This is a genomic window from Paracoccus alcaliphilus (assembly GCF_028553725.1).
In the GTDB taxonomy this organism is placed as follows: domain Bacteria; phylum Pseudomonadota; class Alphaproteobacteria; order Rhodobacterales; family Rhodobacteraceae; genus Paracoccus; species Paracoccus alcaliphilus.
In genome coordinates, this window is the sequence record NZ_CP067124.1 from 1809342 (window position 1) to 1919872 (window position 110531).

The 110531-nt window shown below is 62.8% G+C and carries 112 protein-coding genes, 5 tRNA genes, 10 pseudogenes and 3 other annotated features (1 of these 130 only partly in view); of the genes and pseudogenes, 46 read left to right on the top strand and 81 right to left on the bottom strand.

Annotation, left to right across the window (positions count from 1 at the left end):
• The first annotated feature begins 184 nt into the window (after positions 1-184).
• Complete coding sequence (locus tag JHW40_RS09250; RefSeq protein ID WP_244519208.1) at positions 185-397, top strand: hypothetical protein; 213 nt, start codon at positions 185-187, stop codon at positions 395-397.
• Between the two features lie 75 nt (positions 398-472).
• Here the strand turns inward: JHW40_RS09250 and JHW40_RS09255 are convergent, their stop codons facing one another.
• Complete coding sequence (locus JHW40_RS09255) at positions 473-1591, bottom strand: OmpP1/FadL family transporter (RefSeq protein WP_090612583.1); 1119 nt, start codon at positions 1589-1591, stop codon at positions 473-475.
• Between the two features lie 309 nt (positions 1592-1900).
• Between JHW40_RS09255 and guaB the strand changes: the two genes are divergently transcribed.
• The 3 genes from guaB to JHW40_RS09270 all read left to right on the top strand — a co-directional run bounded on the left by guaB (position 1901) and on the right by JHW40_RS09270 (position 6647).
• Entirely contained in the window at positions 1901-3349 is a 1449-nt protein-coding gene (guaB, locus tag JHW40_RS09260) for an IMP dehydrogenase (protein WP_090612586.1), read from the top strand.
• Positions 3346-4494: an RsmB/NOP family class I SAM-dependent RNA methyltransferase gene (locus JHW40_RS09265; RefSeq protein ID WP_090612589.1), complete on the top strand. Its 1149-nt coding sequence runs from the start codon at positions 3346-3348 to the stop codon at positions 4492-4494. The genes guaB and JHW40_RS09265 overlap by 4 nt, the downstream gene beginning before the upstream one ends.
• A 68-nt stretch (positions 4495-4562) precedes the next feature.
• Positions 4563-6647, top strand: a complete 2085-nt coding sequence (locus JHW40_RS09270; protein ID WP_244519200.1) for a hybrid sensor histidine kinase/response regulator — start codon at positions 4563-4565, stop codon at positions 6645-6647.
• Positions 6648-6658: 11 nt separating this feature from the next.
• Here the strand turns inward: JHW40_RS09270 and JHW40_RS09275 are convergent, their stop codons facing one another.
• Positions 6659-7243: a hypothetical protein gene (locus tag JHW40_RS09275; protein ID WP_090612593.1), complete on the bottom strand. Its 585-nt coding sequence runs from the start codon at positions 7241-7243 to the stop codon at positions 6659-6661.
• Positions 7244-7482: 239 nt separating this feature from the next.
• Between JHW40_RS09275 and recA the strand changes: the two genes are divergently transcribed.
• The 3 genes from recA (at position 7483) to JHW40_RS09290 (ending at position 11715) form a co-directional block, all read left to right on the top strand.
• Complete coding sequence (gene recA, locus JHW40_RS09280) at positions 7483-8553, top strand: recombinase RecA (protein ID WP_090612595.1); 1071 nt, start codon at positions 7483-7485, stop codon at positions 8551-8553.
• A gap of 208 nt (positions 8554-8761) precedes the next feature.
• Positions 8762-11419, top strand: coding sequence for an alanine--tRNA ligase (alaS, locus tag JHW40_RS09285; RefSeq protein ID WP_090612598.1), 2658 nt, complete (start codon positions 8762-8764; stop codon positions 11417-11419).
• On the top strand, positions 11416-11715 hold the full coding sequence (locus JHW40_RS09290; RefSeq protein WP_090612600.1) for a DUF1330 domain-containing protein: 300 nt from the start codon (positions 11416-11418) through the stop codon (positions 11713-11715). The genes alaS and JHW40_RS09290 overlap by 4 nt, the downstream gene beginning before the upstream one ends.
• Before the next feature lie 4 nt (positions 11716-11719).
• Here the strand turns inward: JHW40_RS09290 and JHW40_RS09295 are convergent, their stop codons facing one another.
• The 3 genes from JHW40_RS09295 to JHW40_RS09305 form a co-directional block, all read right to left on the bottom strand.
• The gene (locus JHW40_RS09295; RefSeq protein WP_139208159.1) at positions 11720-12166 is read right to left on the bottom strand and encodes a DUF4177 domain-containing protein; all 447 of its coding nucleotides are present in this window, start codon (positions 12164-12166) and stop codon (positions 11720-11722) included.
• A 198-nt stretch (positions 12167-12364) separates the two neighbouring features.
• Positions 12365-12589 (bottom strand): hypothetical protein, encoded by a 225-nt coding sequence (locus JHW40_RS09300; RefSeq protein WP_000743213.1) that lies wholly within the window; start codon positions 12587-12589, stop codon positions 12365-12367.
• The gene (locus tag JHW40_RS09305; RefSeq protein ID WP_001366550.1) at positions 12586-13323 is read right to left on the bottom strand and encodes a recombinase family protein; all 738 of its coding nucleotides are present in this window, start codon (positions 13321-13323) and stop codon (positions 12586-12588) included. The genes JHW40_RS09300 and JHW40_RS09305 overlap by 4 nt, the downstream gene beginning before the upstream one ends.
• A gap of 147 nt (positions 13324-13470) precedes the next feature.
• Between JHW40_RS09305 and JHW40_RS09310 the strand changes: the two genes are divergently transcribed.
• The 5 genes from JHW40_RS09310 to JHW40_RS09330 all read left to right on the top strand — a co-directional run bounded on the left by JHW40_RS09310 (position 13471) and on the right by JHW40_RS09330 (position 16452).
• Complete coding sequence (locus JHW40_RS09310) at positions 13471-13803, top strand: ArsR/SmtB family transcription factor (RefSeq protein WP_000447876.1); 333 nt, start codon at positions 13471-13473, stop codon at positions 13801-13803.
• The gene (gene arsH, locus JHW40_RS09315) at positions 13800-14567 is read left to right on the top strand and encodes an arsenical resistance protein ArsH (protein ID WP_001239389.1); all 768 of its coding nucleotides are present in this window, start codon (positions 13800-13802) and stop codon (positions 14565-14567) included. The genes JHW40_RS09310 and arsH overlap by 4 nt, the downstream gene beginning before the upstream one ends.
• Entirely contained in the window at positions 14564-15070 is a 507-nt protein-coding gene (locus JHW40_RS09320) for an arsenate reductase ArsC (protein WP_000140066.1), read from the top strand. The genes arsH and JHW40_RS09320 overlap by 4 nt, the downstream gene beginning before the upstream one ends.
• 44 nt (positions 15071-15114) lie before the next feature.
• Positions 15115-16134: an ACR3 family arsenite efflux transporter gene (gene arsB / locus JHW40_RS09325; protein ID WP_005015323.1), complete on the top strand. Its 1020-nt coding sequence runs from the start codon at positions 15115-15117 to the stop codon at positions 16132-16134.
• 114 nt (positions 16135-16248) lie between these two features.
• Positions 16249-16452: a hypothetical protein gene (locus JHW40_RS09330; protein WP_000131871.1), complete on the top strand. Its 204-nt coding sequence runs from the start codon at positions 16249-16251 to the stop codon at positions 16450-16452.
• Positions 16453-16488: 36 nt separating this feature from the next.
• On the opposite strand, the gene JHW40_RS09335 is transcribed toward JHW40_RS09330, so the two are convergent.
• The 11 genes from JHW40_RS09335 to guaA form a co-directional block, all read right to left on the bottom strand.
• Positions 16489-16713: a type I toxin-antitoxin system ptaRNA1 family toxin gene (locus tag JHW40_RS09335; RefSeq protein WP_000211355.1), complete on the bottom strand. Its 225-nt coding sequence runs from the start codon at positions 16711-16713 to the stop codon at positions 16489-16491.
• 63 nt (positions 16714-16776) lie between these two features.
• A complete protein-coding gene (locus tag JHW40_RS09340; protein ID WP_000213809.1) occupies positions 16777-17025 on the bottom strand; it encodes a hypothetical protein in 249 nt (82 codons plus the stop codon).
• A gap of 4 nt (positions 17026-17029) precedes the next feature.
• Positions 17030-18457, bottom strand: a complete 1428-nt coding sequence (gene trbL / locus JHW40_RS09345; protein WP_001405816.1) for a P-type conjugative transfer protein TrbL — start codon at positions 18455-18457, stop codon at positions 17030-17032.
• Between the two features lie 10 nt (positions 18458-18467).
• Positions 18468-18704 (bottom strand): entry exclusion lipoprotein TrbK, encoded by a 237-nt coding sequence (gene trbK / locus JHW40_RS09350; protein WP_000718002.1) that lies wholly within the window; start codon positions 18702-18704, stop codon positions 18468-18470.
• A gap of 12 nt (positions 18705-18716) precedes the next feature.
• Positions 18717-19496, bottom strand: coding sequence for a P-type conjugative transfer protein TrbJ (trbJ, locus tag JHW40_RS09355; RefSeq protein ID WP_000836966.1), 780 nt, complete (start codon positions 19494-19496; stop codon positions 18717-18719).
• A gap of 140 nt (positions 19497-19636) precedes the next feature.
• Positions 19637-19825: a FitA-like ribbon-helix-helix domain-containing protein gene (locus JHW40_RS09360; RefSeq protein WP_000024442.1), complete on the bottom strand. Its 189-nt coding sequence runs from the start codon at positions 19823-19825 to the stop codon at positions 19637-19639.
• Between the two features lie 1032 nt (positions 19826-20857).
• Positions 20858-21739: a replication protein C, IncQ-type gene (gene repC / locus JHW40_RS09365; RefSeq protein WP_000743064.1), complete on the bottom strand. Its 882-nt coding sequence runs from the start codon at positions 21737-21739 to the stop codon at positions 20858-20860.
• Positions 21726-22553 carry a helicase RepA family protein gene (locus tag JHW40_RS09370; RefSeq protein ID WP_001162384.1) on the bottom strand — a complete coding sequence of 276 codons (828 nt, stop codon included), beginning with the start codon at positions 22551-22553 and terminating at the stop codon, positions 21726-21728. Before JHW40_RS09370 ends, repC begins: the two co-directional genes overlap by 14 nt.
• A gap of 4 nt (positions 22554-22557) precedes the next feature.
• Positions 22558-22779, bottom strand: coding sequence for a helix-turn-helix transcriptional regulator (locus JHW40_RS09375; RefSeq protein ID WP_001179606.1), 222 nt, complete (start codon positions 22777-22779; stop codon positions 22558-22560).
• Positions 22780-22926: 147 nt separating this feature from the next.
• Positions 22927-24129: a tyrosine-type recombinase/integrase gene (locus JHW40_RS09380; protein WP_000954590.1), complete on the bottom strand. Its 1203-nt coding sequence runs from the start codon at positions 24127-24129 to the stop codon at positions 22927-22929.
• Between the two features lie 304 nt (positions 24130-24433).
• Entirely contained in the window at positions 24434-25993 is a 1560-nt protein-coding gene (gene guaA, locus JHW40_RS09385; RefSeq protein WP_090612606.1) for a glutamine-hydrolyzing GMP synthase, read from the bottom strand.
• Positions 25994-26267: 274 nt separating this feature from the next.
• Here guaA and JHW40_RS09390 point away from each other — a divergent pair, with 274 nt between their 5' ends.
• Positions 26268-28562, top strand: a complete 2295-nt coding sequence (locus tag JHW40_RS09390) for a glycosyl hydrolase family 28-related protein (RefSeq protein WP_090612610.1) — start codon at positions 26268-26270, stop codon at positions 28560-28562.
• A 12-nt stretch (positions 28563-28574) separates the two neighbouring features.
• On the opposite strand, the gene JHW40_RS09395 is transcribed toward JHW40_RS09390, so the two are convergent.
• The 5 genes from JHW40_RS09395 to trpA form a co-directional block, all read right to left on the bottom strand.
• The gene (locus JHW40_RS09395) at positions 28575-29075 is read right to left on the bottom strand and encodes a hypothetical protein (protein WP_090612613.1); all 501 of its coding nucleotides are present in this window, start codon (positions 29073-29075) and stop codon (positions 28575-28577) included.
• Between the two features lie 75 nt (positions 29076-29150).
• Positions 29151-29603 (bottom strand): hypothetical protein, encoded by a 453-nt coding sequence (locus JHW40_RS09400; protein ID WP_139208160.1) that lies wholly within the window; start codon positions 29601-29603, stop codon positions 29151-29153.
• 28 nt (positions 29604-29631) lie between these two features.
• On the bottom strand, positions 29632-30357 hold the full coding sequence (locus tag JHW40_RS09405) for a molecular chaperone DjiA (protein WP_090612717.1): 726 nt from the start codon (positions 30355-30357) through the stop codon (positions 29632-29634).
• 63 nt (positions 30358-30420) lie between these two features.
• Positions 30421-30912 (bottom strand): GNAT family N-acetyltransferase, encoded by a 492-nt coding sequence (locus JHW40_RS09410; RefSeq protein WP_090612616.1) that lies wholly within the window; start codon positions 30910-30912, stop codon positions 30421-30423.
• A gap of 12 nt (positions 30913-30924) precedes the next feature.
• On the bottom strand, positions 30925-31740 hold the full coding sequence (gene trpA, locus JHW40_RS09415) for a tryptophan synthase subunit alpha (protein WP_090612617.1): 816 nt from the start codon (positions 31738-31740) through the stop codon (positions 30925-30927).
• A gap of 132 nt (positions 31741-31872) precedes the next feature.
• On the opposite strand from trpA, the gene ychF reads away from it, so the two are divergent.
• Positions 31873-32970, top strand: a complete 1098-nt coding sequence (gene ychF / locus JHW40_RS09420) for a redox-regulated ATPase YchF (RefSeq protein WP_090612620.1) — start codon at positions 31873-31875, stop codon at positions 32968-32970.
• A gap of 677 nt (positions 32971-33647) precedes the next feature.
• Positions 33648-37502: an Ig-like domain-containing protein gene (locus tag JHW40_RS09425; RefSeq protein ID WP_170851821.1), complete on the top strand. Its 3855-nt coding sequence runs from the start codon at positions 33648-33650 to the stop codon at positions 37500-37502.
• Positions 37503-37675: 173 nt separating this feature from the next.
• On the opposite strand, the gene JHW40_RS09430 is transcribed toward JHW40_RS09425, so the two are convergent.
• From JHW40_RS09430 to JHW40_RS09485, 12 genes and pseudogenes are all read right to left on the bottom strand, one after another.
• Positions 37676-37933 (bottom strand): IS1096 element passenger TnpR family protein, encoded by a 258-nt coding sequence (locus JHW40_RS09430; protein WP_244519201.1) that lies wholly within the window; start codon positions 37931-37933, stop codon positions 37676-37678.
• 44 nt (positions 37934-37977) lie between these two features.
• Positions 37978-38685 (bottom strand): annotated as a pseudogene (locus JHW40_RS09435) (helix-turn-helix domain-containing protein); the annotation flags it as partial.
• A pseudogene (locus JHW40_RS09440) lies at positions 38667-39236 on the bottom strand (transposase); the annotation flags it as partial. The pseudogenes JHW40_RS09440 and JHW40_RS09435, both read right to left, overlap by 19 nt.
• A gap of 148 nt (positions 39237-39384) precedes the next feature.
• The gene (locus tag JHW40_RS09445) at positions 39385-40884 is read right to left on the bottom strand and encodes a UxaA family hydrolase (RefSeq protein WP_090612627.1); all 1500 of its coding nucleotides are present in this window, start codon (positions 40882-40884) and stop codon (positions 39385-39387) included.
• The gene (locus JHW40_RS09450) at positions 40881-41978 is read right to left on the bottom strand and encodes a mannitol dehydrogenase family protein (RefSeq protein WP_090612629.1); all 1098 of its coding nucleotides are present in this window, start codon (positions 41976-41978) and stop codon (positions 40881-40883) included. Before JHW40_RS09450 ends, JHW40_RS09445 begins: the two co-directional genes overlap by 4 nt.
• A gap of 50 nt (positions 41979-42028) precedes the next feature.
• Complete coding sequence (locus tag JHW40_RS09455) at positions 42029-43027, bottom strand: Gfo/Idh/MocA family protein (RefSeq protein WP_090612632.1); 999 nt, start codon at positions 43025-43027, stop codon at positions 42029-42031.
• Positions 43027-43914 carry a sugar phosphate isomerase/epimerase family protein gene (locus JHW40_RS09460; protein ID WP_090612634.1) on the bottom strand — a complete coding sequence of 296 codons (888 nt, stop codon included), beginning with the start codon at positions 43912-43914 and terminating at the stop codon, positions 43027-43029. The genes JHW40_RS09455 and JHW40_RS09460 overlap by 1 nt, the downstream gene beginning before the upstream one ends.
• A 55-nt stretch (positions 43915-43969) precedes the next feature.
• Entirely contained in the window at positions 43970-44803 is an 834-nt protein-coding gene (locus JHW40_RS09465; protein ID WP_090612636.1) for a carbohydrate ABC transporter permease, read from the bottom strand.
• Positions 44803-45729, bottom strand: a complete 927-nt coding sequence (locus JHW40_RS09470) for a carbohydrate ABC transporter permease (RefSeq protein WP_090612638.1) — start codon at positions 45727-45729, stop codon at positions 44803-44805. The genes JHW40_RS09465 and JHW40_RS09470 overlap by 1 nt, the downstream gene beginning before the upstream one ends.
• A gap of 91 nt (positions 45730-45820) precedes the next feature.
• Entirely contained in the window at positions 45821-47035 is a 1215-nt protein-coding gene (locus JHW40_RS09475) for an ABC transporter substrate-binding protein (protein ID WP_090612641.1), read from the bottom strand.
• A gap of 40 nt (positions 47036-47075) precedes the next feature.
• The gene (locus JHW40_RS09480; RefSeq protein WP_090612642.1) at positions 47076-48002 is read right to left on the bottom strand and encodes an alpha/beta hydrolase; all 927 of its coding nucleotides are present in this window, start codon (positions 48000-48002) and stop codon (positions 47076-47078) included.
• Positions 47999-48688 (bottom strand): GntR family transcriptional regulator, encoded by a 690-nt coding sequence (locus JHW40_RS09485; RefSeq protein ID WP_090612645.1) that lies wholly within the window; start codon positions 48686-48688, stop codon positions 47999-48001. The genes JHW40_RS09480 and JHW40_RS09485 overlap by 4 nt, the downstream gene beginning before the upstream one ends.
• 130 nt (positions 48689-48818) lie before the next feature.
• On the opposite strand from JHW40_RS09485, the gene JHW40_RS09490 reads away from it, so the two are divergent.
• Positions 48819-49898 carry an ABC transporter ATP-binding protein gene (locus JHW40_RS09490; RefSeq protein WP_090612647.1) on the top strand — a complete coding sequence of 360 codons (1080 nt, stop codon included), beginning with the start codon at positions 48819-48821 and terminating at the stop codon, positions 49896-49898.
• Between the two features lie 305 nt (positions 49899-50203).
• Here the strand turns inward: JHW40_RS09490 and JHW40_RS09495 are convergent, their stop codons facing one another.
• Both JHW40_RS09495 and JHW40_RS09500 read right to left on the bottom strand, forming a co-directional pair.
• Entirely contained in the window at positions 50204-50911 is a 708-nt protein-coding gene (locus tag JHW40_RS09495; RefSeq protein ID WP_211657307.1) for an RraA family protein, read from the bottom strand.
• Between the two features lies 1 nt (position 50912).
• Positions 50913-51164 (bottom strand): NAD(P)-dependent oxidoreductase, encoded by a 252-nt coding sequence (locus JHW40_RS09500; RefSeq protein ID WP_244519202.1) that lies wholly within the window; start codon positions 51162-51164, stop codon positions 50913-50915.
• 7 nt (positions 51165-51171) lie between these two features.
• On the opposite strand from JHW40_RS09500, the pseudogene JHW40_RS09505 reads away from it, so the two are divergent.
• Positions 51172-52037 (top strand): annotated as a pseudogene (locus tag JHW40_RS09505) (transposase); the annotation flags it as partial.
• Between the two features lie 181 nt (positions 52038-52218).
• On the opposite strand, the gene JHW40_RS09510 reads toward JHW40_RS09505, so the two are convergent.
• Entirely contained in the window at positions 52219-52743 is a 525-nt protein-coding gene (locus JHW40_RS09510) for an MYG1 family protein (protein WP_419182435.1), read from the bottom strand.
• On the opposite strand from JHW40_RS09510, the gene JHW40_RS09515 reads away from it, so the two are divergent.
• The gene (locus JHW40_RS09515) at positions 52742-53290 is read left to right on the top strand and encodes a TniQ family protein (protein WP_244519203.1); all 549 of its coding nucleotides are present in this window, start codon (positions 52742-52744) and stop codon (positions 53288-53290) included. The two genes, JHW40_RS09510 and JHW40_RS09515, sit on opposite strands and share 2 nt — an antisense overlap.
• A gap of 289 nt (positions 53291-53579) precedes the next feature.
• On the opposite strand, the gene JHW40_RS09520 is transcribed toward JHW40_RS09515, so the two are convergent.
• Entirely contained in the window at positions 53580-53744 is a 165-nt protein-coding gene (locus tag JHW40_RS09520) for a hypothetical protein (protein WP_170851822.1), read from the bottom strand.
• 26 nt (positions 53745-53770) lie between these two features.
• Here JHW40_RS09520 and JHW40_RS09525 point away from each other — a divergent pair, with 26 nt between their 5' ends.
• Entirely contained in the window at positions 53771-53998 is a 228-nt protein-coding gene (locus tag JHW40_RS09525) for a hypothetical protein (RefSeq protein ID WP_090612662.1), read from the top strand.
• Between the two features lie 146 nt (positions 53999-54144).
• On the opposite strand, the gene JHW40_RS09530 is transcribed toward JHW40_RS09525, so the two are convergent.
• The 13 genes and pseudogenes from JHW40_RS09530 to JHW40_RS09590 form a co-directional block, all read right to left on the bottom strand.
• Positions 54145-54220 (bottom strand) — tRNA-Trp (locus tag JHW40_RS09530).
• 99 nt (positions 54221-54319) lie between these two features.
• Positions 54320-54478: a hypothetical protein gene (locus JHW40_RS09535; RefSeq protein WP_139208163.1), complete on the bottom strand. Its 159-nt coding sequence runs from the start codon at positions 54476-54478 to the stop codon at positions 54320-54322.
• A gap of 423 nt (positions 54479-54901) precedes the next feature.
• Complete coding sequence (locus JHW40_RS24170; RefSeq protein WP_090612727.1) at positions 54902-55174, bottom strand: IS3 family transposase; 273 nt, start codon at positions 55172-55174, stop codon at positions 54902-54904.
• Positions 55100-55217: a sequence feature (AL1L pseudoknot), on the bottom strand. (Overlaps the previous gene by 75 nt.)
• Positions 55218-55276: 59 nt before the next feature.
• A pseudogene (locus JHW40_RS24175) lies at positions 55277-55827 on the bottom strand (transporter substrate-binding protein); the annotation flags it as partial.
• A 77-nt stretch (positions 55828-55904) separates the two neighbouring features.
• The gene (ureG, locus tag JHW40_RS09550) at positions 55905-56540 is read right to left on the bottom strand and encodes an urease accessory protein UreG (protein WP_090612664.1); all 636 of its coding nucleotides are present in this window, start codon (positions 56538-56540) and stop codon (positions 55905-55907) included.
• On the bottom strand, positions 56537-57202 hold the full coding sequence (locus tag JHW40_RS09555; RefSeq protein ID WP_244519204.1) for an urease accessory protein UreF: 666 nt from the start codon (positions 57200-57202) through the stop codon (positions 56537-56539). The genes ureG and JHW40_RS09555 overlap by 4 nt, the downstream gene beginning before the upstream one ends.
• Positions 57165-57641, bottom strand: a complete 477-nt coding sequence (locus JHW40_RS09560) for an urease accessory protein UreE (protein ID WP_090612669.1) — start codon at positions 57639-57641, stop codon at positions 57165-57167. Before JHW40_RS09560 ends, JHW40_RS09555 begins: the two co-directional genes overlap by 38 nt.
• Positions 57642-57651: 10 nt before the next feature.
• On the bottom strand, positions 57652-59340 hold the full coding sequence (gene ureC, locus JHW40_RS09565) for an urease subunit alpha (protein WP_090612671.1): 1689 nt from the start codon (positions 59338-59340) through the stop codon (positions 57652-57654).
• Positions 59340-59570, bottom strand: coding sequence for a hypothetical protein (locus JHW40_RS09570; protein WP_090612674.1), 231 nt, complete (start codon positions 59568-59570; stop codon positions 59340-59342). The genes ureC and JHW40_RS09570 overlap by 1 nt, the downstream gene beginning before the upstream one ends.
• The gene (locus JHW40_RS09575) at positions 59570-59875 is read right to left on the bottom strand and encodes an urease subunit beta (RefSeq protein WP_090612676.1); all 306 of its coding nucleotides are present in this window, start codon (positions 59873-59875) and stop codon (positions 59570-59572) included. Before JHW40_RS09575 ends, JHW40_RS09570 begins: the two co-directional genes overlap by 1 nt.
• Positions 59876-60436 (bottom strand): HupE/UreJ family protein, encoded by a 561-nt coding sequence (locus JHW40_RS09580; RefSeq protein ID WP_090612678.1) that lies wholly within the window; start codon positions 60434-60436, stop codon positions 59876-59878.
• Positions 60437-60748, bottom strand: coding sequence for an urease subunit gamma (locus JHW40_RS09585; protein ID WP_090612681.1), 312 nt, complete (start codon positions 60746-60748; stop codon positions 60437-60439).
• A gap of 1 nt (position 60749) precedes the next feature.
• On the bottom strand, positions 60750-61559 hold the full coding sequence (locus JHW40_RS09590) for an urease accessory protein UreD (protein ID WP_170851824.1): 810 nt from the start codon (positions 61557-61559) through the stop codon (positions 60750-60752).
• A 236-nt stretch (positions 61560-61795) separates the two neighbouring features.
• Between JHW40_RS09590 and kynU the strand changes: the two genes are divergently transcribed.
• Both kynU and trhA read left to right on the top strand, forming a co-directional pair.
• A complete protein-coding gene (gene kynU, locus JHW40_RS09595) occupies positions 61796-63040 on the top strand; it encodes a kynureninase (RefSeq protein ID WP_090612685.1) in 1245 nt (414 codons plus the stop codon).
• A 50-nt stretch (positions 63041-63090) separates the two neighbouring features.
• Positions 63091-63768 carry a PAQR family membrane homeostasis protein TrhA gene (trhA, locus tag JHW40_RS09600; protein WP_090612687.1) on the top strand — a complete coding sequence of 226 codons (678 nt, stop codon included), beginning with the start codon at positions 63091-63093 and terminating at the stop codon, positions 63766-63768.
• A gap of 28 nt (positions 63769-63796) precedes the next feature.
• Here trhA and JHW40_RS09605 read toward each other — a convergent pair whose 3' ends face one another.
• From JHW40_RS09605 to JHW40_RS09625, 5 genes are all read right to left on the bottom strand, one after another.
• On the bottom strand, positions 63797-64063 hold the full coding sequence (locus JHW40_RS09605; RefSeq protein WP_090612688.1) for an I78 family peptidase inhibitor: 267 nt from the start codon (positions 64061-64063) through the stop codon (positions 63797-63799).
• A gap of 112 nt (positions 64064-64175) precedes the next feature.
• Positions 64176-65963 carry an SLC13 family permease gene (locus tag JHW40_RS09610; protein WP_336390089.1) on the bottom strand — a complete coding sequence of 596 codons (1788 nt, stop codon included), beginning with the start codon at positions 65961-65963 and terminating at the stop codon, positions 64176-64178.
• Positions 65964-66046: 83 nt separating this feature from the next.
• Entirely contained in the window at positions 66047-67066 is a 1020-nt protein-coding gene (locus tag JHW40_RS09615) for a hypothetical protein (protein WP_090612690.1), read from the bottom strand.
• 100 nt (positions 67067-67166) lie between these two features.
• The gene (rpoH, locus tag JHW40_RS09620; protein ID WP_090612692.1) at positions 67167-68072 is read right to left on the bottom strand and encodes an RNA polymerase sigma factor RpoH; all 906 of its coding nucleotides are present in this window, start codon (positions 68070-68072) and stop codon (positions 67167-67169) included.
• Between the two features lie 172 nt (positions 68073-68244).
• Entirely contained in the window at positions 68245-69267 is a 1023-nt protein-coding gene (locus tag JHW40_RS09625; RefSeq protein WP_090612694.1) for a pseudouridine synthase, read from the bottom strand.
• Here JHW40_RS09625 and JHW40_RS09630 point away from each other — a divergent pair.
• Positions 69266-69571 (top strand): DUF6476 family protein, encoded by a 306-nt coding sequence (locus tag JHW40_RS09630; RefSeq protein WP_090612696.1) that lies wholly within the window; start codon positions 69266-69268, stop codon positions 69569-69571. The genes JHW40_RS09625 and JHW40_RS09630 overlap by 2 nt on opposite strands.
• Here JHW40_RS09630 and JHW40_RS09635 read toward each other — a convergent pair.
• Entirely contained in the window at positions 69568-69825 is a 258-nt protein-coding gene (locus JHW40_RS09635) for an accessory factor UbiK family protein (RefSeq protein ID WP_090612732.1), read from the bottom strand. The two genes, JHW40_RS09630 and JHW40_RS09635, sit on opposite strands and share 4 nt — an antisense overlap.
• Before the next feature lie 210 nt (positions 69826-70035).
• Between JHW40_RS09635 and lgt the strand changes: the two genes are divergently transcribed.
• The 3 genes from lgt to pgeF are packed head-to-tail and all read left to right on the top strand — an operon-like array spanning position 70036 to position 72723.
• On the top strand, positions 70036-70917 hold the full coding sequence (gene lgt / locus JHW40_RS09640; RefSeq protein ID WP_090612698.1) for a prolipoprotein diacylglyceryl transferase: 882 nt from the start codon (positions 70036-70038) through the stop codon (positions 70915-70917).
• Positions 70914-71975 carry a class I SAM-dependent methyltransferase gene (locus JHW40_RS09645; RefSeq protein ID WP_090612700.1) on the top strand — a complete coding sequence of 354 codons (1062 nt, stop codon included), beginning with the start codon at positions 70914-70916 and terminating at the stop codon, positions 71973-71975. Before lgt ends, JHW40_RS09645 begins: the two co-directional genes overlap by 4 nt.
• Positions 71959-72723, top strand: a complete 765-nt coding sequence (pgeF, locus tag JHW40_RS09650; protein WP_090612703.1) for a peptidoglycan editing factor PgeF — start codon at positions 71959-71961, stop codon at positions 72721-72723. Before JHW40_RS09645 ends, pgeF begins: the two co-directional genes overlap by 17 nt.
• Position 72724: 1 nt before the next feature.
• On the opposite strand, the gene dusA is transcribed toward pgeF, so the two are convergent.
• Complete coding sequence (gene dusA / locus JHW40_RS09655; RefSeq protein WP_244519206.1) at positions 72725-73660, bottom strand: tRNA dihydrouridine(20/20a) synthase DusA; 936 nt, start codon at positions 73658-73660, stop codon at positions 72725-72727.
• Between the two features lie 890 nt (positions 73661-74550).
• On the opposite strand from dusA, the gene JHW40_RS09660 reads away from it, so the two are divergent.
• The 6 genes and pseudogenes from JHW40_RS09660 to JHW40_RS24335 form a co-directional block, all read left to right on the top strand.
• On the top strand, positions 74551-75459 hold the full coding sequence (locus tag JHW40_RS09660) for a DUF2189 domain-containing protein (RefSeq protein WP_090612705.1): 909 nt from the start codon (positions 74551-74553) through the stop codon (positions 75457-75459).
• A 340-nt stretch (positions 75460-75799) separates the two neighbouring features.
• Positions 75800-76758, top strand: a protein-coding gene (locus JHW40_RS09665; RefSeq protein WP_272848946.1) for an IS630 family transposase whose coding sequence is annotated in 2 segments (ribosomal slippage) — positions 75800-76141 and positions 76144-76758 — 957 coding nt in all. Because the reading frame shifts where the segments join, the coding sequence is not laid out codon by codon here.
• Positions 76759-77507: 749 nt separating this feature from the next.
• The gene (locus JHW40_RS09670) at positions 77508-77927 is read left to right on the top strand and encodes a transposase (protein ID WP_272848951.1); all 420 of its coding nucleotides are present in this window, start codon (positions 77508-77510) and stop codon (positions 77925-77927) included.
• Positions 77927-78181 (top strand): annotated as a pseudogene (gene tnpB / locus JHW40_RS24180) (IS66 family insertion sequence element accessory protein TnpB); the annotation flags it as partial. The gene JHW40_RS09670 and the pseudogene tnpB, both read left to right, overlap by 1 nt.
• A gap of 205 nt (positions 78182-78386) precedes the next feature.
• Positions 78387-79016, top strand: a pseudogene (locus JHW40_RS24330) (IS66 family transposase); the annotation flags it as partial.
• Positions 79017-79115: 99 nt separating this feature from the next.
• Positions 79116-79346 (top strand): annotated as a pseudogene (locus JHW40_RS24335) (transposase domain-containing protein); the annotation flags it as partial.
• A gap of 114 nt (positions 79347-79460) precedes the next feature.
• Here the strand turns inward: JHW40_RS24335 and JHW40_RS09680 are convergent.
• From JHW40_RS09680 to JHW40_RS09690, 3 genes are all read right to left on the bottom strand, one after another.
• Positions 79461-80087, bottom strand: a complete 627-nt coding sequence (locus tag JHW40_RS09680) for a hypothetical protein (RefSeq protein ID WP_090618180.1) — start codon at positions 80085-80087, stop codon at positions 79461-79463.
• The gene (locus JHW40_RS09685; protein WP_272848953.1) at positions 80059-81201 is read right to left on the bottom strand and encodes a hypothetical protein; all 1143 of its coding nucleotides are present in this window, start codon (positions 81199-81201) and stop codon (positions 80059-80061) included. The genes JHW40_RS09680 and JHW40_RS09685 overlap by 29 nt, the downstream gene beginning before the upstream one ends.
• Before the next feature lie 156 nt (positions 81202-81357).
• Positions 81358-81594, bottom strand: coding sequence for a hypothetical protein (locus tag JHW40_RS09690; protein WP_090618117.1), 237 nt, complete (start codon positions 81592-81594; stop codon positions 81358-81360).
• 12 nt (positions 81595-81606) lie between these two features.
• Between JHW40_RS09690 and JHW40_RS09695 the strand changes: the two genes are divergently transcribed.
• The gene (locus JHW40_RS09695) at positions 81607-81927 is read left to right on the top strand and encodes a hypothetical protein (RefSeq protein ID WP_244519415.1); all 321 of its coding nucleotides are present in this window, start codon (positions 81607-81609) and stop codon (positions 81925-81927) included.
• Positions 81928-82442: 515 nt separating this feature from the next.
• Here the strand turns inward: JHW40_RS09695 and JHW40_RS09700 are convergent.
• Entirely contained in the window at positions 82443-82634 is a 192-nt protein-coding gene (locus JHW40_RS09700) for a hypothetical protein (protein ID WP_090618121.1), read from the bottom strand.
• Positions 82635-83014: 380 nt separating this feature from the next.
• On the opposite strand from JHW40_RS09700, the gene JHW40_RS09705 reads away from it, so the two are divergent.
• Positions 83015-83973, top strand: a protein-coding gene (locus JHW40_RS09705) for an IS630 family transposase (protein ID WP_272848954.1) whose coding sequence is annotated in 2 segments (ribosomal slippage) — positions 83015-83356 and positions 83359-83973 — 957 coding nt in all. Because the reading frame shifts where the segments join, the coding sequence is not laid out codon by codon here.
• 12 nt (positions 83974-83985) lie between these two features.
• Here the strand turns inward: JHW40_RS09705 and JHW40_RS09710 are convergent.
• Both JHW40_RS09710 and JHW40_RS09715 read right to left on the bottom strand, forming a co-directional pair.
• Positions 83986-84384 (bottom strand): phage tail fiber protein, encoded by a 399-nt coding sequence (locus tag JHW40_RS09710; protein WP_090617877.1) that lies wholly within the window; start codon positions 84382-84384, stop codon positions 83986-83988.
• Between the two features lie 574 nt (positions 84385-84958).
• The gene (locus JHW40_RS09715; protein WP_419182436.1) at positions 84959-85564 is read right to left on the bottom strand and encodes an SH3 domain-containing protein; all 606 of its coding nucleotides are present in this window, start codon (positions 85562-85564) and stop codon (positions 84959-84961) included.
• 186 nt (positions 85565-85750) lie between these two features.
• On the opposite strand from JHW40_RS09715, the gene JHW40_RS09720 reads away from it, so the two are divergent.
• Positions 85751-86758 (top strand): 2-hydroxyacid dehydrogenase, encoded by a 1008-nt coding sequence (locus tag JHW40_RS09720; RefSeq protein WP_090617881.1) that lies wholly within the window; start codon positions 85751-85753, stop codon positions 86756-86758.
• Between the two features lie 82 nt (positions 86759-86840).
• Here the strand turns inward: JHW40_RS09720 and panB are convergent, their stop codons facing one another.
• From panB to JHW40_RS09745, 5 genes are all read right to left on the bottom strand, one after another.
• Positions 86841-87656, bottom strand: a complete 816-nt coding sequence (gene panB, locus JHW40_RS09725) for a 3-methyl-2-oxobutanoate hydroxymethyltransferase (RefSeq protein ID WP_090617883.1) — start codon at positions 87654-87656, stop codon at positions 86841-86843.
• Positions 87657-87665: 9 nt separating this feature from the next.
• Positions 87666-88523, bottom strand: coding sequence for a pantoate--beta-alanine ligase (gene panC, locus JHW40_RS09730; protein WP_090617885.1), 858 nt, complete (start codon positions 88521-88523; stop codon positions 87666-87668).
• Between the two features lie 150 nt (positions 88524-88673).
• Complete coding sequence (locus tag JHW40_RS09735) at positions 88674-89747, bottom strand: hypothetical protein (protein ID WP_139208300.1); 1074 nt, start codon at positions 89745-89747, stop codon at positions 88674-88676.
• Between the two features lie 23 nt (positions 89748-89770).
• Positions 89771-91171: a TolC family outer membrane protein gene (locus tag JHW40_RS09740; protein ID WP_419182470.1), complete on the bottom strand. Its 1401-nt coding sequence runs from the start codon at positions 91169-91171 to the stop codon at positions 89771-89773.
• The gene (locus tag JHW40_RS09745; protein WP_090617887.1) at positions 91171-91824 is read right to left on the bottom strand and encodes a protein-L-isoaspartate O-methyltransferase family protein; all 654 of its coding nucleotides are present in this window, start codon (positions 91822-91824) and stop codon (positions 91171-91173) included. Before JHW40_RS09745 ends, JHW40_RS09740 begins: the two co-directional genes overlap by 1 nt.
• Before the next feature lie 140 nt (positions 91825-91964).
• Here JHW40_RS09745 and JHW40_RS09750 point away from each other — a divergent pair.
• A tRNA-Cys gene (locus tag JHW40_RS09750) sits at positions 91965-92038 on the top strand.
• Positions 92039-92126: 88 nt separating this feature from the next.
• Here JHW40_RS09750 and JHW40_RS09755 read toward each other — a convergent pair.
• Complete coding sequence (locus JHW40_RS09755; protein WP_244519399.1) at positions 92127-92333, bottom strand: tyrosine-type recombinase/integrase; 207 nt, start codon at positions 92331-92333, stop codon at positions 92127-92129.
• Positions 92334-92459: 126 nt separating this feature from the next.
• Here JHW40_RS09755 and JHW40_RS09760 point away from each other — a divergent pair, with 126 nt between their 5' ends.
• The 7 genes and pseudogenes from JHW40_RS09760 to JHW40_RS09790 all read left to right on the top strand — a co-directional run bounded on the left by JHW40_RS09760 (position 92460) and on the right by JHW40_RS09790 (position 97447).
• Positions 92460-93473, top strand: coding sequence for an IS110 family RNA-guided transposase (locus tag JHW40_RS09760; RefSeq protein ID WP_272848955.1), 1014 nt, complete (start codon positions 92460-92462; stop codon positions 93471-93473).
• 328 nt (positions 93474-93801) lie between these two features.
• Positions 93802-94309: pseudogene (locus JHW40_RS09765) on the top strand (transposase); the annotation flags it as partial.
• Positions 94083-94201, top strand: a sequence feature (AL1L pseudoknot). It overlaps the preceding pseudogene by 119 nt.
• An 80-nt stretch (positions 94310-94389) precedes the next feature.
• Positions 94390-95418 (top strand): IS110 family RNA-guided transposase, encoded by a 1029-nt coding sequence (locus JHW40_RS09770; RefSeq protein WP_090618173.1) that lies wholly within the window; start codon positions 94390-94392, stop codon positions 95416-95418.
• A gap of 317 nt (positions 95419-95735) precedes the next feature.
• A complete protein-coding gene (locus tag JHW40_RS09775; RefSeq protein WP_272848956.1) occupies positions 95736-96668 on the top strand; it encodes an IS5 family transposase in 933 nt (310 codons plus the stop codon).
• A gap of 55 nt (positions 96669-96723) precedes the next feature.
• Positions 96724-96936 (top strand): annotated as a pseudogene (locus tag JHW40_RS09780) (integrase core domain-containing protein); the annotation flags it as partial.
• 93 nt (positions 96937-97029) lie between these two features.
• Positions 97030-97104, top strand: a tRNA-Thr gene (locus JHW40_RS09785).
• A 79-nt stretch (positions 97105-97183) separates the two neighbouring features.
• Positions 97184-97447, top strand: coding sequence for a DUF6538 domain-containing protein (locus JHW40_RS09790; protein ID WP_170851999.1), 264 nt, complete (start codon positions 97184-97186; stop codon positions 97445-97447).
• Between the two features lie 106 nt (positions 97448-97553).
• Here JHW40_RS09790 and JHW40_RS09795 read toward each other — a convergent pair.
• The 4 genes from JHW40_RS09795 to JHW40_RS09810 form a co-directional block, all read right to left on the bottom strand.
• Positions 97554-97628 (bottom strand) — tRNA-Val (locus tag JHW40_RS09795).
• A 72-nt stretch (positions 97629-97700) separates the two neighbouring features.
• Positions 97701-98012, bottom strand: a complete 312-nt coding sequence (locus JHW40_RS09800) for an HU family DNA-binding protein (RefSeq protein WP_090618020.1) — start codon at positions 98010-98012, stop codon at positions 97701-97703.
• Positions 98013-98182: 170 nt separating this feature from the next.
• Positions 98183-100600 (bottom strand): endopeptidase La, encoded by a 2418-nt coding sequence (gene lon / locus JHW40_RS09805; protein WP_090618018.1) that lies wholly within the window; start codon positions 100598-100600, stop codon positions 98183-98185.
• A gap of 166 nt (positions 100601-100766) precedes the next feature.
• Complete coding sequence (locus JHW40_RS09810) at positions 100767-102128, bottom strand: ATP-binding protein (RefSeq protein WP_244519411.1); 1362 nt, start codon at positions 102126-102128, stop codon at positions 100767-100769.
• A gap of 54 nt (positions 102129-102182) precedes the next feature.
• Between JHW40_RS09810 and JHW40_RS09815 the strand changes: the two genes are divergently transcribed.
• Positions 102183-103034 (top strand): MBL fold metallo-hydrolase, encoded by an 852-nt coding sequence (locus JHW40_RS09815; RefSeq protein WP_090618014.1) that lies wholly within the window; start codon positions 102183-102185, stop codon positions 103032-103034.
• Between the two features lie 59 nt (positions 103035-103093).
• Positions 103094-103168, top strand: a tRNA-Asn gene (locus JHW40_RS09820).
• Positions 103169-103251: 83 nt separating this feature from the next.
• Here JHW40_RS09820 and JHW40_RS09825 read toward each other — a convergent pair.
• The 8 genes from JHW40_RS09825 to JHW40_RS09860 all read right to left on the bottom strand — a co-directional run bounded on the left by JHW40_RS09825 (position 103252) and on the right by JHW40_RS09860 (position 109170).
• Positions 103252-103737, bottom strand: a complete 486-nt coding sequence (locus JHW40_RS09825) for an IS630 family transposase (protein ID WP_272848957.1) — start codon at positions 103735-103737, stop codon at positions 103252-103254.
• A gap of 93 nt (positions 103738-103830) precedes the next feature.
• On the bottom strand, positions 103831-104763 hold the full coding sequence (locus JHW40_RS09830; RefSeq protein ID WP_026155396.1) for an IS5-like element ISPpa3 family transposase: 933 nt from the start codon (positions 104761-104763) through the stop codon (positions 103831-103833).
• 123 nt (positions 104764-104886) lie between these two features.
• The gene (locus JHW40_RS09835; protein ID WP_272848958.1) at positions 104887-105273 is read right to left on the bottom strand and encodes a transposase; all 387 of its coding nucleotides are present in this window, start codon (positions 105271-105273) and stop codon (positions 104887-104889) included.
• Positions 105274-105354: 81 nt separating this feature from the next.
• Positions 105355-105651, bottom strand: coding sequence for a hypothetical protein (locus JHW40_RS09840; protein ID WP_090617919.1), 297 nt, complete (start codon positions 105649-105651; stop codon positions 105355-105357).
• A complete protein-coding gene (locus JHW40_RS09845) occupies positions 105651-105851 on the bottom strand; it encodes a hypothetical protein (RefSeq protein ID WP_139208303.1) in 201 nt (66 codons plus the stop codon). Before JHW40_RS09845 ends, JHW40_RS09840 begins: the two co-directional genes overlap by 1 nt.
• A gap of 24 nt (positions 105852-105875) precedes the next feature.
• Positions 105876-106169, bottom strand: coding sequence for a hypothetical protein (locus JHW40_RS09850; protein ID WP_139208304.1), 294 nt, complete (start codon positions 106167-106169; stop codon positions 105876-105878).
• Positions 106166-107119, bottom strand: coding sequence for a helix-turn-helix transcriptional regulator (locus tag JHW40_RS09855; protein WP_090617923.1), 954 nt, complete (start codon positions 107117-107119; stop codon positions 106166-106168). Before JHW40_RS09855 ends, JHW40_RS09850 begins: the two co-directional genes overlap by 4 nt.
• 47 nt (positions 107120-107166) lie before the next feature.
• Positions 107167-109170, bottom strand: a complete 2004-nt coding sequence (locus tag JHW40_RS09860; protein ID WP_170851993.1) for an ATP-binding protein — start codon at positions 109168-109170, stop codon at positions 107167-107169.
• A 345-nt stretch (positions 109171-109515) separates the two neighbouring features.
• On the opposite strand from JHW40_RS09860, the gene JHW40_RS09865 reads away from it, so the two are divergent.
• Both JHW40_RS09865 and JHW40_RS09870 read left to right on the top strand, forming a co-directional pair.
• Positions 109516-109665, top strand: coding sequence for a hypothetical protein (locus tag JHW40_RS09865; protein ID WP_170851994.1), 150 nt, complete (start codon positions 109516-109518; stop codon positions 109663-109665).
• Positions 109666-109744: 79 nt separating this feature from the next.
• A pseudogene (locus tag JHW40_RS09870) lies at positions 109745-110531 on the top strand (IS3 family transposase); it runs 554 nt beyond the window's last position.
• Positions 110026-110143 (top strand) — a sequence feature (AL1L pseudoknot). It overlaps the preceding pseudogene by 118 nt.

Consider the following 110531-nt stretch of genomic DNA (forward strand, 5'->3'; position numbering starts at 1 on the left):
GAATTGGCTACGGCTTACCATTGGGTTCGGATCAGAGAAGCGTCGTTCAGCGGTAACAGCCTGTGCCGCCTGAAGGCGACGATGGTCGCCTCCTCGGCCCCCAGTCAGGATCGTTGAACGCCGTTCCTTCGACCGGGCGCATGAAAAGGCCGATGCCCGCGACGGGGCCGAAGCCGATGTCGATCTGCATGTCGCCGTCTATGATGCCAGCCACAATGTCGTTTTGTTGCAGATCATGCGAGCCCTGTCGGGGATGCTGCGCGAGGGCGTGTTCCACAATCGCGAAAAGCTTTATGCGCGATCCGAGATGCGTGACGGCCGAGATCGCCGCTGCCGAAGCCCGGCTGAAATTTCTCTGCGCTGGAACGAGGGCGGCAATATCGCGCAACGCAGCTGATACCTGTCCCGGACACAGAAAAACGCCGCGGGAAATCCGCGGCGTTCTGCAATCATGTCAGCCGGTCGGCTGCGGTCAGAAACTGTAGCCGATGCGAACGCCGACACCCCAGACCTCGCTGTCACGCATACGGGCGCGCTCCGTATCGCTGGTCTGGGGGCTGGCATCGCCCAGCTTGGAATAGTTGATACCAGTGGAGATCTTTATGTTGTCCATCGTATAGATGGCGGCCAGCGTGATCCCCTTGCGCCCGTTGGTCGGCGCCAGCGGCGAGACCATATCGTCACCCGAAGGTTCATAGACCAGCGAGACCGAACCCGACCAGTTCTCGGTAAATTTGCGGCCCACGCCGAGCGTGTAAGTGGTGGTGTTTTCCAGTGAGACAAGACCGTCAGCCCGGCTGGGATCACTGGAAAACGCCAGAGGACGAACTTTGAACTCGGACCATTTTACCCACCGAATCGAACCGAACAACAACGTATCTGCAGCGATTCCGGTTTGTCCCTCTAGAGTGACCGACTGCGGTGTCTTGACGGTCGTGGTTGATGTCCCCGCCAAGATGTTTTCTGTGGTATCGAAATCATGTTCGATGGACGAGTTATAGGTCAGCGATATCCGCGCTGCGATGTCCGGGATTTCATAAGCGCCGCCAACCACATATCCAACACCCCAGGAATCATCCAGCTTGACATTGTATCCAGACAGACCTGTGGGTAAGGGGCCACCATAGGCCGCACCGTCCAGCGTCACTTCGCCGCTGGCTTTCGATCCGCGAATGCCGCCATGGACCGAGAAGTTGTTGTCGAAGCGCCAGCGGGCCAGAGCGGTGAAGGTCGTTGAGTCCACCGTTGCGCTGGTGCCACCCAGCAGCATCGAGCCGCCATCGTCAAAGGGCGCATAGGAGATATCGGCACCGAAAGGCTGCTCGATGATGATCGCGCCGGACAGGTTCTCGTTGAACTGGTGCTTGTAGGCCAGCCCGACAAAGCCATAGCCCTGCGCCACGTCGCCGGTGCTGAAGCCCGCAGCATCCGTCCCCTTCACCCTCGGATCGGCGCCGCCAAAACTCAGTTCGGCGTAATTGCCTGCCTCGAACAGCGCGGCCAGCGATTGCGGCGCGCGTTCGATCCCGCCCGCCGTCAATGGCGCTGCCGAGATCAGCAGCGCGGCGGACCCCCTTATCAGATGTTTCATGTTCTTCCCCTCCCTGATGGGCTCTGGCGAGCCCTCTGTGGCAAAGCTTACCGCGCATCGGTTGTGAATCAATTACTGCAACTTCATGACGCCACGTCCTGATATCCTGACCTTACGGTAGCTTGTTAAGGGAACAAAGCACCACCATCGCTGCCGGTGCAGGACACCCCACAGGCGCGATATGATTGCCACAGATGAACGCGGGGCGGGAAGTGGCGGGCGTAAAATCCGCGCATGCGGGGGCTGGACAAATCCCGTCGCGCGTGAAAGGGGAAACTGCCAAACGAAATTGCCGCAAGGACTACCACCATGCAGATTCGTGAGGCTCTCACCTTTGATGATGTGCTTCTGGTTCCGGCCGCCTCGACGGTCATGCCATCGACGGCGGATGTCACGACCCAAGTGACCCGCGCGATCCGGATGAACATCCCGCTTCTTTCCTCGGCCATGGATACGGTGACCGAAAGCCGCATGGCCATCGCCATGGCGCAGGCCGGGGGCATCGGCGTCATCCACCGCAACCTGACGGTCGAGCAGCAGGCCGACGAGGTGCGCCGCGTCAAGCGGTTCGAATCCGGGATCGTCTATAACCCGATCACCCTGCGCCCCGACCAGACGCTGGCCGATGCCAAGAACCTGCAGGATCAGTATAATGTTACCGGCTTTCCGGTGGTGGATGCCGATGGCCGCGTTGTCGGCATCGTGACCAACCGCGACATGCGCTTTGCCAGCGACGACCGCACGCCGGTCCATGCGATGATGACCTCGGACAATCTGGCCCTGCTGCATGAGCCCGCCGACCGGTCCGAGGCGATCAGCCTGATGAAGGCCCGCCGGATCGAGAAGCTGCTGGTGACCGACGGGCAGGGCAAGCTGACCGGGTTGCTGACGCTGAAGGATACCGAAAAGGCGGTGCTGAACCCGCTGGCCTGCAAGGACGATCTGGGCCGGCTGCGCGTCGCCGCCGCCTCGACCGTGGGCGAGGAAGGGTTCGAGCGCAGCCAGGCCCTGATCGAGGCCGGGGTGGACATGGTGGTGATCGACACCGCGCATGGCCACTCGGCGGGCGTCGCCAAGGCAGTCGAGCGGGTCAAGGCCTTCTCGAACCAGGTGCAGGTGGTCGCGGGCAATGTCGCCACCGCCGAAGGCACGCGGGCGCTGATCGGCGCGGGCGCGGATGCGGTCAAGGTGGGCATCGGGCCGGGCTCGATCTGCACCACCCGCATCGTCGCGGGCGTCGGCGTGCCGCAGCTGACCGCGATCATGGATGCCGCAGGCGCGGCGGGCGACGTGCCGGTAATTGCCGATGGCGGCATCAAGTTCTCGGGCGATTTCGCCAAGGCCATCGCGGCGGGCGCAAGCTGCGCCATGGTGGGCAGCGCGATTGCCGGAACCGATGAATCGCCCGGAGAGGTGATCCTCTATCAGGGCCGCTCGTTCAAATCCTATCGCGGCATGGGGTCGCTGGGGGCGATGGCGCGCGGCTCGGCCGACCGCTATTTCCAGAAGGACGCGGCCACCGACAAGCTGGTGCCGGAAGGGATCGAGGGGCAGGTGCCTTATAAGGGTTCTGCCAGCGCGGTGGTCCATCAACTGGTGGGGGGCTTGCGTGCGGCGATGGGCTATACCGGCTGCGCAACGGTCGAGGAGATGCGCAGCAATTGCCAGTTCGTGCGCATCACCGGGGCCGGGCTGAAGGAAAGCCATGTCCATGACGTGCAGATCACCCGTGAATCGCCCAACTATCGTTTGGGATGACGCCTGCGGCCCGGATCAGCGCGGCGATCGGGATTCTGGATCAGCTGCTTGACGGCGCCCCGGCGGAACGGGCGCTGCTGCGCTGGTCGCGGGCCAGCCGCTTTGCCGGATCGGGCGACCGGGCGGCGGTGCGCGATCTGGTCTTTGATGCACTGCGTCAGCGCAAAAGTCTGGCGGCGCTGGGAGGCGGGCTGAGCGGTCGCGGGCTGATGATCGGATTATGTCGTCGTGACGGCGCGGACCCGGCGCAGGTCTTTACCGGCGAGGGTTACGCCCCCGCGCCCCTGACCCCGGAAGAGCGGCACCCGCTGCCACCCCCCGCCGACGATCTGCCCGACTGGCTGCGGCCTCAATGGCGGGCGTCCCTGGGGGCCGACAGCGCAGCGGTGGCCGGGATGATGGCCCTGCGCGCGCCGGTCTGGCTGCGCCACAACCCGCAGCGCGGCAGCCTGCCCGAGGCGGTTGCGATGCTGGAGGGCGACGGGATCGTCGTGGCGCGGGACGGGCGGCTGGCCACGGCCTTGCAGGTGACGGCGGGCGAGCGGAAGATCTCGGGCAGTCGCGCCTATCAGGATGGGCTGGTCGAGTTGCAGGACCTGTCGCCGCAACTGGCCTGCGCCGCCCTGCCCACCGCCGCGGGCATGCGGGTTCTGGATTTCTGTGCAGGTGGCGGCGGCAAGGCGCTGGCGCTGGCCGCGCGGTCCCCCGAGCTGCGGATCGAGGCACATGACGTCGATCCCGCCCGCATGGGCGATCTGCCCGCCCGTGCAAGACGCGCGAGGGCACAGATCGAGCCGGTGCGGCGGCCATCGGGGCGCTATGGTCTGGTGATCGCGGATGTGCCCTGTTCAGGCAGCGGCACATGGCGGCGCAGCCCCGACGCGAAATGGCGCCTGACGCCCGAGGGGCTGGAGCAACTGCGCATGACGCAGGCGGCGATCCTCGATCAGGTGGCGGATCTGGTGGCAGCCGATGGGCATCTGGCCTATATGACCTGCTCGCTGCTGGAGGCCGAAAATCAGGCGCAGATCGCGCGGTTTCTTGGGCGGAATCAGGATTTTCAACAGCTTACGGGAAGCCTGTGGACGCCGATTGATGCCAGCGACGGCTTCTTTCTGGCGCTGCTGCGGCGTGGACGGCAGTAACCGCTTAACTCTATCTTAATCCATTGGCCATTATCTGACCCGAAAGGTCTTGTCGGGTGATGATTCGCATGGGTGACTGGGACGATCGGATCGGGCTTCCCCGCAACGCGCTGGCGGCGGTTCCGTTGCTGTTGCTGCCAATGGTCGCGGGCGCGGTGATCCTGATGGTGAAACCGGGCAGCGGGGCGGGGGTGGCGGCAATCATCCTCGGCTCTGTCGCCGTGGGCTGGTATCTGCTGGGTGGTGCGGTGGCGCTGTCGCATTGGCGGCGGCGGGTGGCCGAGCGGCGTGCGCTGTCGGCGATACGGGCCGAGGTCGCGATGGCCTCCGAACCTGTCTGGATCTGCAATTCCGACGGTCAGGTGTTGTTTCAGAACACCAAGGCCGGGGCGCGTTTCGGCGATATTCTGGGCCAGAACATCATCAACCTGCTGGCACGGATGCGCGCCGATGCCAGCGCGACGCGCGAATCGTTGCTGCGAAGTGCCGACCGCAGGGGATGCGCCGAAATCACGCTGGATGACGGCTCGGTCATGGCCGTTTGCGGGTCGGATGACGCGCCGCTGCAGATCTGGTCCTGCCACGATCCCGAGGGGTTGCCCGGCGTCATGGATCTGCCAACTCAGCCGGATCAGGACGAGGCCGGGGATGGCTTCGACCTGATCCCTGTCGCGCTGCTGCATCTTGCCGGGAACGGTGCGATCCGGCGGGCCAACGCCACCGCCCGTCAGTTGCTTGGCCTGAGCCTCGACGGAGAACAGGACGCCCATCTTGGCAGTCTGCTGGAGGGGCCGGGGCGGCCGGTCAGCGACTGGATCGCGGATTGCTGTGTCGGGCGGACCGACAACACCACTGAAATTCTGCGGATGCGGCGGCAGGATGGCAGCGATCAATATTTTCAGATATCGATTGCGCGGGATTTCAACCTCTCGCCCGGGGTCTATGCGGTGCTGACCGATGCCAGCGACCTCAAGCGGCTGGAGGCGCAGTTTGCGCAAAGCCAGAAGATGCAGGCGATCGGGCAGCTTGCCGGAGGGGTGGCCCATGATTTCAACAACCTGCTGACCGCGATCAGCGGCCATTGCGATCTGCTGATGATGCGGCGCGACAAGGGCGATCCGGATTATTCCGATCTTGACCAGATCAGCCAGAACGCCAACCGCGCCGCCGCGCTGGTCGGGCAGCTTCTCGCCTTTTCACGCAAGCAGACGCTGAAATTCGAAATTCTGGATCTGCGCGATATTCTGGCCGATCTGGCGCATCTTCTGAACCGTCTGGTCGGAGAACCGACCCATCTCTCGATCTCGCACGATCCGGCGCTGCAACATATTCGCGCGGATCGCCGCCAGTTGGAGCAGGTGATCGTGAATCTGGCCGTCAATGCGCGCGATGCCATGCCGGCTGGCGGAGACATCGCCATCAGGACCGAAAACCTGCGCCTGACAGAGCCATTGCAGCGCGATCGGGCAACCCTGCCCGTGGGCGACTATGTCCGCATCGAGGTCCGCGATCAGGGATGCGGCATCGATCCTGCCCATGTGAGCAAGGTGTTCGAGCCCTTTTTCACCACCAAACGCGTGGGCGAGGGGACCGGGCTGGGTCTGTCAACTGCCTATGGGATCGTCAAGCAGACGGGCGGCTATATCTTCTGCGATTCCACACCGGGCGTCGGGACCTGCTTTTCACTGTATTTCCCTGTTCATGGCGGCGTCATTCCCACCGCTGACCGGCAACAGGCGCCGCAGCCCGCCGTCACGCAGGACCCGCGCGCCTATACCGTGCTTCTGGTCGAGGATGAGGCCCCCGTCCGCGCCTTCGCCGCGCGTGCGTTGCGCCTGAAGGGTCATGAGGTGTTGGAGGCCGCCAGTGCCGAGGCCGCGCTGGAACTGTTGGCGGATGAGCGTTTGCAGGTCGATGTCTTCGTCACCGATGTAATCATGCCCGGAATGGACGGTCCCAGTTGGGTCCGCAGCGCGCTGAAGGATCGACCCGATACAAAGGTGATCTTCATGTCCGGATATTCCGAGGAAATCTTTCGCGAGGGACAAATGCCGATCGCGAATTCCGCCTTTCTGGCCAAGCCCTTCACGCTTGCCGCTCTGGCCGAACTGGTTGATCGGCAAATGACCGAACCGCCCGCGTCACCGCATTAAACCGGGGTGATTCAGAGGGATTGATACAATGCCATATCGGCAGCCATTGCGCGGCGCAGGACTTCCTCCTGCTGCGGTTCCAGATGCACATCCACCGAGGGCGGGACGTTGATACGAGGCATTTCCAGCGCGCAACCAAGGCAATCTTCAAGATATTCGATGAAGGAGGGGAAATTCTCATAGCGAAAAATCCGGTCCACGCGATGCTCACCATCGATCAGGAAGTCGCATTGCCGCCCGATCCCCATCCGTGACGGACCGCCATCCTGCGCATAATCGCTGGCGAATTGTGCAAAACTGACATCGTTCATCTGGTGCAGAGGCCCATCCAGATCGTCGCGCAGACGAAACCGGTACCAGCTGCGTAGCCAGTCCACAGGTTCACGCATCAGGGCGACGGTCGAAAACGCGCCGCCAGCCTGTTCCCCGATCCACGGGCCAATATGACGGCGGAAGGTCCTGATATCAGCATGTTTCAGCGGCGCAGGACGTTGAATGGCGGCCGATGCCAGCGATTCAAGCGCCGATTCGACCGCCGTCGATCCCGCCTTCGGGGTGGCAAGAAAAACCAGCTTCTGATCCCAGAAGATCAGCATCGCTTCAACCTCTCGATTGTTTGTCTGCCATGTCCGAACCGGGGGATAACGGCCCGGCCGGGGGATGTAAACGGTTCATTAACCTCCATCTGGCAGGCTGAAGAGGCGATTCGGTCCGTCATAAAGCGGCTTGAAATGAGGACCGGATTAAGGCATGTAGATGAGAACAACGAGTGAACATTCCGTCGGTCGAGCAGATTGCCCCGCCCGGAGGGCTGTGAAATAACGGTGAGGACGACATGGCAACGGCGAGCATCTTCGATATGGACAGCAAACGCGGCGCGGACAAACAAAAGGCGCTGGACAGCGCATTGGCGCAGATCGAACGGCAGTTCGGCAAGGGCTCGATCATGAAGCTGGGCACCGACAATCCGGTGGCCGAGATCGAGGCAACATCGACCGGATCGCTGGGACTGGATATCGCGCTGGGAATCGGTGGCCTTCCCAAAGGTCGGATCATCGAGATTTTCGGGCCCGAAAGCTCGGGCAAGACCACGCTGACCCTGCATTGCATCGCGGAAGAGCAGAAGAAGGGCGGCGTCTGCGCCTTCGTCGATGCCGAACACGCGCTGGATCCGCAATATGCCCGCAAGCTGGGCGTTGATCTGGAGGAGTTGCTGATCAGTCAGCCTGATACGGGCGAGCAGGCGCTGGAAATCGTCGATACGCTGGTGCGGTCCGGCGCCGTCAGCATGGTCGTGGTCGATTCGGTCGCGGCGCTGACGCCAAAAGCCGAGATCGAAGGCGATATGGGCGACGCGCAGGTGGGTGCGCAGGCCCGGCTGATGAGCCAGGCGATGCGCAAGCTGACGGCCAGCATCGGCCGCAGCAATTGCATGGTCATTTTCATCAACCAGATCCGCATGAAGATCGGCGTGATGTTCGGCAGTCCCGAGACGACCTCGGGTGGCAATGCGCTGAAATTCTATGCCTCGGTGCGTCTGGATATTCGCCGGATCGGCTCGATCAAGGATCGCGACGAGGTGACCGGCAACGCGACCCGGGTCAAGGTGGTCAAGAACAAGGTGGCGCCGCCCTTCCGGCAGGTCGAATTCGACATCATGTATGGCGAAGGCATCAGCAAGATGGGCGAGTTGATCGATCTGGGCGTGAAGGCCGGTGTGGTTGAGAAATCGGGCGCCTGGTATTCCTACGGCGATCAGCGGATCGGGCAAGGGCGTGAGAACGCCAAGCAGTTCCTGCGTGAGAATGCCCCCATTGCCTATGAGATCGAGGACAAGATCCGTGCGAGTCACGGGTTGGAGTTCGGCGCCGATGAGAATGAGGACGAGGCGCTGACGGAGGAGTGATCCTGTCGCTTGCGGAGGTCGCGCCCGTGTTTTTGGCAAGGTGGGGGCGCTGCCCCCCCCCGTCGCGCAGGCGCGACGTCCCCCGGGATATTTCAGCACCAAAGATGGGATGAGGTGTCGCTGGGATTGCTGGACAGGCGGGCTGGGCGGGTTTAGACCAAGCGCAGCCCGGCAGCGGCCGGAAGACATTTTGCGATGAAGGCCCTGCATGCCCAGTCTGAACGACATCCGATCCACTTTTCTTGGTTTCTTCGAGAAGAACGGCCATCGCGTCGTCGAGTCGAGCCCGCTTGTGCCGCGTAATGACCCGACGCTGATGTTCACCAATTCGGGCATGGTGCAGTTCAAGAACCTGTTCACCGGTATCGAGACGCGCGATTACAGCCGGGCCACCACCGCGCAGAAATGCGTGCGGGCGGGTGGCAAGCATAATGATCTGGACAATGTGGGTTATACCGCACGGCATCATACCTTCTTTGAAATGCTGGGGAACTTCAGCTTTGGCGACTATTTCAAGGAACAGGCGATCCCTTATGCGTGGGAATTGCTGACAAGGGAATTCGGGATTCCCAAGGACAAGCTGCTGGTCACCGTTTATCACACCGATGATGAGGCGGCGAATATCTGGAAGAAGGTGGCCGGTCTGTCGGATGACCGGATCATCCGCATCCCCACCGATGACAACTTCTGGCGGATGGGCCCGACCGGGCCGTGTGGCCCCTCGACCGAAATTTTCTTTGACCATGGCGATCATATCTGGGGCGGCCCTCCGGGCAGCGCCGATGAGGATGGCGACCGTTTCATCGAGATCTGGAACCTTGTGTTCATGCAGAACGAGCAGTTCGAGGACGGCTCGATGCGTGAGTTGGAGATGCAGTCCATCGACACCGGCATGGGGCTGGAACGGATCGGCGCGTTGTTGCAGGGCAAGCACGACAATTACGACACCGACCTGATGCGCAGTCTGATCGAGGCCAGCGCCAATGCTACCAGTTCCGACCCGGACGGGCCGGGCAAGGTGCATCATCGGGTGATCGCAGACCATCTGCGCTCGACCAGTTTCCTGATTGCCGATGGGGTGATGCCCTCGAACGAGGGGCGTGGCTATGTGTTGCGGCGCATCATGCGCCGTGCGATGCGTCATGCGCATATGCTGGGCACGCAGGATCCGCTGATGGATCGGCTGGTTCCGGCGCTGGTGCGACAGATGGGCACGGCCTATCCTGAACTGAACCGGGCGCAGGCGCTGATCGCAGAGACCCTGCACAGCGAGGAGACCCGTTTCCGCCAGACGCTGGATCGTGGGCTGCGATTGCTGGATGACGAATTGGCGAAACTGCCCGAAGGTACGGATTTGCCGGGCGCGTCGGCCTTCAAACTGTATGACACCTATGGTTTCCCGCTGGATCTGACGCAGGATGCGCTGCGCGAAAAGGGCCGCGCGGTAGAGATCGCAGGCTTTGACGCGGCGATGGCTGAACAGAAGGCCAAGGCGCGGGCCGCATGGGCCGGCAGCGGCGAGGCTGCGGATGCCTCGATCTGGTATGATCTGGCGGAACGCAACGGCACGACCGAATTTCTGGGTTACGATACCGAAGAGGCCGAGGGGCAGATCCTGTCGCTGGTCATCGACGGCGCCGAGGCGGCCGAGGCGGCCGAGGGCGCCTCGGTCAGCATCATCGTGAACCAGTCGCCATTCTATGCGGAATCGGGCGGGCAGGTTGGCGATACCGGGCTGATCAGGACCGAGACCGGCGCGGCGCGGGTGACCGACACGAAAAAGGTGGCCGGGGTCTTTATCCACATCGCTGAGGTGACGGAGGGCCAGATCCAGCACGGGCAGGGCGCGACCCTGTCGATCGATCACGACCGGCGCAGCGCCATCCGCGCCAACCACTCGGCCACGCATCTTCTGCATGAGGCGCTGCGCTGCCGTCTGGGCGATCACGTCGCGCAGCGCGGCAGTCTGAATGCGCCCGAGCGGCTGCGCTTCGACTTCAGTCACAACCACGCCCTGACCGCCGAGGAACTGGCGGTAATCGAGGCAGAGGTGAATGACTTCATCCGCCAGAACTCGCCGGTCGAGACCCGCATCATGACGCCCGACGACGCCCGCGCGCTTGGCGCTCAGGCGCTGTTCGGCGAGAAATATGGCGATGAGGTTCGCGTCGTCTCGATGGGGCGGCAGGCGGACAGCGGCAAGGGTTCGGACGGTGCCACCTATTCGCTGGAACTGTGCGGGGGCACCCATGTTCTGCGGACCGGCGATATCGGTGCCTTTGCCCTTCTGGGTGACAGCGCCTCCAGCGCCGGTGTGCGGCGGATCGAGGCGCTGACGGGGCAGGCGGCCCTGGATCATCTGCGCGGCTCTGACGCACAGCTTATGGAAATCGCGGGCATTCTGAAGGCGCAGGCGGGCGATGTGGTCAATCGCGTGCGCGCGCTGGCGGATGAGCGCAAGCTGCTGGCCAATGAGGTCGCGCAGCTGAAGCGGCAACTGGCGATGGGCGGCGGTGGTGCCTCGGAAGCCAAAGAGATCGGCGGCGTCAGGTTCATTGGTCGCAAGGTCGAAGGGGTTGGCGGCAAGGAACTGGGTGCGCTGGTTGATGAGATGAAATCGCAACTGGGCAGCGGCGCGGTTCTGGTGCTGGCCGAAGCCGATGGCAAGGCCACGGTCGCGGCCGGTGTGACGCCGGACCTGACCGGCCGGATCAGCGCGGTGACGCTGGTTCAGGCGGCGACGGTGGCGCTTGGCGGCAAGGGCGGCGGTGGCCGCCCCGACCGCGCGCAGGGCGGGGCGCCCAGTCTGGCAGCCGCCGACAGCGCCATTGCCGAAGTCGAGAAACTGATCGGAGAAAGCGCATGACCGCCCTGTGGATTTCCCATGTTACCGTTACCGATCCCGAATCCTATGGCCTTTATGCCAAGGCGGCGGGTCCGGCGATTGCGGCTTATGGAGGAGAGTTTCTGGCCCGTGGCGGACGCTATCGCCAGATGGAGGGAACCGAGCGCGCGCGCAATGTCGTGGCGCGCTTTCCCAGCTTTGACGCGGCGGTGTCCTGTTACAACAGCCCGGAATATCAGGCCGCGCTGGTCCATGCGCGCGGCGCGTCCGAACGTGATCTGGTGATCGTGGAAGAGGCGAAGCCCGCGGAAGGCTGAGTTTCTATCGCGGCGCCTGATCGTTATCCCGCGGCGCAGGCGGAACAGCCGCTTCGCCGTTGGGCGCAGGAACGGCACTCGCGGCGGGTTCCGCATGATCCGATTTTTGTGGCGCGGCGGCAGCCGGCGTCGCCGGGTCCGGCTCGGGATTACGGACGGGCGAGGCGCTGACCGGATATTCGGGCTGCGGCTGACGCGCCACCGCTTCGCCCTGTCGGGCCACCTTGCTGCGACGGAAAACCAGCACATTGTGATAGACCGTTGCCCGCCCGGTCAGCCCGCTGCGCTCTTCGCTCGGCAGGGTTTCGGCGCGCACATAGTCCCAGCCATCCGCCGCCATCCGGTTCAACTCGGACGCCAGCGCCAGCGCATAGCGATTCGCCGCCGTCCGGGTGGTTTTGGATTTCTCGCCCCGGTCCGGCGCGGCGATGACGGTATATTCATAAGCCATGATCGGCTCCTGTTCGCGGGTTTGCGGCATCCTAGAGGAGCGCTGTGGCGAAGAAAAGCGCGGGTTGACCGGCACCGTCCGACCGGATCGGGTGCGGAATCATTCCCACTCGATTGTAAACAAGCACACAAAACCCTTTAGTGACAACAATTTGCAAGAACTATCAGGCTCAGTGCCATGAAAAATACCATGACCAGATCATGAGGTTGAACACGGCTTGCGCCGGCAGCGTTCACGCTCCTGGTCGGCGATCTCGCCCGGCTGCAATGCTAGCTCAGCATCGGTCATGCGCTCCAGCACGTCGCGTAGGCGGATGGTGCAAGGAATGGGCGGCAGCTCGAACTCATAGCCGCCGGCGATCATTTCGGCCGCAATCTCCTCGGTGATGAAAAACGGCTCGTCGTCTTGGTTCGGCTTCTTCATGCCCTTTCCTCCTGGCGCTCATCCTGGCCGACAGCGGCCAGGGCATCGGCTTCCGTCAATGCGTCCTCCACGAACGCGCCGTGCTGCTTCGCTTCGGCCTGGCTGACCTCGGCCCATATCCGTTTCACCTGGGCCGCACTGTACCCGGCCAGCTCGGCGGTCTTGTTGATGCTGTAGCCGGACTTGCGCAGCGCGACAACTTGGGCGCGGCGCTTCGGATCAGCACGGCGGCCCTTGTACCGCCCGGCCTGGCGGGCCAACTCAATGCCTTGGCGCTGGCGTTCGCGCCTGTCCTCGTAGTCGTCGCGGGCCATCTGCAAGGCCAGGCGAAAAAGCATGATCTGCACGGCTTCCAGCACGATCTTGGCGACGCCCTGGGCCTCGGCCGCCAGGTCGGATAGATCGACCACGCCAGGGACGGCCAGGCGTGCGCCTTTGGCCTGTATCGAGGCCACCAGGCGCTCGGCCTCGGGCAAAGGTAGGCGGCTGATGCGGTCGATCTTCTCGGCAATGACCACCTCGCCGGGCTGTAGGTCGCCGATCATGCGCAGCAGCTCAGGCCGGTCGGCGCGTGCGCCGGATGCCTTCTCACGGTAGATGCCGGCGACGTAGTAGCCGGCGGCCTTCGCGGCCGTAGTGATCGCCTCTTGGCGTTCCAAGTCCTGCGCGTCGGTGCTGACGCGCAGATAGACCCGCGCCACCATCGGCGCGGCTACTGGCTTCGTCCTGCGCATACTTGCGGGCTCCTTTGGGCATACTCAAATGCACCCATCTTAAACTGGCAGGCCAATTTATCACATATCGATCTAAATGCGCCTAGCTCATTTTTACAGCTTAAATGAGCTATTGAGCACACTCCATATTTCGACTATTATTGAAACATGGAAACGATAAATGCTGTAGCCGCCCTGGCGGCCATCGCTCAAGAATCGCGCCTCGCGGTGTTCCGGCTTCTCGTCCAGGCCGGCCCCGCCGGCATGGCCGCCGGAAAAATCAGCGAAGCGGCCGGCATCCCGCCGTCTTCGCTATCCTTCCACCTGAAAGAGCTGGCACACGCCGGCATGGTCACGTCGCGGCAAGAAGGCCGATTTGTGATCTACGAGGCGAACTTTTCGACGGCCACTAACCTGGTGGCCTTTCTCACGGAAAACTGCTGCGGCGGCCAGGTGTGCAACCTGTCTTGCACCACGGAAGCCGGGAAGGTGTTGGCATGAGACTTCGCCATCTTTCCGACCCCGATTCTTTGCCCGCTTTGGACAAATCCTTTGCCATCGAGCGCCCGGCGCTCGGGCTGGCACCCGACGCCCCGCCGGTGCGTATCCTGCTGCTGTATGGCTCGCTGCGCGCCCGCTCGTTCTCACGGCTGGCCGTCGAGGAAGCGGCCCGGCTGCTGCAATTCTTTGGCGCAGAAACACGCATCTTCGACCCGTCCGATTTGCCGTTGCCCGATCAAGTGCAAAGCGACGATCACCCGGCCGTCAAGGAGCTGCGCGCCCTGTCCGAGTGGTCAGAGGGACAAGTCTGGTGCAGCCCGGAACGCCACGGTCAGATTACCAGTGTCATGAAGGCGCAGATTGACCATCTGCCGCTTGAAATGGCCGGCATCCGGCCGACCCAAGGCCGCACCCTGGCCGTGATGCAGGTATCCGGCGGCTCGCAGAGCTTCAACGCCGTGAACACCTTGCGTCTGCTCGGCCGCTGGATGCGAATGTTCACCATTCCGAACCAGTCGAGTATCGCCAAAGCGTTCCAAGAGTTCGACGCGGCGGGCCGCATGAAGCCCTCGCCGTACTACGACCGAATAGCCGATGTGATGGAAGAACTGGTGCGCTTCACGGCGCTGGTACGGCCGCACCGTGAAGCACTGACAGACCGCTATTCCGAACGGAAAGCGGCCGGCCACGTCATCGACGAGGCCACCGATCTTTCATCCATCGCCATTGCTCCCCAGCCACTACCAGAAAGCGAAACATCATGACCGAAAGAATCTATAACGTCCTCATCCTCTGCACCGGCAATTCGGCGCGCAGCATCATGGCCGAAGCTCTCATCAACACGATGGGGCAAGGGCGCTTCCGCGCCTACAGCGCCGGCAGTCACCCAACCGGCAAGGTCAATCCCTTCGCCGTCGAAAAGGTGGAGTCGGTGAATTACCCGACCGAGAATCTGCGCAGCAAGAGCTGGGACGAGTACGCCACGCCCGACGCACCGAAGATGGACTTCATCATCACCGTCTGCGACAACGCCGCCGGCGAAATGTGTCCGGTGTGGCCTGGTCAGCCGATCTCGGCGCATTGGGGATTTGAAGACCCGGCCGCCGTCGAAGGCACTGACGCCGAGAAGCGCCGGGCCTTCGAACAAACCTTCCGGCACATGATGAACCGCGTCCGCCTGTTCGTGAATCTGCCTCTCAAAATGCTTGACCAGACGGCCATCAAGCGCGAGCTGGCGAACATCGGCAAGACCGAGCAGGAAGCATGAGCGCCGGCGCACAGGCCATCGCCGCGAAGCCGCGCCAGGCCCCGATGAGCGGCTTCGAGCGTTACCTGACGCTGTGGGTGGCCCTGTGCATCGTCGCCGGTGTTGCGCTCGGCCAGGGCCTTCCTGACGTGTTCCAGGCCATAGGCCGCATGGAAGTGGCCCAGGTCAATTTGCCGGTGGGCCTGCTGATTTGGGTAATGATCGTCCCGATGCTGGTCAAGATCGACTTCGGGGCGCTGCACCAGGTCAAAGAGCATTGGCGCGGCATCGGCGTCACGCTGTTCGTGAATTGGGCCGTCAAGCCATTCTCGATGGCCCTGCTGGGGTGGCTGTTCATCCGACAAGTGTTCGCTCCGTTCCTGCCGGCCGATCAACTGGACAGCTACATCGCGGGCTTGATCTTGCTGGCCGCCGCGCCCTGCACGGCAATGGTGTTCGTGTGGAGCCGCCTTACCAACGGCGACCCGCTTTTCACGCTCTCGCAAGTGGCTCTGAACGACGCCATCATGATCGTGGCCTTCGCGCCCATCGTCGGCCTGCTGCTGGGCATGTCCTCGATCTCGGTGCCTTGGGACACGCTGCTGATTTCGGTCGTGCTCTACATCATCGTGCCGGTGATCCTGGCGCAGCTCTTGCGGCGGCATCTGCTCAAGCAAGGACAGGCCGCCTTTGAACGGGCCATGCAGAAGATCGGGCCGTGGTCGATGGCCGCGCTGCTGCTGACGTTGGTTCTACTGTTCGCCTTCCAGGGCGAGGCCATCATCCGGCAGCCGTTAGTGATCGCCATGCTAGCCGTGCCGATCTTGATTCAAGTGTTCTTCAATTCCGGGTTAGCCTACTGGCTGAACAAGCGGGCGGGGGAAAAGCACTCTGTCGCCTGTCCTTCGGCCCTGATCGGTGCCAGCAACTTCTTCGAGCTGGCCGTGGCGGCCGCCATCAGCTTGTTCGGTCTGCACTCCGGCGCTGCATTGGCAACCGTGGTCGGCGTCCTGGTCGAAGTGCCGGTGATGCTGCTGGTCGTGCGCGTGGTGAATCGCTCGAAGAGCTGGTACGAACGAGGTTGAACATGAGTAGGAAAAAACTGAGGAAATGATTGCAGATTGCCGCGCCGGCCGCTTCCTGGCGCATTCGATCACTGACCTGGAACACCTAGTATCCATGCTTGCTGAGGTCGCCCGATGACAGACCCAAAGAACCTAGAGAACAGGCTGCATGAGAAGGCCGACCCGGCCCGCGCCGTTTCCACTGGTCGGGTGCGCTACACACTGGCCGAACTACTGGCCGACGCGGAAGCATCCGGGGCTTACCCGCTGCCGCCGGAGGAACGCGAATGGATGGATGCGCCGTCTGTGGGTCGGGAATGGCCAAACAGTGAAGATTGAAAAAGGCGGCCAGTTCGAGTGGCCGCCCTTTCGTCATTAGCTGCACGCTTGGCGCAAGGCGTTCATTGCTTCTTGAAAATCAGCCTGTGTCGCCCGGCCCGTTTCAGCTTGGTAGTACACCACCATAAAAGCATTAGCGACGGCTTCGGCCAATGGCCCAAGGCTCCGCGCTTCCGCTTGGTTGATGTACTCCAAAGAAGAAAGAATAGCCGCTGCTTGATGCACTGCTTGCCCTGGTTCGATAATATGTTGTGTTGTCATAATTCACCTCTCCAGTAGGTGTTGATTGAAAGTGCCGGGCTGGTTGTGGCCAGCCCGGTGCGCCTACAGGTACAGCCCCGCCGCCTCCGCGAATGCTGACCGCTCATTCCTGCCGCCATTAACCTCAATACTTATCGGCTTAGTTTCGCTCTCTCTCATAGGGTCTGGCCGTGATACAAAAGCGGCTGTTTCTGTCTCTGCATCGACCTCGGTCGATTGATCACCCAGCGGCGAAATAAATACCTGGCTGACTTCTTCCCTTGGCGCTTCATCCAGGGCCGCCAATGCGGCCATGTATGTTGATGTCGTCATCGTGCTAACTCCTGACTTCGTTACTATCTGGGCCAGAATCGGCGCCCAAGCTATTGCCCTCGAACTGGCCAGATTGGCTTGCTTCTTTCGGCTCCATGCTTTCGCGTATCGAAGCAGCCAGTTTTCCGCCTGTGGTTTCGCTCACTCGCTCCTGGAATCCCTGCTTCACTTGAGAGCCGACACCCTTGGCTAACTCGGAGGCCGTGCCTGTGGCCAGCTTCGCGGCCTTGGCAAAGCCGCCACCGCTTGAGCTACTGCCGCTGTCACCAAAGCCAGCCGCTTGGGCGAATGGGCTACTGCCAGCAGTACCCGCTTCACCACCACCGTTTCCGCCACTGCTGACAACTGACCCCATGCTGGACATGTCACCGCCGGTTTCCATACTCGCTGATGCTTTCTGAAAAGCCGCTTGGAGTGCACTTGCACCTCCGGCTGCACCGGCTGCGGCACCCATAACCGCTTTACCTGCCAGGGCAGCGCCGCCAGTTGCCATACTGGCCGCCGTCACCGCCGCCCCAACTGCCGCACCCGCACCGAAGTTTCCAATTCCACCGGCTGCGCCAATACCACCACCAGACACAAGACCAGAAATCATCGGCGGAACTTTGTTGACCAAGAAAAGCAAGATGACCGATATAACCAACATCACGGCCAGTTCCTGGGATGCCATGTTCTCGCTGATTTGCGTGTAGTAGTGATTGATGAACTCTTTGCCAATCGCAACCAGAAGCACCATTGCCATAAGCTGTGCGGCCAGGCCCAGCACGGTCTTGTAGTAATTGATCGCCATGTCGGAAGTCCAACGACTTCCACCAAAGCCAAGGAAGAACACACCGGCATACAACAGAATCCAGGCTGATGCGAGCAACAGCAACAGGTTGACCGCAATCAACGCCAGGACAAACAAAACAGCCAGGGCCATTAGCTCCATGACCAGAGCAGTTGCCATCTGCCGCCATCCCAGCTCCGAGGTGGCCTGTACTGTGCGGTTGTATAACTCGAAACCAAGATCAAGGATGCTGGAGGGCCCAAGATTGCTATTGGAAAGTCCCCCCGCCTGCGCGCCCAGAGTTTGCAATGACTGAACAATCGTACCGGCGATATTCATGCCCTGGTTCGCATTCGTCAGCAACCACCAGAAAAAGCCGGTGAAGATCGTGAAGCGAACGAACTCCGCGAAGAACTCGCCAATGTCGGCCTTGCGCAAAGCCATCATGCCGAATGTCCAGACCATCGAAATCACAACCAGCGTCCAGAACAAACGCGATGCAGCGGACTCAATAGCTGGCCCCCATGTTGCGGCAGCATCATGAAAACGCTTGAGCACATCATTCATAACACCGCTGCTACTTAGCTCCTGCGCCATTGCAGGTTCAGCCAGCACCATTGTGGCGACCATCATCAAGCCACCTAGAGCAATTTTCTTTCTCATGGCGACCACCTCAATAATCATCTTTAGGGCTGGGCTTGAACTCCCACTGACGCATCTGCTTGGCCTTCTGGAATGCTCTGCATTCCTCGGTAAAGGCCTCTCGGTTCGCTTCGCTGCGCATTTCATTCAGTGCTGCCTGGAACGCATCGGGGGCACACGTCGCCGCATTTGGTTCGGGCATCCTTTCCTGTTCACATCCAGCCAACAACAGCAACGTAGCCGCGGTAGTAAAAAAGATTTTTTTCATCTCACCGCCTCCCTAGTAGTTGTCTGCCGGACTCGGGCGAAACGTCCAGGTACGCATTTGCTCGGCCCTGGCATCACCTCGCGCCTCGGCATCGAGTTCTGCTGCAATCCGGGCTGCCTCCGCGTTGTGTTGGGCGGTCAACATGGTGCGAATCTGCAAGAGCTGATTGGCCTGCTGGCTGGCGAGCTGGTTGGCGTAGCCGATGGCCTGTAGCTGGCCAGTTGCACCCTGGGCCGCGCCTTGCAGCCGCTCCAGGGTACGGGCGTCATCCTTCAAAGCCTTTTGCTGGTCGGCAACGGTCTGGAACAGGGCATCGTTGGCCTTCTTTTGCGACTCTGACGCCAGGCGGCGGTTCTCTTCCATCGCTGCCTTTTCGGCCGGCGTGCATCCGCCGCTGCCGTTGAAGCATGGCGAGCTGCGGTAATAGGCCACGTCCTGAAACTTGGCCAGGTAACGATCCAGGCTGCCTAGCTGGTTCTCGTAATAGGCCAGCGTGTTTTGCGCGGCAATCAGCCGGTTGATCGTAGTCTGCGCCTGATCCCAGATATACGCGGCTGGGGCCATCGTGTTCTGGAGCTGATTTTCGTACTGCTGCAACTGGGTCTGGTACTGCTCAATCTGCTTGAGCGTCTGCGCCACCGACTCGATGGCCGTCATGATGTTCTGGGCCAGGTTGCCGCCGTCGATGACGGGGATACCAGCTTGCACAGGGGCGGTGGTAGTGGTGATAAAGCCGGTTGCGAGTGCAACGGCTAGAGCGGTTTTTTTAGCCGCTAAAATTTTGGACTTCATGGTCGTACTCCGTCGATGAAAAGAAGGCATTGCCTTGACCAAGCGTTGTGCTTGTTCTCGGCAACGTTTCATCGAAGAGCTACGCCACTAGCTGATCGGTATTGCCCTTGGCGCTGAGGCCCGGACTTACAAACGTAAAACTACTCTGTTTTTTTATCGCTTTCGGACAAGCCAACTTCCCGGCCAATCTCTTCAAGCTCTAGCGGCTGTACTGCCGCCGTCAGTATTTCGCGTATTTCCGCGTCGGTGCTCCTATCGTTGAGCGCTGCTCGAACTTTCAACGCACGGTGCACCTCGGCGGGTAAATTCCTGATAAGCACATTTGCCATATCAATACCCTTTTGGTGTACCCGACAACCATGCTATCAAAGATATTAAAAATAGCAAGACCTATACTCTTGCAACCGGCGGTAGCCGATCAGCCCCGCAGGGCAGGATTCCCGTTGAGTGCCCCCGGCGCGAATAAGGGACAGTGAAGATAGATAACCGGCTTGCCGGTTAGCTAACTTCACCCATCCTGCCCGCATTTCACCCACTATTGAAAATCTAGCGCATATCGAACGTAAAGCGTTTTATCGTCAAACAAACACCGATTCTTGGCAACATAACCGTAATCGTCACCAAATCGGCCTGCAATCGACATAGTCGCTTCAAAATCGCTGCTCAATCGGCTTTAAATCGGAACCTAAAATGCCAACAATCGACACAAACCATTCGCCCCGATGGGGCGAGTTGGACGCCAAAAAAGAAGGGCATAACCCGCCCCTCAAGTGTCAATGAACACAAGAAATTTGCCTCCCCTCCCGTCATACCACTAAGGCGACGTATTGATACTTGAGGGGCAACCTTTCCTGATGTTGACACCTTCACGCAGGTTACTGGTTATGGGCGTCCAACACACACGGCTCATTCCTGCTTGGTAATAATAAGAATAATAATCTTCTTATTATTCTTACCGAACGAATGGGCACTGCTTAGCCATTTCACGTTTCGAGCCAAGGTTTCAGTACAGATAACTACAAGTGCACACAGCGGCCCTCCAGCACCGTTAGACGCAGATTCTGCTTCAGCTCATGGAATAAGGGACTCCGGGTTGTTTTCCCCTCTCACAAGGCGTTTCAGCGGCCACTGAAGCCGCCTTCTCTTCTTGGCGTTAAACCATCGGCCTATGGCCGATTGATAAAGCCCGCCAGGGCTTTATTGGCAAGGTCAGAACGCGCCCTCAAGGCGCGAGCTGCACCGCGCATGATGGATTATCTTTAGATAATCTTGGATGGATTTCCCAAACTGCCCGCAAAGCAGCGCACCGTCTGGGTTTTCCAAATTGGGACGGGGAACGTTACGACGGCAGAAGGGGAGCGTTACGACGGTAACAAGGGAACGTTACGACGGTAAACGGGTGCAGTTGCCGTGGGGCCAGGCCTCTTGATCTCCCATTTTCCCTTGGCGTATTCGTTCACTACCCAACCCACGGCGGCAAGTTCGGCCAGTGCCTTCCGGGCAGTCTGACGGCGTTTTTTCATAGCTTCGGCATTGGCTTCATCTGGCCAGACATAGCCGCAAAGCGTGTCCAGTTCCACGCGCCCGGATTTGCCGGGGTCGATCCAGCCGCATAGCCGTTGGTGCATCAGCCGTGCCGGATCAGTCTGTAGCACCCGCACTTCCGCCATGTCGATACGGGCATATGGACGATGCCCCAGGATCGCTTCGGCAATACGCGGATTCAGGGCAACCCATAGCCTGCCGTCCGTCTCGTCAAAAGCATGACTCATCAGGTGGAACGCGGCTTGCCGCCGTCCCTTCGTCACAAGGATGGTGACGTTCGACATGCGCAGCAGGCTGGCTTTGAGCGCCTTGATGTTGTCGCCGCTATCCGTCATGCCCGTTTCTGAGAGCAGTTTGGTCAGGCTCTCACGAACCACCAAGCCGTCTTGCTCAATGGCTTCGAAACGGGGTTCAAGGAATAGCCGTAGCTGTCGCCCCGTCTCACTGGTCGGTTCCGGGGTTAGCAAGATGCCGTTCGGGCCGCCAAGGGCCACGATGCCTTGCAAAAGACGCATATCATCGGCCCCGAGAGGTTCGAATCCGACGAAACGCATGGATTCGTCCTCGCCAAAGGTGTAGGTCACGTCCAGCTTGCAGCGTTTGCGATCGCCACGCTTGAGGCTGCGGAACAGGCCAGGTGCCAAACAGTGCGCGGGATCATGTCGGACGTGGGTCAGGTCATGCTTAGGCTTCTTCACGCTGTCTCCTTTTCACCTTGCACTGCCGCTCCAGTACAGCAGGCTTCAACACGCCGCCGTCGTGCCGTCTAAACCAGAGTTCTTGAAAAGGTGCGCCATAGTTGGCCTTGCTGACGCCAAAGCGGACAAAATACCCACGCTGACAATCATCGACCCCCAGTATCTCGGCCTCGCCTTGCGTCATGCCGGATAGGTACGATTGCCAACGGATGTTATCAACCAGTACGGACGATCCACGACTGGCCTGCTGTTGATCGCCCGACCCCATCATGGCTGCGCTTTTACTCGCGTGGTGCAGAAACACAATGGAGCAGCCTGTATCAGCGGCTATGGCCTCCATGTGCCCAACAACCTGCGCCATCGGCCCGCTAGCGTTCTCCTCCTCAATGTGGAAGCGCCGCAAAGTGTCCAAGATCATCAAGCGACGACCTTCAGCGGCTCGTTTGAGAGCATCGAACCAGCTAGCAGCCATGATGTTTGGGCATTTACCGATCAAGGGTTCAATGAGCAAACCATCAGCCACGGCTTGCCGTTCCGCTGCGCTGAGGTGTGCCCCAAGGGCGTGCAGACGATGGTGAATAGCGGCCGGTGGATCTTCAGCAGGCAGATAGACCACTTGCCCGGTGGGAAACTCGCCTATTTCAAGTAAATCAGGCCCGCCTGCAATCTGTGCAGCCAATTGAAGGGCCAACATGGATTTACCAGCCCCACCAGGCGACACAAGAGCACCAACAGTGCCAGCAACCATATTAGGCAGAACATAATCAATGGGTGGCGGCAATTCCGTGAAAGCCGCCATAAGATCAAGAGCCATATAACTAGCCCTCTATAGGGCCAGGTCGCGCAGCTTGATCACCCGATGATTTACGTGCCTCAATCCACTCTTCGACCTCTGACAAATCCCAGGCGACATTTCTACTGGTTAACGCGATACGGCGTGGAAAATCCCCTCGCTGCTCCAGGTTATAAATTGTTCGTGTCGAAAGCGGGATCATCTCCAGGAGCTTCTTCCTGTTGATGAGGGTCTTTATATTTTGCATGGGTCAATACCTCTCAAATGAATAGTTGCTATTCATCGAGTAGCTGCGCGAAGCAGCTAATCGGTAATTGACCTGCCCGATGCCAATGGCGGCCTTATTTATAAATTCACGGCATCAACTTCAATGCTATCAAAGATAGCAAAAACATCAACCCTTACTGCCTCCCGAAGTCCACTCATCAATCATATCGGCCCAATCCTGCAACATCGCCGCCCGCTGCTCGCGGTACTCAGCCTTGTTGTAGACAGCCCTCACGCCCTTCTGCTCGTGCGCCAGGCACTTCTCGATCCAGTCGGTGTTGTAGCCGGCCTCATGCAACAGCGTGCTGGCTGTGCGCCGCAAATCATGCGGTCCGAACTTGGTAAGTGACTTCCCATCTTTCTGCGCCGCCTTGTAAGTCAGCGTCAGCACCTGGTTAAGTGTGGCAGCGCTCATCGGCGCATCCGAGTCGTACCGTGATGGCAAAACGAAGTCGGAACCACCGGCAAAGGTTTTCATGGCAATGAAAATATCCAGAGCCTGCTGGGACAGAAATACCAGGTGCGGGTTACGGCGTTTCATCCGCTCCTTTGGAATCGTCCACAACGCTTCGCTGAAATTGATCTCGCTCCAGGTCGCATTGGTCAGCTCGCTCTTGCGCACCATCGTCAGCAATAACAGCTTGGCCGCCGCACGGTTTGTTGGGCTTGTGCCCACTCGCTCCATGTACTGGTACATCAGCCCAATTTCTTCTGGCGTCAACGCTCGGTCACGTGGCTCGAATCGAGCGATGCTTGTTGGGCGCACCAGTTCTGCCGGGTTTTCGACCTTCTGCCCACGCTCGATGGCCCAGCGAAATACCTGCAACACGATTTCACGCACATGAACGGCGGTGGCCGGTGCGCCTCGCTCAACAATGGCATCAGCCAGCGCCCGCAAGTCTTCGTGGGTGATCTCCACCAGCTTCTGATTGCTGAATTTCGGCTTCAGCTCACGCTCATAAACCGAGCGGCGCATATCGCGGGTGGAGTCGGCCATCTGGTAGCCACGCAGCCACTTCTCCGCCCAGGCACCGAACGTCTCTGCATCTTTCACCCGCGCCTTGTCTCGGGCTTTCTCCTTGGCCGGCGACTTGCCCGCCGCAACCATCTTCTTGGCGTCACCCAACAGCTCGCGGGCTTCGGCCAGGGTGATGCCACCGACACCATAACGCCCAAAGGTGATGGTCTCCTGCCGACCGTTGATTGAGTAGTTGTAACGGAACGAGATGGAGCCGGCTGGAGTCACTGCCACATAGAGACCTTCCCGGTCATTCACTTTGTAGAGTTTGTCCCTGGGCTTGAGATTGCGCAGCTTGGTATCGGTCAGCATGTACCTTGTCCTTCTTCGTCTCCGATACCATGCTGAAAAAATCTCGAATTTATCGTATTTTTTCTTACGAAACAGTAACTTATAGAATATTAATACCATGAACACACAAAAGAACGCAGCATGGTATCGGCATCAATCATGGCATCGCCAAACCATAATACCAGCTTTAATGCCATGCTCAAACGGTGCTTGGCGCTTCCTCCCGTTGCCAGATCGTGCCAAACACAAACAAAAAAAAGCCCGCAATTACGCGGGCTTAGCGGCATTTCATGCCATCAGGTGCCTGGCTGTGCCAGACGCGGAATCATTCCCACTCGATGGTTCCCGGCGGCTTTGAAGTCACATCATAGGTGATCCGGTTTATCCCCTTGACCTCATTGATGATCCGGGTGGCAGTTTCGCCCAGAAACTCGTGGCTGAACGGATAGTAATCCGCCGTCATCCCATCGACCGAGGTCACCGCACGCAGCGCACAGGCATAATCATAGGTCCGCCCGTCGCCCATCACGCCGACGGTCCGTACCGGCAGAATGGCCACGAAGGCCTGCCAGATTTCGTCATAAAGCCCGTGCCTGCGGATCTGATCGATATAGACGGCATCGGCCTTGCGCAGGATCTCCAGCTTCTCGCGGGTGATCTCGCCGGGGCAGCGGATGGCCAGACCGGGGCCGGGGAAGGGGTGGCGGCCGATGAAACTTTGCGGCAGGCCCAGTTCGCGACCCAGCGCGCGCACCTCGTCCTTGAACAGTTCGCGCAGGGGCTCGACCAGTTTCAGGCCCATCTTTTCGGGCAAGCCGCCGACATTGTGGTGTGACTTGATCGTGACCGAGGGCCCGCCGCTGAAGCTGACGCTTTCGATCACATCCGGGTAAAGCGTGCCCTGCGCCAGAAATTCCGCCCCGTCGATCTGATTGGCATATTTCTGGAATACGTCGATGAACAACCGACCGATGGTCTTGCGCTTGACCTCGGGGTCGGAAACCCCCTCCAGCTCGCCCAGAAACAGCGCCGATTCATCGGCATGGATCAACGGGATATTGTAATTGTCGCGGAACATCGCGACGACCTCTTCGGCTTCATTCATCCGCAGCAAGCCATGATCCACAAAGACGCAGGTCAGTTGATCCCCGATTGCCTCATGGATCAGCACCGCCGCAACCGAGGAATCGACCCCGCCAGACAGCCCGCAGATCACCTTGCGGTCGCCGACCTGCTCGCGGATCTTGCGGATCGCCTCGTCGCGATAACCCGCCATGGTCCAGTCGCCCTCGAATCCGGCCAGCCGCAGGAAATTCTCCAGCATGATCCGGCCATTGGGCGTATGATGCACCTCGGGATGGAACTGGACGGCATAGAAATGCCGCGCCTCATCCGCCACCATCGCAAAGGGCGCCCCCTGCGAGGTGCCGATCACCTGAAATCCCGGCGCCAGCGCGGTCACGCGGTCGCCATGGCTCATCCAGACCTCTTCGCGCCCCTGATCGAACAGCCCGGCAAAGATGCCGTCGCCCTTGTGTCCGGCCGCGGGCGTGATGAAGGCACGCCCATATTCGGCGTGATGCCCCGCCTCGACCTGCCCGCCCAACTGCACCATCATCACCTGCTGACCATAGCAGATGCCGAACACCGGCACCCCCATGTTGAACAGCGCCTGCGGCACACGCGGACTGCCCTCGCGCGTCACGCTGTCGGGCCCGCCCGACAGGATCACGGCCCGAGGCTGCAATTCGCGCAGTTTCGCCTCGGTCAGCAGGTTATAGGGATGGATCTCGCAATAGACATTCAGCTCGCGCAGCCGCCGCGCGATCAACTGAGTCACCTGAGAGCCGAAATCGATGATGAGAAGGCGCTGATGCTGGGTCATGAATGCGCTTTACGCATGGATCGGGCAGGGTGCAAGACCTCGCCGCACCCCCTCCGAAACCGGCCCCGCATATCTTTGGTGTGCAAATATCCTCGGGGGAACGCGCGCCAGCGCGTGGGGGCGGACAGCCCCCTTGCCGCGCGTCCCACCAGTGCTCCGTTGCCTCATCCGCAACGCCCGCCCGATTCACCCCCTGTTAACCTTTCGGAACCTATCTCTTTTCCCATGACCGCGGGCCATCCTCCGGCCCGCCACAGTTCCGGGGAGACAGGGAATGAACATAGCGATCACCAGTGGCCTGTTGCTGATGCCGCCCGCCTTTCACGCCGGGCTGAATGCCTGGTCCAGCGGCAATGGCACCTCGGGCAGTCCGACCTGGGCGGGCGCCGCCAATGCCGGGATTGTGCCGGGCGATCAGGATTTCGGATCCTGCCTCGAAATCGTCAAGCAGCAAAGCACCACGCGCCTGCGTTTCATGGGCGAAACCCCGATCTGGCCCGGCATCTATCTGCGCATCTCGGCCGGGCTCAAATGCGTCGCCGGGGCGTTTTGCAGCGCACGCATCGCCGGTTGGGCGGGCGACGGGCAGCGCAACGAGGTTCCGGGCCTTGTCACGACCGGCGCCACCGTCGCAATGGACAGCTATGGCCAGATTATCGAGATCAGCGCCATCGTCTCGGTCGGTGCGCGTCAGGGCGTGGACATGGTCTGGGGCACGCGCCCGGTCTATGGCCATTTCGGGCTGGATCTGGTCGGTGCCAATGGCGGCGCCATCCGCATCGAATCGATCCGTATCGAGGATGTCTCCTCGGCCTTCGTGCCCGCGCTGATCGACTGGGTCGATGTACGCGATTTCGGCGCGGTGGGCGACGGCGTCACCAATGACCGCGCGGCTTTCATCGCCGCCGATCAGGCTGCCAATGGCGGTGGCATCGTCGTGCCCGAAGGCACCTTCTTCATCAGCGGTGATATCGGTATCGAGGCGCCGATCCGCTTCAAGGGCACCATCCGCACGCCGACGGCGACGCGGGTATCCTTCATGCAAAGCTTCGATTTCCCGACCTATGCCGCAGCTTTCGGTGACGAGACGCTGGGGCTGAAAAAGGCGCTTCAGGCGCTGTTCGGCTATACCGACCATGTGTCGCTGGACCTGTGCGGGCGGCGCGTCGATCTGACCGAGCCTCTGGACATCGCCGCGCTGGCGCCCAACCTGACCGGCTTTTCCAACCGCCGCGTCATCATGAACGGCAGCATCATGGCGGTCGAGGGTCCGGCATGGGACAGCGGACGCAGGACCAGCAGCGCCACCTACAACCCCAATCAGCCGCTGGTGCTGTCCAACGTCGCCAATATCGGCGCGATCGAGGTCGGCAGCCGCGTCAGCGGCAATGGCGTCGGGCGCGAGGTCTATGTGCGGGCCAAAAATGTCGCGCAGGGCCGTCTGACGCTGTCGCAGCCGCTTTATGGCGGGGCGGGTACGCGCAATTACACTTTTGATCGGTATCGTTATATGTTCGATTTCTCGGGTGTGGGGCAGGTTTCGCGGCTGAACTTCGTCGATATCGACTTCAACTGCAACGGTATCGCCAGCACCATCATGCTGCCCCCTCAGGGCGAGATGATCGCCATCCGCGACTGCTATTTCACCCGGCCAAAGGATCGCGCCATCACCTCGATCGGGCGCGGATGTCAGGATCTGCTGGTTGACCGCTGTCAGTTCCTGTCGAACGATATGGACCTGCCCGCCCAGCAACGCACCAGCATCGCCATCAATGTCAACGCCAATGACGTGAAGATGCGCAACAATCGATTCGTGCGCTTTGCCCATTTCATGGTGGCGCATGGCGGCGGCCATATCATCACCGGCAATCACTGGTTTCAGGGCGATGGCTCGGGGCAGGGGTTGCGCTATGCCGGGCTGGTGCTGACGCTGACCAATGTGCAGACCACGATCACCGGCAACTATATCGACAACTCCTCGATCGAATGGACGAATGAGCACAGCGCGCGACCGGATTTCAGCGGCGACGAGTTCAGCTTTGGCGGGCTGACCATCACCGGCAACACCTTCCTGTGCAGCAATACCGTCAACTGGTTCACATGGCTGACGGTCAAGCCCCATGGTTCGGGCCATTTCATTCACGGGCTGACGGTGGCGGGCAACGTCTTCAAGGCGCTTTATGGCAATGTGGACCGGATCGACCGGGTGGATACTTCGATTGCCGATCTGGATTACAGCAATATGCGGAACATCCAGTTCGAGGGGAACATGTTCAACGGCATCAACACCTATGTCGCCAATCCGCTGATGTTGCAGCATACGCAATCGACGGCTTCGGACAGCTGGACGCTGCCGGTGGTGCAAGGCTTGCCCTTCCGGGGCTGGGCCCGCGCGGTGCAATCGGTGGTGGCCGAAACCGCCCTGACCACCGCATCCGGCGCAAGGGTCAGCGAAATGCCCTGGGTGCAGACGCAGATCGGCAGTTCCAACCGCCAGTTGCGCCTGAACTGGAGCACGCCGGTGCGGGGCCGGATCGCGATCTATGCCCGGATGGACCGCCCGCAATAGGCTGCCCGCCGGTTACGACCGCGGCGGCACCAGCAGATCGGCAGGCGTCAGCCGGAAGGCGGCGCCGAAGCCCGCATTGAGGAAGCCCGCCTCGGGCTGCAACCGCCAGAAGCGGAAATCGGGCAGTGCGGCATAGACCTTGGCCTTGGGGTCGTTCGTCAGCCAGTCGCGTTGCCGTCGCGGATCATCCTCCAGACGGCTGGCGCGCAGCCGGATCGACATTCGGCCCCAGTTCATCGGATCGCCCTTTGGCTGCGTCAATTCGACAAACAGCGCCGCGCGCGGATCGGCATCCAGGGCGCGGCTGTGGGCGGAAATGTCCGACATCAACGCCACCGGCAGCCCCTGCGCATCGATCTGGCAGGCGATCCGCGCCATATGCGGATGGCCGGTCTGCGGGTCATTCACGGCCAGCGTGGCGTGGCGCATGGCCAGCAGCATCGCCCGCGCTGTCTGGCGGGCCATCTCGTCGCTGTCGCGAACCGGGTCGGGGGATCTGCTTTGTTCGGTCATGGCCGGGATGCTGCCTTGCGGTCGCGGCAATGACAATCCCCGTTCTGGGCCCCGTTTTGGGCCGGCCCGGTCGGGCTAGAGTTCGATCTCTGGCAGGGTCGGATCGGTCGGCGGGTCGGGCCTTGCGTCGTCCTCGGGCTGAGGGCGCGCCAGATCGCGCAGATTCTCTCCGATCGGGGGCGGAGGCGGTGCGTCCGGGCTGCGGCGGATCAGGATATCGCCATTCTCCAGCCGCTCGGGCGTCTGATAATTGGCGATGTCATCGACCAGCACCGCCAGATCCTGAAGCGCCGGACCCAGCCGCGAGACGATGCCCGACATGCCTTCACCCACCTGATCCAGTTCGGGACCGATGGCGCTGAACACATTGTCCATCAGCATCATCAGGCCCCGTTCGATCAGCGATGGCCCGTTCTCGGGCTGGTCCTGCGCCGCAACCGGCAGCGGCGCCAGCGCCAGCAGCGCGGCAAGCCCAACGGCGGGGATGTAAGACGCCATCTTCATCGGGTCAGGATGAACCCGTGTCATCGCTTGCGCAAGTCCGGTGTTCTGCGGATCAGGCCTGCGCGGCGGTTCCGGCATGCATGGCGCGGAATTTCTCCCATGCCTCGTTCAGGCGGCGGGTGCGGGCCTCGGCCAGACGCACGGCCTCGGGCGGCAGACCACGGGCGATGGCGCGGTCGGGATGGGCCTCGCGGATCAACTCGCGCCAGCGACGGCGGGCTTCGGGCAGCGGTGTTTCCACCGTGATGCCCAGAACGTCGCAGGGGGGGCAACCGGCCTTGGGATCGTGGCGGGCGCGAATCGCGGCGATGCGGACCGGAGTCATGCCGAAGATCGCGCCGACCTCGTCGATGAAGGCGATTTCCTTTTCATGCATCGCACCATCAGCCACGGCGATGATGCACAGCCCCTCCAACACATCGGTCAGCACCGGATCGCCCGGTGGAAACATCGCCGCGATACGCCGCGCCCATGCGTCGAAACCCGCCACATCCTGCCGCGCCAGATCAAAGACCCGCGCGGCGTTCTTTTCCTCGGACCGGGGGATGATGAAGACGCGGCGGAAGGCGGTCACCTCGGACCGGGCGACGGCGCCATCGGCCTTGGCCAGCTTGGCCCCCAGCGCGATCACCGCGATGGTGAACGCGACCGAGCGTTCGGGCGGCGTCACCATGCGGGCGTTGCGCATGAATGCCGCCAGACGGTCGGCCATGCGTTGCCAGAAACTGCGCGGCTTCGGCAATTCGGGGCAGCAGGGGCGTGATACGGTCTGGTCCATGTCGTTCAGATTAACCGGCTTCGCGGCCCGGCGATAGGGGCGCGACAATCGCGCGCAGGGCGATCAGGCCAGATCCTTGCCCATCAACACCAGATCGTGAAACTGTCCGAACTTCCAGCCCGCCGCCGGGATTCGTCCCCAATCGGCATAGCCCATCCGCGCATGAAACCGCAGCGAGCCCGCATTCGATCCGGTGATCGCGCCGATCATCAGCCGGTGGCCGGCCCGGCGGGCGTGATCCTCGACAGCGGTCAGCAAGGCGCGGCCGGTGCCGCTGCCCTGCGCCTCGGGCGCGATATAGACGGTGTGCTCCATGCTGCGGCTGTAACCGGCGCCGTCGCGGAACTGCTTGTAGGTCGCAAAGCCGGTGATGCGCGTGCCGTCCTCGGCCAGGATGAAGGCATGGCTTGCGACGCGCTCGGCGATGATCTGCGCGATCTCGGCTTCGCTGCGTTCGGTCGGCCAGAAGGTGACGGCAGTGTCGCGGATGATCGGGTTCCAGATCGCGCCGATCCCGGCGGCATCCCCGGGGCGGGCATCGCGCAGCCGGATCACCCTGCCGGTCCCTCAGGCGTGCGCGGTGGACTGGCCGCGATGCGCACCGGCTGCCAGATCGCGCACGAATTCGAGGATCTCGGGCACCGGGCGGCCTTCGCCCATCAGCTTGACGATGGCCGAACCGACGACGCAGCCATCCGCCACCGTGGCGATGCTTTCCGCCGCTTCGGCCGATGAGATGCCAAAGCCCACCACCACCGGCAGATTGGCGGCGGCGCGGATGCGGGCAACTTCGGGTCCGACCTCGGCGGCATTGGCGGCGGGTCCGCCGGTGATGCCGGTGACGCTGACGTAATAGACAAAGCCCGAGGTGTTCTTGACCACGGCGGGCAGGCGTCGGTCGTCGGTCGTGGGCGTCGCCAGCCGGATGAAGTTCAGACCGGCACGGGCGGCGGGGATGCACAGCTCGTCATCCTCTTCGGGCGGCAGATCGACGACGATCAGACCGTCCACGCCAGCCTCTTTGGCATCGGTCAGGAATTGTTCGACCCCGCCCGCGCGGGCATAGATCGGGTTGTAATAGCCCATCAGCACCACCGGGGTTTCATTGTCGGTCTTGCGGAATTCGCGCAGGATGGACAGCGTGCGGGTGACGCCGCCGCCTGCCGCCAGCGCCCGCTGACCCGCCAGCTGAATGGTCGGGCCGTCTGCCATCGGGTCGGTGAAGGGCATGCCCAGTTCGATGATGTCCACACCCGCTTCGGGCAGGCCACGCATCAGTTCCAGCGTGGTGGCCTCGTCGGGATCGGACGCCATGATATAGGTGACGAAGGCCTTCTTGCCCTCGGCCCCCAGCCGCGCGAAAGTATCGTCGATTCTGGTCATGTCAGCCCCGCCTTGCCGCCCACAGTCTTGCGCCCAAGCACTAGCTTGCATGACGGCCATACGCAATGCGCCGACTGGACTTGGCGCGGCTGTCGTCCTAAGTAACCGCGAAATTCAGCAAAGGGGCATGGCATGGGTTTTCGGATGGGGATTGTGGGACTGCCGAATGTCGGCAAATCCACGCTGTTCAATGCGCTGACGAAAACCGCCGCCGCGCAGGCCGCGAATTTCCCCTTCTGCACCATCGAGCCGAATGTGGGCGAGGTCGCCGTGCCCGATCCGCGTCTGGAAAAGCTGGCGGCGATCGCGGGCAGCAGGCAGATCATCCCGACCCGGATCACCTTTGTCGATATCGCCGGGCTGGTGAAGGGCGCCAGCAAGGGCGAGGGGCTGGGCAACCAGTTTCTGGCCAATATCCGCGAGGTTGACGCCATCGCCCATGTGCTGCGCTGTTTCGAGGATGGCGACGTGACCCATGTCGAGGGCCGGGTCGATCCCATCGCGGATGCCGAGGTGATCGAGACCGAGTTGATGATCGCCGACATGGAATCGATCGAACGCCGCCTTGCCAACCTTGCCCGCAAGCTGAAGGGCGGCGACAAGGAGGCCGTGGCGCAGGAGCGTCTGCTGAAACAGGCGCTGGCCGTGCTGGAGGCCGGGCAGCCCGCCCGCACCGTCGAGGTGGCCGAGGACGACCGCAAGCCCTGGGCGATGCTGCAACTGCTGACCGCCAAGCCCGTGCTTTATGTCTGCAACGTGGCCGAGGACGAGGCCGCGACAGGCAATGACTGGTCGGCGAAAGTTGCCGCGATGGCCGAGGCACAGGGTGCGGGCCATGTGGTGATCTCGGCCCGGATCGAGGAAGAGATCAGCCAGCTGGACGCCGACGAGGCGCAGATGTTCCTGTCCGAGATGGGTCTGGACGAGGCTGGTCTGGATCGCCTGATCCGCGCGGGCTACGACCTGCTGGGCCTTCAGACCTATTTCACCATCGGCCCCAAGGAGGCCCGCGCCTGGACGATCCGCAAGGGCACCCTTGCGCCTCAGGCGGCGGGCGAGATCCACGGCGATTTCGAAAAGGGCTTCATCCGCGCCGAAACCATCGGCTATGACGACTATATCACCGGCAATGGCGAGGCGGGCGCCCGCGAGGCAGGCAAACTGCGCGTCGAAGGCAAGACCTATGAGGTCAAGGACGGCGACGTTCTGCATTTCCTGTTCAACGCCTGAGCGGCAGGCTGGGGTCATCGGACAAGGGCAGGGGCGCGGCCTCTGCCCTTTTTTCATGCAGCGCCAGAATCTTCGGTCACCGGGAAACCCTTTCAGGGCGATTCCCTTATCTGCGCTTATGCCGGGATCAGTATATTCATCATTGCAGACATATTATTCAAATCAATGCAGACCAATTGAGCTTATTTACTTTTAGTCAGGCTTTGGTTTGCTGAAGCCCGCATAAGCGGAAAACCGATCAGCGAGGGCTTGCTCATCCATCGCGGCGAGTTGTCGTGCCGAGGTGCCGGGTCAATCATGCTGCATTTGCGAAATAATCGGTTCATTTTTAGTGATTTACCCCTGAACACTGACCATTTCCGTTCGCATCGAGGTTGCTATGGTCCGGGCACTATCGTTCTGAAAATGAAGACATAATACAGTCATAACGGATGATTAGGATGGGGTTTGCAAGCCTTGGTCAGTTATCCGCCGATCCCCGCAAATATCCACCTGCCTGAGTTGCAAATATTTACCCGCTTCCTCTAGAATCATCTCAACCCTGAAGTATGTTATATTTCGGGATTTCATCCACAGGTTGTTCGGGCCTGCCAGAATGCGCTTGGGTACGTCGTGCCCGGACGCCGCATTCCTGTGTCTGACAGCCGGGTAAGAAACAAGGTCGTCTGGATATGGAAATGTCGTCGAAATATGCCGCGCGGTTCACCTCTGCCAGCCATGCCGAAGGATTGTCGGGCAGGATCTTTACCGGATCATATATGAAGGATCCGCTGGCATATTTGTCGCGGCAGGACGGGGAAGGGGTGGCCAACTTCACCGCCGAGCGTCTGAACTACAATGCCGCATCCGGGCGGATCGCGGATTTTCTGGGCAATGATGCGGATTTCGACCGCCCGGCGCTGGCCAAGCGGGGCGAGATGTTTGGCATGCGTCTGGATGGCGAGATCTATCTGGAGGCCGGAACCCATCGTTTCCGCAATCTGACCGATGACGGCTTCCGCCTGACCATCGGCAAAGACGTGGTGGCGCAATATGGCGATGGCGCGAACTATGGGCAGGCGCGGACCGATGGCAGCATCACCATCAAAAAGGCCGGCTGGTATGATATCGGCATCGACTATTTCCAGGGTGTCGGCGCGGCGCAATTGCAGGTCCGCCACAGCCATGATGGCGGGCAGATGAAGGTTCTGGGATCAGAGCCCGGCAGGTTGCGCCATGAGGTCGCGGGCGGCTGGACCGACAGCAATTCCGCGCCCGTGGCCCGCGATGATCGCTTTACTGTCGAAGAGGACGGCGCGGTCCGGATGAACCTGCTGGCCAATGACCGCGATGCCGATGGCGACGATCTGAGCATCGTCTCGTTGGAGCAGCCGTCGAACGGGCAGGTGACCCTGAATCCGAACGGCACCGTCACCTATCGCCCGAATGCGGATTTCAGCGGCAGCGACAGCTTTACCTATGTCATCAGCGACGGGCGTGGCGGAAAATCCACCGCCAGCGTGGAAATGACTGTCGAGGCGCAGCAGCAACCCGTCGCCAACCGCGCGCCGGTTGCGGTCAATGACAGCGGCTTCTCGGTCGCACCCGGCCAGATGCTGCATATCAATCCCGCCGATCTGCTGGCCAATGACCGCGATGCGGACGGCGACAGCCTGTCCGTCATCCGCATCGGCAACGTGTCGGGCGGAACGGCCAGCATGTCCGACGGCATGATCCACTTTACCGGCGGAGAGGCGGGCACCGCGACCTTCAACTATGTCATCTCGGACGGGAATGGCGGCACGGATCGCGGCAGGGTCACGGTCGAGGTTGGCGCGAATGGTGGCAATTCCGGCGGTGGACATACCGACCACGATGGCGGCACCGGTGGTAATACTGGCGGTGGCAATTCCGGCGGTGGCAACACTGGCGGCACCGGCGGAGGTCACGGCAACCACGGCGGCGGCCATGATCTGATCACTCCGCCCCAGACATCCGCGCAAATTCAGGCGTTCCTGCGTGAGATCATCAACGCGCCCGAACACACGGCGCACCATCCGGCGGCCTCGCCGGACCATGACGGGTCGCTGCAACTCGTACCGCGGGCCGAGGCGACCCATATCGCCATCGCGCATGGCGACTGGAACGATCCGTCCATCTGGCAGAATGGGCAGGTGCCGGGCGCCGATGCCAAGGTGCTGATCCCCGAAGGGATCGCGGTGACTTATGGCGCGGTCAACAATGCCTCGCTGTTCACGGTGCGGGTCGATGGTGTGCTGGATTTTGCCACCGATCACGACAGCCGGATGCTGGTCGATACGATGGTGGTCTCGCCCTCGGGTCATCTGATCATGGGGACCGAGGACAACCCCGTCCGCTCGAATGTGAATATCGACATCGTCTTCGCCGATAACGGCAATATCGATACCGGCTGGGACCCGTCGCTTCTGTCGCGGGGGCTGCTGTCGCATGGTTCGGTCACCATCCATGGCGAAGAGAAGTCGTCGCATGTGAAGGTCGAAGTTGATGCCATGGCGGGCGACAACCGCCTCACATTGTCCGAGGTGCCGGATGGCTGGAAGGTCGGTGACAAGCTAGTGCTGACCGGCACCCATCAGCAGGGCTGGGATTGGAACAACGATACCCGGCGCGTCGAAAAGTCGGAATCGCAGGACGAAGAGGTCACCATCCGCTCGATCAACGGCAATCAGATCGTTCTGGATCAGCGGCTGCAATATGACCACGATACGCCGCGCGACGATCTCAAGGCCTATGTCGCCAACATGACCCGCAACGTCACCTTCTCCAGCGAAGGGGGTGACGATCTGCCGGTGCATCAGCGCGGCCATGTGATGTTCATGCACAGCGACGATATCGATGTGCGCTATGCCGGATTCAACGATCTGGGCCGCACCGACAAATCGCGCCCCGCCTTCGACATCAACGATCTGGGTGGACCCGGCGCGGTTGCCACCGATGCCAATATCCAGACCCGTTATCCGTTCCACTTCCACGAAACCGGGGTCACCGATCTGGAGAACCCGGCGATGGCGGTCGGCAACGTCGTCGATGGCTCGCCCGGCTGGGGCTATGTCCACCATTCCAGCAACGCCAATTTCACCAATAACGTGGCCTTCGACGTGTTCGGCGCGGCTTTCGTTGCCGAAGACGGCAATGAGACCGGCATCTGGTACCGCAACATCGCCATCAATTCGGACGGCGTCGGATACGGTGACTGGACGGTTAAATGGCAATCGGATGTCGAGCGTGGCGACAATGGTCGTACCGGAGACGGTTATTTCTTTGCCGGTCGTCTGGTCGAAGCGGCCGAGAACGTTGCCGCAAACACCACCAATGGCTATGTCTGGCTGCATCGCGGAGATCGTGATGCGGTGGATTTTGCCACGTCGCATCATCCCGAACTAGGTTACGGGCAGACCCGGTCACGCGTGGATCAGACACCGATCCAGGGCTTTTATGACAACGAGGCCTTTGGTACCAATACCGGGATCATCGTGGTCAAGGCCAATCCCGATCAGGGCCATGACGTGCGCAGCGTATTCGACGGTTTCCTGAACTGGGAAACGCGCGAAGGAATCAATGCCAGCTATACGTCGCATTACACCTTCCTGAACGTCGATCTTGTTGGTCAGCGGGCTGAAAATGGCGGGTTCAGCGGCGCGACCGGGGCAGGGGTGGTGTTCGGTACAAACACCTTCGACATGGTCGTCAACGGTGCAACCATCAGGGGCTTCCAGAACGCCTATGATCTGCAACACAATGATAGCACCGATGGCGTCAGGCCGCAGGATTTTCGCAATATCGCCATCGATTCCGAACATAGCAACATCCGTGGCGCAGTCGCGGCAGAGTCCGTGGGCGGTCAACTGCGGATGCTGGATTCTTCCCAACTGGTCAGTGACCGCCTGCGCTTTGACTTCACCGGTGATCGGACGATCGGACAATGGGATAATATGTTCTTCGACGGGACGAAATACGATTCGATCGGCGCAATCGACCGCATCTTCGACATGGAGCAGCAAGGCCTCTGGACTTGGGACAAGGATGCGCTGCTCAGCAGTCAAGGCTACCACCGGCTGGCGGATGGCACGCCGGTTCTGCTGGTCGCCGATTACATCGCAGATCGCGCGACAGGGCAATTGAGCAAGCACACGCTGGTTTTCGAGCTTGATTTCAACGCTTCACAGCTCTCCGGTTATACCGATCATGGCACCGTCACTCTGGGCGGTCCGGCCCCGATTGCGAATAATGATCGTGCGACCACACAGATGAACCAGTCCGTACGCCTTGATCTGGTCGCCAACGATCGGGATCCGGATGGCGGCAGGGTTTATGTCGATGGCCTGACAGATCCGCGCAATGGCGATGTGTTCCTGCAAGATGATGGCACGGTCCTTTATCGTCCGAATACCGGCTTCAGTGGTAATGACAGCTTCTATTACTGGGCTGCCGATGAGGAAGGAAACTTCACGCAAGCGCGCGCCGACATCGTTGTGACCGAGATGATGATGACGGACAGTTTCGACTTCTGATCCGACAGCGTGCTTTGGCAGGCTGCTGGCGTTGTGGCATCATATTTCATCGAGACGTGAGCCACTTTGTCGCTGTTCAACACGAGTCAGGAGTTTACTTTCAGTAATAACATGTGAGTAGGCCGATGTTTCATGGTAACCATCCGCCGCAGGCTGCGGACGGGTGGCCATGCTCAGGGAGTAGCCTTGGGTGCTTTGGGCTTGCCGGGCCGCGGAGCCCATTTCTTCGTGAACTGGTCAAAGCGTTCGACGATCTGCTCGATCTGGGCATCTTCGGGCTCGAAGGCACTCCCTGACCAGCGGACCATGTCCTCGTGCTGCTCGTGGTTCGGATCTGCGAGGGCTTCGAGGAACTCCTCGTAGCCGCGGGCACCGTCGACGTCCTCGGGCGGGCAGGCTCCGCTGGCCTTCAGAAGCCGCGGATAGGTCACACCGGGACGGCCTCGTTGACCTTCTCGAGGTACATCCAGCCTCAGCCGATGATCTTGAAATAGGTGAAGTCGGTCTGCCACATCTCGTTCGGGCGCGCGGTCCTGGTGTGGAACTGATCGGCCGTTTTGATCACCGTGTAGGCCAGACTGGTGATCAGGTCATGGGCCTTGAGCAATCGGCAAACCGTGGCTTCCGACACGAAGTATCGCTTCTCGTCGATAAAGCGTACGGCCAGTTCGCGCGGGCTGAGGTCGGTCGCCTCCAACGCCATCTCGACGATCTGGTCAAGGATGGTGTCACCGATGCGGTTCCACACCCGGCTCGGCGCCCATGGTCCATCTTTCAGCGCTTCCGGCCCGCCTTCCCGGTAACGATCATACCAGCGGTAGAACGTCCGACGGGCGATACCAAGCTGGTCCAGCGTTCGCTTGACGGCCAGATGCGACTGTTCGACGATCCGGATGATCTCGAGCTTATCGGATGCAGGATACCTCATTCCCCGTCGCCCCCATCCGTGATCATGCTTTTTACGCAGGCGGTTTTCCAGCGTCAGATCGGCAACGCATTCCTTCAGGTTCCGAGCTTCACGGCGTAGATCCTGTACCTCGTCGGTAGTCGCAGCCCGTGCCGTATCACCAGCCAGGCGGCGCTTGCCGTTCGGCGTCGCCTCCAACCGGTGGCGGCCCACGCCTCACTCCATGAACTCTTTCGACCAAGTATAATACAGGCTCTGCGCGAGAGCTTCTTCTCGTTCATGATCATGCCTTTGCGCTCCAGCATGATGCCCACGCGCCGATAGCCGAAACGGCGACGCTGCTCGGCGATCTTGTGCATCTCCTCACGGATCTCCGGGGTCTCGGGCGGCCGCCTGCGCCGCGCCGTCTTCGGATCGCCACCGATCAGAACGCAGGCGCGACGTTGAGAGATCGCCGTCGCCCGGTCTCTCGAACCCGTGGCGTTCCCGGGCTCCGTCCCTCATCGCCCGCAGCACCGCGTCCCGCCGTTGCACCAGCGTCGTCAGGGCTTTCCCGGCAAATCCTTCAGCACCACGTTGTCAAGCATGGCACCGGCCAGCAGGCGCTTGAGCTTCGCATTCTTGTCCTCAAGCTGCTTCAGCCGCTTGGCGTCGGACAGCTCCACCCCGCCATACTTGGCCTTCAGCTTGTAAAACGTAGCAGGACTCAGCCCATGCTTCCGGCAAAGCTCGGACGTGGGCAAACCAGCCTCCTGCTCCCTGATCATCCCGATAATCTGTTGATCGGGCCATACGCGGCCCCACTGGGGCCACGGTCCCCTCTTCATCGGTAGAACGGCTCTTCCTCATCTCGTCTGCTCCTTCAGATTGGGCAGACTCTACATCACGGCGAAGGAACTTCCGGGGGGCAGGACAATCGCAGACAGGTCGTCGTATCGATCGGCCCTCTAACTGGGACAGGACGCGCGCTTAACCCTACAGCACCGCGCCGATCCGCCAAGGCACGAATTCCGCATCGCCATAGCCGAACTCTTCGGACTTGGTCCGCGCGCCTGATGCTGTATCCAGAAGCCTGTGATAGATCTCCTGTCCCATCTCGGGCAGCGAAATCGCGCCTTCAACGACTTTGCCGCAATCGATATCCATATCCGCCTGCATCGTCCGCCACAGTGCCGAATTTGACGCCAGTTTCAGCGAAGGCGCAGGATGGGCACCAAAGCATGACCCCCGCCCCGTGGTAAATGCGATCAGGTTCGCACCCGATGCCACCTGTCCCGTCGCGGCCACCGGATCATAGCCGGGGCTGTCCATGTAGACGAAACCGGCCGTGGTGATCGGCTGGGCATAACCGTAAACCCCCGCGAGCGGTGCAAGGCCGCCCTTGGCCACCGCACCAAGCGATTTTTCCAGAATGGTGGTGATCCCGCCGCGCTTGTTGCCGGGGCTGGGATTGTTGTCCAGACTGGCTCCATTCTGGCTGGTATAGCGTTCCCACCATGTGATCATTGCGCGCAGCCGATCACCATCGGTATCGCTTGCACGGGCGATCAGCAGATGTTCGGCGCCGTAAATCTCGGGCGTTTCGGAGAGGATCGTGGTCCCCCCACCCGCGACCAGCAGGTCCGAGGCAACGCCAAGCGCCGGGTTCGCTGTAATCCCCGAAAACCCGTCTGAGCCGCCGCATTGCATGCCAAGCGTCAACCCGGACACCGGAACGGTGCGGCGGGTGTCGCGGTTCGCGGCCTCGGCGATGACTTCCAGAATCTCCATCGAGCGGGCCACCGCCGCAGCCGAACCGCCGACGTCCTGAATGTTGAAACTGGCATGGCGTTCCCGGGTCCAGTCATCGCGCTGATACAACGTTAGCTGGTTCACCTCGCAGCCCAGACCGACCAGTATGACGCCGCCGAAATTGACGTGGTCGCGATAGCCTTTCAGCACGCGAACCAGCAACTCGAACCCCTCGCCGCCGGTGGCGATGCCGCAGCCCTGATCGTGAACGATGGGCACGAAGCCATCGACATTGAGGAAACGCGGCAAAAGGCGCTCATTCGCGGCCCGCGCAATCGCGTTGCACACGGTCGAAGAACAATTGACTGAGGCAATGATCCCGATAAAATTCCGCGTCCCGACACGACCATCCTTGCGCAGGAAACCTTCGAAACTGCGGCGTTCCGGCGGGGGCGGCAGCTGGCCTCGGCTTTGCGCCGGGCCAAGGCCATGCGGACTCATCCCGGCATTCTGGGTGTGGACATGTTCGCCTGCGCGGATCTGTGCCGTCGCCTGCCCCATAACCTGCCCATATTTGACGATGGCATCGCCAACAGCATGGTCGCGCAGGGCGAACTTATGTCCGGCGGGGATGTCGGTCACCAGCGTCACGCCACGCTGCGTGTCGCCCGCATTCAGCGCATTCAGCGCAATGCCGACGCTGTCGGTGTCGCCCAGAAGAAGGGCGGAAGGAGACTGGCTCATGGCGCGATATCCTTGGCGCTTTGGCTGATGGCGTGAAGTTTCGGAGCCTGATCGGGTGACAGCCCGGCCCAGGCCAGAAAGGCGGTGATACGGTGATCGACCTTGGAGGCATGGTTTTGCGCGATATCCGACAGGCGGTGGTCCAGAAACGGATTGTCGAGCCGTTCCAGCGTCACGGCCAGATAGTCGCGGGCCTGATCGCCCATGCCGCACAGGGCGAAACCGGGCAGAACCTCAGTTTCCATGATATCCAACAGGGCTTTGCGCAGGGGGCCGGAAATGGCTTCCCTAACATAGGTCTCCTGCTGGCCCGCGCGTAGCCACAGGTCGATCAGAGTGCTGTGACCAAGGTTCAGGATATGCAGCTTCAGCCGCTGAACAGGTTCCAGGTCGGGGACAATCTGAATGGCCGGATGGATGACGGGCAGGACCAGACCGGGCTGTGCCTCGATGGCCCACAGGCCATAGGGCTCAGCCACAGCACCCGCCGGGCGGATTTCTTCCGAGACGATGCGGTCAACCAGCGAGTTCGCCCAGATATGGGCGTCCAGAAACGCGGGATCGAAACCTTGCGCGACCGCCATGTCGCGGACACGCGCGCGCAGCTTGTCACCATTACCGGGCACGAGTTCCGTCGGCAGCACGACCAGCGGGCCGCCCCCGGCAAGGTGGCGGGCGCGCATCAGGTAAAACAGCTTGGCTGGATAGCTTTGCGCGGGATCAGGACTGGGCAGATCATCGGCGGGCTGCGGGTCAAAACCGCGATCTGCGGTGTTCGAGATGATCCAGCGCGCCTCCTGCACGAAAATCCGCTCCAGTTCCGCATAATCGCCGTCATAGCCAAGGCCGCGCCTGACCACCCCGACCCGCTCCTCGCGATCGACCGGTTGGCCGTTCTCAAGGCCGCGCACGTGGACCGGATAGCCACCCTGCGCCGACAGCGCATCCAGCCTGCTGCGCCGCGTGGGATCGGATGTCGATTGCACCACCGTCACCGCAGGCGCATCGCCAAGGGGCGTGCCGGTCTGAAAATAGGCAAGGGCGTGGGCTTGCAGAAAGCGGCTGGTGCCGAACTGGATGATGGGGGTCTGCATGGCGGTTCCTATGGGATTGCTCCGCCCTGCGAGGGGCGGGGCGATTGGCATCAGGCTTCGATCAGCGCAATCATGCGTTCCAGCCGCTGCATCGCCAGCCAGCCGTCGCGGATCTGGGGTGCCACATCGCTTTCGCCGCGCATGGTCGCCGCGACATCCAGCAGCAGGGCGTGATAGCCCTTGTGGTCTTCGTTCGCGGCTGCTGTGAAATTCGGCGTCCAGACAAGGCTGTCGCAGGCCGGATCCAGCACCGCCTTGGGATCATCCGCCTTGAAGGGCGGGTTGCGGTGCCAGGCGACGTTGATGATGTTTTCGACTTCGACCCGGTTATGGTCGCCCATGATCTGGACATATTCCATCGGCGTGCCGCGCGACTGAACGGTGCCCATGATGATATTGCCGATCACACCGTTTTCGCATTCGAAGTTCATGTGCAGCAGCATCTTGCCCTTATCCGGGACATTCTTGCGCAGCCGTAGATCGGCGAATTCCGAACCCGCGAACCACGTGATCAGATCCATGTAATGGACGCAGTGGTGCAGGTAGAATCCGGTATAATCGACTTCGCCCGTGAAATAGGTGGGCGCGGTCATATAGCTGCCGTGGATGCCCAGAATCTGCCCGAAATCGCCACCGTCCAGGATGTTCTTCGCGATCTTGTTGCCGGTCGAATAGCGTTTCATGAAGCCGACAGTGACGGGCACCTTTGCAGCCTCGGACGCCAGCATCAGTTCCTTGGCCTGCGCGGCAGTTGCCGCGGGGGGCTTTTCCATGAAGACGGGCAGGCCGCGGCGCATCGCCGACAAGGTGGCGCGGAAATGGATATCCGGGCCGACCGCCATGCCGACCGCGTCGATATCGGCATTGGCGATCATGTCGTCGTAATCCGAATAGACCGCCTTGGCGCCGAACTGGCGCGCGGCATTCTGCGCGGATGCCTCGTCGCGGTCACAAACAGCGGCGATTTCAAAGCCGCTGCGTGCCAGTTGCGGCATCAGCATCCAGGTTGCATGGCGGCCGCAGCCAATCCAGCCGATCTTGATCGTCATCAGTGATTAACCTCTGCAAAGACAAGCGCCGAACGGATCAGGGCCAGACCCGCGCGCAGCTTGTCGTCTTCGTCTTCGTGGGGCGCGCGCCAATGCGCGATGGGCAGGGCGACGCGGTCATCTTCGCGGCGGAAGGGTTCCAGCGACACCGGGCCCTGATAGCCGACCTGATGCAGGGCGCGCATGATCGCAGTCCAGTCCATATTGCCGGTGCCGGGGAAACCGCGATGGTTTTCGTTGGCCTGGAAATGCACCAGACGGTCGCCCGCAGCACGGATCGCATCGGTGATCGAACGTTCCTCCATATTCATGTGGAAGGTGTCCAGCATTACGCCAAGACCCGGATTGTTCACCGCATCGACGATTTCATTCGCCTGCGCCGTGGTGTTGACGATATCGGTTTCAAAGCGGTTCAGCGGCTCCAGCCCGAACACCTGGCCAGCGGATGCGGCCAGCGGTGCGACCTCTGCCAGACCGTCGATGGTGCGTTTCGCCCGCGTCGTGATCTGATCGGCGGTCCAAGGGTAAGGTGGACGGCCCGCGAAAACCAAAGGCTCGCCATACAGCGGGCCGCCGATGATTTTTGCACCGATCTTGTCGGCTGCCTCGACGCAGAATTTCAGATAGTCGATGCCGCCTTGGCGGTTCGCCGCGTCCTCGCTGGCGATCGAGCGTTGCAGGTTCACCCGCGCGGCCAGAACCACGTCCAGACCTTCACCTTCGCAGATGCGCCGAACCTCGAGCGGGTCCAGATCGTCCTCGGGCTCGGGGACCAGCAGCTCGATGAAGTCGAAACCCAATTCGCGGGTTTTCTTCAGACAGGGCAGCGCGGCATTGGTAAAGGGCCGGATATATTGCATCGAAATGATGCCAACAGGATTTTTCACGTTTTTCCCTCGGGGATTGGGGCCGCCGTCCTTGCGGGCGGCAGCGAAAACTGGATCAGCCTTTGACGGCGCCTTGGGTCAGCCCGCCGACAAGGCGTCGCTGTACGATCAGGAACAGGATGGTTGCGGGCAGCGCGCCGACGATGCCACCAGCGGTCAGCAGACCCCATTGCACCTGATATTCGCCGATCATCGTCTGCACGGCGACGGTGATCGGACGCACGTTCTGCCCACCAAGCGTCAGCGCATACAGATATTCGTTCCAGGCGGTAATGAAGATATAGATGCCGGTCGCGATGATTCCCGGTGCGCACAGGGGCAGGATCACCTTGCGCATGGCCTGCAGGCGCGAACAGCCATCGGTCATCGCGGCCTCGTCCAGCGATTTTGGGATGCCGTTGATATAGCTGGTCATCATCCAGACCGAGAACGGAATGGCGATGGTCGAGTTCGCGACAATCAGCGCGAAATGCGTATCCAGCAGGCCCAGTTGGCGCATCAGCACGAACAAGGGCAGGATCAGCAGCACCAACGGGAACATGTTGATCAGCAGGAATTGCAGCAACAGCACCTTTTTGAAGCGGAAATCGAACCGCGAAAAGCTGTAGGCCGCCGTCACCGACAGCGTCAGGCCGACAACCACCGTGCCCGCCGCGACGATGAAACTGTCCAGCATGTTGCGGGCAAAGCCGACATTGGCAAACAGGCGTTCGTAGTTGCTCCAGACCAGATCAAAGACCGACGGACCGCGCGTGAACAGCTCGCTTTCCGCGGTCAGCGAGGTCAACAGCATCCACAGATAGGGTCCAAGCGTGAAGGCCAGGATCGCCAGCATCGGCAGATCGACGGTCAGCACCCGGTTCAGCGTCGATTTGCGTCCCAAAGCCATTATTGCACCGCCTTTGCCGAGCGTTTCAGATACAGGATCACGATGCCCAGCAGCATCAGGGTGAAGGTCATCGCCAAGGCCGAGCCATAGCCGAAGTTCAGGTTCGTCCGCGCCTCAAGGAAGGAATAGAGCGGCAGGGTGTAGGTCGAGTAGCCGGGGCCACCGCCGGTCATGACAAAGATCACGTCCATGGAATTCGCCACCCAGATCGTGCGCAGCAGGATCGCGGTGAACAGCACCCCGGAAATACCCGGAAGGGTGATGTGCCAGAACTGCCGCCAGGGCGTCGCGCCATCCAGCGATGCAGCCTCATAATAGCTTTGCGGGATGGATTGCAGGCCGGCCAGAATCATCACGGCGAAGAAGGGAAAGCCCTGCCAGGTCAGTGTCAGGATGATCGCGTAAAGCGCGGTATCGGGGTTTGCCAGCCACGGGATCGAGGTTTCCAGGATGCCGACCCGCAACAGCAGATCGTTCAGGATCCCGTAGTTGGAATCATAGATCCAGACCCACATCAGCGCGATCACCACCGAAGGCAGCGCCCACGGAATGATGATCAGCGCGCGCGCCAGCGGTCGCCAGGGGAATTTCTGGTTCAGAAGCAGAGCAGTCGCCAGACCCAGCAGCGCTTGCGCGGGCACGGTGATGGCGATCCACAGAATCGTGTGGCGCAGCGAGATCCAGAACACCTCGTCCTGAAAGATGTTGAAGTAGTTCTGCAAGCCGACCCAGTCAAAGTTCTTCGGCCGGAACAGGACATAGTTGTGCAGGCTCATCCAGGCGGTCTGGATCATCGGAAAGAACACGATGGCCAGCGTGACAAGAACGGCTGGCGACAACAGGGCCAATGGCATGACCTGCCGCCACAGTGCGGCACGCCTGTCAGAGGAAAGACCCTCTTGCTCGGAGACGGAAGTGATTGTCATCGGGCAAACTCTCTTGGCCCTGCGCGGAAGGATCCGACAGGCGATTTTATTCAGGGGATAGGCCGGGGCTGTGGTTCCCGGCCCGTGGGGATCAGTTCGCGGTGAACAGCTTGGCAATCGCCTCATTCATCTGCAGGGCGGTGATCTGCCCCAGCAAAGCGCGCTGCATGTTGGCGGGCCAGACGGTGTTGACGAATTCAGGCGTGTTCGAAGATGCGGGCAGCAGATGTGCAAAGGGCAACGAGGCCTGCGTCGCCTCGACAAAGCGGGGCTCGTGGCCCTGCCATGCCGCGGCGTCGGATTTTGTCACCGGAAGCTGGCCGGTCGCGGTGTTGAACAGCGCGTTGTTGCCTTCCGTTGACAGGAAGGAAATCCATTTCCACGCTGCTTCCTTGTCCGAAGCGCTCGACAGAACGGCCGTCGATTCATCGCCAAATGTCGTCCAGCGCCCGCCGCCGCATTCCGGTACCGGCACAGCGGCGACCTTGTCACCCAGCACCTCAACCAGATCGTTCGAGGAACCAACATGGTGGATGGTCATCGCGGTCACGCCGGTCTTGAATGCGCCGATGATTTCCTGAAACCCGTCATTCGGAGCCGAGGGCGGAAACACCTTGTCCTTCTGGAACAGGTCGATGACGAATTGCGTGCCCGCGACACCGGCATCCGAGGTCAGGGTATCGTCCAGCGCCACGCCGGTCGCACCAAGCGTGAAGCTGCCCCAGTGTTCATGCCCGGATTTGCCGCCACGGAAGCCGAAGCCATAGGTATCGATCTTGCCGTCGTCATTAGTGTCGCGGGTCAGCTTGATCGCCGCATCGCGGAACTCATCGCAGGTTTGGGGCGGTGCCAGATCCAGTTCGGCGAACATATCGGCGCGATAATAAAGATACAGCGCGACATACTGGACGGGCAGGTAATATTGCTTGCCATCTTCGGCGCGGGTCAGATCAAAGAGGTTCGGCAGAATGTCATCCTTGCCATCCCATGCCGCAATCTGGTCGTCCAGCGGTTCCAGCGCCTCCATCTCCAGCAGACGGGGCAGCGCGAACATCTTCAGCATGGCCGCGTCAGGGGCGTTGCCGCCAACGATCGAGGTATACAGGTTATCGTAATAGCTGTTCCACGGCACGTTCATCGCGTCGATCTTGATACCGGGATTTTCGGCCTCGAATTTCGCGACCAGATCACCCATCGGGTTTTCCGGGTTGTCGAAGTGATACCAGAAGCGCACCGTGCTGTCGGCATTGGCAAGCCCCGGCGCAAGTCCGGCAAGAAGCGCAAGGGCGCTGATCGTTCTTTTCATGTTCTCTCCTCCCTGAATCGAATTGATCTTGGTTTCCGCCTCAGGTGATGTCGCGAAAGGCGTCACCCGCACGGCGGTAGGCATCGACGGATTGCGGCAGCCAAAGGCTCATTTGCATGAAGCCGTGGACGACCCCCGCAATCAGGTCAAAACGGTCCTTGCGCCCAAGCGCGTGCAGGCGTGCGGCCAGCCTTTCGCTGTCGGAACACAAGGGGTCGATTTCGGCGGCGTTCAGATACAACGGCGGCAGGGCCGCCAGCGCCGCATCCGGGGCGTTTGCGGGGGTCAGGCCGGGGTCCGCCAGACGGTCCGCATCGGGTCCGGTATAGAAATCCCAGTAACGTCGCATCTTGTCGCGCGTCAGGCCGGGGCCTTCGGCAATCGCGCGATAGCTGGGGCTGTCGAAATCAGCGTCGTAAACGCCATAGAACAGCAGCCCCGATTGCGGCAGGTCGCGACCGTCCAGCCGCAGCATCATTGCCATGGCCAGATTCGCCCCCGCGCTGTCGCCCGACACCGACCATATCCGGCCCGGCAAGATCCCCTCACGGCCGGCCCAGACCGACAGGCAATCCTCCAGCCCCGCCGGATAGCGATGTTCCGGCGCCAGTCGGTAATCAAAGGTCACGACGGGCGCGCCCGCCGCCTCGGCCAACCAGCGCGCGGCGCCTTCATGGGTCGCGGCGGAACAATAGCTCCAGCCACCGCCATGGACATACAGAATCGCCTGCGCGCCGCTGTCGCCCTGCGGGATATAGACATAGGCGCGGCGACCGTCGGCGGTTTCCACGATCAACTCGCGCGCCATCACCGGGCCGCCACGGTTCCAGCGACGGTTCGAGGCCTCGGCCAAGGCGCGCCCCTCGGCCGGAGGCAGCAACGTCGGGTCGGGCTGCGGACCGTCCTCGGTCGCAAGACGGTCCAGAACGGCGCGCATTTCGGTGGCAAGCAGATCGGACGCGCTCATGATTTCACACGTTCCCCTGCCGCGAAAACTTCCGGGCCAAAATCGACGATGGTGGCAATGTGATGCGACAGGGCCTGCGTCAGCCCTTCGGCATCGCGCGCCTCAAGCGATTCCAGGATCGACAAATGACGGTCGGCAGTATCTTGCAGATTGCGGCTTTCGGGCTCGCTGTTCAGGATCTTGAACCGCTGCGTATGCAGCAGGCAGCGAAACAGCACGGGTTCGACCATAGGGGTCGAGGCAGCTTCGAACAGACGCAGGTGAAAGCCCCGGTCATGTTCCATCAGCGTATATTCATCGCCCTGCAGGGCGGCCAGACGCATCGATTGCATCAGCGTGTCCAGATCGGACAGTAGGGTTTCGTCACGCGATTCGATGACCCGTATCGCCGCACGGCATTCGATATCGCGGCGGATGCGCAGCAATTCCTGCGCGTCATCGGGATTGGCGGGGGCAACATGGGTGTCGCGGCGGGCACGGCGCGTGACCAGACCATCCTCGGACAGACGCATCAACGCCTCGCGAATCGTGCCCTGCGCGCAGTTGAAGCGCTGTGCCAGATCCAGTTCGCGCAAGGCAGCACCGGGCGCCAACGTGCCCAGCACGATATCGCGCCGCAGGGCGTGTTCGGCTGTTTCGCTGCGGCTGCGTTGCCGCCTTGCACCAAGGGTTTCCGCCAGGCTCATCACCACTCCATCACGCGCCATCATTCGCGCTTGCATTATTGATAATCACTGTATTATTGATAATGTCAAGATTATTGATAATGCCAAGGCGCCAGTGTCTCGAACGGTGGTGCGGTCACGGGAGGGGACGATGGCGCAGATCAGCCTGGACAAGATCTTCAAGCGCTATGGCGCGGTGCAGACCATTCACGGCGTCGACCTGGATATCGGGGATGGCGAGTTCGTGGCCTTTGTCGGCCCCTCGGGTTGCGGCAAATCGACGATGCTGCGCATGATCGCGGGCCTGGAAGAAATCAGCGGCGGCCGCCTGACCATCGGCGACAAGCTGGTCAATGACATCGAACCCAAGGGCCGCGACGTGGCCATGGTGTTTCAGGATTACGCGCTTTACCCGCATATGACCGTCGCCCAGAATATCGGCTTCGGGCTGAAGATGCGCGGCGAAGCCCCCGCCACCATCGCCGAAAAAGTCGCCGAGGCCGCACGCATCCTGCAACTGGAAGAACTGCTGGATCGCCGCCCCGGCCAGCTTTCGGGCGGCCAGCGCCAGCGCGTCGCCATGGGCCGTGCCATCGTGCGCAAACCCAAGGTGTTCCTGTTTGACGAACCCCTGTCGAACCTCGATGCCAAGCTGCGCGTCGAAATGCGCACCCAGATCAAACGGCTGCACCGGATGCTGCGGACCACGACGATCTATGTCACCCATGATCAGGTCGAGGCGATGACCCTGGCCGACCGCGTTGTCGTGTTGCGCAAGGGCGAAATCATCCAGCACGGCAAGCCGCTGGATCTGTATGAGCGGCCAAACTGCCGCTTTGTCGCGGAATTCATCGGCTCGCCCCAGATGAATATCCTGTCAGGCCGGGCGGTGTCGTCAGATCGCGGCGCGACAGTCGAATTCGACGGCGGCGCGATCACGCTGCCCCGGCTGGACGCACCATCCGGGGCCGCGATCGAAATCGGGCTTCGCCCCGAACATCTGCAACCCTGCCCCAAGGATCAGGCCGATTTCATCGTCGATGTCGATGTGCTTGAAGAACTGGGCTCGGACACGCTGGCGATCTGTTTTCTGAACGGGCGCGAGCTGACCGTACGCATCCCGGCCGAGGAAAGCCGGAATACGGGCACTCGCCTGCCCCTGCGCTTCGACCGCAAGCATCTGCATCTGTTCGACAGCGCCAGCGGCGCCCGGCTGGATTTCGCGGCATGACCATCCTTTCGGGGTTGCAACCCGGCCCCGTTCTCAGCCCAGTGTAGAAGGCTCGCTGCTGCGATGAACTGGCCGGCCATGAGAATGCACTTGCGGCAGAGGCGATCCGAAAGCTGGCCAACTGCGGGGCGGCAGGCGAGTTGGCGCAAGCCCACAGCCGCGATGACGATGCCCAGAACGAGGGGCGAGCCGATCATCGTGACCGCGCCCTTCGCTTTCGGACATTCGCACTTGCGCCGGCGCAGCGGTTCCGTATAGCCGCCATTCAAGCACAGCGCAGCATTCGCGATTCAAAGCTTTCCAGATTAAACTGGACAACCCTTCGCTCGCAGGATCGCGTTGAATCGATCCCAATCCAGTTTCCCCTGAGCGTTCTTCGCAGCGATCATGGCCTCCTTTTCGGCATGCGCTCGGCACAACCGCAGGACCGCCGCGGCATCTGCTGCAGGAATGCAGATGACGCCATCCCCACCCCCCAGCATCAGATCGTCTGGCGAAACCGCAAGCCCGGCACATGAGACCGGCACGTTCACCTCGCCCGGTCCTTCCTTGGACGGGCCGCGCAGCACCGCGCCTTTGGCGTAGGCAGGTATTGCGCCGTCGGACCATTCGGCCACGTCGCGCAGCGCCCCGTCCAGAACGAAGCCGCCCAGCTTTCGCGCGACAGCGGTGGTCCGCATCAGACCACCGATGACCGCGGTGGACACATCGCCACCGCAGTCGATCACGATGACGTCGCCCGGTTCGGCCATCATCATGGCCAGGTGGATCATCAGGTTGTCGCCGGGCCGCGTGCGCACCGTTACGGCAGGACCGCACATCACCTTGCTCAGATCATTGTGAAACACACTCAGCCCGACTGAACCGGTGTGCCGCCCCATCACGTCCCCCGCATGGCAGACGGGGACCGATGCGAATTCGGCGATCAACTCGGCTGAAAGCGCCGAGACACGCGGGTTCACGCGGAATCCGGATGGCCAGGCTGGGTAGGTTGAAGATGTCATCTGGTTCATGTCACGCGCTCAGCTTGAAAAGGGGATAGGTCGGATCTTCGGAGCGCAGAACGCGAATCACGTCGGCAGCCGCCGTCACTGCCATGCGCACCCGCGTCTCCTGCACGCTGGTGCCCAGATGGGGCGAAAGGGCGACATTCTCCAGTTTCAGGAGGGGGTTGTTCGGATCCACCGGCTCGTCCTCGAACACGTCCAGCCCTGCCGCGCCCAGCTTGCCCGTCGTCAGCGCCTCATAAAGCGCCGCTTCATCCACGATTCCTCGGGCAGAACGTGCAGCCCATCTGACGGGCCGATATCATGGCATCCGGCGCGAGATCGAACGGCTTCTGGCGATGGAGAAGGCCTTGGACGACGCGCCAGATGGCCAGATCTCCCTGACCGATCCCGACGCGCGTACCATGGCAACCCGCGCGCAGCACAGTGGCATGTTGGCTATAATGTTCAAAGTGTTGTCGACGCCGAGACCCATTTGATCGTCACCCACGAGGTCACGAACCAGGGCCATGACCGGGATTTGCTGACGCGAATGGGAAAGAAAGCGAAGGCTGTGTTGGCGCGCGATGATCTGCACATTCTTGCCGACAAGGGCTACTTCAGTGCTCACGAGATTTTGGCCTGCCATGAGGCAGGGATTATCGCCACAGTGCCGCGTTCGGACACATCGGGCAGCAGGGCCAAGGGGCACTTCGTGAAGGCGGACTTCGCTTATGAGCCCGACACCGATATCTATCGCTGCCCGGCGGGACAGGCCCTGACCCATCGCACCACGACTGAGCAGCAGGGTCTGCAAATGCGGCGCTATTGGACCAATTCCTGCAAGGGATGCTCGCTCAAAGACCGTTGCACCACGGGGCACGAGCGCCGGGTCTCACGGTGGGAGCATGAGCACCTTGTCGATGCGTCGAATGCCAGGCGGCGCGGACCAACTGCACCAATGAAGGTTCGTCGTTCAACCGTCGAGCACCCTTTCGGCACCATCAAAGCATGGATGGGGCACAGTCATTTCCTGACGCGAGGTTTGAAAAATGTGGGCACCGAAATGGCGCTCAACGTCCTCGCCTACAATATCAAACGCATGATCTCGCTGATTGGGATCGGAGGACTGATGCGCGCGATCCGAGCCTGATCCGACCGCGCCGACGCCAGATTTGCTGTCAGAAAGCACGTCTGCAAAGCCGTTTCCCGAAATCCGAAGACGGGGCATGAAAATACGGTGCGATCCATCAAACACCGGAGGTCACCTGTCACAGACAAGCGGTTTCCACACAGCCTCCGCCCAGAGCAGCCTTCATTTCATGCTCACATCCTCACACAGAACCAGCTTCCGCCAACTCTGCTTCCTTCACAGCGATCCTGGCCAGTGCCAGCGCTGCATCTCGGTTTGCGGCGGCGGCGATGAAGCGGCCGTTGTGGCAGAAAAGGGCACCCTTGACGCCGGAGGCTTCCTCCAGTGCCATGCCGGTCAGTCCGGCCCATGAGGCTGGCAGGTCGGCGCGTTGCTCGAAGCCATCCTCGGATTTGCGGATGCCGCCGATCACCCAATCACTGCCGCGCGGGCTGATGACGAACCACAGGTGATCCGCGCCGGCCTTTACCACGGTAGGGCGGAAGGGCATGCCCATGGGCAGTTCCAGGATGCAGTTGTCGCCTGCTTTGGCGATGGCCTCAAGGACAATGGCTTCGGCGCGCAGCTTGGCGGCGCTGCGTGCGCTGCGGGCCTCGACGAAGGCGCGGGCGATGGTCAGGGCGGTCTGGAAGGCGCGATCCTCGGCACCCGACGCAGTGTCGTCGAAGACCGGCTTCAGGCTTTCGATCAGGTCAGGCAGAACCATGCCGGACAGCAACGGCCCGGCGCTGGCCGCGCTGGCGCAGCCCGGCAAAGCAGCCGCTCTGGATAGCGAAGCATTACAAACTCTCGTCTCCTGGACCGGAAAGCAGGTTGGCGATTCCCGGACGGAATGCCGCGGAGAGACCTTCCCCTCGAAGGCTGTACGCAATCCCGTCATGCGCGGCTGCCCGGTTTGCCTGCGTGAAGATGCCCTGAACAACAGGAAGAACCCGGCCATCGTCATGGTGATACGGGGCGACTGGCTGCTGCGGGAGGTGGGGATTTGCTGCCGTCACCATTCTCCGCTGATTCCCCTGTGGGAAAACATCAGGCCTGCTGAGCGGTTCGATAGCGCCGGCCATTTGCGTGATCTGGCACCCCGGATCATCGCGGGCGAGCTTGACCGCCCGCTGCGCGCACCTTCGGCATATGATCTCTGGCTCGATCAACGGCTTGAGACGGGCGAGGATTCGTCCTGGCTGGCGGACATGATCTTTTCGTCGCGACAACTATCTGCGGTCTTTTGGGCGGTGTCCAGCTGCGCGATCTGACTTCGGAACCGACAGAACCGGCAGAACGGCAGTCTGCTGCCCAGGCAGCAGAGCTTGAGGTGCTGGCGCGAGGGGAAGCTGCCTTTGGGGCTGCTCTCAAGGAACTCGCAGGTGGGACGGAGGGAAGTCAGATCGCGCCCCAGCGGGCGTTCGGGAAGCTCTATGATGCCTTGAGTACCTATTTGACCGACCCCGGTTTTGAACCGGCTTTCGGGTAGGTGAGATCATCGCGGCCATTCGCAGCGGCAAGCTGCAGATCGGACGTTAAGACGACGTCCCTGGCTATAGATCATTCAAGGTCTTGAAAACCGAGATCGACGGGCTGGCCGGTGATCACCCGCATATCCGTCGTCGCGCCGAGACGCTGCCCAAGGGCCAACTCGCCTCGACCTTTGCCACCGCGATCGGCATCAAATCGAGGGGTTGGTATCCAAGGCTCTTCGAGGCCGGTCATGCCGGTCTTGCTGGGTGCCCCATCCGGTGACCGGCAAGGCGGTCCTCTATGTGACCGACGCGCATATGGCCGCGTTCCACCGGCGCTTTCTCACCCTGCGGCTGATACGAAAAGAGTTCGGCTTGCGGCATCACACATGCGTCACTCGGCTGAGGGCCGCTGAGGTGACGCCTTTCGCGCCTGACGGGCAGGATTTTGGCCCGATCTATGAGCGCAAGGATGTAGAACAGGTGCTGATCGCAGCCCGATCTTAACCGGCAGGGCAGGCCCTGAACTGTGCGCCAAGTCGGTTGAACTGGCACAGACCACGAATCAGCCTGCAGGTGCCAAAACACAAAAAACCAACTTTTGTCGAAAAGTCGGTCTTTGAGTGTCAAACGACAATATTCAAGAATTTCAATGGCAGGGGTTGGGGGACTCGAACCCACGACCCTCGGTTTTGGAGACCGATGCTCTACCAACTGAGCTAAACCCCTGCAACCCGGCCCTGATAGGGTTTGCGCCCGGTGTCGTCAAGCCGGGAAAGGGCGAGTTATCACCCGAGTTATCAGTTTCCCGTTCTGGTCTCGTTCTGTTCACTGTCGCTTCTTCCATGTATGTTTCGCCCTCATGATTTGCCGGTCCACGCCCGCGTATTTGATGATCATCGCCTTTGACGCGTGGTCACCGTAGCTGGCGATCTCGTCGTCGTCGCAGCCCGCCCAAGCCAGCCCCATCACCCCGCGATGCCGCATGGCGTGCTGGTGTTCGGCTTCTGTTAGGTCATGTCGACGACTTTGCGCACCTTGCGGTTCTTACGCATCGGGAGTAAGGCGGGTCAGACAACAGTTCGCGTTTGGCGTGGCCTCGAACCGGTGGCGGCTCACGCCTCACTCCAGAAAATGCCATCCAGAACAAAACGATGATTGGCTGGCTTGCGCCCATTCGGATGCCGGAGACGCGTCAACCGGCGATCTTCCGGACGAAGATGTCATGACGAAAGCCGCATACACCACTGCCAGGTGGAGACATAGGTGAAATCCGAAACCCGGAGCTGGTTCGGCATCTGCGCAACGAAGTTCCGGTTCGCCTTGTCATCCGGGCAAGGCTGTGCGGCATCGGGGGTGGTCGTGATGACCTTCTTTCCCCGGACAACGCCTTGTAGCCCATGACCTTCATCAGGTGCTCGACGGTGCGAGCCGGGTGATGTCGTGGCCGCTGCGGCGCAACGGGTGCCAGACCTTGCGCGCTCCATATCGGCCACGACTGCCATCGAAGGCCTGTTTGATAGCGGGTATGTCCAGCCGATCCTGCCTCGCACGCTTTGAGGCCAGTGGCGGATCACGTTCAACAGCCTTGAAGGCATAAAACGTCGATGGTGCGATCCTTGGAACCCGCCAGACCGGCCCGACACCAAAGACACGACGGTGATCGTCGATGAACGCGATCATTTGCGGAAAGGGGCGGTCAAGCTCCGCCGCCGCGAAATACGCGCTGGCCTTCTTCAGGATCTCGTTGGCTGGCCGAAGTTCCCTGACCTCGCGCTCCGGCTGGTTGGCCGTATCCAGCCCCGACAGCCCCTCTTCGCCGACCGAGAGGCCGATGATCGGAATATCATCCGCCGACACGCCCGCCGCGGCGCCACTATCCTTCAGACAGCTTTCCAGAATGTTGTTGGTGGTACGGGGATAGACGTAATCGGTGTCCAGCAGCGCCCATTTCTTGCCTCCCGGTTCCGCCGTCATGTTTTCGACCGCCGGGATCGCCTGCTGGTTCGGTGCGGCGCCGATAATAGATGACGTTCTTCGAGGATGCCTCGCCCTCGTATTGCACCGGATAGACCATCGGCCCGTTCAGTTCCTCCAGCACCGGCAAGGGATTTGCGCGAAACAGAGACCCATGCACCGACGACCACATCCACATTCATCACCGTCAGCAATCTATGGGCCTTTTCGGCGAACAGCGGCCATTCGGCTGCGGAATCGACCACCACGGCCTTTAGCGGGCGGCCCAGCACGCCACCCTTGGCGTTCTGCTGCGCGACCATCATCAGGACCGTGTCGTTCAGCGTGATTTCCGAAATCGCAATCGTGCAGGACAGGGAAAGATTTCACGCGGTCCGGACAGGGGATGACCGGATCGCGGGCAGGTTGCGCCGGTTCTGCCCATCTGCCGGCAGGATCAGGCCGGGCGCGGCTGCAACCCGCCCTGTTCGACAAGGAAATCGACGACTTCCGCCACGCCCTTGCCGTGACGCAGCGTGGCCATGACCACCGGGCGACTGCCGCGCGACTGCCGCGCGTCGGATTCCAACAGCGCGGCATCCACGCCGACATGGGGCGCAAGGTCGGTCTTGTTGACGACCAGCAGATCGGATCTCGCAAGACCGGGGCCGCGTTTGCGCGGAATGTCCTGACCCGCCGCCGTGTCGATGACATAGATGGTCAGATCCGCCAGTTCCGGCGAAAAGGTCGCGGCCAGATTGTCGCCACCCGATTCGATCAGCACCAGTTCCAGATCGGGGAAGGCCGCGTTCAGATCGGCGATGGCGGCCAGATTGATGCTGGCATCCTCTCGGATGGCGGTATGGGGGCAACCGCCGGTCTCGACGCCCCGGATGCGATCGGCGGGCAGCACCTGCGCGCGCATCAGCGCCTCGGCATCCTCGCGCGTATAGATGTCGTTGGTGATGACCGCCATCGACAGGCGCGGCGCCAGCGCGCGGGCGATCTGTTCGGTCAGCGTGGTCTTGCCGGCGCCGACGGGGCCGCCGATGCCGACGCGCAGGGGGCCGTGATGCGGGCGGTTCTGGCTCATGATCTGAAAATCCTTGTTGTCATCATCTCGTGCCGCATGGCGGCGATATCGGCGCCCCATGTGGCGCTGGCCAGATCGTCAGGACCGGCCTTGCCGGCGCGCATGGCCGTTGCCAGAATATCGGGCTGCAACCCGGCCAGCATCGCCTGACCCGCCACCGGCCCCAGCGGCATGAACCGCACCGCCGCCGAGATCAGCGCCGCCGCCTGCGCCTGAAGGTAATGGCCGATGATTTCCGGCGCGGGCAGGGGCATCTTGCAGCAGGCGCGGCCAAGGGCCACCGGCAGCGCGGCGGGGGGTTGCGCCTGTCCGGTCAGGGCGGCGACATTGGCGGCGAAGGCATGGCCCTGTTCCACCGTCTCGGTCAGGCGCTGCGCGCCGGGGCACATGGCCCGCGCCAGATCGTCCAGCGCGCCATGATCCGCATCCGGGCGCAGCGCCAGCGACAGCAGCACCGCATCGCACCAGCCCGCGCCATGATTCAGCCAGTCGCCCAGCCATTGCGGCAGGTTGGCGGCGGTGACTAGCCCCCGATCTATCGCCCATTCCAACCCTTGCGACCATGCAAAGCCCCCGGTCGGAAAGGCGGGCGACAGATATTGCGCCAGCCTCAGCCGGGCGGCTTCAGGCGTGATCGTGGTGATGGTCATGCGAATGGCCATGCCCGTGGTCATGGCCGAAGGTGCGGCCATGACCATAGGCGCCGCCTTCGGGGTGAAAGGGCATGTCCTTGTGGGTGATTTCGGCGCCAAGCTGGCGCAGCATCGCCTCCAGCACATGATCCTGACGGATGATCAGCAGGTCGGGCTCGATCCGGCAGGGGGTATGGCGGTTGCCGATATGCCATGCCAGCCGGGCCAGATCGCCGCGAATGACCAGCACCGGCTCGGGTGCGGCGCGGATGACGACGCGGCGGCCATCGGACAGTTCGAACGCATCGCCGTCCTCGAGGTTGGTGACCTCGGCCAGATCGACCAGAAAATCGCCACCCGCACAGACCAGCCGTCTGCGGCGCAGCAGGCGGGCATCGTAATCCAGCACCACCTGCCCGTCGAAGGGGCCGGGGGCGTTGCGGATGATGTGATGGCTGTGCGGGATCATGGCGGGCCTTTCAGAACAGGAAATAACGCTGCGCCATCGGCAGCTCTGTGGCGGGTTCGCAGGTCAGCAGTTCGCCATCGGCGCGGACCTCATAGCTTTCGGCATCGACTTCGATCCGCGGCATGGCGTCGTTCAGCACCATGTCCGCCTTGCCGATGCCGCGGGTATTTTCGACCGGGATCAGCGCCTTGCCCAGACCGTCGCCCGCACCGGCCTCCAACCCCGCCTTGCTGACGAACAGGGCCGAGGCGCGGCCGGTATGCCCCCACATCGGGCGGCTGAACATGGGCTGCACCGGGATCGAGCCGTTCGGGTCGCCCATCTGCGCCACGCTGATCTGGCCGCCGACCAGCACCATCTCGGGCTTGACGCCGAAGAAGGCGGGCGACCACAGGACCAGATCGGCGCGCTTGCCGGGCTCGATCGAGCCGATATGGGCCGAGACGCCATGCGCGATGGCCGGGTTGATGGTGTATTTCGCGATATATCGGCGGGCGCGCAGATTGTCGTTCTCGCCGGTCTCGTCAGTCAGCCGCCCGCGCTGGCGGCGCATCTTGTCGGCGGTCTGCCATGTGCGGATGATGACCTCTCCGATCCGGCCCATGGCCTGGCTGTCGGACGAGATCACCGAAAACGCCCCCAGATCGTGCAGGATATCCTCGGCCGCGATGGTCTCGCGCCGGATGCGGGATTCGGCGAAGGCCACATCCTCGGGCACGCGGCGGTCAAGGTGGTGGCAGACCATCAGCATGTCGAGATGTTCCTCGATGGTGTTGCCGGTATAGGGGCGCGTCGGATTGGTGGACGAGGGCAGGACATTGCCCATCCCCACCATGCGAATGATGTCGGGGGCATGGCCGCCGCCCGCGCCCTCGGTGTGATAGGCGTGGATGGTGCGACCGGCGATGGCACCCATCGTATCCTCGACAAAGCCGGATTCGTTCAGCGTGTCGGTATGGATCATCACCTGCACATCTAGCGCATCGGCCACCGTCAGGCAGCAATCGATGGCGGCGGGGGTGGTGCCCCAGTCCTCGTGCAGCTTCAGCGCGCAGGCCCCGGCGCGGACCTGTTCCTCAAGGGGCGCGGCGACCGAGGCGTTGCCCTTGCCCGCGATGCCGATATTCACCGGCAGTTCGGCGCAGGCTTCCATCATCCGAGCGATATGCCACGGGCCGGGGGTGCAGGTGGTGGCCAGCGTGCCATGCGCCGGGCCGGTGCCGCCACCCAGAAGTGTAGTGACCCCGGAATGCAGCGCGTGATCGACCTGCTGCGGACAGATGAAATGGATGTGGCAGTCCATGCCGCCCGGCGTCAGGATGCGGCCCTCGCCGGCGATGATCTCGGTTCCGGGCCCGATGATCAGGGTCACGCCGGGCTGGGTGTCGGGATTGCCCGCCTTGCCGATGCCCGCAATGCGACCGTCGCGCAGACCGACATCGGCCTTGGTGATGCCCTGATGGTCAAAGACCACGACGCCGGTGATGACGGTATCCATCGCCCCGGCCTCGCGGGTGATCTGGCTTTGGCCCATGCCGTCGCGGACGACCTTGCCGCCGCCGAATTTCACCTCTTCGCCGGGGGTGGTCAGGTCGCGTTCGACCTCGATCAGCAGTTCTGTATCGGCCAGCCGGATACGGTCGCCGGTGGTGGGGCCGTAAAGCGCGGCGTAATCGGCGCGAGAGAGTGTCTTGACCATCAGCGGGCCTCCGACAGGCGGGTGAGGATCAGGGCCGAGGGCAGCGGCCGACCGCGGGTGGGCGCTGCAACGCCATTGGTCTGGCGCTTTATGGTGCCGCTCTGCCGGACCGGTGCGTTTCGCGCGACATCGACGAAGCGCCCGCCCGGTGGGGCGGTCGGGCGCTGCCCGGTGGTGCCTTCGGCACCTTGATTCCGGGCGGGCGCTTGGGGGCGATGTTCACATGCCATCACAGCGCCCCCATCACGTTCTTGCGGAAGCCCTGCACCACGCGGTTGCCCGCAAAGGGGATCAGTTGCACCTCGCGCGACTGGCCGGGCTCGAAGCGGACGGCGGTGCCCGCGGGGATGGCCAGCCGCATGCCGCGCGCGGCGGTGCGGTCGAAATCCAGCGCAGGGTTGGTTTCGGCGAAATGATAGTGGCTGCCGACTTGAATCGGACGGTCGCCGGTATTGGCGATCAGCAGGGTGATCGGCGCGCGGCCCTCGTTCAGCACGATGTCGCCGGGGGCGGGAAGGATTTCACCCGGTCTCATTCAGCCCCCCATCGCCAGCGCAAGCCCAGCCAAAGCCGTGCCCCCGCCCAGCCCGCGCAGCAACGTCCCGCGTTGCAGCAGCCTGCCGATGCCGATCCCCGCCAGATGCAGCGCCGTGGTGGCCGTGGCGAAACCGATGGCATAGGCGATCAGCCCCTGCGCCGGGCCTTCGGCCCCATGCGCCCAGCCATGCGCGAAGCCGAAGACCGCAACCCCCGGCACCAGCACCGCCAGCGGCGGGCGCGCGGCCATCGCGACCAACACCCCGAGGATCACGACCGAGGCCAGGATCATCGGCTCGACCCCCGGAAAGGCCAGCCCGGCCCAGCCCGCAAGCCCGCCCGCGATCATGCTGCCGACGAAACTGATGGGCAGCGCCCACAGCCCGCGCCCGCCGATCTGCGCCGCCAGCAGGCCTAGCGCGACCATGGCCAGCAGGTGATCGGCGCCGCCGACCGGATGCGATAGCCCGCCGATGAACTGGCCCTGATCGTGGCCGGGATGGGCCAACGCGATCTGCGGCAGCAGCATGGTGGCGGTGATGATGGCAAGTCGTTTCATTCAGGCCTCGTGACGGATGGGGTGATGGACGGTGACCAGTTTGGTGCCGTCGGGAAAAGTGGCCTCGACCTGCACCGACTCGATCATCTCGGGCACGCCGGACATGCATTGAGCGGCTGTGATCACATGCGCGCCCGCCTGCATCAGATCGGCGACGCTGCGCCCGTCGCGCGCGCCCTCGACGACGAAATCAGTAATCAGGGCGATGGCTTCGGGGTGGTTCAGCCGGACGCCGCGCGCCAGCCGGTTGCGGGCGACCATCGCGGCGAGTGAGACCAGCAGTTTCTCGCGTTCGCGGGGGGTAAGGTTCATCTCAGACCTGCCAGATACGGGGAAGGGGATCGGGGCGCAGGACGCGCAGCAGACGCATGATCTGCCGCCGCAGCGGCCAGCCATCACGGGCCAGCAGCCGGACCACCAGCCGCCCCGGCGGGGCACTGGCAGCGGCGGTGACGCCGGGTTCATCCAGCGCCGCGCGGACGGGTTCCAGCAGGTCAGGCCCATGCGGGGCGATCAGCGCCAGCGAGGCCATCGCCCGCGCCTCGCCCAGCATCGCGGGCCGGTGCAGCCGTGACAGTGCGGCATCGTCCAGCGCCAGCGCGTCGTGATGGATCACCCGCCCGTCCTGTCGCACGATGCGGCGATCACTCAGGTGCAGATGGCGGATCGTCTCGCCCATGGCGATGCGGCCCAGAACGATGGGCTCCAGCAGCAGACAGCCCGCGCCGGGGGCCAGATCGACCGTGGTTTCCCGCCGCAGCCGCGCGCCGTCATAGAGGATCGTTTCCTGTGGCAGCCAGTCCAGCCAGCCGCCTTCGCCGACAGCCAGATGCAGCGTGACCCGCGCCGGGGCATCCTTGGCGCGATAGGCGCGCTCGGCCGTCTGGGTTGTGGCCAGCGCCCGCGTGCCGGGGGTCAGCCCGACCCGATAATCCAGCCTGTCGCCCGAGGCCAGACCGCCCGCCGTGTTCAGAAAGACGATCTCGGGCAGGCCCGCCGTCATGCGCGGAAGCATCGCCTTGGCCGATCCCGATTGCGCCAGATCCAACAGCCCGCGCGGCCCAAGCCGGACCGAAGCGGCCCCCCGGCTGCGCTGCATTCTGGTGGTGGCGATTGCGTCCAACATGGGCACAAAAGAGGATTGGCCCATGTAAAGCGCAATCTGTCATCGACCGCAGGCGGTGCCTTGCCCCTGTCACGACGCCATAACAGCCCAAATACCCGGCAGGATGCGCAATTTATATGCAGATGATGTTAACGGTGATAACTGGTGCCTGTTGTGGCCGGGCCTCGCTGCCTCTGTCCGAAACGGAATACCCATGCCATCCTTGACCCGCGTGGCGGAATGGAGGTGACAGCATGGCCGATACCCTGACTCTGGACCGGGTCCGTGAACTGGATGCGGATGATCCGCTGAAATCCCTGCGTGCGGCTTTTGTGCTGCCCGAGGGGCTGATCTATCTGGACGGCAATTCGCTGGGACCGGCTTCCGAGACCGCTTTGGCGGGGCTGGACCGGGCGGCGGTGCAGGAATGGGGGCAGGATCTGATCCGCAGCTGGAACAGCGCCGGGTGGTTCCAGCTGCCGCTGGATCTGGGCGACCGGGTCGGGCGGCTGATCGGTGCCGCGCCGGGGCAGGTGGCGGTTACGGACAGCACCTCGGTCAATATCTTCAAGGCGCTGAGTGCGGCGGCGGGGTTGCGGCCCGGGCGCAATGTCATCCTTGCGGAAGGTTCCAGCTTTCCGACCGATCTCTATATCGCCGAGGGGTTCGTGGCCTCGCAGCCGGGACTGACGCTGCGCTTGCAGGGCGAGGGCGAGCGGATCGAGGACATGCTGGGGCCGGATGTGGCGGTGGTGCTGCTGAACCATGTCAATTATCGCAGCGGTCGCCTGCTGGACATGGCGGCGCTGACCCGGAAGATCCATCAGGCGGGCGCGCTGACCGTCTGGGATCTGTGCCACAGTGCCGGGGCGCTGGATGTCGATCTTGACGGGGCGGGTGCGGATTTCGCGGTCGGCTGCACCTATAAATACCTCAATGGGGGGCCGGGTGCCCCGGCCTTCGTCTATGTCGCCGAACGTCATCAGGCCGAGGCGCGGCAGCCCTTGTCCGGCTGGTGGGGCCATGCGCGCCCCTTCGACTTTGCGACCCGATACGAGGGCGCCCCACAGATCGCGCGTTTCCTGTGCGGCACGCAGCCGATCCTGTCGTTGCGGGCGCTGAAAGGCGCGCTGGAGGTCTGGGAAGGCGTCGATATGGCGGTGTTGCGGCGCAAAAGCCTTGCCCTGACCGACCTTTTCATCGCGCTGGTCGAGAATCGATGCGGCGATCACGGGCTGGACTTGCAGACGCCGCGCGATCATCGGGCGCGGGGGTCTCAGGTCAGCTTTTCCCATCCCGCTGCCTGGCCGCTGGTTCAGGCCCTGATCGAGCGCGGCGTCATCGGCGATTTCCGCGCCCCGGACGTGCTGCGCTTTGGGCTGACACCGCTCTATCTGCGTTTCGAAGATGTCTGGAACGCGGTCGAGATGCTGCGCGATGTGCTGGACAGCGGCGTCTGGCAGGAGGCCCGTTTCACCGCCCGCCACGCGGTGACCTGACCAAAGGGTCGGGTTGTCCGAATCTGCGGCCCTGGCCTAGGCTGATGGGTATGGCCGCAACCCTGCATCCCCGCCGAACCTACAGCCGTCACGAACGGCTGAGCGATGGTGTCGTGCATCTGCTGGGGCTGGGGCTGGCGCTGCTGGCGGTGCCGGTGCTGATCGTGTCAACGGTCCTGTCCGGGGCTGCGCCTGCGGTGGTGATCGGCGCCTCGGTCTATGGGGTGACGCTGATCCTGATGCTGACCTTCTCGGCGCTGTACAACATGATCGAGGATCCGCGCTGGTCGGGACTGCTGAAGCGGCTGGACCATACCGGTATTTATGTGAAGATCGCGGGAACCTATACGCCCTTCACGCTGCTGGCCGGGGGGCAGGCGCTGGGGCTGCTGGTCGGGCTGTGGGTGGCGGCGCTGATCGGGCTGGCGCTGAAGGTCGTGGCCCCGTACCGGCTGCGCTGGCTGTCGCTGTCGCTTTATCTGGCGATGGGCTGGGCGGCGCTGTTCGCCGGGGGGCCGATGCTGGCGGAACTGCCGCGCATGGTGCTGATCCTGATCGTGACCGGCGGCAGCGTCTATACCATCGGCGTCGGTTTCCTGCTGCTGGAAAGGATGCCCTTTCACAACACCATCTGGCATGTTTTCGTGCTGGCGGGCAGCGTGCTGTTCTTTGCCGCCGTGTCGCTGAGCATCGCGACATTGCCCGCCGAGGTGATCGCCGGGCTTTGACGCTGCGGGCCGATGCCGCGGGCGTGTATCAGCCGCAATCGACCTTCTGGATCCAGCCCTTGTCATCGACATGGATGTTCAGCCGGTTCGGGTTGTAATCCATCGTCACCATCTGGCCGGGCGAGATGACGCGGTGGGTCAGTCCGGGGGGCAGGGAGATGGCGCCGTGATTCTGGCCGACCAGATCGCCGTGGGTGGCCAGATTGCAGCTTGCCTGCGCCGGACGCGGCGGATTGGTGTCGCAACCGGCCAGCAGACCCAGCGCGGTCGCGGGTATCAGCAGAAATTTGGTCATGGCGTTTCCTCATTCGTATCGGGGCTGCGCCATCACCCTACGCGCAAATCACGGGATTCGTTCCCCGTGGGCAGGGTCTTGGGCCGGTTTGCGGCATTGATGCCACAGCGCATTACATCCCGTAATAGAAATAGATCGCCACGCAGGTGGCCAGCCCTACCACGATATTCAACGGGACGCCGACCTTGACGAAATCGAAAAACCGATAATTTCCAGCAGCATAGACCAGCGTATTCGTCTGGTATCCGATGGGGGTGGCAAAGCTGGCGCTGGCGGCGAACATGACTGCCACGATCAGCGGCCGCGCATCCACGCCCGTTTCCGACGCCAGCCCGATGACGATGGGCGTCATTACCACCGCCACGGCATTGTTGGTGATCAGCTCGGTCAGGGTCGAGGTCAGCAGATAGACCACGATCAGCAGCATCAGCGGCGACAGTCCGACCAGCCACGGAGAGATCACCTCCACGATCAGATCCACCGCGCCGGATTTCTGCAAGCCCAGCCCGATCATCAACATGGCGAAGATCAGCACCAGAATGCTGGCGTCGATCGAGCCCCAGGCCTCGTCACTGTCGATGCAGCGCAGAATCAGGATGCCGACCACCGCCAGCATCGCCAGCATCCCGATGCTCATGACATTCAGCGCCGCCAGCACCACGACGGCGACCAGCGCCAGAATGGCGATCGGCGCTTTGTTGCGGCGAAAGGCCCGCCCGCTGGTGCGCGAGACCGAGACGACGACACCGCGCTGGCTCATCTCGTCCAGCCCCGAGGCCGGGCCCTCCAGCAGCAGCCGGTCGGCGGCGCGCAGGACGGTGGAGCGCATGTTCTGCCCGGTGGCGGTGTGGTTGTGGCGATGGATGCCGACCACGCGCACCCCGAAACGCGAGGCCAGACCCAACTGGCCGATGCTGCGCCCGACGATGGCCTGTTGCGGGGCCAGCACGGCCTCGGCCAGAACTGGTTCGTCCTGCGGGGTCCGGGGGCCGTTCATGCCGACGCGGATATCGTCGCGCTCGGCCAAGGTCAGCAGTTCGGACGAGGTGGCCGAGATCACCAGATAATCGCCCTTGCCGAGTTCCTGCTGATCCAGATCGTCGCGCAATACGCCATTGCCGCGCCCGACACCCAGAACCCTGAGGTTGGACAGCTTCAGCGCGCCGATCTCTCCGATAGGGTTTTCGGTGAAGTCGCCTTCTTCCAGTATCGTGATCTCGGACATATAGGCGGCGTCGGACAGGTCGGTCTCGGTTTCCTCATCGGGCCGGTCGGGCAGCAGAAAGCGCCCGAACAGCCCCAGCAGCAACAGCCCCGACAACGCGGTGACCAGCCCGACCGGAGTGATCTCGAAGATGCTGAAGGGGGCAATACCGTTTTCACGCGCCACCCCGTCCACCAGCAGGTTGGTCGAGGTCCCGATCAGCGTCATCGTGCCCGCAAGGATGGTGATGTAGGATACCGGGATCAGCAGCCGCGTCGCCGCGATGCCGAATTCGCGCGAGATGCGGATGGTCACCGGGATCAGCACCAGCACCAGCGGCGTATTGTTGACGAAGCCGCCGATCAGCATCACCCCGATCGCCAGACTGATGATCGCCAGCCACAGCCGGTCGCCGGCGAAATCCAGAATGATTCCGACGACCCGTTCGATCACGCCGGCGCGGACCAGTGCCCCGGTCAGCACGAACATGGCGGCGATGGTCAGCGGCGCGGGATTGGAAAAGACGCTGAAGGCCTCATTCGGGGACAGGATGCCCAGCAGCACGAAAACGGCCGCACCCGTCGCCGCTGTCACTTCGGTCGGAAAGATCTCCAGCGCGAAGCCGATGAAGGTCAGGAACATGACGAACAGCGCGATATAGGGCGCGTAGGCCAGGATGAAGCTCTGGATGATCACGACGCTCCATGAGGTTCTGGTTTGGCGGCCATATTGCGTTCACCCCGCAGCGATTGGCAACCCGCCGAAGGTCTGAGGGGCAATCAGCCCGCGCAGATCTGCTGCATGGCCTGCCATTGCGGCGGCGTCAGCAGCGGACGGGCAGGGGGCGTATCGCGCATCGGGTCGGCCTCGATCAGGCCCAGAACGGTCTCTCCGGTCGGGTCGATCGAGCGGGCATAGAGGCTGGAGGGCAGTTTCCGTTCGGTAAAGCGGGCCAGCAGCGCCTCGTCATCGGGGCGCTCGGGCGGGTTGGCCAGCAATTGTTCGCCGTAACCTTTCAACGCATCCTCGGGCAGGGTTCCCAGCGTCAGCAGGCGCAGCGCGGTCAGGACACCGGCATAATCCAGCGCCGCCAGGGTGATCTCGGTATCGTCCGGCCCCATGGATGCCGCCAGCAGATGGCCCGCCGCGGCCTCGGGGCCCGGCGCGGTTTCCAGCAGTTCCGAGCCCAGCACATAGAGGTTACCGGGCAGCCGCCGCGCCGCGTTCAGCGTCGGCACCACCCGGATCGCAGCCTTGTCATCCACCAGCCGTGGCGCCAGCCAGTCCAGCACCGCCTGACCCGAGGCGCGGGTGCAGACTGTGCCGGTGGCTTGCGTCAGATCGGCCAGCACCGCCTCGCCGATGGCGCGGGTCTGCGCGGGCGGCGCCACCCGCGCCGCATGGCGTACCAGCGCATCGGGCAGCCACAAGACCAGCCCCGCGATCACCCCCATCACAGCCAGCAGCGTCACCACGCCGCGCAGCCGCCCGGGATGGGCACGGTGCGATTCGATGGCGCGATGCACCCGCTCGATGGCGTCGATCATCAGCTGGTCGTCGGTCTCGATCACCTCATCGGGTTCTTCGGCCCGGGGGGTATAGCGCGCGGGCATCTGCCCCGGATTAAGCCGCACCACCGCAGGCAGGGACCAATGCGACAGCGGCACCTCGGATTGCGGATCGACCAGCATCAGCGTTGCATCGCCGACCGAAACGACCACCTCGCGCGCGGGGGCGTCGGGGGTCTTGCGCCATGTCGCCTGCGCCTCCAATCGTTCGAATTCGGTCAGCGCGGTCATGTGCGTGCAACAATCCTGACAAGTGAAATGACCATAACGCCGCCGCAGGGCGGGTCAATGCGCAGCTTGCGCGGACGGTCTGGCGGGATTGTCGCGCGGCTCAGGTGGTTTCGGGCACCGGCATGCCCTTTTCTCGTGCCAGTATCCGCATCCGGTTCTGCAATTTCTCGAAGGCGCGGACCTCGATCTGGCGAATCCGCTCGCGCGAGACGCCATAGCGTTCGGACAGATCCTCCAGCGTCATCGGGTCGTCGCGCAGGCGCCGCTCCATCAGGATGTCCTTTTCGCGGTCGTTCAGCACGTCCATCGCCGCGACCAGCATCTGGCGGCGGGTGTCCAACTCATCGGCCTCGGCATAGGCTTCGGCCTGATTGGCGTCCTCATCCTCCAGCCAGTCCTGCCATTGCGCGGTCGATTCGCCGTCGCCCGAGCCGATGGTGGCATTCAGCGAGGCATCGCCCCCCGACAGCCGCCGGTTCATCTCGACGACTTCGCGTTCGGTGACGTTCAGGTCATTGGCGATCTGGGCGACGTTTTCGGGGCGCAGATCGCCTTCCTCCAGCGCGCCGATCTTGGATTTCGCCTTGCGCAGGTTGAAGAACAGCTTTTTCTGCGCGCTGGTCGTGCCCATCTTCACCAGCGACCAGGACCGCAGGATATATTCCTGGATCGAGGCGCGGATCCACCACATCGCATAGGTGGCCAGCCGGAAGCCCCTTTCGGGATCGAAGCGTTTGACCGCCTGCATCAGCCCGACATTGGCCTCGGAAATCACCTCGGCCTGCGGCAGGCCATAGCCGCGATAACCCATGGCGATCTTCGCCGCCAGCCGCAGATGGCTGGTCACCAGCCGGTGCGCGGCCTCGCTGTCCTCGTGATCGGCCCATGCCTTGGCCAGCATGTATTCCTCTTCCGGCTCCAGCAGCGGGAATTTACGGATCTCCTGCAAATAGCGGTTCATCCCCTGTTCGGGGCTTGGTGCCGGAAGATTGGTATAGCTGGCCATGTCGTCGGTCTTTCAGCAAGAGATCATGAAACGCAGGCTGCGGGGGCGCAGTTCCGCCAGCCGCCGGGCCGAGGGGATTCCGCAGGAAGGGCCCACAAGGGGGATGGCAGGGATGGGAACCATACTGGCCCCAAAACCGGACCGTGTAACGTAGTTATGCATCACGTTCACGTCAAGATGCGGCCCGCAATGCATCCAGCAGCGTCTGCATATCGGCGGGCAGGGGACTGTCGAAAGCCAGCGCCTGCCCCGTGACCGGATGGTCGAACCCCAGATGCGCCGCGTGCAGCGCCTGCCGGGAAAAGGCCGATGCCAGGCCCGCCGCCACCCCAAGCGCCCGCACGGATGCCCGGCGCGCGCCACCATAGACCGGATCGCCGATCAGCCCCAGCCCGGCATGGGCCATATGGACGCGGATCTGATGGGTGCGCCCGGTCTCCAGCCGGCATTCGACCAGCATCGCGACGGGCGGGTTGCCGAAACGCTCCAGCATCCGTGCGCGCGTCACCGCATGACGGCCCTTGTCGAAATAGACCGCCTGACGCTGCCGGTCGGTCGCGTGCCGCGCCAGCCGAGAGGTGATTTTCAGCACACCGCCATCCTCGAAACCGATGCCGGGCAGGCCGCGCAGCCGCGGATCGCCCGCATCGATCACCCCATGAGCCAGCGCAAGATAGCGGCGCTGCGCGCTATGCGCCTCGAACTGCGCGGCAAGGCCGTGATGGGCGCGGTCGGATTTTGCCGCGACCAACAGCCCCGAGGTGTCCTTGTCGATGCGGTGGACGATGCCGGGCCGCATCTCGCCACCAATGCCCGACAGACTGCCCGCGCAATGGGCCAGCAGCGCATTGACCAGCGTCCCCGAACGAGAGCCGGGGGCAGGATGCACGACCATTCCCGCCGGTTTGTCGATCACGATCAGCTCGGCATCCTCGTAAACGACATTCAGCGCGATCGCCTCGGGCAAGGTATCCACCGGCTCGGGCAGGGGCAGGTGGATCACATATTCCTGCCCTTCAGCCACGCGTGCCTTGCCGTCGCGCGCCACGCCCGCCGGGCCACTGACTGCGCCATCCGCGATCAGCCGCGCCAGCCGCGACCGCGACAATGCCGCTTCCTCTGGCGCCGCCAGGGCAAGCGCCTTATCAAGCCGGTCGGGCGGATTGGCGGGAATGGTAACGACAAGGTTCGACATGGATGACGATCATAATGACTGGAAGGCCGCGGTAAAAGCCGTCCCGGAGCTGCGCTTTCTCAAGACGCTGGTCACCGGGCTGACGGTGGTCATGGGGCTGGGCATCATTGCACTGGTGGCGCTGTTGTGGATCCGGCTGGGCCAGCCCGCCCTGCCGCAGCTTCCTGACAATATCGACCTGCCGGATGGGGCCAATGCGCAGGCGATCACCTTCTCGGCCGACTGGATCGCGGTCGTCACCGATCAGGGCGAGATCATGGTCTTCGACCGCGCGGGCACATTGAGAAAACGGATGCGGCCTTAATCCGCGCCCTGCGAGGCCTTCCCCTCCAGCGCATCCAGCCGCGCCTTCAGTTCGGCATTCTCGGTCCGCGCCCTGATCGCCATTTCCCGCACTGCCTCGAACTCCTCGCGGGTCACAAAGTCGCGATCCGCCAGCCAGCGGTCGATCCAGCCCTTCATGGCGGTTTCGGCCTCGGACCGCGCGCCCTGCGCCACGCCCATGGCATTGGTCATCAGCTTCGAGATATCGTCGAAAATCTTGTTCTGCGTCGTCATCTGGCTTTGGCCCTCTGGCAAAATGTCCCGTCCTATATGGTCCGCCCGGCCCGCGCGTTCAATGCGCCCCGTCATCCCTCGCACTCCTTGCAAATACCTCGGGGGTCCGGGGGCAGCGCCCCCGGCCATAGCCCCCAGCGCCAAGCCGCCATGTTGACACCGCCCCACGCACGGCTAGCGTGCAGCCCGAACCCAGGCATCCGAGAGCACATGATCCCCTTTCCAGATATCAGCCCCGAAATCTTCACCATAAACTTGGGCGGCTTCTCGCTGTCACTGCGCTGGTATGCGCTGGCCTATCTGGCGGGGCTGCTGATCGGATGGCGGCTTCTGGTTGCGATGATGCGCCGGCCGGCGATCTGGGGCGGGCGGGCCCCGATGGCGCCCGAGTCGGTGGATGATCTGCTGACATGGGTGATTCTCGGCGTGGTTCTGGGGGGCAGGCTTGGCTTCGTACTGTTCTATGAACCCGCATTCTACCTCGCCAACCCTTTCGAAATCGTAAAGGTCTGGCAGGGCGGGATGAGTTTCCACGGCGGTTTCGCCGGTGTCATCATCGCCTCGTGGCTGTTCTGCCGCGCGCGGGGCATTCCTGCGCTGGGTCTGGCCGATGCGATGGCGGTGGTCGCGCCGGTCGGGCTGTTCTTCGGCCGCGTCGCCAATTTCATCAACGCCGAACTGTGGGGCCGTCCGACCGACCTGCCCTGGGGCGTGATCTTTCCCGGCGAGGCCGCGCAATACTGCCCCGGCATCGAAGGCCCGTGCGCCCGCCATCCCAGCCAGCTTTACGAGGCCGGGCTGGAGGGTCTGCTGCTGGGCCTGATCCTGTGGCTGGTGCTGCGGTCGGGCGGATTGCGCCGCCCCGGCCTGTGTTTTGGTATTTTCCTTTCTGGATACGCACTTGCCCGCAGTTTCGTCGAATTGTTCAGGGTCGCTGACGCGCAGTTCATTACCCCTGAAAACCCGCTTGGCCATGTCATCGGCGGGCCGGTCTGGGGGCTGACCATGGGGCAGACGCTGTCGCTGCCGATGCTGGCATTGGGCCTGTTTCTTATCCTGCGCGCGCTCATCCGCTCCGCCGTGACTGCATGACCGATCTGGCGCGGATTATCGCCCGACAGATCCGCCTGACCGGGCCGCTGACGCTGGCCGACTATATGCAGACCTGTCTGCTGCATCCGCAGTATGGCTATTACGCCACCCGCGACCCGTTCGGGCAGGCGGGGGACTTCACCACCGCCCCCGAAATCCATCAGCTTTTCGGAGAGTTATGCGGCCTTTCTCTGGCGCAGGCATGGCAGGATCAGGGCCGTCCCGCGCCTTTCGCGCTGGCCGAACCGGGGCCGGGGCGTGGCACGCTGATGGCCGACATGCTGCGCGCGATCCGGTTGATGCCCGGGATGGCGCAAGCAGCCAGGCCAGTGCTGATCGAGGCATCCCCCCATCTACGGCAGGTCCAGCGCGAAAGACTGGGTCAGATCACGCATCTCGATTCTATCGAGGAACTACCAGATATGCCATTGTTCCTGATGGCAAACGAATTCTTTGACGCCCTGCCGGTCCGGCAATATCTGCATGTCGGTTCCGGCTGGTCCGAACGGGTCGTCGGATTGGATGACGATGGCAGGCTGTGTATGGGCCTGCTGCCGCCGGTCGATCTGCCACGGTCGGGCAAACCCGGCGATGTGATCGAGGACTGCGCCGCCGCCGCCGCCATCACCGAATCCATCGCGGCCCGTATCGCGCGTCACGGCGGGGCGGCGATCCTTGTCGATTACGGTGGCTGGAACGGCTATGGCGACACGTTTCAGGCGCTGCGCCAGCACCGGCCCGAGGATCCTCTGGCGCATCCGGGCGAGGCCGACCTGACCGCCCATGTCGATTTTGCGCCCCTTGCGGCGGCGGCTTTGCGGGCCGGGGCGCAGGTCTCGCGTCCCGTTCATCAGGGCGACTGGTTGCTGTCTCTGGGGGCAAAGGCCCGCGCGCAGCGTCTTGCCGCTGCCGGTGATGGTGGCGCGATGGCCGCGCTTCACCGCTTGACCGACCCGTCGGAAATGGGTCACCTGTTCAAGGCGATGGCCATCTGGCCGAAAGGGGTGCCTGCGGTGCCCGGATTCGAGGCGCTGGAACCCGATGCAGATGACGCTTGAGATTCTGACCCATCCTTTGCTGAAGGACATTCGGCATGGATTCTTCACCCGCAAGGGCGGCGCCTCGTCGGGGCTGTTCGCCGGGCTGAATTGCGGTCGCCGATCCACGGATCAAAGTGAAATGGTCGCGCTGAACCGCGCCCGCGTTGCCACGGCGATGGGGGTGCAGGCGGGGGAACTGGCCACGGTCAAACAGGTCCATTCGGCCGATGTCGTCACCCTGCGCGGGGGCGAGGATCTGACCGCCGTTGCCAGCACCGAGGCCGACGCCATCGTGACCGACCGGGCGGGAATCGCCATCGCGGTGCTGACGGCGGATTGTCAGCCGGTGCTGCTGGCCGACCGCGATGCGGGGGTTATCGGTGCGGCCCATGCGGGCTGGCGTGGCGCGCTGGACGGCGTGCTCGAGGCCACGGCTGATGCCATGCGCGCGCTTGGCGCCCGCAATATCCGCGCCGTGATCGGGCCCACGATCAGCCAGCGCGCCTATGAGGTCGGCCCTGATTTCATGGATGAATTTCTGGCCGAAGATCCCTCATATGACCGCTTTTTCGCGGGCGGGCCGAATGGACGTCCGATGTTCGATCTGCCCTCTTTCGGGCTGTCGAGGCTGCGCGCGGCGGGGGTCGAGGCCGAGTGGTCGGGCCATTGCACCTATTCCGAGCCTGCCCGATTCTTCAGCTATCGCCGCTCGACCCACGAGGGGCATGTGGATTACGGTCGCCTGATCTCGGTGATCGCGCTATAGGTCACGCCTCGACCGGGGCCAGTTGCGCCAGCGCGGCGTCATAGACCTCGATCCCACCGCCCGATCCTTCCGACAGCGTCCGCTTCCAGCCCCGCGCGCCGGGCTGGCCGTGAAACAGCCCCAGCATGTGACGGGTGAACTGGTGCAGCCTGCCGCCCCGTTCCAGATGCGCGATGATTCGCGGACGCATCGCCTGCGCCACCTGCCTTGCATCTTCGAAGGGCGGAGGGCTGTCCCACAAAAGATCCGCCTGACCCAGAACCTGCCACGGTTGATGATAGGCCGCGCGCCCGATCATCACCCCGTCCATGACCGTCAGGTGCGCACGCGCGGCCTCCAGATCACTGATGCCGCCATTGACCGACAGATGCAGATCGGGAAATTCCCGCTTCATCGCGTGAACCAGCGGATAATCCAGCGGCGGAACCTCGCGGTTCTCGCGCGGGCTGAGACCTTGCAGCCAGGCCTTGCGCGCGTGGATCGTCATGCGGCGAATCCCGGCCTGACGCATCTTGCCAAGGAAATCGGGCAGGACATCGGCGGCCTGCTGATCGTCCACGCCGATGCGGCATTTCACCGTCACCTCGACCGGGCTGACGGCGATCATCCCAGAGACGCATTCCGCCACCAGATCGGGTGTTTTCATCAGCACCGCGCCGAAACAGCCCGATTGCACCCGGTCGCTGGGGCAGCCGACATTCAGGTTGATCTCATCATAGCCCCAATCCGCCGCGATCCGCGTCGCCTGACGCAATTCGGCCGGGTCCGAGCCGCCGATCTGCAAGGCAAGTGGATGTTCCCCCGCATCGAAGTCCAGCAGCCGCCCGCGATCTCCATGCACGATTGCCGGGGCGGTCACCATCTCGGTATAAAGCAGCGCCCGGCGCGACATCATCCGGTGAAACACCCGGCAATTGCTGTCGGTCCAGTCCATCATCGGCGCGACAGAGAGCTTCGATGCGTTGATTTTATTGATTAAATTATCGTTCTGGACCTGTTTTGGCAAAGATTGAGGCCTCTTGTTTCGCCTTGTTTTTGCTGGCTTTCGTTTGTTTCCGTTTCTGCTTTGCTAACCGTTAGCAAGAATCGGAGGGGGCGTTAGCAAATCGTGGGCACCATTACTGAGCGCCGCCTGAAAAGCGGCAGAGCGGTATATACCCCACAGGTGCGGATTATGCGAGACGGCAAGAAAGCCTCTGCCTCTGCGTTCTTTGAACGCCGGTCCGCCGCCGAGGCGTGGATGTAGCGCAAAGAGGCCGGGCCTGCATGGAAGATGCAGCTCGACACGCTCGAAATGGATGCCGCGATGACGGCCTGCAAGCTTCCGGCCGTCGAGTATCTGCACTTCCGTGGTCTGCGTCACGAGGGCGTGTCGCGGCTATTCGAGATGGGGAAGACCATTCCTCAGGCTGCGGGCGTATCAGGCCACCGAAGCTGGCCGAGTCTCCGGCGTTACAGCCCCTTGCAAGGACCGGTGATAAATGGGCCGGCTGGGTGTGGCTGGAAAAACTCGCGAATTGACCAAAGAGCAAACCCCATAGGGCAGGGCGGTCGTCGCCGACCCGGCCGCACCTTCTTCCGCTTCGGCTTCGCGCCCATCTCCTATCGCTGCCGCGTGCCGTCAGGCCAGACCAGATCGCCGCCATGGCATTCATCCTGTTTCGGTGACAGCGCGCGGCGAACTGGATTCCAACGTGCACCATCGCGCCATATCTGCTAGACTGGCAGAAGAGGACGGTTCGGCCCGGCGTGTTCGCGGGCGGGTGCCGGGTTCTTCGGCGGCCGCTTCACCCGGTTTCGGGCCTTCCAGCAAGGGAGGATGCAGATATGCCCCGCGAGACGATTGGAAATCCGCTGAGTTGGAGCGCGCAGAGGCTGGTCGGCGCAGGCCGCGGCCTCGGGGCGGCAGTGGACGGGATCGGCAGCCACGAGACGACCCGGCCCGAGATCAACGAGATCGGCATGAACGACATCCGCGCGGCGCTTCGCAAGGGCGTCGAGGATTTCGCCGCGCTCCGATCCGACGTGATCTTCGTGGTTGCGCTATATCCGCTGATCGGCTTCGTCCTTGCCTTCTGGGCCTTCAATTCGGGACAGGTGCACCTGCTTTTCCCGCTGATCGCGGGTTTTCCTCTGGTCGGGCCGGTCGCGGCGATCGGCCTTTATGAAATGAGCCGCCGGCGCGATCAGGGCCAGGAGACCGATTGGGGCGCGGCGCTGGCCACGCTGACAGGACGCGTGCTTGGGCCGGTGCTCATGCTGGGCTTCCTTCTGGCGGTGTTCTTCGTCATCTGGCTTTACGCCGCGCATCTGATCTGGGCCGCCACCCTTGGGCCGGAACCCTATGACAGCCTCACCGTCTTTCTGCGCGACACCCTGACCACGGGCGCGGGATGGGAGATGATCGTCATCGGATTTGGCACCGGCTTCATCTTCGCGGCGGTGGTGCTCTGCGTCAGTCTGGTGTCTTTTCCGATGCTGATCGATCGTCCGGTGGGGGTGCCGGTAGCGCTGGAGACCTCGCTGGCCGTCGCGCGCCGCAACCCGCGCACGACCGCACTTTGGGGGCTGACCGTCGCCGTCGCGCTGGTGCTGGGAACGATCCCGCTCTTTGCCGGGCTGATCGTCGTGCTTCCCATCCTTGGCCATGCGACATGGCATCTTTACCGCCGGGCGGTGACCTTCCCCGACAGGCTGGAAGGCCAGGATCAGGGCCTACAAACCTCAGGCCCATAAGGTGATATGCCGAGGAAGATGTTGCCGCGTCGCTCAAATTGGATCGCGGCACCTCCGCCAGAGCAGGGCCCGCATCCCATACCACCAGACACCGCAGCGCACCCCCGGCACCGCCTCACGCAGGATAACCAGCACGGCCTTGCCGCCGCCAGCCCCTTCCGCGTGATCGAGTAGGTTGCGGGAGGAGTGACCGGCGTCTCACCGCGCGATGGCATTGTGGAACGCGCCCGTCAGCATGTCCTGCGCATCCTTCAGCTAAAGCATTTCTACTGAACCCTAAATCGTTTGGGGTTCCGTCGCAGCGCGGATCGTGATTCCCTTCTGTCTGGGAGGATAGATCATGTCAGCACCATTGCCGTCGGCCCTCCGGACGCGGTTTCAGCGATATATCGAGGAGGGTTTAAGCGGTCGGGCGGCGGCGCTGCGGCTGAAACTCTCGCCGGCGACCGGAGCACGTTGGGGCCGGGCGATCAGGACCAGGGGGCATGCCGAACCATTGCCCCAGGGACGTCCCAAAGGGCATGGAAAGCTTGCCCCGCACCGGGCCTTTTTCGAGGAACTGCTCGCACAGGATCCCGACATCACGCTGTTCGAACTCAGGGACGCGCTGGTCGCAGCGGAAGGCGTTCGTGTCCATCACTCGTCCATTGCCAGTCTGCTGTCTCGCCTTGGGTTCACCTATAAAAAAAGTCGCTGGTGGCCGCCGAACGCCGCGGTGCCAGGGTAAGACAGCGGCGAACCGACTGGTTCGAGCATCGCTTGCCAACCATCGCGGATCGGCCGGAACGCGTGGTTTTCATAGACGAGACCTCGGTGAAGACCAATCTCACCCGTCTGCGGGGTCGTGCCCTGCGCGGCACACGCCTGACCATGGATGCGCCCTTCGGCAGCTGGGGAACACAGACCCTGATCGCCGGGCTCACACCGGATGCCCTGATTGCGCCCTGGTGCATCCGGGGCGCAATGGACGGCCCCGCCTTCGCAGCCTGGGTTCGCGAGGTCCTGATCCCGGAGATCGAGCCGGGAACCGTGGTGATCCTCGACAACCTTGCCACCCACCACAACAAGCAGGCTGCTGAGGCTCTGCGTGCCCATCGCTGCTGGTTTCTCTATCTGCCGCCATATTCGCCGGACCTGAACCCCATCGAAATGGCATTCGCAAAACTCAAGGCGCACCTGCGCAGGATCGGGGCAAGAACATTTACCGACGTCTTCAAGGCCATCGGCGAAGTCTGTGATCTCTTCGATCCCGGCGAATGTTGGAACTACTTCAAGGCCGCAGGATATGTCGCAGGTTAAAACAGAAATGCTTTAGGCCTTGGCCAAGCTTTGCGGCACCGCCGCGCTCGGCTTGAGCCCCTGATCGCATCCGGCACGCAGCTGCGCGCATAGCCGAGGACCAGTTCCAGCGCCGCCCGGCCGGTCAGTTCGCGGGCAATGGCCAGCTGCGCGCCGGTCATCAAGGCCTAATGCGGGGCGTCACGATGGCGGGCGTCGATGTCGATGCCCAAAAAAAACCCGTACGAGGCGGGGCAACTGGAACAGTACAGATCAAGGATTGTTCAACTTTTCACCAGCAGGGTTTGCGTGATCGCGCAGGCTCACTACGTTGGGTTTAAGCAATCCACCCAAACTCTTGTCCGGGGTCATGAACGGAACCGTCCGAACAATAATTACGCTGGCCTGCGTTGCACTCCTGATCGCTGTCTCGTGGTCGGCTATGGATGACCTCAAGGAGTCCCACGACCGGAAGCACCGGGCGAACATCGTATTCGATGAGCGGAACGACTGAACTCTGCCCAGCAGCACGGCCCAGCTTTTCGGAAGATACCATCACGGGTCACGTCATAGCCCGGGCTAGCAAGCCGCGCTGCGCGGTCATGACGTGCTGACCGCGTGAGCTGCGCCGGATCGTTGGCGGGATTTCGGGGGTGGCGGCCGTCGCATCGTAAGCGCGCCGCTGATCCCCTCCTGCCGCTGGTGCTCTGAACGGGCCAATCTCCGTGCGCATGAACGTCGGAGGTGTTGGCTTGGAACGAGACGGCAAGATGGGCGGCCATTTGGACGGCTTCTCGGATGGTGGGGTTTCGCGGCTGGAAGTGATGGAGGGGCCGACCGGGCGTCAGCGACGCACGAAGGCGGAGCGGGCGCGGATTGCGGCGGAGAGCTTGGTGCGGCGAACTTCGGTGACCGAAGTCGCGCGGCGGCACGGTGCGACGCGCTGGCAGGTTTATGACTGGCGGCAGAAGCTACGGGACGGACAGCTTGTCGTGCCCGAGAGCATGGCGGCACTGCCGATGTTTGCAGAACTGGTCGTCGAGGGCGCCGCAGCGGAGATGCCGGCAGAGACAGAGGCCGGCACCGGCGTGGAGATCGTTGTGGGTGATGTCGTGATCCGCGTCGGCGCAGATACCGATGAGGTTCTGCTTACGCGGTCGATCCGAGCGGCGCGGGCGGGGGCGTCGTGATGCTCGGTCAGGGCGGGCCGGTGAAGGTCTACGTGGCGACGCGGCCGGTGGACTTCCGCAAGGGCATCGACGGGCTGGCGCTGGCGGTGCAGGAGATGTTCGGGCCCGACCCGTTCTGCGGGGCGATCTTCGTCTTCCGGGCGAAGCGGGCAGATCGTATCAAGATGCTGGTCTGGGACCAGACCGGGATGGTGCTGGTTCACAAGCGCCTCGAGGGCGGCAAGTTCTTCTGGCCGCAGGTGCGGGATGGGGTGATGCGCATGTCCTCGGCGCAGCTGGCGGCGCTGTTCGAGGGGTTGGACTGGAGACTGGCAAGACCCGAGCGGGTCGCCGCCCGCTGGTTGCAGGGTAAGTGCGGCCGACGCAGTGGAGGCCCCGCTTTTACTGGCCAGAACGGCATCAGCGTGATTCACTTCAGGCATGGATGCCAACATTCCCAGCCGCGAGAACGCTCATTTGAAGGCCCGCCTCGCGGAGGTGCAGGAGGCCAACCGCCGGCTGGAGGGTATCCTGCGCGCCTCGCAGCGCGAGCGCTTTGGCAAGAGTTCCGAGAAGTTGTCACCCGACCAGTTCAATTTGCCGCTCGAGGACGCCGAACTGGCCCAGGGCGTGCTTGAGGCCGCACAGGAGAAGGCTGAAGCCGCGCTTGCCCGGGCGCAAGGAGAAGAACCTCGCAAGCCCGCGCGCAACCGTGGGCATCTGCCCCGGGTCGAGCGCGTGATCGAGCCGGCCAGCACCCTTTGCCCCTGCGGTTGTAGTGAGATGGCCCGGATCGGGGAGGATGTCTCCGAGCGGCTCGACGTGATCCCAGCGCAGTTCCAGGTTCTTGTGACGCGGCGCCCCAGATATGCCTGTCGCCGCTGCTCGCAGGCCGTGGTGCAGGCTCATGCGCCCGAGCACGTCGTGCCGGGCGGCCTGCCCACCGAGCGGCTGATCGCATGGATCATCATCTCGAAGTTCGGCGACCACCTTCCATTTTACCGCCAGGCGGGGATCTTCGAGCGGCAGGGGCTCCACCTCGACCGCGGCACATTCGGCAATTGGGCCGGCCGCGCCTGCTTCCACCTGATGCCCGTGATCGACCACATGAAGGTCCACCTGCGCGCCGCCGACCGGATCTTCGTCGACGAGACCCGCTTTATCGACGATGGCACCCTCGAGCTGGACACCAACCCGGTCGAAAACCAGATCCGTCCGATCGCGCTGACCCGGAAGAACGCCCTCTTCGCAGGGAACGAAATCGGCGCCGAGAACTGGGCCATGCTCGCCTCGCTGGTTGCCACCTGCAAGCTGTCCGGCGTGAACCCCGTCGGCTACCTCGCCGATACCCTCCGGGCCATCCTCGACGGACACCCCAGATCCCGCATCGACGACCTCATGTCCTGGTGCTACGACCAAGCGTCAAGCCGCGCTGCATAGGACCTCGTCGTCGCGCTTACGATGTAGCGCACCGATGCATTGGCCATTGTCAGTTCTCCATGAAAAAACCGCCGGTGAGGGCGGGCTGTGTTGGTTCGGGCTAGCGGCGTCTGATCAGACCGGTATCGCGCCCTGCGCCCATGCACGCGCTGCGTCCCGGCCTTCGGCGTTGGGGACATAATCACAGATGCCGATGGCGGCGACGTGGCAGGCCAGTTCGCCCCAGGCGAAAAGCCTGACGACAACGGTCTCAGGAATTTCCCCTAAAACGCTCATGGAGTGGACGCCATCGACCAAGCCATATACGCCTTCGGTATCCGTCCAGATTTCCAAGGTATGCCATTTGTCGGCAAAGGGGTTGCCCGCCACATCTTCGTCGTCGCCGCCATTCACAACTAGGCCGAACGACCCGTTAAAGCCAATATAGACTGCGGCTACAGGTCCGTGGTCATTCCAGCCGGGGGTATCGCTGGCCCTGAACCCAGCGATGACAGGGTTGATACTTTGGGGAAGAGTGCCGGGGATCATGATGGATATGACCAAGTATCTATTCCCCAAGATCAGGTCGCCATCAAGGGCCTCGCTTCCTTCGAATTGCAGCACCCCATCTTCAACGGTCGGCTGCGTCCCTGTCATACCCGTCAGGTCGGACAGATCATCAGCGGCGGCAGTGAACACAAATGTCGGCAGATCGCCAGGCTTCGGGTCGGGATCACCCCCCGCCACCAGTATTGGGGCCATCCAGCGTCCAGTTCGGCATCGGATCGCCATCGGATGGTTGCCATTTCATCGCCGCGCCTTCGGTTCCGCCCATGCCGATGGGTTCATAGGTGGTCGCGATTTCCCATGCGATCTGCCAGAAATATTCGGCCAGCGCCTGCGGCACAGCAGGGTGGGTTCCATCGTGGTTTTCAAATTCCGGCATGATCCAGACGTTTTCAGCCTCGGTCAGATTGACCTGATACAGGCAGGTCGCCACGAGGCACGACAGGCCATAACATGCGGTAGTGTCGGGATGAATACCATCCCCGAACAGTTCCTGAATATCCGTGATGCCCGGCACCAGATCGTTCTGAATGTCGTCGTAAACACGCTCCATCCATTTGTGGCCGGGGATCAGCCAGACGCGCCAATCTTCGGGCAGCGACGGGTAAAGCTGCCGCATTTTCCATGTCGCGTAGTCTGCCATGTATTTGAAACTGTTTTCATATTCAGGCAGGCCGGTGCGGAACGTATATCCCGCCCATTCAGCGGGCGGTTCTGTGCCACCGGGGCCATTCAGGTCGGGCCAGATCGACCACAGGATAACCTCGTTGCCTGCACCGTTTTCGATGGTGTTGGCAGTGAACTTGCAGAAATAATCCAGCGTGTTGACCATACCTTCGCTGGTCGTGCGCGGGGGTGGACCGCCCTCGGTGATCATCAGGGTGTGAAATTGGTCGATATCTTCTACAGCGCGTTCGCCCTCAGTGAGATTGCCATCGTGTTCCCAACGGTATTGAATCATGCTGCCGGGAACCGTGGATTTGATCTCTCGGTTATACGTATCTGTGTAGCCAACTGACTCGAGGACCGACCTCATATTGCCGGGCCACGGTCCGATATGCACATAGGAGTCGGTCAAGCTGTGGCCGCTGTGGATCGTGCGTGTGGTGTCTGTGGAAGCAGTGCGGGCGAAGTCACCGGGCTCGACAGGCGCTGCTGCCACGCTGATAGCCTCTGACATGGTGGTATTCAGCAGATACCACATTCCCGCCGACAGACCGCTGATAGTCATGGGGAGTGCGCGCCGGGTGGTGTAGATGATCTCATCCCCCGTCAGATCTGCGTCTGTTGCGATGATGCGTTTTGTCATGGTGTTAAGCCCTCTATCGTGATCGTGCCAGCGCCGTTCGCGGCAATCAAGGCAGTTGGTGTCGGTATTGCGTTAACGGTGATCTCGCCCGCGCCGCCGGTGACGATCCATTGAGACCGATGCGGATCCGGAAGGGTGGCCAGAAGCTGTTCATTGTCAGAACCCTCGGACAACGGTCAGCGCGGAACTGCCATGAGAGGTGCCGCGCGCGACAATGGTCACCGCATCATCGACCTGAAACGCGCCGACATAGCCCAGCAGCCGCAACCGGTTCGCCTCGTCCGGCTCGCCCGGGCAGACGTCGATCGGGTGCGGGCTGTGGTTCTGGACGATGTCACCGGCTTGCAGCGAGATCGGGTCGGACCAACTGTCGGTGATCGGATAGACGGGCATGTGAACCTCCATGTGAAAAACCCGCGCGAGGCGGGCGGAGGTAACGAGATTGCGTTGAGGCCTTGGCCGCTGCGGCCTGCGCCCTATCTATGGGCAATGATTTTCACCCGCCTGCACAAACGCCTGCGCGACATGCGCGATGAAGCTATCCGGCGTCCGCCATATCGCATAGTCTATATGCACGCCCTGACCGTCGCCCATATGGACGGCCGCCTGATCGCGGATGATCATCCTTCGTGGGAGCGCGTTCACGAAGCCATAGCGGCCGCGCGCGCCGGTGATCCGGATGCGCTGGACACGATCGAGCGCGAACTGCTGCGCCTTCGGGAATGATGACGACGCGATTGAACGGCTGATTTTTCGTGCTATGGCTTTGCCGTCTCGCGTGCGCACATTTTTTGCGAGGCCGCGCCAAGGTCACATCTAGCTTTTTGCTGCATCAGGGATCTTGGCCCACCTTCGGGTCCGGCTTGCCTTTCAGGTGGGGAATGCCTGACCATAAGGACAGGATGACTTCCGCGTCAGATTCGGCCAGAACAGCGTCACAGCCGAGCGACATGGCAAGCGTGTTTTCGAGTGACCGTGTTGTGGTATCGAGCGGTGTGGCTCGGTTGAAAAATCCCCATTAGTGGAACCACAGTTAGTGTCCTGCGTTCTTCCAGGACTAGGGACAGCGTATAGTGTGCCGTAATGAGTGCTCTAGCTGTGCTGAGGGAACGAGTGAGGGCGCGCCCATTTTTCCTGCCCGTTTCAACATCGTCGGACAGCGGACCGCATCGGTAATGCTGCCTATTGTCTGCTCTTAATCGCCGGCTTAGTGTCGTTGTTGATGGGCATGGCGGTTCCGCTCAAGTTCCCCTGCCCATCATCTCCAGCCGCGCGGCCTTTTCGCTGGACTCGGATTGCATGTGCTCCATGCGCCGGCCCATGTCGGCGATCTGGTATTGCGCGACGGCAAATGACGCGATGATCCCCGCCAGCACCACGCCGATCGTCACGAGATTGCCAAAACGGATCTTCGGGTCATATTCCAAGGACATTCGTCGCTCCTGTTGCATGAAATGGCCAGCACTTGGCGGGGAAGTGAGATCGTTTCGGATTGCCGTTATTCGCTCTGGTCGGTGACCTGCTGGCGGCCAGCTCTGCTACTGCCATCGCTGCGGCCTTCTCGTCCGCTTCGGCGCGCTCAAGCTCCAGATGCGCCGCTCTCGCTTCAGCCAAATGCTCGCGATCCGCTGCTTCGCCCTGCGGCTCATGCAGCCGCACGTTGATCCAGCGCCCATCCGGCACATCGATGGCCTCGCCCGCGATCCATCGGCCCTCATTCCAGAGAGGCTAAAGTATTTCTACTGAACCCTGAATCGTTTGGGGTTCCGTCGCAGCGCGGATCGTGATTCCCTTCTGTCTGGGAGGATAGATCATGTCAGCACCATTGCCGTCGGCGCTCCGGACGCGGTTTCAGCTATATATCGAGGAGGGTTTAAGCGGTCGGGCGGCGGCGCTGCGGCTGAAACTCTCGCCGGCGACCGGAGCACGTTGGGGCCGGGCGATCAGGACCAGGGGGCATGCCGAACCATTGCCCCAGGGACGTCCCAAAGGGCATGGAAAGCTTGCCCCGCACCGGGCCTTTTTCGAGGAACTGCTCGCACAGGATCCCGACATCACGCTGTTCGAACTCAGGGACGCGCTGGTCGCAGCGGAAGGCGTTCGTGTCCATCACTCGTCCATTGCCAGTCTGCTGTCGCGGCTTGGGTTCACCTATAAAAAAAGTCGCTGGTGGCCGCCGAACGCCGCGGTGCCAGGGTAAGACAGCGGCGAACCGACTGGTTCGAGCATCGCTTGCCAGCCATCGCGGATCGGCCGGAACGCGTGGTTTTCATAGACGAGACCTCGGTGAAGACCAACCTCACCCGCCTGCGGGGACGTGCCCTGCGCGGCACACGCCTGACCATGGATGCGCCCTTCGGCAGCTGGGGAACACAGACCCTGATCGCCGGGCTCACACCGGATGCCCTGATTGCGCCCTGGTGCATCCGGGGCGCAATGGACGGCCCCGCCTTCGCAGCCTGGGTTCGCGAGGTCCTGATCCCGGAGATCGAGCCGGGAACCGTGGTGATCCTCGACAACCTTGCCACCCACCACAACAAGCAGGCTGCTGAGGCTCTGCGTGCCCATCGCTGCTGGTTTCTCTATCTGCCGCCATATTCGCCGGACCTGAACCCCATCGAAATGGCATTCGCAAAACTCAAGGCGCACCTGCGCAGGATCGGGGCAAGAACATTTACCGACGTCTTCAAGGCCATCGGCGAAGTCTGTGATCTCTTCGATCCCGGCGAATGTTGGAACTACTTCAAGGCCGCAGGATATGTCGCAGGTTAAAACAGAAATGCTTTAGGATGCCGAGACCGTCAGGTCATCACCGTCCCACGCAGTCTCGACATGGCACAGGATATTGCCGTTGTGGTCGCGGGGAACCTCGATCTGCCAGCCGGTCGCGGCCAGACCCACCGTGTTCGCAATTCGATATGTGCCGGTTGTGGTTCGGGTGACTTCGGCCTCGGTCTGCTGCACGGGTTCCTCGATGAAGCCGTCAGCAAACAGGCGTAGGATCGGCGAGGCAGCTTTGACGAAGCCATTGCTGTCCACGGTGGTGTTGGCTGTCGTTCTGATCTCATACCACGAGTTCCAGATGTCCCCCTCGCATTTCCGGGCTAAAATGCGATTTGCTTGGATTCCGATAGCGAGCTGCGCGGCGTAACCTGCGGCCTGACCACCATGCAGCACCTGCATGATACCAATCGGGGGTACATTGAGCACCGCGCCATGCGCACGCCAGATCCCGTTCGTTCGCAAGTTGTTTAAGTCCCTTCCCGATCTAGGATCAGGGATGTCCACATGGGTGTTGGTTGCGCCCCAGCCAAAAGCGCCTACGGTCGATGGTGGCGTGAGGAAAACCGATCTCGCCGATGGAGACGATGCCCTTCACTTCCATTCACGTCGCAGCCTGATAGTCGTCCTCGTCTTTGGGCGCGGGCGGGGTCGATGCGACGAACAACTGTTTTTTGATACTGGTGGCCATTGGCCTGCTCCTTTCGTTTCAATGGAAAAGCCCCGCTCGATATGAGCGGGGCAAGTGTTCAGTTCAGGTGTTTGCCTGCCGGGCCGTAACGCGCCGCGACATACCTAGTCAGCGACGCTTGATGAGCGGAAAAACCGTATATACCGCACAGGTGAGGATTATGCGAGACGGCTTCAGCGTCTGCGTTATTGGGGTGTTGGTCGCTGTCCGGAAAGGGCATCGAGAGATTTTGGCAGATTGAATCGCTTCAGAGGGCAGGGCGAAACGCCGCCGTAAAGTCAGGTATCAGTCGCGGATCTCGCCCGGATCGACGCCCCAGATCGAGGTCTTGGATACCCAGCCCCGTTGCCCGCCGCCCGAGATGCGGCACCATTGCGGATTACATTCTCCCAGCCGGACGATGGCGCCCATTTCGGCCCGGGCCACGACATCGGAATCGGGGTTGGGGCGGGCGCGCAATTCGACCATATCCTCGGTCACGAGCGCGGTGCGCACGCCCGACAGCAAAGCGTAATGCACCCAGCCGCCGGCGCCGTCCTTGTCCTCGACCCGGCGCCAATGGCCGAATTCGGCGGTGACGCGCAGCGGCATCCCGGCATGGCGGAACACCCAGTCGATGCGATGCGACAGGCTGGGGCCACGCCGGACATTGCCTTCGCCCCCCTTCAGGCTGACATAGCGGGGGACAGGCAGGTTGGTGACCGCGCCGCGACCAATGCCATCACCTTCGGTTTCGCGGCTGATCTGCGCATCGGCTGACGGGGTGCCCTGGGCCAGTTGCACCTCTTCCCCGGGCCGCATGCCATGCGCCATGTGAGAGACCATCGCAGCAGCCATGATCATCGTCAGACCCATCAGCCTGAGATGCCCGAACCCGTTTCGTGCCGTCATTCGTTTCCCGTTCCTGCCTGACCGGAGACCCGGTCGCCCTCATGCCTGCTGGCCAGTGTGCTGCGTTCCCGCCATGATCCGACCCCGTGGGGTCTTGTGCATGCCCCGCGACGCAGGCAGTTTGCCAAAAGCCGTCCGACTTTGGAAGTGCGCGGTTCGACACGAGTTCGAGAAAGTGAGGTTACCATGAGCAGCAATCCCTCCTCGCCGGCACGTCAGCGACTGCGGATTTCCGTCACCCGGCGCCTGCCCGAGACGGTGGAAACCCGCATGAGCGAGCTGTTCGACGTGTCGCTGAACGAAAGCGACCGGCGGATGAGCCGGGATGAACTGGTCGTGGCGATGCAGAATTGCGACGTTCTGGTGCCAACCGTGACCGATCACATCGACGCCAACATGCTGGCGCAGGCGGGCGGGCGGTTGAAGCTGATCGCCAATTACGGCGCGGGCGTGGATCATATCGACGTGCTGTCGGCCCGTCAGCGCGGGATTCTGGTGTCGAACACGCCCGGCGTGGTGACCGAGGATACCGCCGACATGGTCATGGCGCTGATCCTGAGCGTGACCCGGCGCATCCCCGAGGGCATGGCCGAGATGCAGGCCGGGCGCTGGCAGGGCTGGGCCCCCACCGCGCATCTGGGCGGGCGCGTCGGCGGGCGGCGTCTGGGCATTCTGGGCATGGGCCGGATCGGTCAGGCGGTGGCGCGGCGGGCGAATGTTTTTGGCATGCAGGTCCATTACCACAACCGCAAACGGCTGCGCCCCGAGATCGAGGCCGATCTTCAGGCAACCTGGTGGGAAAGCCTGGACCAGATGCTGGCGCGGATGGACATCGTCAGCGTGAATGCGCCGCATACGCCCTCGACCTTCCATCTGCTGAACGCGCGGCGGCTGAAGCTGCTGAAGCCCTCGGCCGTGGTGGTGAACACCTCGCGCGGGGAGGTGATCGACGAGAACGCCCTGACCCGGATGCTGCGCGCGGGCGAGATCGCGGGCGCGGGGCTGGACGTGTTCGAGCATGGGCATGAGATCAACCCCCGGCTGCGCGAACTGCCCAATGTCGTGTTGTTGCCGCATATGGGGTCGGCCACGGTCGAGGGGCGCGCCGAGATGGGCGAAAAGGTCATCATCAATATCAAGACTTTCGATGACGGCCACCGCCCGCCGGATCTGGTCGTTCCCTCGATGCTGTAGGCGGGCAGGGGGCGCTGCCCCCATCCCCGTTCCGGGGATTCCCCCGGGATATTTGCGCACCAGAGATGGGCCGGGGGTCGGGCTATTCCGCGCGATATGTCTGTTCGGGGGCCGGGAAGCTGTGGTCGCGGACAGCTGCCGCATAGGCGGCGATGGCCTGTTCGGCGCGAGGGCCGAGGTCGCCGAATTTGCGCACGAAACGGGGAACCCAACCGGACAGGCCCAGCATGTCGTCGAGCACGAGGACCTGGCCGTCGCAGCGGGCAGAGGCGCCGATGCCGATGGTGGGGGCGGTGATCGCCTGTGTGATGCGGTCGGCGAGCGGTTCCATGACGCCCTCGACGACGGTGGCGAAGGCGCCGGCCTCGGTCACGGCGCGGGCATCGGCGATATGGGCGGGCCAGCTGGCTTCATCACGACCCTGCGTGCGGAAGCCGCCCATCACATTGCTGGCCTGGGGTGTCAGGCCGATATGGGCCATGACCGGGATGCCGCGCTGGGTCAGGAAGCGGATGGTTTCGGCAAGGCGGGCGCCGCCTTCGAGTTTCACCGCGCCGCAGCCGGTTTCGGCCATGATCCGGGCGCAGTTGCGGAAGGCCTGCGCGGGGCTTTCCTCATAGCTGCCGAAAGGCATGTCGATCACGACGAGCGCGCGCTGGCTGCCGCGCATGACGGCCTGACCGTGCAGGATCATCATCTCCATCGTCACGCCGATGGTCGAATCGAGGCCGTGGACGACCATGCCGAGGCTGTCGCCGACCAGGATCACCTCGGCATGGGCATCGACCAGCCTGGCCATCGGCGCGGTATAAGCGGTCAGTGCGACGATGGGCTGGCCGTTCTTGCGGGCGGCGATCTGGGGCACGGTGATGCGGCGGATCGGGGCTTGCGTGGACATGGGGGCTCCTTACGGGCAGGCGACGCGCTGGTCGATCAGCATGACGGTGCCGAAGCGCACTGCCAGCAGGATCACGACCGGCTGCCGGATTGTGGTGATGCGCGACAGGTCGTCGGCATCGCGGATGTCGATCGAGCAGATCTCGGCACGGGGTTCGGTGGCGAGATGTCGGCGCAATTCCTGGAGGGTGGCGGGCAGGGTGGCGCCTGTGGCGATCATCTGCTCCGCCCGGTTCAGCGCCTGACACAGGATCGGGGCGGCAGCGCGGTCCTGTGGCGTGAGGCGCAGATTGCGCGAGGACATGGCCAGCCCGTCGGCTTCGCGTACGGTCGGCACGCCGATGATCTGCACGGGCATGTCCAGATCGGCGACCATCTGCCGGATCACGGTCAGTTGCTGGTAATCCTTTTCGCCGAAGGCCGCGGCATCAGGGCCGATGATGTTGAAAAGCTTGGACACCACGGTCGTGACGCCGCGGAAATGGCCGGGGCGCAGCTTGCCGGTGAGGATCCGCGAGAGGCGGGTGACCTCGACCACGGTCTGGGCGCCGGGGCGATAGATATCCTGAACCGAAGGCAGGAAGGCAGCATCCGCACCGATATCGCGCAACAGGCGCAGGTCGCCTTCCTCGTCGCGGGGGTAGGTGGCCAGATCCTCATTCGGGCCGAACTGGGTCGGATTGACGAAGACCGAGGTGACCAGCCGTCCGCCGCCACGGGCGTCCAGCCAGTCGCGCGCATGTCTGCACAGGGCCAGATGGCCCCGATGCAGCGCGCCCATTGTGGGCACAAGGGCCACACGCCGGCCGGACGCGCGCCATTCGGCCACGCAATCGCGCATCGATTGCTTGCTGCGACAGATCTGCATCCCGCTCCTCCCGCCCCTCTCTGGCGTGGCGGGCAACCTAAAGCGCAGGGATGATTCAGGCAAGTGCTGCGTTGCAGCGAAAGGTTTTGCCGATCAAGGGGCAATTCTGGGTCGGGGCGGGCGGGCATCAATCCCCGCCCGCTTGTTGGTCTAGAGCCGCTCCAACTGATCGTCGATCATCACGGCGACCTCGCGCCGGATGACGGTGCGCAGGTTGCGGGAGAACCGCTGGCCGAGTTCGCCGAAAAGTTCCTCTCGGATCATTTCGCGCAGCAGCTCGCGGATGCTTTGTTCTTCGCTGGACAGGACGTCTGCCGGGCTTTCGGGTTCTGTCGGGGCGGTCTGCGCCTCGGCCTTCGGCATATCGGTGCTGGTATCCGGCGCGATCCGGTTGGACAAGTCGATGCCAAAGGAGGAGACCGTGAAGGGCAGCGGGAAACCGGCAAGGGGTTGCGGGTCCAGCGCCGGTGTCAGCGGCATGGTCAGCACCACCTCATCCGGCTGGGCCGGTGCCGCATCGGACGGTTGCTCATCCTGTTCGGCGGCGGACAGGGGGATCCCCGGATCTTCGGCAGCGGCGTTGGCTTCGACCGGATCGGGACGCATGCGCGCCTTCCAGTCGTAATCCTCATCAAACGCGACGGGGGGAGTTGACTGCGCCACCTGTGCCGGGTCGTCTTGCGGTGCAGTCGGTCTGACCAGCTTGAGCGGCGCCCAGATGGGTGCAGGGGGCTGATCCCCGTTCTGATCTGCGTCGTCGTCCGCGATGGTTGCGGCGATGCGCCGGGCCAGATCGTTATGCGGTTCTGCAATCGGATCTGCGACCGCCAACGGGCGCGGGGCGTCAGGCGCGTTTGCCAGATTCCCCAGTGGCCAGTCACCACCACTGTCGGCCGTGTCGCTGCCAGTATCGTCATCCGTTTCGGTCACGCGGGGATGGCGGGTCAGCAGATCGCTGCCCTCTTGCGCCATCTGCCGGGCCAGAGCGGCATTGCCGCCATAGCGACGGGCCAGCGCCTCTGCCGGGTCTTCAACCTCTTCTCGCGGGGTCTCGATCAGTCTTGCGGCGGCGTCTGAACGCGATTGCATGACGCCGTTCCGGGCGGTGACCAGCGCCTCATCCTCGGCGATCAGGCGGCGGATGGCGGTCAGCACATCGCCGATATCTTCGGACAGGCGTTGCGCCGAGGGGCGGGGCGTCGCGATGCGGTGGGGGTCAGCCATGGCGACCCCCATCCGTGAGGGCCTTAGTCGCGGCCGATGGCCCGAAGCACGCGGTCAAGGCTTTCGCCTTGCCTGCTGGATGCAGGCGCATTGCGCACGGCGTTGTAATATTGCGATGGGTCATAGGTTGGAATCCCGAGGTTGAGGTGCTCTACCGTCAACAAACCCATAGCAGCCAATAGTTGATAATGTGCTAATTGCAGATTGGCTTCCGCAGTGATCTTGTCGGCCCGTGCCTCCAGCAGCGCCTGTTCGGCATCCAGCACGTCCAGCGTCGTCCGCGCGCCCAGTGTCGCCTCTTCGCGCACGCCGTCATAGGCCTGTTGCGCCGCCGAGATCTGCTCGTCGATGGCGCTGATCTGGGCGCGGGCCACATTGATATTCGCCCAGGCCGTGCCGACCTCCTGGCTGACCTGCCGCGAGACGTTCAGCAGCGTGGCCCGGGCCTGATCGCGATTGGCCATCGCCTTGCGCAGGCTGGCCGACAGCCTCCCCCCGGCATAGAGCGTCTGGCTGAGATTCACCCCCGCCGACAGCCCCCGCTGGGTCCGGTACTCGCCAAGCCCGCCGCCCAAGCCCTGGGTCAGCCCGCGCTGGACCTGCGCGGCGACCGAGCCCGACAGGGTCGGGTTACGCTCGGCCCGCGCTGCGGCGATGCCCAGTTCGGCGGCGGCGGCCGAACGCTGCGCCTGAAGGACACTGGGATGGTTGCGCTGTGCCACGGCACGCGCCGCATCGACATTGGCCGGCAGCGTCGGCAGTGGTGGCGGTGCGGCCAATGTGCCCGGCTGGCGACCGGTTGCGGCCATATAGTTTTCGCGGGCGATTTCCAGATCACCCTGTGCGGCGACCAGTTGCGCGCGCGAAGCCGCCAGTTGCGCATCGGCCTGCGCGACATCGGTCACGGTGATCTCTCCGACCTCGAACCGGTCCCGCGCCGCCTGCCGTTCCTGCCCGATCACCCGGACCGAGTTCTCCATCAGCGCCACCTGCTCCAGCGCGGAGCGCACGTCGAAGAACGAGATGGTGGCGGCCAGAATGATGTCCTGCTCGACCCCCACAAGCGCCTGACGGGTGGCCAGAACCTGCTCTTTCGCGGCATCGATGGCGATCTGCGACCGGCCCCAGTCGTACAGTGTCATTTCCATCCCCAGCGACAGGGAGCTGGAGCGCGACGAGGACGAATCCTCGGGCTTGCTGACCGAATGACTGGCGGCCCATTGCAGCACCGGACGCAGCGCGGCGACGGCGGTCGCCACATCTTCATCGGCGGCGCGCAGCACGGCGCGGCTTTGCTCGACCAGCGCGGAATGGCGATAGGCGGCGACCATCGTATCGGCCAGCGATTCGGCCATGACGGGCAGGGCGGTTGCCAGCGATAAAACGGCAGCGGCGGAAAGACGGCGGAGGGCGGAAAGACCGATCACAGGCTGAACCCCCGTTCCCTGGCGAAACCGGGCAGCAGCGGCGCATGGGCGTTGAAGGCATAGCGCCACGTAACCTGCCCCTGCACTTTCTGCCCCAGCCGGACCACCCCAAGCGCGCCTTCCAGAAACAGCGCCACGATGCGGCCGCCTTCCTTCAACTGATCCGGAATCGCGCCGGGCAGTTCCTCGACGCCGCCCTCGATCAGAATTGCGTCATAGGGCGCCTGCGCGGCATTGCCCGCCACCAGCGGCCCCGCCATCACCGCGACGTTGAAGATACCCGCCGCGTTCAGACGCTGCTCGGCCTCGGCGGCCATGTCCTCGTTTTCCTCGATGGCGACGACGGTCTGGGCGATGCGGGCCAGAACCGCGGGCGCATAGCCAAGCCCGCAGCCAAGATCCAGCACCAGATCCCCGGCCCGGATATCCAGCGCATCGATCATCTTGGCCAGCGTGCGCGGCTCCAGCATGATGCGCCCGCCACCCAGATCCAGGTTTTCCTCGGAATAGGCGACGGTCCTGCGCGCGGTGGGCACGAATTCCTCGCGCGGGACGGCCAGCATCGCCTCGATCACCGGAAGGCGGGTGATATCGTTGGGGCGAACCTGAGTGTCGACCATCATGGTGCGCCGTGCGGCGAAATCGGTCATGTCTGAAACCTCTGCTCGACCTGCGTTGAGCGTTTATTGCCACGATTCTGAAAGCTGGGCAACGCCGCACATCCTGGCACGCCCATTCGCGGCTTGCATGCGCGGCGATGATCCTTTATCTGAGGCGCACTCTCGACGGCGGTGGGTTGGCGGAGAGGTTACGCACCGGATTGCAAATCCGTGAAGACCGGTTCGATTCCGGTACCCACCTCCAAATAAAATCAATAGGTTAGCGAAGCTTTCTTCATGCTGGTGAATTTCGGTGGCAACATTCGCTGTTCGTGCCCCCGTTCGTTCCACCCCTATTTCCGCAGTTTCTGGGCCTCAATCGCCCGCACCTTTTGACGGGCGGTACCGGCATATTTGCGGACCATAGACGCCGTTGTGTGGCCGGTGATGGCGGCAATCAGGTCATCGCTACATCCCACTGCGGCCAGTTCTGAGGCTGCCGAATATCGCAATCCGTGAATATCGTAATCTTCGGCATCGATCTGCCTGCGAACGGACATGATCATATCAGCGGCGGTGCGGTAGTTGGTCGGCCTACCTTGAACTGATGCGGTGGATGCCCCCACCCATCGGCATCTCTTATGCCATGATGGTTGCATCGAAACCGAACGGAGGGCACATCAATGATGACAACGATCAGCATGTTGGCGATCGACTTGGCGAAGGGCAGTTTCCAGGTCTGCGCGATCGGGCTGGACGGGGCGGTTCTATATAACCGTGTGCTGTCGCGGACCCGTCTGACGAATCTCCTTGCCGAACAGTCGGCCTGCGTGGTGGCGATGGAGGCCTGCGCCACGTCGCATTACTGGGGCCGGGTGGCGCAGTCCCACGGTCACGAGGTGCGTCTGGTGCCAGCGGTGTATGTGAAACCGTTCGTGAAACGACAGAAAAACGACAAGGCGGATGCCGAAGCCATCGCCGAGGCCGCGTCGCGCCCGACCATGCGGTTCGTGGCCGTGAAGAGTGCCGAGACGCAGGGCCGCGCAGTGGCGTTTCGGACGCATCAATGTCTGGTGCGGCAGCGCACGCAGCTCATCAACGCCCTCCGCGGACATCTGGCCGAGTTCGGGCTGGTGGCGCCGAAGGGGCCCGCGAGCCTGAAGGTTCTGGAGAATGCACTGGCAGATCCGGCCAGCGATGTGCCAGGCCATGTTCGGGAGATGGGCGCGATCTACGTCGAGCAGATCGCGAGGTTGACAGAGGTGATCGGACGACTGGCGGAAGAACTCGAGGCCGCATCAAGGACAGATACGCAACTTCGTCGGCTGTGCACCATCCCCGGGATCGGCCCGGTCACCGCCGGAGCTGTTGCGGCATTCGCACCGGATCTTGCCACGTTCGACAGTGGGCGCAATTTTGCCGCTTGGCTCGGCCTGGTGCCGAAACAGAGGTCGACGGGTGGAAAAACCAGACTGGGTTCGGTCAGCAAAATGGGGCAGACCGATATCCGCCGCCTGCTGATCGTCGGTGCCATGAGTGTGATCCGCTGGGTTGTCCGCAAGGGGGGCAGCGCGAACCGTTGGCTGGCCGCGCTGGTGATGCGCAAACCGAAGATGGTCGCGGCCGTTGCGCTGGCGAACAAGATGGCCCGGATGATCTGGGCGCTGACGACAAAAGAACAGGATTACAGAATGGCGTGACCCGAGCCCGGAAAGGGGCGACGGCACGGCATGGCCGAAAGGCCGGGGTGAGCGATCGACGAGGAGTAGGCGACACGGACTTCGAAGTTCAAGGCAGGAAGATTCAGTCCCGGGGCTCGAGCGCATGCAGCTCTCTGAACCGATGTGAACCCAGCCTTCCGAACAGCATACCGGCCCGTGGCGTCGTGGAAGGCCACGCTGAGAGGCCTGACACACGTCCGATCGAAGACCCCGCCGACAAACCGAAGATTTAGCTTGCCAAACCGGGGGTATCCACACACGCCCCGGGTTTGCCGGAGGCTCCAACTCCTGAGTAGGATGGAGCATCATGAGCAAGACGACGAACAAGTTTTCCCCCGAAGTGCGCGCGCGTGCTGTGCGCCTGGTTCTCGACAATGAGAGTCAGCATGGATCGCGCTGGCAGGCAGTCATGTCGATTTCCGCGAAGATCGGCTGTGCGCCCCAGACGCTGAACGAGTGGGTCAAGAAGACCGAGGTCGACAGCGGCAAGCGGGCTGGTATCCCGACCGACATGGCCGAGAAGATGAAGGCGCTGGAGCGGGAGAACCGGGAACTGCGCCAGGCCAACGAGATCTTGCGCAAGGCGAGCGCGTATTTCGCTGCGGCGGATACTCGACCGCCCCTTTCCGCAAATGATCGCATTTCTCGACGATCACCGTGGTGTCTTTGGTGCCGGGCCGGTCTGCCGGGTTCTGGGGATCGCCCCGTCCACCTATTACGAACACTTGGCGAAGCGGTCCGATCCGGCACGGCTGCCGGATCGTGCCCGGCGCGACGCATTCCTCTGGCGTCAACTGGATCGGGAGGGCTTCGATGGGCGTTGATGGTGTAACCGCCCCCCGACGGCATCTGTGTGCCAGGGTGGGTTTGCGATGATCCACATAGGAGAGCGGTCATGTCGGAGGTTATCACTGTCGGGCTCGATCTGGCGAAGAATGTGTTCCAGGCTCACGGGGCTGATGCCTTGGGGCGTGTTCTTTTTCGCAAGAAACTGAGGCGGGATCAGGTTCTGCCGTTTTTCAGCCAGCAGCCGAGCTGCGTTGTCGCGATGGAAGCTTGCGGTGGCGCGCACTTCTGGGGCCGCGAGCTTGGCAAGCTCGGGCACGAGGTGCGGCTGATCCCGCCTGCCTATGTCAAACCCTTCGTCAAGCGCCAGAAGAACGACATGGCCGATGCCGAGGCCATCTGCGAAGCGGCGACACGCCCGACGATGCGTTTTGTGCCCGTAAAGAGTGAGGAGACCCAGGGGGCGGCAATGGTCTTCCGCATCCGGGAACTTCTGATCCGGCAGCGCACACAGGCAATCAACGCCCTGCGTGGGCATTTGGGCGAGTTCGGTCAGATCGTGCCGCAGGGTGCTGGCAACGCGGCTCGGCTGATTGCGATCATCGAGGACCCCGACAGCGGTCTGCCCGCCGATGCCATCGCCACACTTGATGTGCTGGTCGCGGCGCTCCGACACCTCGAAGCGGAGATCGGGAAGCTGGACGCCGAGATCAGCCGGCGGGCCAAGGATAACGAAGTCGCGCGGCGCTTGATGACAATCCCGGGCATCGGCCCCCTGATCGCAACGGCCATCGCCACACTTGCTCCCCCGCCTGAACTCTTCCGGAAGGGGCGGGACTTTGCAGCATGGCTCGGGCTCACGCCCCGCCAGCACTCGACGGGCGGCAAACAGCGGCTTGGCGCCACGACGAAGATGGGGGAACGGTCCCTGCGGCGCTTGATGATCATCGGCGCCAACAGCGTGGTCATCAAGCGGCACGTTCATGCCTCGGCTCGGCCAGGCACCTGGTTGGGCGGAATGCTGACGCGCAAGCCACCCATGCTGGTGCGGGTAGCGCTGGCGAACAAGATGGCGCGCATCGTCTGGGCTTTGATGGCCCACGGTGACGTCTACAAAGCTCCGGCCGCAGCGGCATAAGCCGTCAAGGTCGCGAGGACGTCGGAGCAAAAGAGGGCAAGGAGACGTTTGGCGCAACGGTCGTGAGACGGGATCAGAGGAACCAGCCTGCAACAAAGTGCCTTCGAGCACGCGGCGTTGATTTGGGACCTGATCCGCGAACACCATACGGGCCGGCGGCATGACGATGGCCGCAACAGAGGCCGGATACATGTCAGCACCCGACAGCGCGCGAAACTGATCCACAAACCCTCTTGCGCAAGGGGCGGTTATACATGTTGCAGAACTGATCATCATCCGGGATTCACGGCGTGAATCTGGTGGGTTAAGAGCCTGCCATGAGCAAGCCCGAACCTGCCCGCTACGGTACGACCAACTGGCAATCCTATAACGACGCGCTGAAGCGGCGCGGATCTCTGCTCGTCTGGCTGGACCGGGACATGGACTGGCCTGCGCCGAAGGCAGGCAAGCCCGGACGTCCGCCGGTCTTCTCCGACGCCACCATCCAGTTCTGCCTGATGATGAAGGTGCTCTTCGGCCTGCCGCTTCGGCAAACGACCGGACTGGTCGCCAGCATCCTTGAGATGGCTGGTCTGGACTGGCCGGTCCCGGACTTCTCCACGCTCAGCCGCCGCCAGAAGACAATCGCGGTCCAGCTTTCGTCGCGCCGGGCTCCGGGCCCTCTGAACCTGCGGGTGGATAGCACCGGGATCAAGTTCCTGGGCGACGGAGAGTGGCTGGCGAGGAAGCATGGCACCCACCGCCGGCGCCAGTACCGCAAGGTCCATCTGGCGATGGACACGGCGACCGGCAACGTCCGGGCGGTGGAATTCACCTCCAGCCGTGAGGGCGACAGCCCCGTTCTCCCTGATCTTCTGGACCAGATCCCGGAAGACGAGGAAATCGGCACCGTTACCGGTGATGGCGCCGAAGGCACCCGCCGTTGCCATTCGGCGATCCTCGCGCGCGGTGGCACAGGGATCATTCTCATCCGCAGAAATGGCCGCCTCTGGAAAGAAGATTGCCCCGCTGCCCTGGCCCGCAACGACATCCTGAGGGCAACCCGGCGTCTCGGCCGGACGATTTGGAAAAGATGGTCCGGCGACCATGTCCGCAGCCGGGTCGAGGCCCGGATGAGGAACCTGAAATCCTTCGGCGAGCGGATCGCCTCGAGGGACCCCGACCGTCAGACAGCCAAGATCCACATCCGCGTGGCCCTGATGAACCGCTTCAATGCCCTCGGCACCGCCCAGATCGAACGCGTGGCATGAACTCAGCCGAGAAAAGCGGCATTATGTCCTGAAAACGACTTCTGCAACAATGCCCATCGAGTCATTCAATGACAGCCTGCGCGACGAATACCTCAACGAGGAGATCTTCGAAAGCCTGGCCGTTGCCCGCCGAAAGCTGGCCCTGTGCCGCTGCGACTATAACCACGTCAGGCCGCATTCCTCGCTCGGCAATCCGACGCCGGCAGAAGCGCGCAGGGCGCTTGAGCAAACTGGGGGCGCCGCGCCCGACGCGCTTGCCCAACCCGAAGCCGCACCGGACGACGATCCCGTAGAAACTGCCAGAAATTCACAAGGTCCCCCTTGCATAGCGGCCGTTCATTGTCTAAACGCCCTCCACGGCGCTGTGGTAGCTCAGTGGTAGAGCACTCCCTTGGTAAGGGAGAGGTCGAGAGTTCAATCCTCTCTCACAGCACCATTTTTTCTTTTTTGATCCCAAGAAGATATGCGAGAACACAGGCTTGAAGGCCCCTCGGTGGTGCACAGAGGTGGTCAACATGGCCCTGAGAATGCCCAGCCCCACGAAGCATAAGAAAACCGGCGCTTACTATTTGATCGTGCATGTCCCTGCCGATCTGGTCCGCTCTGGCATGCGTGATCGCGCCAAGGAATCTCTCGGAACGAAAGACCCGTCTGAGGCCAAGCGGCGCTTTGCGTCCCGTTATGAGGCGCTTCAACGGGAATGGCAGGCCCGACGCCTTGGTCCCGCCTCCGTGCCCTTCAAGCTGAATCCGGTGACATTACGCCATGCCCCCGAGTAACCGCGTGGTGACCGCAGACATCTTTGGAAGGGTCACGAAGATGTCCGGAACGCCTTCAGATAACGTCTGAAGGGCTGATAAGTATGTCTGAAACGAGGGGAGGTAATGGTGGGTGATAACGGATTTGAACCGCTGACATCTTCGATGTGAACGAAGCGCTCTACCGCTGAGCTAATCACCCGATGGGCGGCTTTTAGACTCTGGGGCAAAGTGATGCAAGGGGGCAGATGGGGCCGCCCCTGCATTTTCGCGGTCATGAACCGTCAGAAATCTTTCGGCGCAGACGCAGGGTGATGACCTCGCTGCCGCGCATGTCGCGAGAGCGGTTGATGCGGGCCCGGCCGAAGGGTGGTACGGCCAGAGTTTCCCCGGCGGCAAGGGCCGCGCCAAGCTGATCGAGGGTCGCCTCGATGATGGGGCGCACCTCGGATTTCTTGGCTCCGGTGGCGGCCACCACCCGATCGACGAAATCGCGTTTCTGAACAACCTGGGCCGGGCGCGGATCCTCGGGCAACTCCCGGCTGAGTGATCGCCGTCCTGATCCGGAACCAATCTGGGCAGACATCTGAACCTCCTAATCAGAACTACGTGATCAGGTTGGCTTAAAACATGACGTTACGTCAATATTATTCGACAGGATACAAAAGAAAGCCGGGCCGGAAAAATCCGGTCCGGCAATGATTTCGTGCAAGCTGACGTTGAGCTGTCAGGGCCGCAATGGCCCCGACATTTGCGTCAATGGGCCACCGCGCCGCTGGATCCGCGGCTGTCGCGCTGGCTGGCGAGGCGCGCGGCCTCGGCGGCTTCTTCGGCGGCCTCGTCCCATTCGACCGGGTCCGGCATGCGGGTCAGCGCGTGTTTCAGCACCTCGCGGACATTGCTGACCGGAATGATCGTCAGCCCGGTCTTCACATTGTCCGGGATCTCGACCAGATCCTTTTCGTTATCGGCCGGGATCAGCACCGTCTTGATGCCGCCGCGCAAGGCCGCCAGCAGCTTTTCCTTCAGGCCGCCAATGGCCAGCACATTGCCGCGCAGCGTGACCTCGCCGGTCATGGCGACGTCCTTGCGAACCGGGATGCCGGTCATCACCGACACGACCGAAGTGACCATCGCGATCCCCGCCGAGGGGCCATCCTTGGGCGTGGCGCCTTCGGGAACGTGGACATGGATGTCGCGCTTGTCGAATTCCGGCGGCTTGACCCCGATCTCGGGCGAGATCGAGCGCACGAAGCTGGAAGCCGCGTCGATCGATTCCTTCATAACCTCGCCCAGCTTGCCGGTGGTTTTCATCCGGCCCTTGCCCGGCAGGCGCAGCGCCTCGATCTGCAACAGATCGCCGCCGACCGACGTCCATGCCAGCCCGGTGACCACCCCGACCTGATCGTCCTTCTCGGCCAGACCATAGCGGAAGCGGCGCACGCCCAGATAATCCTCGGCCTTCTGCGCATCCACCGTCACGGATTTCACCTGACCCTTCAGGATCTCGGTCACGGCCTTGCGGGCCAGCTTGGCGATCTCACGCTCCAGCGACCGCACGCCCGCCTCGCGGGTGTAATAGCGGATCACATGGGTCAGCGCCTCGTCCGAGACCTCGAACTCGCCCTTGCGCAAGCCGTTCGCCTTGATCTGCTTGGGCAGCAGGTGCTGGCGCGCGATCTCGCGCTTTTCGTCCTCGGTATAGCCCGCCAGCGGGATGATCTCCATCCGGTCCAGCAGCGGCCCCGGCATGTTATAGCTGTTGGCCGTGGTCACGAACATCACGTTCGACAGGTCGTATTCCACCTCCAGATAGTGGTCCACGAAGGTCGAGTTCTGTTCGGGGTCCAGCACCTCAAGCATCGCACTGGCTGGATCGCCGCGGAAGTCCTGACCCATCTTGTCGATCTCATCCAGCAGGATCAGCGGGTTCGTCGTCTTGGCCTTCTTCAGCGCCTGAATGATCTTGCCGGGCATCGAGCCGATATAGGTCCGGCGGTGGCCGCGGATCTCGCTTTCATCACGCACGCCGCCAAGGCTGATGCGGATGAATTCGCGCCCCGTGGCCTTGGCGACCGAGCGTCCCAGCGAGGTCTTGCCCACGCCCGGAGGGCCGACGAGGCACAGGATCGGGCCTTTCAGCTTCTGGCTGCGCGACTGCACGGCCAGATATTCGACGATCCGTTCCTTGACCTTTTCCAGCCCGTAATGGTCGGCGTCCAGCACCTTCTCGGCGGCGACCAGATCCTTGCGGGTGCGCGATTTCACGCCCCAGGGCAGCGCCAGCAGCCAGTCCAGATAGTTGCGGCTGACAGTGGCCTCGGCCGACATCGGCGACATGGATTTCAGCTTCTTCAGCTCGGATTCGGCCTTTTCGCGGGCTTCCTTGCTGAATTTGGTCGCGGCGATCTTTTCCTCAAGCTCGGCGATCTCGTTCTGGCCGTCCTCGCCATCGCCCAACTCCTTCTGAATGGCCTTCATCTGCTCATTCAGGTAATATTCGCGCTGCGTCTTTTCCATCTGGGTCTTGACGCGCGACTTGATCTTCTTCTCGACCTGAAGGACCGACATCTCGCCCTGCATATGGGCATAGATCTTTTCCAGACGCGCGGCCACGTCCAGCGTTTCCAGCAGGTCCTGCTTCTTGTCCAGATCGATGCCCATATGGCCCGCGACCAGATCGGCCAGCTTGGCGGGCTCGTCGGCCTCGGCCACGGCGGTCACGACCTCTTCGGGGATGTTCTTGCGAACCTTGACGTAACGCTCGAACTCTTCGGCGACGGTGCGCACCAGTGCGGTCTGGGTCGCCTCATCGCCGGGGGTTTCCTCCAGCGCGATGGCGGCGGCCTCGAAATGGTCATCATTGGCGACGAATTCGGTGATCTGCACCCGTTCGCGCCCCTCGACCAGCACCTTGACGGTGCCATCGGGCAGCTTCAGCAGTTGCAGCACATTGGCCAGAGCGCCGGTGCGATAGATCCCATCCTCGACCGGTTCATCGACAGAGGCATCCTTTTGCGCCGCCAGCAGAATCGGGCGGTCGGCATCCATCACGGCTTCAAGGGCGCGAACCGATTTCTCGCGTCCGACGAACAGCGGCACGATCATATGCGGAAAGACCACGATGTCCCGCAAAGGCAACACCGGATAGGTCTGAGAAGCGAAATCGTTCATGTCTTGCGTTCCTTTCCTGCCCGAAGCCGCGGCCCCGTCATTGGCGACGCACGGCCCCTGCGTCCGGACAATCTAGGGGCAGAGCGGGGACCATTCAATATGACGGAAACGATACAACATATTTTGCGGTATTTTCGCCCGACCCCCACCGGTGCGATTCGCAGGGTCATCGCGGGATCACGATTTCCGCCCGCAGCCCGCCCAGACGCGGGCCACGCCCCAGCCGCAGCTGGCCGCCATGCGCCCGCGCCACATCCGCCGCAATCGCCAGCCCCAGCCCGGTGCCCTGACCGCTGCTGCGCCCGCGCGCCGGGTCCAGCCGGGTAAAGGGACGCATCGCCGCATCCAGGCTGTCCTCGGGGATTCCCGGCCCGTCATCCTCGACCCCGATGCGCAGGCTGCGCGGCCCCAGCGTCGCGTCGATCTCGGCCAGATTGCCATAGCGCACGGCATTGCCGACCAGATTGTCCAGCGCCCGGCGCATCATGTCGGGGCGGAAGGTGGCGCGATCCGCCGCAACGCCCTGAAAGCGGACCAGCCGCACCTGCTGACCCGCGCGCTGTGCATCGACCACGATGGCGTCAAGGAACGCCTGCACATTGGTCTCCTCGGCGGGGCTGTCGCGGGCCTCGTCGCGGGCATAATCCAGAAACCCGTCCACCATCCGGTTCATCTCGGCAATGTCCTCCTCCATGGCCGAGATCTCTTCGGCGGCGGGGGGCATGTCGGGCGACATCATCGACAGGCCAAGGCGCAACCGGGTCAGGGGCGTGCGCAGATCGTGGCTGATCCCCGACATCATCACCTTGCGCTGTTCGTTCTGACGCTCCAGCCGGTTGCGCATGTCAAGGAATGCGGTGCCGGCGCTGCGCACCTCGATCGCACCCGAAGGCCGATAGGGCACGATCCGGCCCTTGCCATATTCCTCGGCAGCATGGGACAGGCGACGGATCGGCCGCAGCTGGTTGCGCAGAAAGATCGTGGCGATCCCGGTCATCAGCAGCGATGTGAACACCATCAGCACCAGCAACTGATGCGGGTTCGAGGCACTGACCCGGCGCCGGTCGAACTCCAGCGAATAGGGGCCGAAGCGTTCCTGCAACACCACCACCACGCGCTTGTCGTCAGAGGCAAGGTCGATGGCGGCCACCCCCGGCACCTCGTCGCGCAGGACCTCCATCACGACGCGGCCCGAAAAATCATAGAACAGCCGCTGGTCGCCGCCCGTCGCCCGGGCCGGAATGCGCAGCGTCAGCCCCAGCGGCGCGGCGACGCTTTCCCCGGCCAGCAATGCGGTGGCGGCATCATCGGCCCGGTCAATCCGGCGCACCACGAAGGCCAGTTCGCGCGCCATCGAGGATGTCATCTGCCGCGTCACCCCCTCGAAATGGCGTTGCAGGAACATGATCGAGACGACCAACGTCACCACCACCACCGGCAGAAACAGGATCAGCGCCGCCCGGCCATACAGCCCGCGCGGAACGATGCGTTTCGACCAGCCCTGTTCGTTGACGCTTGCCATGGTCATCCTGCCTGCCTCTGTCTAGGCTAGCCGCTGTGATCCCGCCGCGAAAGACCTGCCATGCACCAGCCGCTGACCATTCTTGCGCCCAACCCCTCGCCGCTGACCGGGCCGGGCACCAACACCTTCCTGCTGGGCCGCCGCCATATCGCCGTCATCGACCCCGGTCCCGACGATCCCGGCCACCGCGCCGCGATTCTGGAGGCCGCGGCCGGGCGCATCACCCATATCCTCGTGACCCATGCGCATCTGGACCACAGCGAAGGCGCCGCCGCCCTGTCACGCGCGACAGGGGCGCCGGTGCTGGCCTTCGGCGATGCGCTTGCCGGACGCTCGGCCCTGATGCAGCGCATGGCGGCCGAAGGGCTGGTCGGTGGCGGCGAGGGTCTGGACCACAGCTTCACCCCCGACCAGATCCTCGACGATGGCGCGGTGGTCGAGACCCCCGACTGGACCATCCGCGCGATCCACACGCCGGGCCATGCCGCCAACCACCTCAGCTTCGCCTTCGAGGACATGCTGTTCTGCGGCGATATCGTGCTGGGCTGGTCCTCGACGCTGATCTCGCCGCCCGACGGTGATCTGGGCGACTATTTCCGCAGCCTCGACCGGATCGCGACGCTGGCGCCCACGCGGCTGCTGCCCGCCCACGGCCAGCCCGTCGAGGCCCCCGCCGCCCGCCTGACCGAGCTGGCCCGCCACCGCCGCGAACGCACCGCGCAGATCCTGACGCAGCTGCGCCAAGGCCCGGCCGATGCACCCACGCTGGCCGCCCGAATCTATGACGTGCCCGCCGCCCAGTTGCCTGCCGCAACCCGCAACGTGCTGGCGCATCTGCTGGCGCTGTCGGCGCTTGGCGCGGTCGATCCCGAGGGCGAACCCTCCGCCCGCACAAGATTTTCGCTTGCCTGAAGATTTTGTCACAAAGGCTCTGGACGCCCCCTGAACAGGTTGCTATATCGCCCCCGTGTTCCGGCGTAGCTCAGCGGTAGAGCAGTTGACTGTTAATCAATTGGTCGTAGGTTCGATCCCTACCGCCGGAGCCAAATTAAACAAGGGCTTAGCTAGAAATAGCTGAACCCTTTTTCGTTGCGGGGGCACATTCCCGTTGCGCTAAAGCATTTCTGTTTTAACCTGCGACATATCCTGCGGCCTTGAAGTAGTTCCAACATTCGCCGGGATCGAAGAGATCACAGACTTCGCCGATGGCCTTGAAGACGTCGGTAAATGTTCTTGCCCCGATCCTGCGCAGGTGCGCCTTGAGTTTTGCGAATGCCATTTCGATGGGGTTCAGGTCCGGCGAATATGGCGGCAGATAGAGAAACCAGCAGCGATGGGCACGCAGAGCCTCAGCAGCCTGCTTGTTGTGGTGGGTGGCAAGGTTGTCGAGGATCACCACGGTTCCCGGCTCGATCTCCGGGATCAGGACCTCGCGAACCCAGGCTGCGAAGGCGGGGCCGTCCATTGCGCCCCGGATGCACCAGGGCGCAATCAGGGCATCCGGTGTGAGCCCGGCGATCAGGGTCTGTGTTCCCCAGCTGCCGAAGGGCGCATCCATGGTCAGGCGTGTGCCGCGCAGGGCACGTCCCCGCAGGCGGGTGAGGTTGGTCTTCACTGAGGTCTCGTCTATGAAAACCACGCGTTCCGGCCGATCGGCGTTGTTGCAGAAGTCAGTGTGTGAGCGCAGTTTTCCCTTTCCGCGTTGAGTTCATGCCACGCGTTTGATCTCGGCGGATCCGAGGGCATTGAAGCGGTTCATGAGGGCGATGCGGATATGGATTTCGGCGGTCTGGCGGTCCGGGTCTCGTGATGAGATGCGTTCACCGAAGGCCTTGAGGCAGCGCATCCTTGCCTCGATCCTGCTTCGGACGTGATAACCTGACCAGCGCTTCCATATGGCCCTGCCCAAGCGCTGGGTTGCCCGGAGGATCTCGTTGCGCGCCCTGGCTGCGGGGCAATCCTCCTTCCAGAGACGGCCATTCCTCCGGATCGGGATGATAGCGGTGCCGCCTCGATCCAGGATCGCGGTGTGGCAGCGTCGGGTGTCAAAGGCACCGTCGCCGGTGACGGTGCCGATCTGTTCATCCTCTGGGATCTGGTTGAGCAGGTCGGGCAGAACAGGGCTGTCGCCTTCACGGCTTGAGGTGAATTCGACGGCGCGGATGTCACCTGTAGCCGTGTCCATCGCCAGATGAACCTTACGATATTGGCGTCGGCGATGCGGGCCATGCTTGCGGGCAAGCCATTCCCCATCACCAAGAAACTTGATCCCGGTGCTGTCCACCAGCAGGTTCAGCGGCCCCGGCGCACGGCGGCTCGTGATCTGAACCGTGATGCGCTTCTGCCTGCGGCTCAGGGTCGAGAAATCGGGCACCCGCCAGTCGAGCCCGGCCATCGAAAGGATGCTCGCCACCATCCCTGTCGTTTGCCGCAGAGGCAGGCCGAACAGAACCTTCACCATCAAGCAGAACTGGATCGCGGCATCAGAGAAGACCGGCGGCCGACCATTGCATCCGGATTTGGGTGCGCGCCAAACCATGTCCTTGTCCAGCCAGATCAGAAGGGACCCGCGCCGCTTCAAGGCATCGTTGTAGGACTTCCAGTTCATCGTGCGGTAGCGGGTCGGCTCAGGCTTGCTCATACTCGCCCCTTAGCCCACTGGATTCGCAGTGTGAATCCCTCAGAAAACGGAGTTCTGCAACAACGCCCGGCCGATCCGCGATGGCTGGCAAGCGATGCTCGAACCAGTCGGTTCGCCGCTGTCTTACCCTGGCACCACGGCGTTCGGCGGCCACCAGCGACTTTTTTTATAGGTGAACCCAAGCCGCGACAGCAGACTGGCAATGGACGAGTGATGGACACGAACGCCTTCCGCTGCGATCAGCGCGTCCCTGAGTTCGAACAGCGTGATGTCGGGATCCTGTGCGAGCAGTTCCTCAAAAAAGGCCCGGTGCGGGGCAAGCTTTCCATGCCCTTTGGGACGTCCCTGGGGCAATGGTTCGGCATGCCCCCTGGTCCTGATCGCCCGGCCCCAACGTGCTCCGGTCGCCGGCGAGAGTTTCAGCCGCAGCGCCGCCGCCCGACCGCTTAAACCCTCCTCGATATATCGCTGAAACCGCGTCCGGAGCGCCGACGGCAATGGTGCTGACATGATCCATCCTCCCAGACAGAAGGGAATCACGATCCGCGCTGCGACGGAACCCCAAACGATTCAGGGTTCAGTAGAAATGCTTTAGGCGGCTCTTTCCCGCTGCCATTTCGAGTTGTAGCGCCTCTGAGGCTCGGGGTTGTAGCCGCGCATATAGTCAGCCGCCCATTCGTGATAGGCTTCCGTCCTGAGCCGTTCACGCTCGCACCGCAGGCACATTTTGCTGGACGTGTAGCGCTCATCAACGTGACCATACTTGCAGGGTTCGCCGGTAGAGTAGCGTTTCACCCCTTGGCTGATCGCATGTGCCCGGCTGATCTTCGGCCCGTCATAGCAGGTCACGGGCGGATCGCAGACGGCAACCTTATACTTAACACCCATCAGAATGCCCCATCATCGCGACCCCAGTTCACCAGCCGCAGCGCAGCATCAGGATCAATCCCGGCTTCCTTCGCCTGTGCCAGCCCTTGAATCAGCGTTGCCATCGCGCGGGCACGACCTGACACGTCATAAGCCTGCACAGGCCGCATAACGTCGATTTCGATCTTGCCGCCCAGCTTCTCACTGGCTTCCTCGGCCATCAGCATTGCCATCGGCTGAAGCGTCTAGCCAGCCAGATGCCGCTGCACCTCGCGCACCATCGGTCCGGTCGTCGCCGCATCAAAACCGCCCGGTAGGATGCCGAACGCGGTCAGGACACTCTCACGCGATGCCTTCCAATTCTGGGTTGCCATAGAGGCTTCGAGATTCGGGGTCAGCCCCTGCGGCCTCCAGTCGCCATTGGGGACAACAACGCCGCGGTGATCACCCCAGTAAGCAACAGCGCATCTGACGTTTCTACCCCCCACAAGCCCACTGATTTTATCCGATAAATCAGCTCCCGTAAGAAATTCACTCATTTACTCTCATTCTGTCCATGATGTCGAACCTCCGCCTTATCCCCCCACCTTGCCAGATACCACTCCATCTCCTGCCGCCCTCCGGCGCGGAAGCGCACCATCAATGAGCCGTCCTCCAGCCTCTCCATCTCCTGCTTCGGATGGAACTGATATGTCGCGGCCTCCTCGGCTACTTCCGGCAGGAACCGCCATTCGACGTCGAATGGCTCTTCCCGCCAGATACCGAAGCTTTCCGCCAGCCAGTCCTGCAGATCGAAATCCTCGGGTCGTTCATAGGCATCCTGATCAAGCACGATCCGTTCAAAACCGGCCAATGCGAACAGACGCAGGTCGTCCTGATATTCGCTCCAGGCCAGAAGATATTGCCGCCCGTCGCCGAACAGCAATGCGATCGGACCAAGACGAGTATTGCGCGACAGTTTCCCCGAGCCGCGCGCGCGGTGGTCGGCGCTGATCATCTGCCCGGCAAGGATCGCCTCGCGCAAGGCCGACAGGATTTCCGGCGCGATACGCTCGCGCGGGCCGGGGCGGAAGGCGACGCCGTCGGCCATCAGTTGCGCCTCGAGGTCGGGGGCCAGGCGGTTGCGACGCGGGCCGGTCAGTTGCGCCTGGACCTTGGCGATCAGTCGCTCCAGCACATCCGCCGTGCCCAGATCGCCCTCGCGCCGGACCAGCGCCAATGCCCGATGCGCGGCGGCCAGTTCGTCCAGTGTCACCTCTTCCATCCGCCCCAGCGTGCCCGGCGGAAAGCGCCAGCGTTTCTGGCCGCGTTCCTCGATCACCTCGTCCAGTTGCGGATAGACGTTCATCACGGCGTCGCGCATCCGTTCGGCCGTGCGGCGGCTGACGGCGAATTCCGACCCGATTTCGGCCAGCGACACCCCTTCGGCGGATCGCTGCATCATCAGCGCCAGCCGCAGAAGATCCTCGTGCCGACCGTATCGTGTCATCGCCGCCCCCTGCTTTTTTAGCAGCTTGGCCCGAGGGTTGCGGGGCGTCAACGCGCAAAGCCGATGGGCCGGGTTACCCCTTCCTTCGCCTCGACTTCGTGGGCAAGCTGGAAAAGGATGGCGCGAGGATTACTCTCACCCAGCGCACGCATCCGGCGGGCGGTATTGGCGAAATCTCCGGGCGTCAGCCGGTCCAGCGCCATCAGCCCCGCCGGAGCCTCGCCACCGAAATGCGCGGCCCAGGCCAGCGGCAGTTGCGCGGGCGAAAGCCAGTCGAAGCGGATGCGGAAGGTGAAGCGACGCTGCGTTGCCGGGTCAAGTTTCTCGGCGAAATTGGTGGTGCAGACGAAGGGCAGGGGGTGGCTTTCCATCCAGGTCAGCATCTCGTTCACCTGAGAAACCTCCCAGTTGCGATGGGCGCCGCGCCGGTCCGACAGCAGGCTGTCGGCCTCGTCGAAGATCAGCATTGCGCCATCGGCGCGGGCTTCGGCAAAAGCGTTGGCGATGTTCTGCTCGGTGCCGCCCACATACATCGACATCAGGTCCGAAGCGCGCTTTTCAAGGACCGGCAGGCCCATGACGCGGGCAAGGTGGCGGGCCCATGCGCTTTTACCGGTGCCCGCAGGACCTTCGAGGCAGAAGGACACGCGTTGCGAGGCGTCGGGACGCGAAAGTTGCGCTTCCAGCCGGGTGAGATCGATATCTGCATTGGCCAGGCCCGGCTGCCAGGGCACCTCACCGTGGTGCTTCGGCGCGGGATCGGTGCCGCCATTCGCCAGCCGGGCCGCCGCACCCAGAACCCGGGTGACGGTGTCCTCTCCACCTTCGCAAAGCCGCGCCACCCGCATCGCGTCCGAGACCAGCGCCGGCGCGAGGTCATGCGTCTCGGCCAGGCGCGACAGGGCCTCGGGGGCGACCCCAGAGGCATGGCGCGCCTCGAGCCGCTGCCAGATCCGGCTGCGCACCTTGCCCGAGGGCCGGCGCATCTGCACCGAATAGGTCATCCGGCGCAGGAAGGCCGGGTCGCAGGTCCTGACCGAGTTCGTGGTCCAGATGGTCGGGATCGGGTTGGTCTCCAGCAGCCGGTTGTTGTGGACTTTCGACGGCTGACCCTGACTGAAGAAGAGCATTGCCCCGCCGATAAGGTCCTCCATCTCGTCGAACAGCAGCACCGTGTCGCGCCGCGCAGCCAGCATCCGCCCGGCGATGCCAAGCTCGGTCAGGCGCTCTCGGCGCGAAGGTTCATCGCCGCTCTCGTCGGCTTCCCCGATGGCGCGCAGATGTGCGCCGACCTTCCGCGCCAGCACCTTGGCGAACTCTGTCTTGCCGGTGCCGGGCGGACCATAGAGCAGGATGTTCACCCCCGGCGTGCCTGCGGTCAATGCGCGGGCCAGCAGGTCGCGCATGAATTCCGCGTCCTGTCCCAGCCCCTCGAAATCCTGCCATTCGGCCTCGGGCGCGGGGGCAGGCGGAAATATCAGCGCAATCAGCCCATCCAGATCATCCGCATCGGCCAGCATGGCCCGGCAGAGCCGGTCGCCGATGTCATAGGACAGGCCGCGGCCATAGTGCCGCTGTTCATATTGCAAAAGCCCCGAACTTCGAAGCCGCTGATCGGCCCTCAGCGCGGCACGGACGGCCGTTTCGTCGCAATCACAGAACTGTGCCAGCAGCAGGCGGAGCGTGACCTCCTTCGTCTCCAACGCGCCGTCCACGACATGTTCGAAGCCATCAAACAGCTTGTAGGAGACGAAGAAACAGAGAATGCGGATCTCGAGCGCCGACAATCCGAAATGCCGACCAAGCCGAGCAGCATTCGCAAGAACGGTCCCGCCTTCGCCCCCACGCATATTGGGCACAAGATTGCGCGCAAGATCGCGGATCTTGTTCCACCAGATCGCTCCGGGCCTGGTCTTCGGGCGCTCGGGGCATTCGACCTCGGTCAGGTATTCCAGCCAGCCGGGCAGTTCCTTCGCGATCCTGCTGGACGGCCCGAACCGGCCCGCAAGCCGCGCGACCAGATCAAGGGCGAGGTGTTGTTCATAGCTCATGGCGTCATCTCCGTCGTTGGAGAGGACTATAATCAAGACATGCGTCAGATTCGGGCGTAGCTGTCGAAGCAGGTTCCGATGGCGTGGTCGGCCCCTTGGCGGATGATGCTGCTGTGAGAGATCACCATCATTCACGACCGGCAGATCGCGCGGCACGGCGGGGCGCCGGGAAGGGCGATGAGGCAACATACATGCTGCTGGATGCGGCATGTCTTTTGGGATTGCGCAAATTCTCGAGGCGTCGCGGCTTTCTGATGGCCACCTTTTCAAAGGTGCGGCACGCGAAGAGTTGGCGGAGGTGGACCCTGCCTCGTCGAGTTGACGCCATACGGCGCGTTGATCCCGATGAACCGAACCACGAAAGGCGTCAGCGATGCGTTCGCCGCCAGCCAGGATGTTCTGACAAGGTGCACGATTTTCGTCATCCTGATCGGCGGGTTGATGACTTGTCCCGTGTTCCAGAAGGCGCCCGACCAGCCGGAGCGCGTCCATTGAGACAGGAGGCCGCCTCAAAGCCGAACTGAACCGCACCGGGTTTGCCGGAGGCTCCACCTCCTGAGTAGGATGGAGCATCATGAGCAAGACGACGAACAAGTTTTCCCCTGAAGTGCGCGACCGTGCGGTGCGGTTGGTCCTCGATAACGAAGGTCAGCACGGATCGCGGTGGCAGGCGGTGATGTCGATTTCCGCGAAGATGGGCTGTGCGCCCCAGACGCTGAACGAGTGGGTCAAGAAGGCCGAGGTCGACAGCGGCAGGCGCGCGGGCATCCCGACCGAGATGGCCGAGAAGATAAAGGCGCTGGAGCGGGAGAACCGGGAACTGCGCCAGGCGAACGAGATCCTGCGCAAGGCATCAGCGTATTTTGCGATGGCGGATACTCGACCGCCGGTCGAAGTGATGGTGTCGTTCATTGACGCGCATCGGGATGCACACGGGGTCGAGCCGATCTGCAGCGTGCTGCCGATTGCCCCGTCCACCTATTACGATCATCTGGCGAAGCGGGCCGATCCCACGCGGCAGTCCGACCGGGCGCGCCGGGACGAGGCCTTGCGGCCAGAGATCCTGCGCGTGTTCGAGGAGAACCGGCGCGTCTACGGCGTGCGCAAGGTCTGGCGGCAGCTTGGCCGTGAGGGTTTCGACATCGCCGTTCGCAGGTTCTCTCGAACCGGTGGCGTTCACCCGCTCACCACGGTTGCGAGGCTGATGAAGAGCATGGGCATTCAGGGGATTATTCGCGGCAAGCCGCACCGGACCACGATCCCGGACAGATCGGCGCCATGCCCGCTGGACAAGGTCAACCGCCAGTTTCGCGTGCCTGCGCCGAACATGCTCTGGGGTCGTCCATTGTGGCGCCATTGGT

Coding starts and splice junctions, on each gene's coding strand:
- JHW40_RS09255 (WP_090612583.1), bottom strand. CDS start 1,591: ATGAAACATCTGATAAGGGGGTCCGCCGCGCTGCTGATCTCGGCAGCG.
- guaB (WP_090612586.1), top strand. CDS start 1,901: ATGCAGATTCGTGAGGCTCTCACCTTTGATGATGTGCTTCTGGTTCCG.
- JHW40_RS09265 (WP_090612589.1), top strand. CDS start 3,346: ATGACGCCTGCGGCCCGGATCAGCGCGGCGATCGGGATTCTGGATCAG.
- JHW40_RS09270 (WP_244519200.1), top strand. CDS start 4,563: ATGGGTGACTGGGACGATCGGATCGGGCTTCCCCGCAACGCGCTGGCG.
- JHW40_RS09275 (WP_090612593.1), bottom strand. CDS start 7,243: ATGCTGATCTTCTGGGATCAGAAGCTGGTTTTTCTTGCCACCCCGAAG.
- recA (WP_090612595.1), top strand. CDS start 7,483: ATGGCAACGGCGAGCATCTTCGATATGGACAGCAAACGCGGCGCGGAC.
- alaS (WP_090612598.1), top strand. CDS start 8,762: ATGCCCAGTCTGAACGACATCCGATCCACTTTTCTTGGTTTCTTCGAG.
- JHW40_RS09290 (WP_090612600.1), top strand. CDS start 11,416: ATGACCGCCCTGTGGATTTCCCATGTTACCGTTACCGATCCCGAATCC.
- JHW40_RS09295 (WP_139208159.1), bottom strand. CDS start 12,166: ATGGCTTATGAATATACCGTCATCGCCGCGCCGGACCGGGGCGAGAAA.
- JHW40_RS09300 (WP_000743213.1), bottom strand. CDS start 12,589: ATGAAGAAGCCGAACCAAGACGACGAGCCGTTTTTCATCACCGAGGAG.
- JHW40_RS09305 (WP_001366550.1), bottom strand. CDS start 13,323: ATGCGCAGGACGAAGCCAGTAGCCGCGCCGATGGTGGCGCGGGTCTAT.
- JHW40_RS09310 (WP_000447876.1), top strand. CDS start 13,471: ATGGAAACGATAAATGCTGTAGCCGCCCTGGCGGCCATCGCTCAAGAA.
- arsH (WP_001239389.1), top strand. CDS start 13,800: ATGAGACTTCGCCATCTTTCCGACCCCGATTCTTTGCCCGCTTTGGAC.
- JHW40_RS09320 (WP_000140066.1), top strand. CDS start 14,564: ATGACCGAAAGAATCTATAACGTCCTCATCCTCTGCACCGGCAATTCG.
- arsB (WP_005015323.1), top strand. CDS start 15,115: ATGAGCGGCTTCGAGCGTTACCTGACGCTGTGGGTGGCCCTGTGCATC.
- JHW40_RS09330 (WP_000131871.1), top strand. CDS start 16,249: ATGACAGACCCAAAGAACCTAGAGAACAGGCTGCATGAGAAGGCCGAC.
- JHW40_RS09335 (WP_000211355.1), bottom strand. CDS start 16,713: ATGACAACACAACATATTATCGAACCAGGGCAAGCAGTGCATCAAGCA.
- JHW40_RS09340 (WP_000213809.1), bottom strand. CDS start 17,025: ATGACGACATCAACATACATGGCCGCATTGGCGGCCCTGGATGAAGCG.
- trbL (WP_001405816.1), bottom strand. CDS start 18,457: ATGAGAAAGAAAATTGCTCTAGGTGGCTTGATGATGGTCGCCACAATG.
- trbK (WP_000718002.1), bottom strand. CDS start 18,704: ATGAAAAAAATCTTTTTTACTACCGCGGCTACGTTGCTGTTGTTGGCT.
- trbJ (WP_000836966.1), bottom strand. CDS start 19,496: ATGAAGTCCAAAATTTTAGCGGCTAAAAAAACCGCTCTAGCCGTTGCA.
- JHW40_RS09360 (WP_000024442.1), bottom strand. CDS start 19,825: ATGGCAAATGTGCTTATCAGGAATTTACCCGCCGAGGTGCACCGTGCG.
- JHW40_RS09370 (WP_001162384.1), bottom strand. CDS start 22,553: ATGGCTCTTGATCTTATGGCGGCTTTCACGGAATTGCCGCCACCCATT.
- JHW40_RS09375 (WP_001179606.1), bottom strand. CDS start 22,779: ATGCAAAATATAAAGACCCTCATCAACAGGAAGAAGCTCCTGGAGATG.
- JHW40_RS09380 (WP_000954590.1), bottom strand. CDS start 24,129: ATGCTGACCGATACCAAGCTGCGCAATCTCAAGCCCAGGGACAAACTC.
- guaA (WP_090612606.1), bottom strand. CDS start 25,993: ATGACCCAGCATCAGCGCCTTCTCATCATCGATTTCGGCTCTCAGGTG.
- JHW40_RS09390 (WP_090612610.1), top strand. CDS start 26,268: ATGAACATAGCGATCACCAGTGGCCTGTTGCTGATGCCGCCCGCCTTT.
- JHW40_RS09395 (WP_090612613.1), bottom strand. CDS start 29,075: ATGACCGAACAAAGCAGATCCCCCGACCCGGTTCGCGACAGCGACGAG.
- JHW40_RS09400 (WP_139208160.1), bottom strand. CDS start 29,603: ATGACACGGGTTCATCCTGACCCGATGAAGATGGCGTCTTACATCCCC.
- JHW40_RS09405 (WP_090612717.1), bottom strand. CDS start 30,357: ATGGACCAGACCGTATCACGCCCCTGCTGCCCCGAATTGCCGAAGCCG.
- trpA (WP_090612617.1), bottom strand. CDS start 31,740: ATGACCAGAATCGACGATACTTTCGCGCGGCTGGGGGCCGAGGGCAAG.
- ychF (WP_090612620.1), top strand. CDS start 31,873: ATGGGTTTTCGGATGGGGATTGTGGGACTGCCGAATGTCGGCAAATCC.
- JHW40_RS09425 (WP_170851821.1), top strand. CDS start 33,648: ATGTCGTCGAAATATGCCGCGCGGTTCACCTCTGCCAGCCATGCCGAA.
- JHW40_RS09445 (WP_090612627.1), bottom strand. CDS start 40,884: ATGAGCCAGTCTCCTTCCGCCCTTCTTCTGGGCGACACCGACAGCGTC.
- JHW40_RS09450 (WP_090612629.1), bottom strand. CDS start 41,978: ATGCAGACCCCCATCATCCAGTTCGGCACCAGCCGCTTTCTGCAAGCC.
- JHW40_RS09455 (WP_090612632.1), bottom strand. CDS start 43,027: ATGACGATCAAGATCGGCTGGATTGGCTGCGGCCGCCATGCAACCTGG.
- JHW40_RS09465 (WP_090612636.1), bottom strand. CDS start 44,803: ATGGCTTTGGGACGCAAATCGACGCTGAACCGGGTGCTGACCGTCGAT.
- JHW40_RS09470 (WP_090612638.1), bottom strand. CDS start 45,729: ATGACAATCACTTCCGTCTCCGAGCAAGAGGGTCTTTCCTCTGACAGG.
- JHW40_RS09475 (WP_090612641.1), bottom strand. CDS start 47,035: ATGAAAAGAACGATCAGCGCCCTTGCGCTTCTTGCCGGACTTGCGCCG.
- JHW40_RS09480 (WP_090612642.1), bottom strand. CDS start 48,002: ATGAGCGCGTCCGATCTGCTTGCCACCGAAATGCGCGCCGTTCTGGAC.
- JHW40_RS09485 (WP_090612645.1), bottom strand. CDS start 48,688: ATGAGCCTGGCGGAAACCCTTGGTGCAAGGCGGCAACGCAGCCGCAGC.
- JHW40_RS09490 (WP_090612647.1), top strand. CDS start 48,819: ATGGCGCAGATCAGCCTGGACAAGATCTTCAAGCGCTATGGCGCGGTG.
- JHW40_RS09495 (WP_211657307.1), bottom strand. CDS start 50,911: ATGAACCAGATGACATCTTCAACCTACCCAGCCTGGCCATCCGGATTC.
- JHW40_RS09515 (WP_244519203.1), top strand. CDS start 52,742: ATGCCGGACAGCAACGGCCCGGCGCTGGCCGCGCTGGCGCAGCCCGGC.
- JHW40_RS09510 (WP_419182435.1), bottom strand. CDS start 52,743: ATGGTTCTGCCTGACCTGATCGAAAGCCTGAAGCCGGTCTTCGACGAC.
- JHW40_RS09520 (WP_170851822.1), bottom strand. CDS start 53,744: ATGACCGGCCTCGAAGAGCCTTGGATACCAACCCCTCGATTTGATGCC.
- JHW40_RS09535 (WP_139208163.1), bottom strand. CDS start 54,478: ATGCGGCATCGCGGGGTGATGGGGCTGGCTTGGGCGGGCTGCGACGAC.
- JHW40_RS24170 (WP_090612727.1), bottom strand. CDS start 55,174: ATGATCGCGTTCATCGACGATCACCGTCGTGTCTTTGGTGTCGGGCCG.
- ureG (WP_090612664.1), bottom strand. CDS start 56,540: ATGAGCCAGAACCGCCCGCATCACGGCCCCCTGCGCGTCGGCATCGGC.
- JHW40_RS09555 (WP_244519204.1), bottom strand. CDS start 57,202: ATGGCCATTCGCATGACCATCACCACGATCACGCCTGAAGCCGCCCGG.
- JHW40_RS09560 (WP_090612669.1), bottom strand. CDS start 57,641: ATGATCCCGCACAGCCATCACATCATCCGCAACGCCCCCGGCCCCTTC.
- ureC (WP_090612671.1), bottom strand. CDS start 59,340: ATGGTCAAGACACTCTCTCGCGCCGATTACGCCGCGCTTTACGGCCCC.
- JHW40_RS09570 (WP_090612674.1), bottom strand. CDS start 59,570: ATGGCATGTGAACATCGCCCCCAAGCGCCCGCCCGGAATCAAGGTGCC.
- JHW40_RS09575 (WP_090612676.1), bottom strand. CDS start 59,875: ATGAGACCGGGTGAAATCCTTCCCGCCCCCGGCGACATCGTGCTGAAC.
- JHW40_RS09580 (WP_090612678.1), bottom strand. CDS start 60,436: ATGAAACGACTTGCCATCATCACCGCCACCATGCTGCTGCCGCAGATC.
- JHW40_RS09585 (WP_090612681.1), bottom strand. CDS start 60,748: ATGAACCTTACCCCCCGCGAACGCGAGAAACTGCTGGTCTCACTCGCC.
- kynU (WP_090612685.1), top strand. CDS start 61,796: ATGGCCGATACCCTGACTCTGGACCGGGTCCGTGAACTGGATGCGGAT.
- trhA (WP_090612687.1), top strand. CDS start 63,091: ATGGCCGCAACCCTGCATCCCCGCCGAACCTACAGCCGTCACGAACGG.
- JHW40_RS09605 (WP_090612688.1), bottom strand. CDS start 64,063: ATGACCAAATTTCTGCTGATACCCGCGACCGCGCTGGGTCTGCTGGCC.
- JHW40_RS09615 (WP_090612690.1), bottom strand. CDS start 67,066: ATGACCGCGCTGACCGAATTCGAACGATTGGAGGCGCAGGCGACATGG.
- rpoH (WP_090612692.1), bottom strand. CDS start 68,072: ATGGCCAGCTATACCAATCTTCCGGCACCAAGCCCCGAACAGGGGATG.
- JHW40_RS09630 (WP_090612696.1), top strand. CDS start 69,266: ATGGATGACGATCATAATGACTGGAAGGCCGCGGTAAAAGCCGTCCCG.
- JHW40_RS09625 (WP_090612694.1), bottom strand. CDS start 69,267: ATGTCGAACCTTGTCGTTACCATTCCCGCCAATCCGCCCGACCGGCTT.
- JHW40_RS09635 (WP_090612732.1), bottom strand. CDS start 69,825: ATGACGACGCAGAACAAGATTTTCGACGATATCTCGAAGCTGATGACC.
- lgt (WP_090612698.1), top strand. CDS start 70,036: ATGATCCCCTTTCCAGATATCAGCCCCGAAATCTTCACCATAAACTTG.
- JHW40_RS09645 (WP_090612700.1), top strand. CDS start 70,914: ATGACCGATCTGGCGCGGATTATCGCCCGACAGATCCGCCTGACCGGG.
- pgeF (WP_090612703.1), top strand. CDS start 71,959: ATGCAGATGACGCTTGAGATTCTGACCCATCCTTTGCTGAAGGACATT.
- dusA (WP_244519206.1), bottom strand. CDS start 73,660: ATGATGGACTGGACCGACAGCAATTGCCGGGTGTTTCACCGGATGATG.
- JHW40_RS09660 (WP_090612705.1), top strand. CDS start 74,551: ATGCCCCGCGAGACGATTGGAAATCCGCTGAGTTGGAGCGCGCAGAGG.
- JHW40_RS09670 (WP_272848951.1), top strand. CDS start 77,508: ATGGGCGGCCATTTGGACGGCTTCTCGGATGGTGGGGTTTCGCGGCTG.
- JHW40_RS09680 (WP_090618180.1), bottom strand. CDS start 80,087: ATGGCCCCAATACTGGTGGCGGGGGGTGATCCCGACCCGAAGCCTGGC.
- JHW40_RS09685 (WP_272848953.1), bottom strand. CDS start 81,201: ATGACAAAACGCATCATCGCAACAGACGCAGATCTGACGGGGGATGAG.
- JHW40_RS09690 (WP_090618117.1), bottom strand. CDS start 81,594: ATGCCCGTCTATCCGATCACCGACAGTTGGTCCGACCCGATCTCGCTG.
- JHW40_RS09700 (WP_090618121.1), bottom strand. CDS start 82,634: ATGTCCTTGGAATATGACCCGAAGATCCGTTTTGGCAATCTCGTGACG.
- JHW40_RS09710 (WP_090617877.1), bottom strand. CDS start 84,384: ATGCAGGTGCTGCATGGTGGTCAGGCCGCAGGTTACGCCGCGCAGCTC.
- JHW40_RS09715 (WP_419182436.1), bottom strand. CDS start 85,564: ATGACGGCACGAAACGGGTTCGGGCATCTCAGGCTGATGGGTCTGACG.
- JHW40_RS09720 (WP_090617881.1), top strand. CDS start 85,751: ATGAGCAGCAATCCCTCCTCGCCGGCACGTCAGCGACTGCGGATTTCC.
- panB (WP_090617883.1), bottom strand. CDS start 87,656: ATGTCCACGCAAGCCCCGATCCGCCGCATCACCGTGCCCCAGATCGCC.
- panC (WP_090617885.1), bottom strand. CDS start 88,523: ATGCAGATCTGTCGCAGCAAGCAATCGATGCGCGATTGCGTGGCCGAA.
- JHW40_RS09735 (WP_139208300.1), bottom strand. CDS start 89,747: ATGGCTGACCCCCACCGCATCGCGACGCCCCGCCCCTCGGCGCAACGC.
- JHW40_RS09745 (WP_090617887.1), bottom strand. CDS start 91,824: ATGACCGATTTCGCCGCACGGCGCACCATGATGGTCGACACTCAGGTT.
- JHW40_RS09755 (WP_244519399.1), bottom strand. CDS start 92,333: ATGTCCGTTCGCAGGCAGATCGATGCCGAAGATTACGATATTCACGGA.
- JHW40_RS09760 (WP_272848955.1), top strand. CDS start 92,460: ATGACAACGATCAGCATGTTGGCGATCGACTTGGCGAAGGGCAGTTTC.
- JHW40_RS09770 (WP_090618173.1), top strand. CDS start 94,390: ATGTCGGAGGTTATCACTGTCGGGCTCGATCTGGCGAAGAATGTGTTC.
- JHW40_RS09775 (WP_272848956.1), top strand. CDS start 95,736: ATGAGCAAGCCCGAACCTGCCCGCTACGGTACGACCAACTGGCAATCC.
- JHW40_RS09790 (WP_170851999.1), top strand. CDS start 97,184: ATGGCCCTGAGAATGCCCAGCCCCACGAAGCATAAGAAAACCGGCGCT.
- JHW40_RS09800 (WP_090618020.1), bottom strand. CDS start 98,012: ATGTCTGCCCAGATTGGTTCCGGATCAGGACGGCGATCACTCAGCCGG.
- lon (WP_090618018.1), bottom strand. CDS start 100,600: ATGAACGATTTCGCTTCTCAGACCTATCCGGTGTTGCCTTTGCGGGAC.
- JHW40_RS09810 (WP_244519411.1), bottom strand. CDS start 102,128: ATGACCATGGCAAGCGTCAACGAACAGGGCTGGTCGAAACGCATCGTT.
- JHW40_RS09815 (WP_090618014.1), top strand. CDS start 102,183: ATGCACCAGCCGCTGACCATTCTTGCGCCCAACCCCTCGCCGCTGACC.
- JHW40_RS09830 (WP_026155396.1), bottom strand. CDS start 104,763: ATGAGCAAGCCTGAGCCGACCCGCTACCGCACGATGAACTGGAAGTCC.
- JHW40_RS09835 (WP_272848958.1), bottom strand. CDS start 105,273: ATGTCAGCACCATTGCCGTCGGCGCTCCGGACGCGGTTTCAGCGATAT.
- JHW40_RS09840 (WP_090617919.1), bottom strand. CDS start 105,651: ATGGGTGTTAAGTATAAGGTTGCCGTCTGCGATCCGCCCGTGACCTGC.
- JHW40_RS09845 (WP_139208303.1), bottom strand. CDS start 105,851: ATGGCCGAGGAAGCCAGTGAGAAGCTGGGCGGCAAGATCGAAATCGAC.
- JHW40_RS09850 (WP_139208304.1), bottom strand. CDS start 106,169: ATGAGTGAATTTCTTACGGGAGCTGATTTATCGGATAAAATCAGTGGG.
- JHW40_RS09855 (WP_090617923.1), bottom strand. CDS start 107,119: ATGACACGATACGGTCGGCACGAGGATCTTCTGCGGCTGGCGCTGATG.
- JHW40_RS09860 (WP_170851993.1), bottom strand. CDS start 109,170: ATGAGCTATGAACAACACCTCGCCCTTGATCTGGTCGCGCGGCTTGCG.
- JHW40_RS09865 (WP_170851994.1), top strand. CDS start 109,516: ATGAACCGAACCACGAAAGGCGTCAGCGATGCGTTCGCCGCCAGCCAG.